This is a genomic window from Streptomyces sp. NPDC002076 (assembly GCF_053593835.1).
The window spans coordinates 30,533-142,390 of record NZ_JBSFDI010000002.1 but is presented as its reverse complement, the minus strand read 5'-3'; the positions used below and the strand labels follow the sequence as shown (position 1 = coordinate 142,390).

Annotated in this window: 96 protein-coding genes and 4 pseudogenes (1 of these 100 running past the window's edge); 43 read left to right on the top strand and 57 right to left on the bottom strand. The window is 72.9% G+C overall.

Annotated elements, in window-relative coordinates; all coding sequences use genetic code 11:
- The 3 genes from ACWCQS_RS04855 to ACWCQS_RS04845 all read right to left on the bottom strand — a co-directional run.
- Nucleotides 1-2,930: the 5' portion of a pyruvate carboxylase gene (locus tag ACWCQS_RS04855; protein WP_451003130.1), read on the bottom strand. Its footprint begins 445 nt before the window's first position; only the first 2,930 of its 3,375 coding nucleotides appear in the window; its start codon is at nucleotides 2,928-2,930; its stop codon lies beyond the left edge, outside the window.
- 157 nt (nucleotides 2,931-3,087) lie between these two features.
- Nucleotides 3,088-3,969, bottom strand: coding sequence for a hypothetical protein (locus ACWCQS_RS04850; protein WP_451003129.1), 882 nt, complete (start codon nucleotides 3,967-3,969; stop codon nucleotides 3,088-3,090).
- A gap of 133 nt (nucleotides 3,970-4,102) precedes the next feature.
- Nucleotides 4,103-4,252: a hypothetical protein gene (locus ACWCQS_RS04845; protein WP_451003128.1), complete on the bottom strand. Its 150-nt coding sequence runs from the start codon at nucleotides 4,250-4,252 to the stop codon at nucleotides 4,103-4,105.
- A gap of 940 nt (nucleotides 4,253-5,192) precedes the next feature.
- On the opposite strand from ACWCQS_RS04845, the gene ACWCQS_RS04840 reads away from it, so the two are divergent.
- On the top strand, nucleotides 5,193-6,182 hold the full coding sequence (locus tag ACWCQS_RS04840) for an aldo/keto reductase (RefSeq protein WP_451003127.1): 990 nt from the start codon (nucleotides 5,193-5,195) through the stop codon (nucleotides 6,180-6,182).
- Nucleotides 6,183-6,566: 384 nt separating this feature from the next.
- On the opposite strand, the pseudogene ACWCQS_RS04835 reads toward ACWCQS_RS04840, so the two are convergent.
- The 5 genes and pseudogenes from ACWCQS_RS04835 to ACWCQS_RS04815 form a co-directional block, all read right to left on the bottom strand.
- Nucleotides 6,567-7,571: pseudogene (locus ACWCQS_RS04835) on the bottom strand (MFS transporter); the annotation flags it as partial.
- Entirely contained in the window at nucleotides 7,565-7,873 is a 309-nt protein-coding gene (locus tag ACWCQS_RS04830; protein WP_451003126.1) for a hypothetical protein, read from the bottom strand. The pseudogene ACWCQS_RS04835 and the gene ACWCQS_RS04830, both read right to left, overlap by 7 nt.
- Nucleotides 7,874-8,427: 554 nt before the next feature.
- The gene (locus ACWCQS_RS04825) at nucleotides 8,428-9,171 is read right to left on the bottom strand and encodes a metallophosphoesterase family protein (protein WP_450983717.1); all 744 of its coding nucleotides are present in this window, start codon (nucleotides 9,169-9,171) and stop codon (nucleotides 8,428-8,430) included.
- Complete coding sequence (locus tag ACWCQS_RS04820; RefSeq protein ID WP_451003125.1) at nucleotides 9,168-9,446, bottom strand: hypothetical protein; 279 nt, start codon at nucleotides 9,444-9,446, stop codon at nucleotides 9,168-9,170. Before ACWCQS_RS04820 ends, ACWCQS_RS04825 begins: the two co-directional genes overlap by 4 nt.
- Nucleotides 9,443-10,120 (bottom strand): hypothetical protein, encoded by a 678-nt coding sequence (locus tag ACWCQS_RS04815; protein ID WP_451003124.1) that lies wholly within the window; start codon nucleotides 10,118-10,120, stop codon nucleotides 9,443-9,445. The genes ACWCQS_RS04820 and ACWCQS_RS04815 overlap by 4 nt, the downstream gene beginning before the upstream one ends.
- Before the next feature lie 287 nt (nucleotides 10,121-10,407).
- Here ACWCQS_RS04815 and ACWCQS_RS04810 point away from each other — a divergent pair, with 287 nt between their 5' ends.
- On the top strand, nucleotides 10,408-11,562 hold the full coding sequence (locus ACWCQS_RS04810) for a PP2C family protein-serine/threonine phosphatase (RefSeq protein ID WP_451003123.1): 1,155 nt from the start codon (nucleotides 10,408-10,410) through the stop codon (nucleotides 11,560-11,562).
- Between the two features lie 85 nt (nucleotides 11,563-11,647).
- Here the strand turns inward: ACWCQS_RS04810 and ACWCQS_RS04805 are convergent, their stop codons facing one another.
- The 5 genes from ACWCQS_RS04805 to ACWCQS_RS04785 all read right to left on the bottom strand — a co-directional run bounded on the left by ACWCQS_RS04805 (nucleotide 11,648) and on the right by ACWCQS_RS04785 (nucleotide 16,517).
- Nucleotides 11,648-13,363 (bottom strand): RICIN domain-containing protein, encoded by a 1,716-nt coding sequence (locus ACWCQS_RS04805; protein ID WP_451003122.1) that lies wholly within the window; start codon nucleotides 13,361-13,363, stop codon nucleotides 11,648-11,650.
- Between the two features lie 115 nt (nucleotides 13,364-13,478).
- Nucleotides 13,479-13,979: a hypothetical protein gene (locus ACWCQS_RS04800; RefSeq protein WP_451003121.1), complete on the bottom strand. Its 501-nt coding sequence runs from the start codon at nucleotides 13,977-13,979 to the stop codon at nucleotides 13,479-13,481.
- Nucleotides 13,980-14,157: 178 nt separating this feature from the next.
- Complete coding sequence (locus ACWCQS_RS04795; RefSeq protein ID WP_451003120.1) at nucleotides 14,158-14,643, bottom strand: SRPBCC domain-containing protein; 486 nt, start codon at nucleotides 14,641-14,643, stop codon at nucleotides 14,158-14,160.
- A gap of 120 nt (nucleotides 14,644-14,763) precedes the next feature.
- Nucleotides 14,764-15,579 (bottom strand): SAM-dependent methyltransferase, encoded by an 816-nt coding sequence (locus ACWCQS_RS04790; protein ID WP_450983713.1) that lies wholly within the window; start codon nucleotides 15,577-15,579, stop codon nucleotides 14,764-14,766.
- A gap of 62 nt (nucleotides 15,580-15,641) precedes the next feature.
- The gene (locus ACWCQS_RS04785) at nucleotides 15,642-16,517 is read right to left on the bottom strand and encodes a helix-turn-helix domain-containing protein (RefSeq protein WP_451003119.1); all 876 of its coding nucleotides are present in this window, start codon (nucleotides 16,515-16,517) and stop codon (nucleotides 15,642-15,644) included.
- 606 nt (nucleotides 16,518-17,123) lie between these two features.
- Between ACWCQS_RS04785 and ACWCQS_RS04780 the strand changes: the two genes are divergently transcribed.
- The 3 genes from ACWCQS_RS04780 (at nucleotide 17,124) to ACWCQS_RS04770 (ending at nucleotide 19,589) form a co-directional block, all read left to right on the top strand.
- A complete protein-coding gene (locus tag ACWCQS_RS04780; protein ID WP_451003118.1) occupies nucleotides 17,124-17,744 on the top strand; it encodes an ATP-binding protein in 621 nt (206 codons plus the stop codon).
- Between the two features lie 352 nt (nucleotides 17,745-18,096).
- Nucleotides 18,097-18,750: a GNAT family N-acetyltransferase gene (locus ACWCQS_RS04775; protein WP_451003117.1), complete on the top strand. Its 654-nt coding sequence runs from the start codon at nucleotides 18,097-18,099 to the stop codon at nucleotides 18,748-18,750.
- A gap of 41 nt (nucleotides 18,751-18,791) precedes the next feature.
- Entirely contained in the window at nucleotides 18,792-19,589 is a 798-nt protein-coding gene (locus tag ACWCQS_RS04770) for an SAM-dependent methyltransferase (protein ID WP_451003116.1), read from the top strand.
- 237 nt (nucleotides 19,590-19,826) lie between these two features.
- On the opposite strand, the gene ACWCQS_RS04765 is transcribed toward ACWCQS_RS04770, so the two are convergent.
- The 3 genes from ACWCQS_RS04765 to ACWCQS_RS04755 all read right to left on the bottom strand — a co-directional run bounded on the left by ACWCQS_RS04765 (nucleotide 19,827) and on the right by ACWCQS_RS04755 (nucleotide 23,014).
- On the bottom strand, nucleotides 19,827-20,090 hold the full coding sequence (locus ACWCQS_RS04765) for a hypothetical protein (protein WP_451003115.1): 264 nt from the start codon (nucleotides 20,088-20,090) through the stop codon (nucleotides 19,827-19,829).
- Nucleotides 20,091-20,127: 37 nt separating this feature from the next.
- The gene (locus ACWCQS_RS04760) at nucleotides 20,128-22,302 is read right to left on the bottom strand and encodes a hypothetical protein (protein ID WP_451003114.1); all 2,175 of its coding nucleotides are present in this window, start codon (nucleotides 22,300-22,302) and stop codon (nucleotides 20,128-20,130) included.
- Nucleotides 22,303-22,555: 253 nt separating this feature from the next.
- Nucleotides 22,556-23,014 (bottom strand): flavodoxin family protein, encoded by a 459-nt coding sequence (locus tag ACWCQS_RS04755; RefSeq protein WP_451003113.1) that lies wholly within the window; start codon nucleotides 23,012-23,014, stop codon nucleotides 22,556-22,558.
- A gap of 104 nt (nucleotides 23,015-23,118) precedes the next feature.
- Here ACWCQS_RS04755 and ACWCQS_RS04750 point away from each other — a divergent pair, with 104 nt between their 5' ends.
- Nucleotides 23,119-24,063, top strand: a complete 945-nt coding sequence (locus ACWCQS_RS04750; protein WP_451003112.1) for a GNAT family N-acetyltransferase — start codon at nucleotides 23,119-23,121, stop codon at nucleotides 24,061-24,063.
- Between the two features lie 122 nt (nucleotides 24,064-24,185).
- Nucleotides 24,186-24,884, top strand: coding sequence for a lipoprotein (locus tag ACWCQS_RS04745; RefSeq protein WP_451003111.1), 699 nt, complete (start codon nucleotides 24,186-24,188; stop codon nucleotides 24,882-24,884).
- Nucleotides 24,885-24,931: 47 nt separating this feature from the next.
- On the opposite strand, the gene ACWCQS_RS04740 is transcribed toward ACWCQS_RS04745, so the two are convergent.
- Nucleotides 24,932-26,920 (bottom strand): DUF1996 domain-containing protein, encoded by a 1,989-nt coding sequence (locus tag ACWCQS_RS04740; protein WP_451003110.1) that lies wholly within the window; start codon nucleotides 26,918-26,920, stop codon nucleotides 24,932-24,934.
- A 1,595-nt stretch (nucleotides 26,921-28,515) separates the two neighbouring features.
- On the opposite strand from ACWCQS_RS04740, the pseudogene ACWCQS_RS04735 reads away from it, so the two are divergent.
- A pseudogene (locus tag ACWCQS_RS04735) lies at nucleotides 28,516-28,878 on the top strand (C40 family peptidase); the annotation flags it as partial.
- Nucleotides 28,879-28,911: 33 nt separating this feature from the next.
- Here ACWCQS_RS04735 and ACWCQS_RS04730 read toward each other — a convergent pair.
- Nucleotides 28,912-29,067: pseudogene (locus ACWCQS_RS04730) on the bottom strand (NAD-dependent epimerase/dehydratase family protein); the annotation flags it as partial.
- Between the two features lie 269 nt (nucleotides 29,068-29,336).
- On the opposite strand from ACWCQS_RS04730, the gene ACWCQS_RS04725 reads away from it, so the two are divergent.
- Entirely contained in the window at nucleotides 29,337-30,701 is a 1,365-nt protein-coding gene (locus tag ACWCQS_RS04725) for an FAD-dependent oxidoreductase (RefSeq protein ID WP_451003109.1), read from the top strand.
- Nucleotides 30,702-30,927: 226 nt separating this feature from the next.
- On the opposite strand, the gene ACWCQS_RS04720 is transcribed toward ACWCQS_RS04725, so the two are convergent.
- Nucleotides 30,928-31,929, bottom strand: a complete 1,002-nt coding sequence (locus ACWCQS_RS04720; protein WP_451003108.1) for a hypothetical protein — start codon at nucleotides 31,927-31,929, stop codon at nucleotides 30,928-30,930.
- Nucleotides 31,926-32,318 (bottom strand): PadR family transcriptional regulator, encoded by a 393-nt coding sequence (locus ACWCQS_RS04715; protein ID WP_451003507.1) that lies wholly within the window; start codon nucleotides 32,316-32,318, stop codon nucleotides 31,926-31,928. Before ACWCQS_RS04715 ends, ACWCQS_RS04720 begins: the two co-directional genes overlap by 4 nt.
- 325 nt (nucleotides 32,319-32,643) lie before the next feature.
- On the opposite strand from ACWCQS_RS04715, the gene ACWCQS_RS04710 reads away from it, so the two are divergent.
- The 6 genes from ACWCQS_RS04710 (at nucleotide 32,644) to ACWCQS_RS04685 (ending at nucleotide 41,781) form a co-directional block, all read left to right on the top strand.
- Nucleotides 32,644-33,813 carry a hypothetical protein gene (locus ACWCQS_RS04710; protein ID WP_451003107.1) on the top strand — a complete coding sequence of 390 codons (1,170 nt, stop codon included), beginning with the start codon at nucleotides 32,644-32,646 and terminating at the stop codon, nucleotides 33,811-33,813.
- A gap of 31 nt (nucleotides 33,814-33,844) precedes the next feature.
- The gene (locus ACWCQS_RS04705) at nucleotides 33,845-34,132 is read left to right on the top strand and encodes a DUF1232 domain-containing protein (RefSeq protein WP_451003106.1); all 288 of its coding nucleotides are present in this window, start codon (nucleotides 33,845-33,847) and stop codon (nucleotides 34,130-34,132) included.
- Between the two features lie 29 nt (nucleotides 34,133-34,161).
- Nucleotides 34,162-34,890, top strand: a complete 729-nt coding sequence (locus ACWCQS_RS04700) for a 2-phosphosulfolactate phosphatase (RefSeq protein ID WP_451003105.1) — start codon at nucleotides 34,162-34,164, stop codon at nucleotides 34,888-34,890.
- Between the two features lie 171 nt (nucleotides 34,891-35,061).
- Complete coding sequence (locus ACWCQS_RS04695; protein ID WP_451003104.1) at nucleotides 35,062-37,572, top strand: SpoIIE family protein phosphatase; 2,511 nt, start codon at nucleotides 35,062-35,064, stop codon at nucleotides 37,570-37,572.
- Between the two features lie 83 nt (nucleotides 37,573-37,655).
- Nucleotides 37,656-40,394: a SpoIIE family protein phosphatase gene (locus tag ACWCQS_RS04690; protein WP_451003103.1), complete on the top strand. Its 2,739-nt coding sequence runs from the start codon at nucleotides 37,656-37,658 to the stop codon at nucleotides 40,392-40,394.
- A gap of 67 nt (nucleotides 40,395-40,461) precedes the next feature.
- Entirely contained in the window at nucleotides 40,462-41,781 is a 1,320-nt protein-coding gene (locus ACWCQS_RS04685) for a hypothetical protein (RefSeq protein ID WP_451003102.1), read from the top strand.
- Nucleotides 41,782-41,794: 13 nt separating this feature from the next.
- Here the strand turns inward: ACWCQS_RS04685 and ACWCQS_RS04680 are convergent, their stop codons facing one another.
- Nucleotides 41,795-42,028, bottom strand: coding sequence for a hypothetical protein (locus ACWCQS_RS04680; protein WP_450983692.1), 234 nt, complete (start codon nucleotides 42,026-42,028; stop codon nucleotides 41,795-41,797).
- 91 nt (nucleotides 42,029-42,119) lie between these two features.
- A complete protein-coding gene (locus ACWCQS_RS04675) occupies nucleotides 42,120-43,961 on the bottom strand; it encodes a glycoside hydrolase family 15 protein (protein WP_451003101.1) in 1,842 nt (613 codons plus the stop codon).
- 153 nt (nucleotides 43,962-44,114) lie between these two features.
- Between ACWCQS_RS04675 and ACWCQS_RS04670 the strand changes: the two genes are divergently transcribed.
- The gene (locus ACWCQS_RS04670) at nucleotides 44,115-44,321 is read left to right on the top strand and encodes a hypothetical protein (protein ID WP_388625588.1); all 207 of its coding nucleotides are present in this window, start codon (nucleotides 44,115-44,117) and stop codon (nucleotides 44,319-44,321) included.
- 143 nt (nucleotides 44,322-44,464) lie between these two features.
- On the opposite strand, the gene ACWCQS_RS04665 is transcribed toward ACWCQS_RS04670, so the two are convergent.
- Nucleotides 44,465-45,598, bottom strand: coding sequence for a molybdopterin-dependent oxidoreductase (locus ACWCQS_RS04665; RefSeq protein WP_451003506.1), 1,134 nt, complete (start codon nucleotides 45,596-45,598; stop codon nucleotides 44,465-44,467).
- Between the two features lie 154 nt (nucleotides 45,599-45,752).
- Between ACWCQS_RS04665 and sthA the strand changes: the two genes are divergently transcribed.
- Entirely contained in the window at nucleotides 45,753-47,138 is a 1,386-nt protein-coding gene (gene sthA, locus ACWCQS_RS04660; protein WP_451003505.1) for a Si-specific NAD(P)(+) transhydrogenase, read from the top strand.
- Between the two features lie 127 nt (nucleotides 47,139-47,265).
- On the opposite strand, the gene ACWCQS_RS04655 is transcribed toward sthA, so the two are convergent.
- The 4 genes from ACWCQS_RS04655 to efeU form a co-directional block, all read right to left on the bottom strand.
- The gene (locus ACWCQS_RS04655) at nucleotides 47,266-47,742 is read right to left on the bottom strand and encodes a DUF5709 domain-containing protein (protein WP_451003100.1); all 477 of its coding nucleotides are present in this window, start codon (nucleotides 47,740-47,742) and stop codon (nucleotides 47,266-47,268) included.
- A gap of 69 nt (nucleotides 47,743-47,811) precedes the next feature.
- Nucleotides 47,812-48,969: a HoxN/HupN/NixA family nickel/cobalt transporter gene (locus ACWCQS_RS04650; protein ID WP_451003099.1), complete on the bottom strand. Its 1,158-nt coding sequence runs from the start codon at nucleotides 48,967-48,969 to the stop codon at nucleotides 47,812-47,814.
- 102 nt (nucleotides 48,970-49,071) lie between these two features.
- The gene (gene efeB, locus ACWCQS_RS04645; protein WP_451003098.1) at nucleotides 49,072-50,343 is read right to left on the bottom strand and encodes an iron uptake transporter deferrochelatase/peroxidase subunit; all 1,272 of its coding nucleotides are present in this window, start codon (nucleotides 50,341-50,343) and stop codon (nucleotides 49,072-49,074) included.
- Nucleotides 50,344-50,399: 56 nt separating this feature from the next.
- The gene (gene efeU / locus ACWCQS_RS04640) at nucleotides 50,400-52,430 is read right to left on the bottom strand and encodes an iron uptake transporter permease EfeU (protein WP_451003097.1); all 2,031 of its coding nucleotides are present in this window, start codon (nucleotides 52,428-52,430) and stop codon (nucleotides 50,400-50,402) included.
- Between the two features lie 222 nt (nucleotides 52,431-52,652).
- On the opposite strand from efeU, the gene ACWCQS_RS04635 reads away from it, so the two are divergent.
- The 4 genes from ACWCQS_RS04635 to ACWCQS_RS04620 are packed head-to-tail and all read left to right on the top strand — an operon-like array spanning nucleotide 52,653 to nucleotide 54,976.
- Nucleotides 52,653-53,312, top strand: a complete 660-nt coding sequence (locus tag ACWCQS_RS04635) for a DedA family protein (RefSeq protein WP_451003096.1) — start codon at nucleotides 52,653-52,655, stop codon at nucleotides 53,310-53,312.
- Entirely contained in the window at nucleotides 53,312-53,605 is a 294-nt protein-coding gene (locus tag ACWCQS_RS04630) for a hypothetical protein (RefSeq protein WP_451003095.1), read from the top strand. The genes ACWCQS_RS04635 and ACWCQS_RS04630 overlap by 1 nt, the downstream gene beginning before the upstream one ends.
- The gene (locus ACWCQS_RS04625; protein WP_451003094.1) at nucleotides 53,602-54,357 is read left to right on the top strand and encodes a phosphatase PAP2 family protein; all 756 of its coding nucleotides are present in this window, start codon (nucleotides 53,602-53,604) and stop codon (nucleotides 54,355-54,357) included. The genes ACWCQS_RS04630 and ACWCQS_RS04625 overlap by 4 nt, the downstream gene beginning before the upstream one ends.
- The gene (locus ACWCQS_RS04620) at nucleotides 54,311-54,976 is read left to right on the top strand and encodes a response regulator transcription factor (RefSeq protein ID WP_451003093.1); all 666 of its coding nucleotides are present in this window, start codon (nucleotides 54,311-54,313) and stop codon (nucleotides 54,974-54,976) included. Before ACWCQS_RS04625 ends, ACWCQS_RS04620 begins: the two co-directional genes overlap by 47 nt.
- Nucleotides 54,977-55,025: 49 nt before the next feature.
- On the opposite strand, the gene prcB is transcribed toward ACWCQS_RS04620, so the two are convergent.
- The 3 genes from prcB to ACWCQS_RS04605 all read right to left on the bottom strand — a co-directional run bounded on the left by prcB (nucleotide 55,026) and on the right by ACWCQS_RS04605 (nucleotide 58,418).
- Nucleotides 55,026-55,880, bottom strand: a complete 855-nt coding sequence (prcB, locus tag ACWCQS_RS04615) for a proteasome subunit beta (protein WP_451003092.1) — start codon at nucleotides 55,878-55,880, stop codon at nucleotides 55,026-55,028.
- 73 nt (nucleotides 55,881-55,953) lie between these two features.
- On the bottom strand, nucleotides 55,954-56,934 hold the full coding sequence (locus ACWCQS_RS04610; RefSeq protein WP_451003091.1) for a lysylphosphatidylglycerol synthase domain-containing protein: 981 nt from the start codon (nucleotides 56,932-56,934) through the stop codon (nucleotides 55,954-55,956).
- Nucleotides 56,931-58,418: a hypothetical protein gene (locus ACWCQS_RS04605; protein ID WP_451003504.1), complete on the bottom strand. Its 1,488-nt coding sequence runs from the start codon at nucleotides 58,416-58,418 to the stop codon at nucleotides 56,931-56,933. The genes ACWCQS_RS04610 and ACWCQS_RS04605 overlap by 4 nt, the downstream gene beginning before the upstream one ends.
- 167 nt (nucleotides 58,419-58,585) lie before the next feature.
- Here ACWCQS_RS04605 and ACWCQS_RS04600 point away from each other — a divergent pair, with 167 nt between their 5' ends.
- Both ACWCQS_RS04600 and ACWCQS_RS04595 read left to right on the top strand, forming a co-directional pair.
- The gene (locus ACWCQS_RS04600) at nucleotides 58,586-58,969 is read left to right on the top strand and encodes a BlaI/MecI/CopY family transcriptional regulator (RefSeq protein WP_451003090.1); all 384 of its coding nucleotides are present in this window, start codon (nucleotides 58,586-58,588) and stop codon (nucleotides 58,967-58,969) included.
- The gene (locus tag ACWCQS_RS04595) at nucleotides 58,966-59,859 is read left to right on the top strand and encodes a M48 family metalloprotease (protein WP_451003089.1); all 894 of its coding nucleotides are present in this window, start codon (nucleotides 58,966-58,968) and stop codon (nucleotides 59,857-59,859) included. Before ACWCQS_RS04600 ends, ACWCQS_RS04595 begins: the two co-directional genes overlap by 4 nt.
- Before the next feature lie 29 nt (nucleotides 59,860-59,888).
- Here ACWCQS_RS04595 and ACWCQS_RS04590 read toward each other — a convergent pair whose 3' ends face one another.
- Nucleotides 59,889-62,252 carry a glycoside hydrolase family 65 protein gene (locus ACWCQS_RS04590; protein WP_451003088.1) on the bottom strand — a complete coding sequence of 788 codons (2,364 nt, stop codon included), beginning with the start codon at nucleotides 62,250-62,252 and terminating at the stop codon, nucleotides 59,889-59,891.
- Complete coding sequence (locus tag ACWCQS_RS04585; protein WP_451003087.1) at nucleotides 62,249-62,989, bottom strand: beta-phosphoglucomutase family hydrolase; 741 nt, start codon at nucleotides 62,987-62,989, stop codon at nucleotides 62,249-62,251. The genes ACWCQS_RS04590 and ACWCQS_RS04585 overlap by 4 nt, the downstream gene beginning before the upstream one ends.
- A gap of 85 nt (nucleotides 62,990-63,074) precedes the next feature.
- Between ACWCQS_RS04585 and ACWCQS_RS04580 the strand changes: the two genes are divergently transcribed.
- Nucleotides 63,075-63,737, top strand: coding sequence for a nucleoside/nucleotide kinase family protein (locus tag ACWCQS_RS04580; protein ID WP_451003086.1), 663 nt, complete (start codon nucleotides 63,075-63,077; stop codon nucleotides 63,735-63,737).
- A 6-nt stretch (nucleotides 63,738-63,743) separates the two neighbouring features.
- Here ACWCQS_RS04580 and ACWCQS_RS04575 read toward each other — a convergent pair whose 3' ends face one another.
- The 5 genes from ACWCQS_RS04575 to ACWCQS_RS04555 all read right to left on the bottom strand — a co-directional run bounded on the left by ACWCQS_RS04575 (nucleotide 63,744) and on the right by ACWCQS_RS04555 (nucleotide 70,676).
- Complete coding sequence (locus tag ACWCQS_RS04575) at nucleotides 63,744-65,573, bottom strand: hypothetical protein (RefSeq protein ID WP_451003085.1); 1,830 nt, start codon at nucleotides 65,571-65,573, stop codon at nucleotides 63,744-63,746.
- Nucleotides 65,574-65,578: 5 nt separating this feature from the next.
- A complete protein-coding gene (locus ACWCQS_RS04570) occupies nucleotides 65,579-66,457 on the bottom strand; it encodes a carbohydrate ABC transporter permease (protein ID WP_451003084.1) in 879 nt (292 codons plus the stop codon).
- An 18-nt stretch (nucleotides 66,458-66,475) separates the two neighbouring features.
- Nucleotides 66,476-67,453, bottom strand: a complete 978-nt coding sequence (locus ACWCQS_RS04565; protein ID WP_451003083.1) for a carbohydrate ABC transporter permease — start codon at nucleotides 67,451-67,453, stop codon at nucleotides 66,476-66,478.
- 440 nt (nucleotides 67,454-67,893) lie between these two features.
- Complete coding sequence (locus ACWCQS_RS04560; RefSeq protein WP_451003082.1) at nucleotides 67,894-69,225, bottom strand: ABC transporter substrate-binding protein; 1,332 nt, start codon at nucleotides 69,223-69,225, stop codon at nucleotides 67,894-67,896.
- A gap of 305 nt (nucleotides 69,226-69,530) precedes the next feature.
- Nucleotides 69,531-70,676: an ROK family transcriptional regulator gene (locus tag ACWCQS_RS04555; protein ID WP_451003081.1), complete on the bottom strand. Its 1,146-nt coding sequence runs from the start codon at nucleotides 70,674-70,676 to the stop codon at nucleotides 69,531-69,533.
- A 282-nt stretch (nucleotides 70,677-70,958) separates the two neighbouring features.
- Here ACWCQS_RS04555 and ACWCQS_RS04550 point away from each other — a divergent pair, with 282 nt between their 5' ends.
- From ACWCQS_RS04550 to ACWCQS_RS04525, 6 genes are all read left to right on the top strand, one after another.
- Nucleotides 70,959-71,858 (top strand): BadF/BadG/BcrA/BcrD ATPase family protein, encoded by a 900-nt coding sequence (locus tag ACWCQS_RS04550; protein WP_451003080.1) that lies wholly within the window; start codon nucleotides 70,959-70,961, stop codon nucleotides 71,856-71,858.
- Between the two features lie 208 nt (nucleotides 71,859-72,066).
- Nucleotides 72,067-73,974, top strand: coding sequence for a phosphatase PAP2 family protein (locus tag ACWCQS_RS04545; protein WP_451003079.1), 1,908 nt, complete (start codon nucleotides 72,067-72,069; stop codon nucleotides 73,972-73,974).
- A 92-nt stretch (nucleotides 73,975-74,066) separates the two neighbouring features.
- Nucleotides 74,067-76,229, top strand: coding sequence for a phospholipid carrier-dependent glycosyltransferase (locus tag ACWCQS_RS04540; protein ID WP_451003078.1), 2,163 nt, complete (start codon nucleotides 74,067-74,069; stop codon nucleotides 76,227-76,229).
- 78 nt (nucleotides 76,230-76,307) lie between these two features.
- Nucleotides 76,308-77,225 carry a MurR/RpiR family transcriptional regulator gene (locus ACWCQS_RS04535; protein ID WP_451003077.1) on the top strand — a complete coding sequence of 306 codons (918 nt, stop codon included), beginning with the start codon at nucleotides 76,308-76,310 and terminating at the stop codon, nucleotides 77,223-77,225.
- A 447-nt stretch (nucleotides 77,226-77,672) separates the two neighbouring features.
- Nucleotides 77,673-78,047, top strand: a complete 375-nt coding sequence (locus tag ACWCQS_RS04530; RefSeq protein ID WP_451003076.1) for a hypothetical protein — start codon at nucleotides 77,673-77,675, stop codon at nucleotides 78,045-78,047.
- A gap of 164 nt (nucleotides 78,048-78,211) precedes the next feature.
- Nucleotides 78,212-80,638: a SpoIIE family protein phosphatase gene (locus tag ACWCQS_RS04525; RefSeq protein WP_451003075.1), complete on the top strand. Its 2,427-nt coding sequence runs from the start codon at nucleotides 78,212-78,214 to the stop codon at nucleotides 80,636-80,638.
- 263 nt (nucleotides 80,639-80,901) lie between these two features.
- On the opposite strand, the gene ACWCQS_RS04520 is transcribed toward ACWCQS_RS04525, so the two are convergent.
- Together ACWCQS_RS04520 and ACWCQS_RS04515 are read right to left on the bottom strand one after the other, a co-directional pair.
- Nucleotides 80,902-81,375, bottom strand: coding sequence for a flavin reductase family protein (locus tag ACWCQS_RS04520; RefSeq protein ID WP_451003503.1), 474 nt, complete (start codon nucleotides 81,373-81,375; stop codon nucleotides 80,902-80,904).
- Between the two features lie 195 nt (nucleotides 81,376-81,570).
- Nucleotides 81,571-82,221: a peptidoglycan-binding protein gene (locus ACWCQS_RS04515; RefSeq protein ID WP_451003074.1), complete on the bottom strand. Its 651-nt coding sequence runs from the start codon at nucleotides 82,219-82,221 to the stop codon at nucleotides 81,571-81,573.
- Between the two features lie 148 nt (nucleotides 82,222-82,369).
- On the opposite strand from ACWCQS_RS04515, the gene ACWCQS_RS04510 reads away from it, so the two are divergent.
- Nucleotides 82,370-84,787, top strand: coding sequence for a polysaccharide lyase 8 family protein (locus tag ACWCQS_RS04510; protein ID WP_451003073.1), 2,418 nt, complete (start codon nucleotides 82,370-82,372; stop codon nucleotides 84,785-84,787).
- On the opposite strand, the gene ACWCQS_RS04505 is transcribed toward ACWCQS_RS04510, so the two are convergent.
- Entirely contained in the window at nucleotides 84,774-85,625 is an 852-nt protein-coding gene (locus ACWCQS_RS04505) for a hypothetical protein (RefSeq protein WP_451003072.1), read from the bottom strand. The two genes, ACWCQS_RS04510 and ACWCQS_RS04505, sit on opposite strands and share 14 nt — an antisense overlap.
- Before the next feature lie 263 nt (nucleotides 85,626-85,888).
- Between ACWCQS_RS04505 and ACWCQS_RS04500 the strand changes: the two genes are divergently transcribed.
- Both ACWCQS_RS04500 and ACWCQS_RS04495 read left to right on the top strand, forming a co-directional pair.
- Nucleotides 85,889-86,635: a TetR family transcriptional regulator gene (locus tag ACWCQS_RS04500; RefSeq protein WP_451003071.1), complete on the top strand. Its 747-nt coding sequence runs from the start codon at nucleotides 85,889-85,891 to the stop codon at nucleotides 86,633-86,635.
- A 157-nt stretch (nucleotides 86,636-86,792) separates the two neighbouring features.
- On the top strand, nucleotides 86,793-87,212 hold the full coding sequence (locus tag ACWCQS_RS04495) for a Zn-ribbon domain-containing OB-fold protein (RefSeq protein WP_451003070.1): 420 nt from the start codon (nucleotides 86,793-86,795) through the stop codon (nucleotides 87,210-87,212).
- 98 nt (nucleotides 87,213-87,310) lie between these two features.
- Here the strand turns inward: ACWCQS_RS04495 and ACWCQS_RS04490 are convergent, their stop codons facing one another.
- On the bottom strand, nucleotides 87,311-87,697 hold the full coding sequence (locus ACWCQS_RS04490) for a PPOX class F420-dependent oxidoreductase (RefSeq protein WP_451003069.1): 387 nt from the start codon (nucleotides 87,695-87,697) through the stop codon (nucleotides 87,311-87,313).
- A 46-nt stretch (nucleotides 87,698-87,743) separates the two neighbouring features.
- Nucleotides 87,744-88,922 (bottom strand): MalY/PatB family protein, encoded by a 1,179-nt coding sequence (locus ACWCQS_RS04485; protein ID WP_451003068.1) that lies wholly within the window; start codon nucleotides 88,920-88,922, stop codon nucleotides 87,744-87,746.
- Between the two features lie 145 nt (nucleotides 88,923-89,067).
- On the opposite strand from ACWCQS_RS04485, the gene ACWCQS_RS04480 reads away from it, so the two are divergent.
- Nucleotides 89,068-89,898 (top strand): SAM-dependent methyltransferase, encoded by an 831-nt coding sequence (locus tag ACWCQS_RS04480; RefSeq protein WP_451003067.1) that lies wholly within the window; start codon nucleotides 89,068-89,070, stop codon nucleotides 89,896-89,898.
- Nucleotides 89,899-90,032: 134 nt separating this feature from the next.
- Nucleotides 90,033-91,418: a S1 family peptidase gene (locus ACWCQS_RS04475; RefSeq protein WP_451003066.1), complete on the top strand. Its 1,386-nt coding sequence runs from the start codon at nucleotides 90,033-90,035 to the stop codon at nucleotides 91,416-91,418.
- A gap of 97 nt (nucleotides 91,419-91,515) precedes the next feature.
- On the opposite strand, the gene ACWCQS_RS04470 is transcribed toward ACWCQS_RS04475, so the two are convergent.
- Nucleotides 91,516-91,701, bottom strand: coding sequence for a hypothetical protein (locus ACWCQS_RS04470; RefSeq protein WP_388625495.1), 186 nt, complete (start codon nucleotides 91,699-91,701; stop codon nucleotides 91,516-91,518).
- Between the two features lie 99 nt (nucleotides 91,702-91,800).
- Complete coding sequence (locus ACWCQS_RS04465) at nucleotides 91,801-92,949, bottom strand: ROK family protein (protein WP_451003065.1); 1,149 nt, start codon at nucleotides 92,947-92,949, stop codon at nucleotides 91,801-91,803.
- A 137-nt stretch (nucleotides 92,950-93,086) separates the two neighbouring features.
- Between ACWCQS_RS04465 and ACWCQS_RS04460 the strand changes: the two genes are divergently transcribed.
- The gene (locus tag ACWCQS_RS04460; RefSeq protein ID WP_451003064.1) at nucleotides 93,087-94,289 is read left to right on the top strand and encodes a Gfo/Idh/MocA family protein; all 1,203 of its coding nucleotides are present in this window, start codon (nucleotides 93,087-93,089) and stop codon (nucleotides 94,287-94,289) included.
- A 42-nt stretch (nucleotides 94,290-94,331) separates the two neighbouring features.
- On the opposite strand, the gene ACWCQS_RS04455 is transcribed toward ACWCQS_RS04460, so the two are convergent.
- Nucleotides 94,332-95,027 (bottom strand): L,D-transpeptidase family protein, encoded by a 696-nt coding sequence (locus ACWCQS_RS04455; RefSeq protein ID WP_451003063.1) that lies wholly within the window; start codon nucleotides 95,025-95,027, stop codon nucleotides 94,332-94,334.
- 113 nt (nucleotides 95,028-95,140) lie between these two features.
- Nucleotides 95,141-95,791, bottom strand: coding sequence for a maleylpyruvate isomerase family mycothiol-dependent enzyme (locus ACWCQS_RS04450; protein ID WP_451003062.1), 651 nt, complete (start codon nucleotides 95,789-95,791; stop codon nucleotides 95,141-95,143).
- A 71-nt stretch (nucleotides 95,792-95,862) separates the two neighbouring features.
- Here ACWCQS_RS04450 and ACWCQS_RS04445 point away from each other — a divergent pair, with 71 nt between their 5' ends.
- Nucleotides 95,863-96,762, top strand: coding sequence for a LysR family transcriptional regulator (locus ACWCQS_RS04445; RefSeq protein WP_451003061.1), 900 nt, complete (start codon nucleotides 95,863-95,865; stop codon nucleotides 96,760-96,762).
- A 166-nt stretch (nucleotides 96,763-96,928) separates the two neighbouring features.
- Nucleotides 96,929-98,317 (top strand): pyridoxal phosphate-dependent decarboxylase family protein, encoded by a 1,389-nt coding sequence (locus tag ACWCQS_RS04440; protein WP_451003060.1) that lies wholly within the window; start codon nucleotides 96,929-96,931, stop codon nucleotides 98,315-98,317.
- 12 nt (nucleotides 98,318-98,329) lie between these two features.
- Here ACWCQS_RS04440 and ACWCQS_RS04435 read toward each other — a convergent pair whose 3' ends face one another.
- The 3 genes from ACWCQS_RS04435 to ACWCQS_RS04425 all read right to left on the bottom strand — a co-directional run bounded on the left by ACWCQS_RS04435 (nucleotide 98,330) and on the right by ACWCQS_RS04425 (nucleotide 101,291).
- Nucleotides 98,330-99,118, bottom strand: a complete 789-nt coding sequence (locus ACWCQS_RS04435; RefSeq protein ID WP_451003502.1) for an SDR family NAD(P)-dependent oxidoreductase — start codon at nucleotides 99,116-99,118, stop codon at nucleotides 98,330-98,332.
- Nucleotides 99,119-99,576: 458 nt separating this feature from the next.
- On the bottom strand, nucleotides 99,577-100,206 hold the full coding sequence (locus tag ACWCQS_RS04430; RefSeq protein WP_451003059.1) for an MBL fold metallo-hydrolase: 630 nt from the start codon (nucleotides 100,204-100,206) through the stop codon (nucleotides 99,577-99,579).
- Nucleotides 100,206-101,291 carry an S-(hydroxymethyl)mycothiol dehydrogenase gene (locus ACWCQS_RS04425; RefSeq protein WP_451003058.1) on the bottom strand — a complete coding sequence of 362 codons (1,086 nt, stop codon included), beginning with the start codon at nucleotides 101,289-101,291 and terminating at the stop codon, nucleotides 100,206-100,208. Before ACWCQS_RS04425 ends, ACWCQS_RS04430 begins: the two co-directional genes overlap by 1 nt.
- A gap of 235 nt (nucleotides 101,292-101,526) precedes the next feature.
- On the opposite strand from ACWCQS_RS04425, the gene ACWCQS_RS04420 reads away from it, so the two are divergent.
- Nucleotides 101,527-102,318, top strand: a complete 792-nt coding sequence (locus tag ACWCQS_RS04420) for an acyltransferase domain-containing protein (RefSeq protein WP_451003057.1) — start codon at nucleotides 101,527-101,529, stop codon at nucleotides 102,316-102,318.
- A 122-nt stretch (nucleotides 102,319-102,440) separates the two neighbouring features.
- Here the strand turns inward: ACWCQS_RS04420 and ACWCQS_RS04415 are convergent, their stop codons facing one another.
- Entirely contained in the window at nucleotides 102,441-102,746 is a 306-nt protein-coding gene (locus ACWCQS_RS04415) for a hypothetical protein (RefSeq protein WP_451003056.1), read from the bottom strand.
- Nucleotides 102,747-102,921: 175 nt separating this feature from the next.
- Here ACWCQS_RS04415 and ACWCQS_RS04410 point away from each other — a divergent pair, with 175 nt between their 5' ends.
- A complete protein-coding gene (locus ACWCQS_RS04410; protein WP_228618327.1) occupies nucleotides 102,922-103,287 on the top strand; it encodes a nuclear transport factor 2 family protein in 366 nt (121 codons plus the stop codon).
- Nucleotides 103,288-103,336: 49 nt separating this feature from the next.
- Here ACWCQS_RS04410 and ACWCQS_RS04405 read toward each other — a convergent pair whose 3' ends face one another.
- On the bottom strand, nucleotides 103,337-103,861 hold the full coding sequence (locus ACWCQS_RS04405; protein ID WP_451003055.1) for a MarR family winged helix-turn-helix transcriptional regulator: 525 nt from the start codon (nucleotides 103,859-103,861) through the stop codon (nucleotides 103,337-103,339).
- A gap of 17 nt (nucleotides 103,862-103,878) precedes the next feature.
- A complete protein-coding gene (locus tag ACWCQS_RS04400) occupies nucleotides 103,879-104,622 on the bottom strand; it encodes a CU044_5270 family protein (protein ID WP_451003054.1) in 744 nt (247 codons plus the stop codon).
- Between ACWCQS_RS04400 and ACWCQS_RS04395 the strand changes: the two genes are divergently transcribed.
- Nucleotides 104,587-104,781: a hypothetical protein gene (locus ACWCQS_RS04395; RefSeq protein ID WP_451003053.1), complete on the top strand. Its 195-nt coding sequence runs from the start codon at nucleotides 104,587-104,589 to the stop codon at nucleotides 104,779-104,781. The two genes, ACWCQS_RS04400 and ACWCQS_RS04395, sit on opposite strands and share 36 nt — an antisense overlap.
- 12 nt (nucleotides 104,782-104,793) lie before the next feature.
- Here ACWCQS_RS04395 and ACWCQS_RS04390 read toward each other — a convergent pair.
- A pseudogene (locus ACWCQS_RS04390) lies at nucleotides 104,794-104,973 on the bottom strand (ricin-type beta-trefoil lectin domain protein); the annotation flags it as partial.
- Nucleotides 104,970-105,170 (bottom strand): hypothetical protein, encoded by a 201-nt coding sequence (locus ACWCQS_RS04385; RefSeq protein WP_451003531.1) that lies wholly within the window; start codon nucleotides 105,168-105,170, stop codon nucleotides 104,970-104,972. The gene ACWCQS_RS04385 and the pseudogene ACWCQS_RS04390, both read right to left, overlap by 4 nt.
- 205 nt (nucleotides 105,171-105,375) lie before the next feature.
- On the opposite strand from ACWCQS_RS04385, the gene ACWCQS_RS04380 reads away from it, so the two are divergent.
- Complete coding sequence (locus tag ACWCQS_RS04380; protein WP_451003501.1) at nucleotides 105,376-106,605, top strand: glycosyltransferase; 1,230 nt, start codon at nucleotides 105,376-105,378, stop codon at nucleotides 106,603-106,605.
- A gap of 28 nt (nucleotides 106,606-106,633) precedes the next feature.
- Here ACWCQS_RS04380 and ACWCQS_RS04375 read toward each other — a convergent pair whose 3' ends face one another.
- Together ACWCQS_RS04375 and ACWCQS_RS04370 are read right to left on the bottom strand one after the other, a co-directional pair.
- A complete protein-coding gene (locus tag ACWCQS_RS04375; protein WP_451003052.1) occupies nucleotides 106,634-107,659 on the bottom strand; it encodes an alcohol dehydrogenase in 1,026 nt (341 codons plus the stop codon).
- Nucleotides 107,660-107,803: 144 nt separating this feature from the next.
- Nucleotides 107,804-108,466: a TetR/AcrR family transcriptional regulator gene (locus ACWCQS_RS04370; RefSeq protein ID WP_451003051.1), complete on the bottom strand. Its 663-nt coding sequence runs from the start codon at nucleotides 108,464-108,466 to the stop codon at nucleotides 107,804-107,806.
- A 151-nt stretch (nucleotides 108,467-108,617) separates the two neighbouring features.
- On the opposite strand from ACWCQS_RS04370, the gene ACWCQS_RS04365 reads away from it, so the two are divergent.
- Complete coding sequence (locus ACWCQS_RS04365; RefSeq protein ID WP_451003050.1) at nucleotides 108,618-109,871, top strand: YncE family protein; 1,254 nt, start codon at nucleotides 108,618-108,620, stop codon at nucleotides 109,869-109,871.
- A gap of 66 nt (nucleotides 109,872-109,937) precedes the next feature.
- Here the strand turns inward: ACWCQS_RS04365 and ACWCQS_RS04360 are convergent, their stop codons facing one another.
- Nucleotides 109,938-111,665, bottom strand: a complete 1,728-nt coding sequence (locus ACWCQS_RS04360; RefSeq protein WP_451003049.1) for a cellulase family glycosylhydrolase — start codon at nucleotides 111,663-111,665, stop codon at nucleotides 109,938-109,940.
- Between the last annotated feature and the right edge of the window lie 193 nt (nucleotides 111,666-111,858).

Genomic DNA, 111,858 nt, shown 5'->3' with positions numbered 1-111,858 from the left:
GTGTCGCCGAAGGACTGCCGGTGGGTGTCGAACTCCCGCGTCGGGCCCGGGAACAGCAGCCGGTTGAGAGTCGCCCGGCGGTCCTTTGCGAGGCCCTCGCGATCGTCGGCGGACAGCTCGGGCGCCGGCTTGGGCGTGGCCCGGCCCTGCAGCGCCTTGGTGCGGAACGGCTCGGGCCAGCCGCCGGGCGGGGTGCCCAGCTCGCCGCGCAGGAAGCCGATCACCGAGTCCGGGATGTCGAACCTGTCGGGCGTCTCCTCGAAGTCCTTCGGGGAGACACCGGCACCGACCAGGTGCAGGGCGAGGTCGCCGACCACCTTGGAGGACGGAGTGACCTTGACCAGGCGGCCCAGGATGCGGTCGGCGGCGGCGTACATGGCCTCGATGTCCTCGAAGCGGTCGCCGAGGCCGAGGGCGACGGCCTGGGTGCGCAGGTTGGACAGCTGGCCGCCGGGGATCTCGTGGTGGTAGACGCGGCCGGTCGGGGAGGCGAGGCCCGCCTCGAACGGGGCGTAGATCTTGCGGACACCCTCCCAGTACGGCTCCAGGTCGCCGACGGCCTGCAGGTCGAGGCCGGTGGGACGGTCGGAGTGGTCGGTGGCGGCCACCAGTGCCGACAGCGACGGCTGGGACGTCGTACCGGCCATGGAGGCGACCGCGCCGTCCACGGCGTCGGCGCCCGCCTGGATCGCGGCGAGATAGGTGGCGAGCTGACCGCCGGCCGTGTCGTGCGTGTGCAGATGCACGGGCAGATCGAACTCGCGGCGCAGCGCGGAGACCAGCTTGGCGGCGGCCGGGGCGCGCAGCAGTCCGGCCATGTCCTTGACCGCGAGGACATGGGCGCCGGCCTCGACGATCTGCTCGGCCAGCCGCAGGTAGTAGTCGAGCGTGTACAGCCGCTCGGCGGGGTCGCCCAGGTCGGCGGTGTAGCAGAGGGCGACCTCGGCGATCGCGGTGCCGGTCTCGCGTACGGCGTCGATGGCGGGGCGCATCTGTCCGACGTCATTGAGGGCGTCGAAGATGCGGAAGACGTCGATGCCGGTGGCGGCTGCCTCCTGCACGAAGGCGTCGGTCACCTCGGTGGGGTACGGCGTGTAGCCGACGGTGTTGCGGCCGCGCAGCAGCATCTGGAGGCAGATGTTGGGGACGGCCTCGCGCAGGGCGGCCAGCCGCTCCCAGGGGTCCTCGGCGAGGAAGCGCAGGGCGACGTCGTAGGTGGCCCCGCCCCAGCACTCCAGGGACAGCAGCTGCGGCAGGGTGCGGGCGACGACCGGCGCGACGGCCAGGAGGTCCTTGGTGCGGACGCGGGTGGCGAGCAGGGACTGATGGGCGTCGCGGAAGGTGGTGTCGGTGACGCCGATGGTCGGCGACTCGCGCAGCCGGCGGGCGAAGCCCTCGGGGCCGAGGTCGACCAGCAGCTGTCGGGAGCCGGCGGGCGGCTCGCCGGCCGGCAGCGGCGGCAGCTTGGTGACCGGGTCGAGCAGGTCGGGGCGCTCGCCGTGCGGCTTGTTGACGGTCACGTCGGCGAGGTAGGTGAGCAGCTTGGTGCCGCGGTCGGCGGAGGAGCGGGCGGTGAGCAGGTGCGGGCGCTGCTCGATGAAGGAGGTGGTGACCCGGCCCGCCTGGAAGTCGGGGTCGTCCAGTACGGCCTGCAGGAACGGGATGTTGGTGGCCACACCGCGGATGCGGAACTCGGCCACGGCACGCCGCGCCCGGCCCACGGCGGCCCGGAAGTCCCGGCCCCGGCAGGTGAGTTTGACCAGCATGGAGTCGAAGTGCGCGCTGATCTCCGTACCGGCGTGGGTGGTGCCGCCGTCCAGGCGGATGCCGGAGCCGCCCGGGGAGCGGTAGGCGCTGATCCGGCCGGTGTCCGGGCGGAAGCCGTTGGCGGGGTCCTCGGTGGTGATACGGCACTGCAGGGCGGCGCCGCGCAGGGTGATGGTGTCCTGGGCGAGACCGAGGTCGGCGAGGGTCTCGCCGGAGGCGATCCGCAACTGGGCCTGGACCAGGTCGACGTCCGTGACCTCCTCGGTCACGGTGTGCTCGACCTGGATGCGCGGGTTCATCTCGATGAAGACGTGGTTGCCGGCGGGGTCGAGGAGGAACTCGACGGTGCCCGCGTTGCGGTAGCCGATCTCGCGGGCGAAACGGACGGCGTCGTCGCAGATCCGCTGCCGTACCTCGGGGTCGAGGTTGGGGGCGGGGGCCAGCTCGATGACCTTCTGGTGCCGACGCTGGAGCGAGCAGTCGCGCTCGTAGAGGTGGATGACATTACCCTCGCCGTCGGCGAGGATCTGCACCTCGATGTGGCGCGGGTCGACGACGGCCTTCTCCAGGAAGACGGTCGGGTCGCCGAACGCGGCGTCGGCCTCGCGGGACGCGGCCTCGATGGACTCGCGCAGCAGGGCGGGGTCCGCCACGCGGCGCATGCCGCGCCCGCCGCCGCCCGCGACCGCCTTGACGAAGACGGGGAAGCCGATCTCCTCGGCGGCGCGCACCAGTTCGTCCACGTCGGTGGAGGGCTGGGACGAGCCGAGCACGGGCACGCCGGCCGCGCGGGCGGCGGCGACCGCCCGGGCCTTGTTGCCGGTCAGCTCCAGGGTGGCCGCGCTCGGGCCGACGAAGGTGATGCCCGCCTCCTCGCAGGCGCGGGCCAGTTCCGGGTTCTCGGACAGGAAGCCGTAGCCCGGGTAGACGGCGTCGGCACCGGCCCGGCGGGCGGCGCCCACGATCTCCTCGACGGAGAGATACGCCCGCACCGGATGCCCCGGCTCGCCGATCTCGTACGCCTCGTCGGCCTTCAGCCGGTGCAGTGAGTTGCGGTCTTCGTGCGGGAACACGGCGACGGTGCGCGCGCCGAGTTCGTAGCCCGCCCGGAACGCGCGGATCGCGATCTCTCCACGGTTGGCGACCAGCACCTTGCGGAACATCCTGGATTCCCTTCAGCTGCCTGCCGGCGACGAACACCAAGGTGTCAGCCACGCCCTGCCGTACCTCGCGGCAACCTTAGGGGGTGGCCGCGCATGTGGACGTGCGAAAACCATCACATCGGCGGGGTGGGCAGCGCCACAGGCACACGCGATGGAATCAGCACTCCAGGGAGGTCATCGCGGTGTCCTCCGACCGCTCCTGCGACCCAGCCCGCGACCGTTCGGCGCTCGCCGGTACCGGCACGGTCCGGGGCGGTGCGGACACGGGGGTCACGGATGGGGCCGTGGGCGCGGGCCCGCGGTCCCGGACAGGCAGCAGGGACCGCAGACGGGCCCGCAGTCGTGCGCGGCGGCCGTGCAGCAGGCCGAGGACGATCGCCGAAGCCACCGCGATCAGATGCTCGCGGCCGGCCAGGTTGGGGACGGCGATGGACTCCCACACCATCGAGCCGCCGGTCAGGGTGAACACCACGGGCGCGCGCTTGACCACCGAGAGATAGGTGAACAGGCCGACGACGGCCGCCGACGGTCCGGTGTCGAGCACCCCGGCGTACGTGTGCGGCAGCCCGAAGCCCCACCAGCCGGGACCCAGCGCGATCATCACGCGGGCGGTGAGCGTGCCGGCCACGGTGGTGGCGTAGGAGATCGCCAGCGTCCGGCCCCGGCCCAGGGCCAGTTCGGCCCAGGCGAAGGCGAGGAACAGCTGGGTGATGCCCGCCCACACGGGCAGGTCGAGCGCCGGGACGTACAGAGACACGGGCGTGCGCAGCAGCGACAGCCACAGCGGCAGGTCGGCCCTGACGCCGCCGAGCCGCGTCACCCACACCGCGCCGAGCGGACGCTGGGCGATGGCGTGGAAGAAGATGACGCCGAACGCGGCGACGAAGGCCAGCAGCAGCCCGGACAGTCCGCGCCGCATGAGCCGCCGCACGGGTTCGACAACGATGGCGTGCCACTCGCCCCGCAGCGTGCGCCCGGTGAAGCGGGCGAGCCGTGCGAGCAGCGCGCGGCACCACTCGATGCGCGCTTCAGTCGTCATGAGACACGGCAGCCCATCGCCTTCGGCTCCCCCGTCATGTCCATCGCCCCCTTCACCCCGGTCCCGGCATTCCGGCCTCGGGGCGTTTTTTAGTGATCCACCCGTTTCAGCCGCCATCGTAGAGATGTGCGGATCAAGTGCCGGTGCCGACTTCGACGAGGGCGGCGGGGCGGGCGCGGGGATTGTGGTGCAAGGCCGGGTGGTGCGGGCGGCCGCCGCCGACGCCGGCCGCCGTCCGGAACTCGTCGATCACCTGCTGGTCGCGCCGCTGCCGTTCCGACATGCGCCCGGTCCCTCCCCCGGTGTGGGCCTCTGTGGTGGTGAGACCCGATCGGTGACAGTTCAGCGAGCCGGGAGGCAAGCGTCAAGATCCTTTACGGAGGGACAGGGGTGTGGGAAGACCCACAGGCCCACAGCGGCGGAATCCGGGCCCGGGAGGCAACCTTCACCCCCTCGGATCCGTCCTCCCATGCAGGCCCCTTGAACGGCTCGGCGCGGCGCGGGCCCGAAGCGCGCGAGTCGTTCTCCTCGCGGTCAACGCGCGGGTACAGCCGCTCAGTTCACGGAACGAGCGCGCAACCTTGCCGACGGTGTCGTTCCGGCCGTCCGCGCGCGGCGGCACGGGTGTGCTGATGCTCATCCCGCAGAGGACATCCTCACCGACCCCGCGCCGCCGCTGCCGCGCACCGCCGCGCCGGCCGAGGCTCCGGCCGCCGTGGAGGCCACCGCGGTCCACGAGCCCCACCGCCCCGCCGGAGGAGGGCCCGGCCGGCCTCCCCGAGCGCCGCCGCGGCCGCACCCTCGCCGAGGCCGAACGTTCCCGCTCGGCGCCCCGCTCCGGCGGGCCACGGCCCACGCCCGGCACCGACGCCGGCAAGGCCCGCGCCACCCGCTTCAACAGCTTCCGCCAGGCGGTCCGCCCACCCCGACCTCACACGTCCCGCTCCGCTTCGCCACCGAGGACGTGCCGGTCGGCGACAAGACCATTCGGGAGACGGGGAACCGAACCGGCACATCTCCTTCGGGCACGGCAAGCCGGTGGTCACCCAGAACGACTTGTTCGAGTTGCCGGTGCGGCTGGATTCCCAGCCGCGCTCGGAGCGTTGCTTGACTTGGAGAGCGCTCCAACTCGTAGCGTCGCAGACGTACGGCACGCGGGTGCGCGCATCCGTGTGCCGTACGGAGCGACCATCGAGTGTGTGCAGGAGAGGCTGGGACATCACATGCAGAAGCGCAGTCTGCGGGATCTCGAAGTATCGGCTCTCGGCCTTGGCTGTATGGGCATGTCGGCCTTCTACGGCTCCGCCGACCACGAGGAGGGCATCGCGACCATCCGGCGGGCCCTCGAACTGGGGATCAACTTCCTCGACACCGCGCAGGTGTACGGGCCGCTGACCAACGAGTCGCTGGTCGGCGAGGCGATCCGGGGGCACCGCGACGAGTATGTGCTCGCAACCAAGTTCAACTACCGGATGGACGACGCCGTACCCGGCGACATGTCGACCGTCGGCCGGCAGGACGGCTCCGCCGAGCACGTCCGTGAGTCGGTCCACGGCTCGCTGCAGCGGCTGGGCACCGACCACATCGACCTGTACTACCAGCACCGGGTCGACCCGAACGTGCCCATCGAGGAGACGGTCGGCGCGCTGGGCGAACTGGTCGCCGAGGGCAAGGTGCGGCACATCGGGCTGAGCGAGGCGAGCGCGGAGACCATCCGGCGGGCGCACGCGGTGCACCCGATCACCGCCGTCCAGAGCGAGTACTCGCTGTGGACGCGCGATGTGGAGGCCGAGGTTCTGCCGGCCTGCCGGGAGCTCGGGATCGGCTTCGTGCCGTACTCCCCGCTCGGCCGCGGTTTCCTCGCCGGCCGCTTCACCTCGCCGGACGAGCTGGACGAGAACGACTTCCGGCGCAACAACCCGCGCTTCACCGACGCCAATCTGGAGGCGAACCTGCGGCTGGCGGCGAAGGTGAAGGAGATCGCCGCCGAGAAGGACGTGACGCCTGCCCAGCTGGCCATCGCCTGGGTGCTGGCCCAGGGTGAGGACCTGGTGCCGATCCCGGGTACCAAGCGGCGGACCTACCTGGAGCAGAACGCTGCCGCGGTCGGCATCGAGCTGACCAAGGAGGACCTGACCCGCATCGACGCGGAGCTGCCCGAGGTGGCGGGCGAGCGCTACGACGAGGCGGGGATGCGCGCGGTCAATCGCTGAGCGCCTCAGGAGGTGCCAGCGTCTGCCGTCCGGTGACTGCAGGTCCGTCGTGGTTGTTCGCGCCCGCGCGGCGGTAGCCGCAAATCCGATACAGCCCTGTGCTCCTGCGGGGTGCTGCATTGCGGCGGCCCGCAGGAGCAAGGACGTGCGGCGGATGATCCGGGACAGGGCCCACCCGCCACCCGCCACCCGCCACCCGCCACCCGCCACCCGCAGCGGTATGGCGCAGGCGATCAGGTGGGCCCTGCGGGGCGGCAGCGGGCCCCTGCGCGGCCCTCGGTCCGGATGGGTCCGGCGGGCCCGTACGGTACCGAGGATCGAAGGGCCGTCAGGCCTTGGGTTCCCGGGCGGTGCGGGCTGCCGTCGCGAGGTCCAGGTCAGTGGTCTCGGGGTCAGGAACTGGGAGACCAGAGCGCCTGCGGCGAGGACGGCGGCGCCCACGAGCAGCACGAACCGGGCGCCGAAGTGGTTCAGGCCCATCGGGAGCAGGAAGGTGCCGACGGCCGCGCCGACCCGGCTCATCGCGGTGGCGAAGCCGACGCCGGTGGCACGCAGCGAGGTCGGGAACACCTCCAGCGGGTAGACGGCGGTCAGTGCACTGGAGGCGGCGTTGAGGAAGATGAAGAACAGGAAGCCGCCGACGATGACCGGTGTCGACTTCGGCCACACCGCGACCATGGCGAGCGCGGCGGCGGTGATCCAGAACGGCGGGATGAGCAGCTTGCGCCGACCGGTGCGGTCCACGACCAGACAGCCGGCGGTGACACCGGCGACGGCGGTGAAGGAGTAGACGAGCAACGCGGCGACCGCGTTGTCACCCATGTTCAGGGCGTCGAAGACCTGGGTCCAGAAGGTGCCGATGGAGAAGTACGGCAGCACCAGCACGGCCCAGAACACGCTCGCGAAGACCGCGCTGCGGATGTGATCGCGGCTGAACAGGGCCCGGAATCCCTGGCGTTGGGTCTGCCCTGCCGCACCGAGCTCGGCGGCGACGTCGATCTCGACGCCGTACTTGCGGATGAGGGCGTCGGCCTCCTCGCGGCGGCCCTTGCTGAGCAGCCAGCGCGCCGACTCGGGGATGCCGCCGCGCAGCGCCACGCACACCAGGGCGACGACCGCGCTGCTGGCGAGGGTCCAGCGCCAGCCGCCGCGCACGCCTGCGAAGACGGCACCGACGACGGTGGCGAGGGCGTAGCCGACGTACCAGCTGATCTCCAGGCTGGCCAGCAGTCGGCCGCGGCCCTTGCCGGGGGCGTACTCGGAGAGCAGCGGGGCCCCGATGGCGTACTCGCCGCCGATGGCGATGCCCATCACCAGGCGGATGAGGAAGAGCTGGAGTCCGTCGGTGACGAAGAACTGCAGGACCGAGCCGATCAGGAAGATCAGCATGTCGACGAGGAACACGGGCCGTAGCGGTCGGCGAGGCGGCCGAAGAGCGGGCCGCCGAAGAAGATGCCGATCAGCGGGGAGGCGCCGACCAGGCCCTCCATCACCGTGGACAGATGCAGATCGGTGGTGAGCACGCCCATCGCCATGCCGATGCCGCCGATGATGTAGCCGTCGATGCCCTCGCCGATCTGGGTGGCGAGCTTCAGCTTGGTGTGCAGGCGCCGGCGTTCGCGCAGGAGTTCCGGGGACGGGGAGACCTCAGGTGTGTCGAACTGGTGTTCAGTCGCAGGCGTCGTTGCCATGAACGGTCCTTTGCCGGGAAAGGGGACGGGGGACGGCGGGAGGGATCAGTCGGTGGGCCAGTGAAGGGCGATGTACTGGGTCTCCAGGAACGCCTCGATGCCCTCGCGGCCGCCCTCCCGGCCCAGGCCGCCCCTGACCAGCCGCAAGCGCCAGATCCGCCTGCCAAACCGGCCGAGAAGCACCGGCCACAGCCACCCGACCAGCCCAGAGACACCGGATACATACGGCCCCTGACCAGCCGCAAGCGCCGGACCCGACTGCCAGACCGGCCGAGAAGCACCGGCCACAGCCACCCGACCAGCCCAGAGACACCGCCGCAGCCACCCGACCAGCCCAGAGACACCGGCGTCAGCCACCCGACCGGCAGGGCAGACGCTCGGTATCGCCCCCCTGGTCAGCCACGACACGCTGGATATCGCCCGACGACCAACCGTGCGGCGGGCGCTGGTATGTGCCTTGGACAGCCATGAGGCGCGCGCTCGGTTTCGCCCCACCGGCCAGGAAACGCGCTGCATGCACCCCGACCCACCAGGAAGCGGGCGGTCCGCCCGGCTCAGCCCAGCGCATGCTCCTCGTGGCCCGGCAGGTTGTACACGTGGAAGGCCTGGCCGATGACCGGCTGGGCCACGTTCCGTACGCGGACGCCGCCGCTGGTCATGCCGTGCTCGGTGCCCGCGTGGGCGTGGCCGTGGACGGCGAGGTCGGCGCCGGCGGTGTCGATCGCCTCCGCGAGCAGATAGCTGCCGAGGAACGGATAGATCTCCTGCGGCTCCCCGGCCAGGGTGTCCGGAACGGGCGAGAAGTGGGTCAGGGCGATCCGGACGTCGCAGTTCCGGTCGGCCAGGTCGCTCAGGGCCGCGTGCAGACTGTCGGCGCACCGACGGCTGTAGCGGACGAACTCCTTCATGAGGGGTTCGCCGAACTCCCCGGCACAGCGTCCGACGAATCCGCCGCCGAAGCCCTTGGTCCCGGCGACCCCGATCCGGGTCCCGCCGTTGCCCACCACAGCGGCCTCTCCCTCCAGGACGTGGGCCCCGGCGTCCCGCAGGATCATGCTGACCTCCTCGGGCCGTTCGTCGTGGTGGTCGTGGTTGCCCAGGACGGCGACGACCGGCACCCCGAGGTCCTTGATCTCCCGTGCGACGACTGCGGCCTCCTCGGTCGTACCGTGCCGGGTGAGGTCCCCGGCGAGCAGCAGGACGTCGGCGCACTCGCGCAGCGTCTCGAAGGAGGAGCGCAGCGTGCCCTGGCTCTCGGGGCTCATGTGGATGTCCCCGACGGCCGCGACGCGGATCATGTCAGGTCCTCTCCGTGTTCGGGTGAGGAGGTCCCGGCGACGAGGATGTCGCAGTGGACGGGATGCCCCGCCAGTTCTTCGCGGGCCATGTGGCAGATGTCGTCCCTGCACTGGCTGGACGGCACGGTGCCGGTCAGCAGAATGGCGTCGCCGCGCAGCTCCAGCCGTACGCCGAGCTCTCCGAGGTCCCCGGTGGCCAGGCGCTCGGCGAGATGGGCGACGCGGTAGTCCAGGTTGCCGGCCGCCGACGGGGGCGGCGGGCTCGTGTCGGTCATGGCTGCCCCTCCTGGGGGTCGATCACGTTCAGCCGTTCGAGGAGGAAGAGGAAGGCGGCCGGCATGGGCTGATCGCCGCAGGCCACCCGGAGCGCGTGCCAGTCGACCTTCTCGCGGACGGCGCGGGCCACCGGCAGGACGGCCCCGAAATCGCAGTAGTGCTCGGAGAAGGCGCTGATCAGGCTGTGGATGAGATCGGTCGGGGAAAGGACGGGCATCAGCACCGAGTCGACCGGCAGGACATGGGCGCGATCCAGCATCTCCTCCGTGACGGGCTGGTGCGCGAGCGCGAAGATGATGTCGATGTTCTGCCCACGGCAGGTGGTCTTCAGCAGCCAGTCCTCGGGCGGGGTCCGGATGGGCAGGCCGGCCTCGCCCAAGGTGGCGGCCACCGCCTCGGCGTCGTCGGGCAGCACGCAGAAGTCGGCGTCGTGCTGGAGGTAGCGGCTGCCGCCGTGGGCGTAGACGGCCACGCTGCCCGCGAGCGCGAAACGGTGGCCGGCGCGTTTGAGCAGAGCGCCGATCTCCTTGGCGGCCTCCAGGATCGCCTGGCTGCGGTCCTGCGGCAGGTCCGGTCCTGGCGTGGCGGGCTGGTCCGGTCCGCCCGAGGCGAGGCGCAGCTCGGTGACCTCCGGGCGCCGGAGGGGAGCGGCGTCCTCCCCGTTGTGCGTCATGGCATCTCCGTTCGCGGCCCCGAGGCCCCGGGTCGGCCGGTTCGGGCCCAGGGGCGTACGGGTACCCGGCGCGATCGCACCGACACGGCGCACGGTCGGGCGGGTTCAATGCGGCTCGTCCGCCCCGACCGGCGCCAAGGTGCCGGGTCGCAGATCGCCCTGCACCGCGGCGACCGCCGGCGTGCTCAGCACGCCGAGGCCGGTGACCGTGCCCCGCCGGACGGCGTCTCGTCGGCCTGCGGCCGCACGGGCGTGCATCGTGTGCGGCCCTGGAGCACGCTGGAAGGATGACGTCCTGGCTCAGAGCGGGTCCGCGGCAGCCGTGGCAGTCGGTACACGCTCTGCTGTTGCTCCCGGTCGCGCTCATCGTGGTGATCACGGTGGTGGACATGCAGGCCCCCACCAGCATCCACCTGGGCCCGGCCCTGGTGATCGCGCCCGCGATCACTCCTTCCTTCGCCGGGCCCCGGACCACGGCGGCCGTCGGGGGGCTGGCACTTGCCGCGCAGATCCTCATCGGCTTCACCCACGGCGGGATCGGCACCATGAACCACATCGTGCAGGTCATCACCCTCGGGGTGCTGACGGTGACGCTGGTGGTCTACAGCGCGCTGCGGGAGCGCCGGCAGGCCCAGCTGGCCCAGGTCCGCACGGTCGCCGAGGCCGCACAGCACGTGCTGATGTGGCCGCTGCCCGAGCAGATCGGCCCGCTGCGGATCGCCTCGCTGTATCTGGCGGCGGAGGACGAGGCGCAGATCGGCGGCGACCTGTACGCGGCGACCCGGTGCGACGGCGCGGTACGGGTGCTGATCGGTGACGTGCGCGGCAAGGGGCTGCCCGCGATCGGCGAGGCCGCGCTGCTGCTCGGCGCCTTCCGGGAGAGCGCCCACCGGCACATCCCGCTCGAGGAACTGGCCGATCTGCTGGAGCAGAGCGTCACCCGTTACGCGGCAGATCTGGACCCGCCGGAGGAGGCGGGCGAGCGGTTCGCCACCGCGCTGCTGGTGGAGATCCCGGACCGGGATCCGGTGACCCGGATGACCAGCTGCGGCCATCCGCCGCCGCTGCTGCTGAGCCCCGGCCACGCCGTCACGGTCCCGAGCCTGCACCCCTCCCCGCCGCTCGGGGTGCACGGCAGCAACACCGAACACACGCTGGACGTCTTCTCCTTCGAGCCCGGTGACACCCTGCTGCTGTACACCGACGGCGTGGTGGAGGCCCGGGACGCCCGCGGCCGGTTCTATCCGCTCACCGAGCGGGCCGCGCTCTGGACCGACGACGCCCCCGAGGCGCTGATGCACCATGTGCGACGCGACCTGCTCGCCCATGCCGGTGGCCGGCTGGACGACGACGCCGCGCTCATCGCGCTGCACCGCACGACGGTCGAGCGACGCCGCCACCACGGCCGGGTCGCCGGCGTGAACGGCTTCCGGCACGGGTGAGGGCGGCCGGCACCTGCCGGAAGGCCGGGGGACGCTCGAAGGCCGTGCGCGCTCAGACCGGGGGACGCTCGAAGGCCGTGCGCGCTCAGAAGCCGCCCACGCTCCACTGCTGTACATCGGCCCCGCTCTTCGTCCACAGCGTCAGCCAGGTGCCGTCGGCGAGCGAGTTGCCCTTCGGGGTGACCGCCTTGCCGAGCCGGTTGGTGATCGTGTTGCCGTCCGGGCCGAAGAGCTGCGAGGTCGCTGAGCTGTTGCAGGTCCACAGGGTCAGGACGGCTCCGTCGGTGCCTTCTGCGTCACCCTGCGGGGTCAGGCACTTGCCGCTCGCCCTGTTCACCAGGCGCCCGTCGATATAGGCCCAGCGCTGGCTCTCGGCCCCGGTGCAGTGCCAGACGGTGACGATGGTGCCGTTCGCGGTGCCGTCGCCCTGGGGTGTGGCGCAGACGAAGCCGGGCTTGTTGAAGTCGGACATCCAGCCCCAGCCGTCGACCGCCTTGCCGGCGCCCGGGTCGACCGAGAACACCACCCGGTGCGGGCCGGCGGAGTCCTCCAGCGCCTCGTTCAGCCCCCACAGCCGCCCCGCCTGCGGGTCCCAGGACAGGCTCTCGGTCAGCCACGGCGCCTGGGTGAGGACGTGCGGGGCCTCGCCGGGCCGGGCGACGTGGATGCAGGAGAAGCCCGAGGGCCAGTAGTCGGGGCAGTCGCCGCTCATGTAGTAGTTCTCGCCGTCGGTGGCCGTGCCCTGCACGTTGTACACGGGCGTGGTGTAGCCCGTGGTGTCCGACGAGACGCGGGTCGGCAGGCTCGTGCCAAGCTGGGACAGCGGCCAGCGGACGATCCGGGCGCCGCCGGTCGTGCGGTTCTCCACCGACACCAGGGTGGGTGTGCCGGTGGACCGGTCGATGCTGAGGCTGCTCAGGCACAGCACGCCGTTGCCGGGGCCGCAGGCCCTCGGGTTGCCGCCCGGGAACGGCTGGCTGTCGGTGTCCGGGGTGACGTCCGGTTTCGTGGTGTAGCGCGCCACCAGCGGCAGGGCCCAGCGGTGGTAGCGGGCCGAGGTCCGGCCGTCGCCGCTCAGTCCGGTGGCCGAACCGGAGGTGTCGTTCATGCTCCACAGGTGCGAGAGGTCGTACACCTGCAGTTCGACACCGTTGGCGACGAAGAGCCGGTCGCCGTACCAGGCGATGCCGTCGGCATGCGACTTGTAGGCCAGTTCCTTGAAGTTGCCCTGCACCGGCTCCACGAGTGCCACATGGCCGTACGTCACCTGGTCGCCGGTCGACTGGGCGATGGAGATGCGGGTGTACGACTCGTACGGGCTGTCGGGGTCGTCCTTGACGTACTTCCCGAAGTACCAGGAGGCGATGTACAGATGCCGGCCCGCGTACAGTCCGTCGGCGGTGGCGTCGTGCGAGCCGGTGAAACCCTGCGGCATCCAGCCGCCGACCAGGGTGCCGGAGGAGTCCCGGTCGGTGTAGCCCGTGCGGTCGTCGGCGTCGTCCCAGCAGAAGCCGTCGTACTTGAGCGCGCCGTTCAGTCCGGTGCCGTGGCACAGGGCCGGCCGGCCCGTACGGGAGTTCAGTACGTCGGTGACGGAGGCCCGGGCCACGCCGGCGGACTCGGCCGAGGTGATCAGCCCGGACTTGTCACCGTCCACGCGGGTCAGGGTGAAGTCCGCGGTGAACGGGTCGAGGCCGTCGGCCGCGTGGGCCGACTGGGCGGGCAGCAGCACGGAGGCGGCCAGGGCCGTTCCGAGCGGGGCGAGGAGAAGGCGCCGCAGGCGCTCGAACGTCTGTTTCACGGCGCACAGGTTAGCCACAGCGGACGCACGGCCGCCGGGTTCAACTGCCTTTGCCGTCACGGCAGGCGTGGGCCCCGCCCCGAGTGGGGGCGGGGCGGGACCGCACGCCCCCCGGTCAGCGCACCGACTTGAGGTCGGTGATCTTGAGGGTCTTCGGGTCGGACTGCACGTCGATCCGGCTGACCTCGGCGTTCGGCCCGTCGCTCCAGGTGAGCGTGACCCGACTGGTCGCGTGGCCGGCGCCGGAACCGGTGTAGGTCACCTTCCACTGCACCGGCACGTTCTGCGCGAAGAGGATGCCGTCGGCGTGCTCCTTCTTCTCGAAGGCGGCGACCTTCTTCTGTGCGGCGGCGGAGAGGTAGAAGGCCCGCAGCGCCTTGGCCGCGTCACCGGCGGACTTGTCGTCGGTGGACCAGACGGCGTCGATGTAGGCGCCGTAGAAGTCGGCCACGTGCTGGGTGACATTGCGCGGGTCGCCCTGGGCGGAGGACACGGCGGCGGCACGGGTGGTGTGGCTCGCGCCGGCGCCCGCGAGGGCGGGCGTCACGGCGGCCAGCGTGAGGCCGCCTGTGAGGGCGACGGCGGTGACGAGGGTCTTGCGGCTGCGGACGGACATAGGTCTTATTCCCCCGGTTTCGGTACGACCGGTCCGATCCCGGCCGTCGACGGACCTTAAGACCTCATTTCCCTCGCACCGGTTCCGCTTTCTCTCGGCTTTTTCCCACTCCGTTCCCGGAACATGAGGCAGTCGGATGGTTGTGCCGAATTCCGGTCGTCTTTCCGTGTCCTTTCGGTCATTCCGCCTCGGACGGCCGGCGGGCGTGCGGTCCCTCGACGAGCCGGGCGAGGTTGTCGAGGGCCATGCGGGTGCCCAGTTCGTTGTCCTCGCGGGGGATGTCGTCGGGGACGCCCTCGTGCAGGATCTCCACGTCCGTTCCGCCGTCGGCCGCGGTGAGCGTGGTCGTCATGGTCATGGTGCCGCGCACGGCATCGTCGTCGGTCTCGAACTCGAACACCTCCACCACCAGCGCGTCGGGTACGAGCCTCGCGAAATGGCCGTGGTAGGTGTCCGTGTGCCCGCTCGACTTGCCCGTGGCGGACGGGTCGTCGTAGCTCAGGGAGACCCGGAAGGTACCGCCCTCCCGGGCGTCGAAGGTATGGACGCGGGCGGTCATACCGGCCGGGACGCGCCAGGCCGCGATCGCGCCGGCGTCGGTCAGGACCCGGTACACGGCGTGCGGGGGCGCCTGCACGCGCCGGGAGACTCGGGTGGTGTACATGGGCCCAAGCTACCGGCCGGGGTGCCGCCGACCCGCCGTACGAAAGGGGTGGCGGGGCCGGGGTCCGGGAGGTGGGTGCGGACCCCGGCCCCTGGTCTGTCGGGGCCTGCGGTCGGCGTGTCAGGGCTTGCGGGCGACCGCGCCGTACATCGCGATGTCCTCGTCGCGGATGTTCCGCTCTCCGGTGCCGTCGGGGTGCCACTTGTGGACCTGGACGATGCCCGGCTCGACCAGTTGAAGGCCCTCGAAGAACTCATGGGCCTCATCGATCGTGCGCAGCCGCATCGGCATGTTGCGGGCCGCGTACTCACGGGCGACCCGGCCCACCTCCGCGGGGGCGAACTCGGCGGTGCCGATGGACATCGCCAGATGGCTGCCCGAGGGCAGCGGCTCCAGCAGCCGGCGTACGACACCGACCGCGTCGTCCGCGTCGAGCATGAAGTGGACGATGGCGATGACGGTGAGCGCGACGGGCTTGTCCAGGTCCAGGGTCTCGCGCAGCTCAGGGGCGTCCAGGATGGCCGCCGGGTCGCGGAAGTCCGCCTCGATGTACGAGGTACGGCCCTCGGGCGCGCTGGCCAGCAGGCCCTGCGAGAGGGTGAGGACGATCGGGTCGTTGTCGACGTAGACGACCCGGGACTCGGGCGCCACGGCCTGGGCGATCTCGTGCAGGTTGGGCGAGGTGGGGATGCCGGTGCCGATGTCCAGGAACTGGCGCATGCCCGCCTCCTCGGCGAGCCAGCGCACGGCGCGGTTCATCCAGTCGCGGTTGGCGCGCATGTGGACCGGGAGCGCGGGCCACTCCCGGGACATGGCGTCACCGGCCTCCTGGTCGGCGGGGTAGTAGTCCTTGCCGCCGAGGATGTAGTCGTAGATGCGGGCGGAGTGGGCGTTCTCGGTGTCGATGCGGTCGGCCGGCCATCCGTTGTCGGGCAACGCCGTGTCTCCATTCGGTCGAGGGGTCAGGTTCTCGCGTACGGGGGCGGTGCGGGCGTGCGTCACAACTCCCTGCGGATCGCGGCGAGCAGGGCCTCGGTCTTCCTCGCGGGCGCGGCCTGGGCGCCGAGCCGGTCCAGCGCCTCCCGGTACACCACGACGTCGTCGGCCTTGTCGAGGTAGACGGCCCCGACCAGGCCGTTGAGGTACACGATGTCGGGCAGTTCGCGGGCCCTGAACCGGAAGAGATGGTAGGCGCCCGCCCGCATCGCCGGGTGCGGTCCGTTGGCGAACGGCATGAGCTGCAGGGTCACATGGGGCAGCCGGTTGATCTCGACGAGGTGATCGATCTGCGCCCGCATCACCGCCGGTCCGCCGACCGGCCAGCGCAGCGCCGTCTCGTCCATCACCACCCACACCCGTGGCGGCGCCTCGCGGGCCAGCAACTCCTGGCGGCGCATGCGCAGCGCGACCCGGCGCTCGGTGGCCTCGGCGGAGGCGTGCGGACTGTCCGCGCCGATCAGGGCGCGGGCATAGTCCTCGGTCTGCAACAGGCCGTGGACGAACTGGTTCTCGTACGCGCGGATCTGCAACGCGGCCTGTTCCAGGCTGAGATAGGCGGCGAACCAGTCGGGCATCACATCGCGGTAGGTGTGCCACCAGCCGCGCTTGTTGGCCTCGCGCACGGACTTCAGGAAGGTGTCGATCTCGTCCCGGTCGGCGACGCCGTAGACCTGGAGCAGCTTCTCGGCGTCCGCGAGGCGCAGCCGGGCCACCTTGGCGGCCTCCATGCGGCGGATGGTGGAGTGGCTGACGCCGATGGCGGCGCCCGCCTCCGCGTAGCTGAGGCCGGCCCGGGTCCGCAGCTCTTCCAGTTGCCGGCCGAGGATCATGCGCAGGACGGAGGGGGCGCCGCCCCAGTCGGTCTCCGCGGTCATGCCCCACCCCCCTCACCAGGTCAAGGGACACCGTCGCACACGGTCGCTCTCCCGGGCCCATTCGATCACGTTCCGGCCGGAGCAGCATGCACTTCGCCACTTGCAAATTTCAACTTGCCGGTTGCGGACCGTTGTTGGGCGGTGCGAGAGTGGATTCACTGCTCCGGCCGACCGAAGGAGCAGGCGGCGCGGCCTGGTTGGGGGAGACCGGGGCCGCATCACGGCCTCGTGGGAGGCATGTCGTCCGCTGCGCACGGTCGGCCCGACAGCGCAACCCCCCACGCGAGGCCGGACGAAAGGCGCACGGCGATGGCTCCGCCCTCCCTCCCCCGACCGCTCCACCACCGACCCGAGAACCGGAGCCCCGCCCAGACACCCCTGCCTCCCGGCCCGTCCCGCCTGTCGGCGTTACCCCGCCAGAACGGTTCCGGGGACCGCCCGGACCTCACCGCTGACCGCCCACACCCGATGCCGAACGACGCGGGCGGGTCGGATGCGGACCAGCCACACCCATCGCTTGACAGCGCAAACCAGCCAACCCGAATACTGGACAGCACGGACCAGTCAGGCCCGGCGCCGGAGAGCGGGGAACGGCGGGGCGGGCGGGTGGACGCCGTCGAGGAACCGCTCCTGTGCGCGGACACGGCGGACGTCCCGGACCGGGCCACGGACGACGCCGGGGCGGGCCCACATCACGCCCCGGGACCCCTGAAGCACCCGGACCGGCCGCCGATCGCGGCCGGCGTCCTGAGACCACCCGGAGGCGGGCGCCTCGGTCGACTCCCTGGGCCCCTCGGCCCCGACCGGCTCGCCTCCGGGGACCCGCTCCCCCGCCGCGCCGCCGCCTTCGACCTGCCCGCGCAGCCGGCGGCCGTCGGCACGGCCCGGTGTGTCGTGCAGGACCTGCTGGCCGCCTGGGGCGTGCCCGACGGCCCCCGGGACGACGCGGTCCTGGTGACCTCGGAGCTGGTCACGAACGCCCTCGTGCACACGGCCGGCGAGCGGATCACCTGCCGGCTGCACGGTACGGCGGACCGGATACGGATCGAGGTCGAGGACCAGGACGGCGGCCCCACGCTGCCGACCGCGCTCCACCCCGGACCCGACGACCAGCACGGGCGCGGGCTCTTGCTGGTCGACACGCTGAGCCGGGACTGGGGCGTGACGCCGGTGTCCGGCCGGCCCGCCCGAGTCGTCTGGGCCGAGCTGCCGTCCGACCACGGCTGACGCCAGGCCCACCGCACCCCCACTCGACCACCCACGGACCATCCCCCACCAGTCCGAAGGATGCTCATGCACATCGCCACCCCCGCCCCGGCCCCGTCCGCCGACCCGTCCTGGACCCGCACCCGCCCCAAGCCCGGCTCCCCGGAACAGTCCGACTGACCCCGGTTCACCCCACCGCTCCCCCACCTCACCCTCCCGTCCCAAAACCACCCCCACCCACACGCCACCCACCCCCGGACCCCGGTACATTCGCCGCCGGTGCGGGTCGTCCGCATCCCTCGGGGCTCGGCGTCCGTACGCGTCCCGTGACGGTCGCTCGGACGCTGGGTCGGGGGTGTGCATGGTCTGGTCGGTGATCCGCCGGAGGCGGGCGGCCACGGCCGGGCTGCCCGTGCCCGGGCGGTGCGGGCCGGAGGCCGGCCGGCATGTCCTGGCCACCGAGCGGCTGTTGCTGTTCACGCCCCGGACCCGGCTGGACGTGGCCGCGGCACTCGCCGCCTGCGCCGATGCCGAGGCGCAGCGCTGGCTCGGCACCCAGGCGGACCTGGTCCTGCCCGATCCCGGCACCCGCAGGGCCCTGCTCGCCTGGCGGCCGGCCGGCGACGACGGCCGCCGGATGCCCCGGATGCTGGCCCAGCCGTACGCGCCCGGCCCGGACGATCCCCTGCTGCTCGTCTGTGTGCGCAGGTCGGACCTCGGCTATGCCGGCGCCCTCGAACTGGAGCACCGCACGGGCGAGATGGGCGGCTGGCTGGCGCCGGCCTGCCGTGGCCAGGGTCTGGGCGCGGAGCTGTTCCGCGCCGGCGCGGATCTCGCCCACAGACATGCCGGAATGAGCACGGTCCGGGCAGGTGCGGAGCCCGGGAACACGGCGAGCCGGCGGGCCCTGGCCCGGGCCGGCTTCGTACCGGACGAGGGGCCGCCCCGGCGCACCCTGCCCGACGGCCGTGTGGTCGAGGCCGTCTGGCACCGGCACGACAGCGCGGCGGCCTCCCGCTGCCGCTGACGACCACCTGTTCACCCCCCACCCCTTCACGGAGAGCCGACGTGACAGACACCGGATTCAGCCCGGATCGGATCGACACCGGCAAGCCGCATTCAGCGCGGATGTACGACTGGTTCCTGGACGGCAAGGACCACTACGTCGTGGACGCCGAGGCCGCGAGCAAGGTGCTGGAGCTCTTCCCGGGCGTCAAGGACACGGCCTGGGCCAACCGTGAGTTCATGCACCGGGCCGCCCGCTTCGTCGCCCGGCGGGGCGTGGACCAGTTCCTGGACGTGGGCACCGGGATACCCACCGAGCCGAATCTGCACCAGGTCGTCCAGGCGGTCACCCCGAGCGCCCGGGTGGTGTACGTCGACAACGACCCGATCGTGCTGCGGCACGCCGAAGCCCTGCTCCGGGGCAGGCCCGAGGGCCGTACCGCCTATCTGCACGCCGATGTCCGCGAGCCGGAGCGGATCGTGGAGTACGCCCGGGAGCATCTGGACCTCGGCCGGCCAGTGGGCCTCTCGCTGATCGCGCTGCTGCCGTTCGTCACCGACGAGCAGGATCCCCATGGTGTCGTCCGGACCCTGCTGGAGCCGCTGCCGTCCGGCAGCTTTCTGACGCTCTCCCACGTCAGCGCCGAGTTCGACCCGGCGGTCTGGGAGCGGATCACGGCCGTCTACCGCTCCGGTGGCACCCAGGTCCAGGCGCGCTCGCACGCCGAGGTGAGCCGGTTCTTCGAGGGCCTGGACCTGTGCGAGCCGGGTGTCGTGCCGGCCACACGCTGGCACCCCGAGCCGGGGATGCGGGTCCTTGGGGAGCAGCCGGTGTACGCCGGGGTGGCCCGCAAGCCCTGAGGCGGCGCAACACCGCCACGGCCGAGTCGATCCGCCGCGACGGCTCCGCGGAGGAGGCCGCCGTGCGCCTGTTCGTACGGCCGCTCGCCGAGCGTCCGAGCGGCGACACGTGGCGGGCCCGTGCCGCCTCGGCGCCGCGCCGAGCACTTCGTGTCGCTCGGCAGGAACGCGGCGGACTCCCGGGCGGCGGCATGCCGAGTCGGGGCCCGGACCATCCCCCGGCCCGTGCGGGACGGCTCAGTACCCGACTCCGGCATGGGTGGCCAACGCCTGGGCGGCGGTGCGCAGTTGCTCGGCCGCCGTGGTGCAGGCGGCGGCCTGCTGCTCCAGCGTGGGACGGCTCCAGTCGGGTGCCGCCGGGCAGCCGCTCAGGGTGGCCGCGGTGGCGAGCAGCCGACGGGCGTAGCCGTCCATGAGGTCGGCGTCGGCCCGCAGGGTGTCTGCGTGCGCGAGGAGTTCGTCGGCCGAGGCCGTGATCGCTCGGGGGGACTCGGTCACCATGGCGGCTCCCACGGGGCTTGGGTGAGGGCAGGGGGCTTCAGCGCGGCATGACGGCGCCGGCGCTGCGATGGAGCATGAACTGGGGGCAGCTCAGGACGAACCGGGGCCGGGCCCGGTCGATGCCGAGCCGGCGCAGCTGTCCGGCGAGGGGTTCGGCCGCCGCGGTGTCCAGCCGCAGCCGCACGCCGGTGCCGCGGTGCAGCCGCAGCCTGCCGTGTGCCCGGACCAGGGTGCGTACGGTGCTGTCCTTCCGTCGGCCGTAGAGGATCCAGTCGGCCTCCGGGCAGCGCATGCCCGGTCCGAGCCGGCCCTCGACGGTGAGCCCGAGGTCCCGGGACCGGACGTCGATCTGCCGGGCCGTCAGGTCGGCCTCGGCCGTCGTCCGCATCGCGGGCTGGCCCCAGATCTCCCGGGCGACCACGCGGGCCTCGTCGCTGGTGACGGCGAGGGAGAGGACGTGACGCCCGCTGCGGCGCAGGTCGGCGCGGCGCAGCAGATCCGCGGCGACGTCGAACGGGCGCGGCCGCCACAGATCGTCGACCAGGACGGACAGCGCGATCTCGGTGTACGGGCCGATCGTGGAGCAGCGGTGCTCGTAGAGCGACAGCATGGCGAGGGCCCGTCGGCCCAGCCGGCTCGGGGTCAGCCAGGTGGCGCCGGGCAGCAGTCCGCGCACCGCGTCGGCAAAGACGGGGAAGCAGAGATGGGCGGCGGCGGAGTCGTAGTAGCGCACCGGTACGTCGACGGGGCCGGCCGTCGTCGGGATCGAGGTGGTCGGCAGGGTGAGGAAGGGGTACCCCTCGGGCGGGTGGGCGCGGTCCTTGAGCAGGTAGGCCTGGGTGCGCACGATCGGGCCGCGGTACGGCGTGAGTGCCGCGTCGATGTCCTCGCGGGCCTCGGGGACCACCGTGCGCAGATGCTCGATGTACTCGCGGAGCATGTGGCACAGCGGGAACTCGTGGGTGGGCCCGGCGTAGTCGGCCTGGTACCAGTGCGGGTGCGGGTCGAACAGGGAGGCCGCGCTCCGGCCGTCCTGGACGGCCACGATGTCGTGCTGGTTGGTGACGACGCCGACCCAGGTGCGCGGGTCGGCGGGCTTCTCGTCGCCGACCGGGGAGCCGACGGCGACGACGTGCGTGACCCGGTAGATGCGGCAGAACTCCTCGTCCTGGGCGAGGTTCAGCAGCGCGCTCCCGCCCTCGCCGTGCCCGATCAGCGCGAGGTCGGCGCCGCGCGGGATGCCGTAGTCCGCCAGGGCGCGCAGGACCGAGCGGGTGTAGGGCGAGTCGGTCGTGAACAGGTTCCGCCGGGCACCGACGACGTCCTGCGGGGAGTGGTTGCGCGGGCGGCCCGGCGTCATGCCGGGCGCCTGGACGACATAGCGGACGACACCGTCGGGACCACGCACGTTCTGCACGAGGATCCGCCCGTCGCTGGACAGCACCTCGATGTTGCGGAGAAACCCGAGGAACGAGCCCTCGGTGGCGATGAACTGCTTCTCCTGGTCGGTGAGGTCGACGGCCTCGGCCGCCCCACGGTCCATGGAGGCGAGGTGCGAGGCGCTGATTCCGTGCAGCGGACGGCGCGGCGGATCGGCGGACGGCTGGCGCCCGGCCGCGAGCGCCCGGCCGGTCTCGTCGTGCTTCGGGTCCTCGTCGAGCAGAGCGCGGACGGCGAGCAGTTCTGCCATCAGTGGCGTTAGCCCGGACAGGGCACGCTGGGCGCCCCGGTCCCGGAACAGTGCGCGCAGGGCCCGTACGGCCTCCAGGTCGCGGTCGGCGGTGACGGCCTGCGTCAGCCGGCGCAGGCCCGGGTCGCGCTCCAGCTCGGGGTGGTCGACGAGCACGGCGGCGAGCCGCAGGCGCAGCGAGGTGACGGCGACCAGCGCGGCCAGGCTCTCCCGGCCCAGCACCGCACCGGCAGCGCCGAGCACCTGGCCCATGCCCTTCGGCGCGGTGATCGCCGAGCCGCCGAGGCCCTCCTTGTTCGTCAGGGCCCGCAGCAGCGCCCACTGGGCGGCGAGGCCGGTACGGGGACGGCGGCGCGCGGAGGTGGTCAGGGGCGGCGCGAACAGCGCGGTGCTGGTGCGCGCGGACACCGCGCGGATGCCCTCGGCGACGTCCACCAGGTCCCGTGCGCACCGGCGCAGCAGCTCGCTGGCGTCCCGGCCGTCCGGCACGGGCCGTCCGGGCGCGTGGCCGTCCGCTCGCATCCGACGCTCCCTCGTTCGACGACGTACGACGACACATGACAGGGTTCAGCCACGCCGGAGGCGCGACCCCGGTCCCATCGTCGGCCAGGGACACCGGGCCCGCACCTTCATCCGTCCAGGTAGCGGACGCCCGCCAGGCCCGGAGGAGGGCGGAGGGGCCATGTCCGGGCGCCGGCCCACGCCGGTCACCGCACCCGACCGTACGAAGATCACGCCGGAGACGCCCGCGGGACACCGGTTCCTCACCCGTTGCTCACGCCGTGGGCATCAACCCCGCCGCGACCGTGGCCCCCAGCTCCCAGCACGCCTCCGTGTCGGCCTTGCCGGGCTCGCCGGTGACCGTCACCGCGTCGGCCGCGCGGCGCCAGCCGAGGCCGGTGGTGATGGCCTCGATGGCACGGACGGCGCCGGTGACGTCGTTGCCGCCGTGCACGTAGTAGCCGAACGGCCGGCCCCGGGTCTCGTCCAGGCAGGGGTAGTAGATCTGGTCGAAGAAATGTTTCAGGGCGCCGGACATGTATCCGAGGTTCGCCGGTGTGCCGAGCAGACAGCCGTCGGCCTCCAGGACGTCGGAGGCGGTCGCGGACAGGGCGGCCCGGCGGACGACGCGGACGCCCTCGATCTCCGGTGTCGTGGCACCGGAGACGACGGCCTCGAACAGCGCCTGGCAGTTGGGCGACGGGGTGTGATGGACGATCAGCAAGGTAGGCACACCCCGCACCCTGCCGTGCCCCCGCGGCGCCTCGCAAACAGACGGGCGTGGCGGGCGGCGCGGCGGGGTAGAGCCTGTGCACGGGGAGGACGGGAGGGGCTGCCGTGACCGGAGCGGGTGCGCTGGAGGCCGATCTCCGCCCGGACCGGCTGCCGGCCGGCTATCGGTGGCGGCCGGCGACCACCGCCGATATCGGCGCGATCCACCGCCTGGTCGCCGCGTACGAACACGAGGTGTACGGCCGTGCCGTGACCGGCGCCGACCGCATCACCGCCGAGCTCACCCTGCCCGGTCTGCGGCCGGAGGGCGACACGGTGCTCGTGCACGACGGCACGGGCACGCCGGCCGGCTACGGCTGGGTGACGGGACGGCGGGCCAGGGTGCATGTGCATCCCGGTCACCGGGGCCGGGGTCTCGGCGGCGCGCTGCTGGCCTGGACCGAGGCCAGGGCCCGGTGCGCGGGTGGCGACCGGCTCGCGCAGACGGTCCCCGACGGCGATGGTGCCGCGACCGCTCTCCTGCGGGCCGCCGGGTACTCCCGGCTGGTCACCGAGTGGCTGCTGCAGATCGCGCTGCCGCATGAACCGGAGGTGCCCGATCCACCGGCGGGCATCACCGTACGGCCGTTCCGGCCCGGCGACGAACAGGCGGCGTACCAGCTCACCGAGGACGCGTTCGACGAGTGGCAGCCGCGCCGGAAGAGCTACCCGGAATGGGCGCGGCACACCGTCGAGCGCGCCACGTTCCTGCCCGCGGCGTCACCGCTCGCCTTCGCCGGCGGCCGGCTGGTCGGGGCCGTGCTGTCGCTGGACGTTCCGGGCCACGACGAGGGATACGTCGAGCGGGTCGCGGTACGGCGCGACCACCGCGACCGGGGCATCGCCCGCACGCTGCTGCGCGAGGCGTTCCGCACCTTCCACCGCCTCGGCAGGCCGGCCTGCACCCTGTGGACGCACTCCGGCACCGGTGCGCTCTCGCTGTACGAGCGCCTGGGTATGACGGTCCGGCACAGCACCACGGTCTACGGCAAGCCGCTCGTCACCGGCTGACCCCGGGACCGGCGGCCGGGGCCGGGGGGCCGGACCGAACTGCGGGGAAAACGTGTTCGATGCCGTCGGTGCCCTCGGTTACGGTTGCGCCCCTGAACAGGAGAACAGGAGGGGAGCGGGAAATGCAGGTCGGGGTGGGGTCCGTGCGGGGCGCGGTGGTCGTGGCGGTGGCGCTCGCGGCGGTGCTCGGCGGGTGCGCGAAGTCGGCGGACGGTGACGCGAAGGACACCTCGGGCGCGTCCCCGAACGCCAGAAGCGAAGGGACCGGGGGGACGGCGACGGCGAGCGGCGGTTCGATCGGCGCGGCCGGTTCGGACTGCGAACTGCCCGTGCGCTTCGACATCGCCAGGCACTGGAAGGCCAAGGCGGTCGACGCCGAGGCGGAGCTGTCGAAGGCGTCGAAGGGTTCCGGCGGCGAGGTGAGCGGGGCCCTCGCCGAGGCCTTCCTGCGCCAGGGGCCGGTCACCGCGGCCTGCGAGATCGACGCCAAGCCGGCGGGCCACATCGGCTTCCTGCGCGTGTGGACGGGCAAGGCGGGCAAGGCCGACGCGGGCGGCGTGCTGCGGGAGTTCGTCGCCGCGGAGGACAACGTCAGCAAGGAGAAGTACCACTCCTTCCGGACCGGCCGCGGCCTGAGGGGCGTGGAGGTGGAGTACCTCTACACCAGCAAGCTCCTGGACGAGACGAAGAACGAGACCGCGCTCGCGGTCAGCACGCCCGACGGCCCGGTCGTCCTGCACCTCGGCGGGATGGACACCGAGGAGCACGAAGCGATGCGGCCCGCCTACGAACTCGCCAAGCAGACACTTGAGTTGACCTGAGCGCCCTGCGCGGACAGGGCGCTCAGGCCCTCCATCCCGGCATCCCCTCAGTAACGGAGACGCCGGGCCCTGAGCAGCATGATCAGGCCGGACAGCGCGAGCAGGGTGCCGAGTGCGGCGGGCCACAGGTGGGCGCCGGTCTCCGCGAGTGCCCCCTGCGTGCCCTGGGGTTGGGGCTGTGCGGGGGTGGGCGGAACGTATCCGGCGGCCGTGGCCTGGGCGGCGGGCGCGGACTGAGCGGGAACGGACCGAGTGGGCGCGGGCCGGCTGAGCGAGGGCGCGGGCGTGGGCCGTGCCGGCTCGGTGGAGCTGTCCGCCTTGGCCGTACGGTGCTGCCCGGCACCGCGGGCCGGCGCGGTCGTGCGGGCCGGCGCGGTCGTGCGGGCCGATGCGGTCGTGCGGGCCGGTGCGGTGGTGCGGGCCGGTGCGGTGGTGCGGCCGGGTGTGGTCGTCGCGTCGGTCCTCGGTTCCTCGCTGGGCTGTGCGGCCGAGGGCGCCGGCGCGGCGGAGGCGGTGGAGGTGGCGGTGGCGCCGGGCTGTTGCGTCGTACCGCCGCCCGGGGCGGCCGTGGTACCGGAGCCGGAACTCGCCGTGGGCGACGCCGTCGTACCAGAGCCGTCGCCGCCGGGGCCGCAGGTGCGACCGGAGTTGATGCAGTCGACCATCTGGCGCATCAGGTCCTCGTCGAAGACGTTGATGAAGTCGCCGTGGTCGGTGACGGGCTTGTGCAGCTGCTCGGGGAAGGAGTCGACCGCGAAGAGGGGGACCGTACGGCCGCCGTCCTGGAGGCTGGGTGCCTTGACGTCGTAGACGATCCGCTCCACCAGCTGCGGGATGGCGCGGAAGCCGGCCGGGCAGGAGCCGTCGGGGGCGGTGAAGGCCACGTGGGTGCGGTGGTTGGCGCTGTCGATGTTGCGGCCGTCCCAGCAGCTCTGGAACCGGAAGCTGCGCACCACGTCGCTGCCCGGCGGGCACAGCGGGTACTTGTCCTTCAGCTGCCGGTCCTCGTAACCGGTGCAGCTCCAGGACGCGTTGGCGTTGCCGGGGCCGTTGACGAAGGCCTTGGCGTCGCCGGTGATGATGCGCAGCAGGCGGGGCATGGCGGTGACCTTGCCGAGCGGGTTGCCGGTGAAGGTCAGCGTGACCTGCTTGGGCGTGACGATCTGGCCCGCGTTGCCCTCCGTTCCGCCGCCCGGGGATCCGGCGTCCCGCTCCTGTGTGCCGTTCTGCAGGCGCAGCACCGGCCAGTAGTACGAGGACTTGTCGCCCTGGTCGACACAGCTCGTCCCGGCCTTCGCGAGGTCGTCGTCGCTCGCGAAGGCGTTGTTGCCCTGGTTGCCGACGTAGTCGTGGAAGTGGTGGGCGCCGTTGGAGACGCCGGGGGCGACGATGACGTTGTCGGAGTTGAACAGACCGTTCGCGTTGACCCCGCAGTCGGAGGTGAAGCTGCCGCGCGAGGCGTCGGCCTGCTGCGGCGGGTTCGACGCGGCGGGCGGTACGGAGGTGATGTCCGCGTAGTCGGAGACGACGGGTCCGTTGCCGCCCTGGCCGGCGCCGCTCGGCTGGGCACCCGAGGTCGGGGTGGCGGAGGACTGGGCGCCGCCACCCGCGCCGTCGCCGCCGGGGCGCAAGGTGCAGGCGGCCAGGGTGTCCAGGCCCTGCGGGCGCTCTCCCGCCCGGTCGATGGCGTCGGTGATCCGGCCGATCGCCGCGGCCCGCTTCTCCTTCAACGGGCTCATGATCGTGTCGTCGACCGAGCCGGAGCCCTGTCCGCCGGCCTGTCCCGACTGCTGGAGCTGCCGGTAGGCATCGGCCGTCTGCCGGTCCAGCAGGGCGAGTTCGCGGTCCACATCGGACCGGGCGGCGTCCGGTACGGCGGTCAGCCGGCTGCCGACGTCGGGGCAGTCGATCGTGGTCATGCCCGCGGACAGGACGCGTCCGGTTCCGTTCGTGCCGGAACCGTCGCCCCAGCCCTCGGTCGCCGAGGCGTAGACGTTGGCCGCCACGAGGCCGCCTCCGCCCAGCATGAGAGCCATCGCTGCGAAGGTCGCGCGTCGTGCGCCGGTCGGGCGTCTGCGCCTGTTGCGTGCCAAGGTCGTCCCCTGTGTGGTGTGTGCGCCGGTCGGGCATGGAGCTCCCCGGCTTCATACGGAGGGCGGCCCAGATGTGTTCAAGAGAATCGCGGATTCACCGGCACCTCACAGGAAAACGCGGAACTCGCCCCTTCCCTTTCGAACACCATCACGAACATCACAAATACGTATCGGACATTTCACGCGTCAACCTTCACACGAGGTACACACGTTGGCTAGGTTGACGCGAGGCCGCCCGGTCCTCGACGGACCGGACGCATCGGCCCAACTGCCCTACGGGGCAAGGAAGGAGCGTGTCTTCCATGGCGCCGGAGAGCCGCGACGAGGTTGCGCAGGACGAGGTCCGGCAGCGGATCGACTCCCTCTACGACCGGGCCGAGAACGAGACCGGGAACTACAACGCGACCCGGGCCATGGCCTCGGTGACGCGCTCCCGGGGCGTCCCGCTGGCCAAGCGCTCGGGGCGGCGATCGGATCCCGCTCTCGACGAGATCGCCCGGCAGTGGTTCGACGGGGCACGCGCCAAGCTCGGCCCGTCCGTCCCCGCAGTGCTGCCCGCCGACCGGCAGCCCGACCGCCCGGCAGCGGCTGCGGGCCGCTCCCGGGGCCGGACGGGCGGTGCATCGGACGCCCTGGGCATGGGCGTGTCCACGCGACGACCCGAGGCCCTGGAGCGCGCCACGGACCGCGTGGTGGCCGAGCTGGCGGCCGGCCGGGCGACGGATCCCGAGAGTCTCGCCCTGGCGGCACGCGAGAGCGCACGCGTCGCCCTGAACGGATCTCAGCGGCTTGAACTGCCTGCCGGCCAGCCCGAGTTGCCCTCTCCCGGCGGAACGGGTACGCCCGGCGCGAGCGCCGCGTACCTGGCGCTGCCCGGCGCGGCAGCTCCGGCGGGGCCCGATACGCGCGGTGTACCGGCCGGCCTCGATCGGGTGGACCCGGCCGGCCTCGGACAAGGGGAACCCACCGGTCTCGGTTTGACGTATCCGGCCGGCCTCGGTCCGGCGCCGACGGCCGACGCCGGACCCGTCGAGACCGCCGTCCTTCCGGTGGCCGGGCCGTCCGCCGCGCAGGGCACCCCCGTCCAGGAACCCGGGACACTGCCCGGTCCTGCCGCGCCGGGCCGCCCCTCCCCCGCCACGTCCAAGGCGAACAACCAGCGCAAGCTGGCCGCGGCGAGCGACGTGATCACCCGGTACACCGCGCGGCTCACCACAGCCGCCGCGACCGCCCAGGCGGCGCCGATGACGGCCACACCACCCATGCCTGTTGCGGCCACATCCCCTATGCCGACGACGGCCGCACCGTCGGCCCCCGTCACCGCGGCAGCCACCACGCCCGTCACACCCCAACCACCCACACCACCCGCGCAGACCACCTCCCCCACCCCCGCCACCAACCCATGGCAGCAACCGGAATGGGCGGCGCCCATCGCGCCCGGTGCGGCGGTGACCGCGATGCCGGGCGTGGAGGCCTCGCCCGCCGCCCCGGCCTACGGGACCGGCGCCGATTCCCTCGCCGTGCTCCCCGAGTCGCCCCGGGCCGTGCGGGCCGCCAAGGCCATCGCGTTCGCCCGGGCGCAGATCGGCAAGCCTTGCGTGTGGGGTGCGACCGGGCCGGACTCGTACGACTGCTCCAGCCTCACCCAGGCCGCCTGGAAGGCCGCCGGGGTTCAGTTGCCGCGGGCCGCGTACGAGCAGGCGCTCGCCGGTGCGCCGGTCACGCTCGCCGCGATCGAGCCCGGCGATCTGGTCCTCTTCTTCCACGACGACCGGCACGTGGGACTCCATGTCGGCGGCGGCATGATGGTGCACGCGCCGGGCCCGGGCTCGTCCATACGCGAGGAGTCGATCTACGGCGCCGGAGAGTCGGCGATCCACCGGATCGTGCGGCCCGCCTGAGCGGTCCGCCGACCGGGGCGACCGGTACCGGAATCAGCCGCGGCGCCGGCGTGCGCGCCGGCTCTCGTAGTGGTCGAGCAGGGTGTCCTCCAACGGGCGGTAGGTCAGGCCCAGTTCCTGGATGCTGCGACTGTTGTCGACGCGGAAGCGGATGCCGAGGTGCCTGCGGATGTAGTCCTGGGTGAGACCGCAGATGGCTGCCGACGAAGCCACTGCCGCCCGTCACCGCTACGCTCATTGCCGCATGTCCGCCCACGCCCGCCCTCCCCTTCCCGCCGTCCGAGGACAGGGTCCGGTACCGGCCGCTCCAGGGGAACACCCCGGGCCATAAGACACCGCTAGGTAAGTCATAAGATCCACTTATGGGGTCATAGGCGGGACCCGCGTACCAACTTAGGCCTGCCTTAGCTTAGGCTTCCTGATCAAGTCGCCCATTCAGACGCGAAGGGAACCTGATCATGCCGCGCCCCCTGCGGGTAGCCATCGTCGGAGCCGGCCCCGCCGGGATCTACGCCGCCGACGCCCTGCTCAAGTCCGAGGTGGCCGCCGACCCCGGTGTGTCCATCGACCTCTTCGAGCGGATGCCCGCCCCGTTCGGCCTGATCCGGTACGGCGTCGCCCCCGACCACCCGCGTATCAAGGGCATCGTCACCGCCCTGCACCAGGTGCTGGACAAGCCGCAGATCCGGCTGTTCGGCAACGTCGACTACCCGACCGACATCAGCCTGGACGACCTGCGCGCCTTCTACGACGCGGTGATCTTCTCCACCGGCGCGATGGCCGACCGCGAGCTGTCCATACCCGGCATCGAGCTGGACGGCTCCTACGGCGCCGCCGACTTCGTCTCCTGGTACGACGGCCACCCGGACGTCCCGCGCACCTGGCCGCTGGAGGCCGAGAAGGTCGCCGTCCTCGGTGTCGGCAACGTCGCCCTCGACGTCGCCCGCATCCTCGCCAAGACCGCCGACGAGCTGCTGCCGACCGAGATCCCGCCGAACGTCTACGACGGTCTGAAGGCCAACAGGGCCGTGGAGATCCATGTCTTCGGCCGGCGCGGCCCCGCCCAGGCGAAGTTCAGCCCGATGGAGCTGCGCGAGCTGGACCACTCGCCGAACATCGAGGTCATCGTCGATCCCGAGGACATCGACTACGACGAGGGCTCGATCGAGACCCGGCGCGGCAACAAGCAGGCCGACATGGTGGCCAAGACCCTGGAGAACTGGGCGATCCGGGACGTCGGCGACCGCCCGCACAAGGTGTTCCTGCACTTCTTCGAGTCCCCCGCGGAGATCCTCGGCGAGGACGGCAGGGTCGTCGGCCTGCGCACCGAGCGCACCGCCCTCGACGGCACCGGAAACGTCAAGGGCACCGGCGAGTTCAAGGACTGGGACGTCACGGCGGTCTACCGCGCGGTCGGCTACCTCTCCGAGAAGCTGCCCAAGCTGCCCTGGGACCTCGACTCTGGCACCGTCCCGGACGAGGGCGGCCGGGTCGTCGAGGAGGGCGGCGCCCACCTCCAGTCCACCTACGTCACCGGCTGGATCCGGCGCGGTCCCATCGGCCTGATCGGCCACACCAAGGGCGACGCCAACGAGACCGTCGCCAACCTGCTGGACGACTACGCGGGCGGCCGGCTGCACACCCCGGCCTCGCCCGACCCGGAGGCGGTCGACGCCTTCCTCGCCGAGCGCGAGGTCCGCTTCACCACCTGGGAGGGCTGGTACAAGCTGGACGCCGCCGAGCGCGCCCTGGGCGAGCCACAGGGCCGCGAGCGGGTGAAGATCGTCGAGCGCGAGGACATGCTCCGTGAGAGCGGGGCGTAGGTCCTAGACTCCGCACGACACGGCGAGGGGCCGGCGCCGATGCGCCGGCCCCTCGCCGTGTCGTGCATGGACCCGGTACGTCCGGCGCGGGCCCGCCCGCCCGTGTCGACGGCGCGCTCGGCCTCGGGTTCCGCCTGTGCCTGCCGGTGGCGAAAACCCCGGTGGCTCGGGCCGGTTGCATGCCACCGCTGGGCGCCCGTGGCGGGCCGCCGACGCCCCGTGCGGCTCAGCGTGCCGCGAGTTCGCGGCGGCCCGCCACCGTCAGGAGCACGGTCAGCAGGGCGAGCGCGGCCGTCTGGGCGAGGCCGCCGCCGGTGTACGCGGCGGCCCCGGGCAGCCGGAGCCAGGGATAGACGGCGGCGACACGCGCGGCCAGCAGGAGCAGACCGAGCGCGGCGAGCGCGAGGGCACCGCCGGGCGCGACGCTCGCCGCGCGGCGCGCGCTCCACAGCAGCCGGCCGAGGGCGGCGACGACGAAGCAGTTGGCGGGCCCCCACACCAGGTCGTCGGCGACGGGCATGAGCACCAGGGACGCGCCCGTCACCACGCACGCCGCCATGAAGACCAGACCGGGGGTGCCGACGGGCAGCCGGGCCGGGGGTGCGTCGCGGTGGTGGGCGGCGCACAGCGCCAGGGCGGGCAGCCAGGCGAGCAGCGCCAGCGTCACGACGAACGCCGGCTCCGTGATGACCGTCGCCCCCGTCAGCGAGCGGAACAGCGGCCACAGGCTGGGCACCGCGGCCACCAGTGCGCCGATCCGCGCGAGGCGACGACGGTCGTACAGGAGGGCGAAGTAGGCGACCGTCCAGCCGAGCGGCAGGATCCACTGGGCGACGGCGACCGTCGCGGCGAGAAGTCCGTGATCGGTGAAGTCCGCCAGGAACAGCCGCCGTTCCGCGCCACCCCGGGTGAACGACCAGGTCAGCCGGAGGATCGGTGCGACGGCCGCGGAGGCCGCCAGGAGCAGGACGGCTGCCAGCGCGAAGAGCCGTGCGCCCGATCCGAGCAGGACGTAGCGCCGGGGTGCCCCGGCGGCGCCGAGGCGGCTGCGCACCGCCAGGGCGGCGATGCTCGCCACCTCGCCGAGCGTGGGCCGGCTCTGGTCCTGGGTGTCGCGGTCGAGGTCCTCCAGATACGTCTCGACCATCTCCTCCTCCCGTTCCCGCCGGTAGTAGGCGGGGAGCAGACGCAGGACGGTGCGGTAGCGGGCCTCCAGCAGCGTGGTCATGCGTAGCCTCCCGCCAGTCCGGGTGCGGTGGGGGGTTCGAGCCCGGCCGGGCCCACGGCGGGGCGGGCGGGGGCGCCGGCGCGGCGGCCCTCGGCGATGCGCCGCTTGGCCGCCCCGGCGCCTGCGGCCATCCGCTCGGCCTCCGCGTCCAGGGCGGCCACTCCGTCGTCGGTGAGCCGGTAGTAGCGCCGCAGCCGGCCCTGCCGGACCTCTTCCCGGTCCAGCGCGATCAGGCCGTCCGCGGTCAGCCGGTCCAGCACTCCGTAGAGCGTGCCGACCCGCAACTGCACCTCTCCGGCGGAGAGTTCCTCCACCTCGCGCAGGATTCCGTAGCCGTGGCGGGGCTGGTCCGCGAGCGCCGTGAGGACGAAGAACGCCGCCCGGGTCATGCTCTTCGCTGTCATGCGGCCAGGATATATCGATTGTCGATATATATCGAGCAATGCAGGTGATCGCTGAGAGAACGGGGTCCGCCCCAGGGCGGATGGGCGGGCGGACCCCGTTCGCGACCATTGTGGGAGCCGTACGAGGGCGCGACCACGTGTGAACGACGGCCGCCCGACGCGTGTCCCGCACGCCCCGGGTGCGGGGCGCGCGTCCCGTGCGCGGGGCGCCCGTCCGCCGCGACGCGCCGCCTCGGGGCCCCGGACGACGTGGCGCGCCGCCGAGCGGTGATACTGGAAGGCGCACCCGCCCCCATCAGCAGATTGGCTCATGTCGAACTCCACCGCCGACCGCGCCGCCGTCCCGCAGACCCTCTGGGCGGCCCGCGGCCGCCACACCGGTCCCGTCCCCGAGGAGGTCGTCCGCCGCACCCTGCGCCGGCACAAGGAGAGCGGCGACATCGACGACTTCGCCGAGCCCCTCGTGCCCGGTGACGCGGCCCGGCGCGTGTTCGAGGCGCGCTGGCGGGTCGCCGGCACGGTGACCGTGCGGGCCCGGCTCACCCTGGTGCCGCAGGAGGAGCGGCGGCCGGGGCAGGAGTGGCGGCTCGTCGCGGAGGCGGAGCGCCCGTGGGACGAGACATGGCCCTCGCCGGCGACGCTGTTCTGGCCGGAGGGCGCGGCGGGCGAGGACGGCTCCTGGGACCACCACGCCACGGTGCCCGGAGTGCGCCTGCGGCAGGTCAACGCGCTGCCCGCGGACGACAAGGAGATGCGGCGCAGGCTGCGCGACGCGGCGGGCGAGGCATGGTGCCTCAACGTCGTCGTGCACGAGGCGATGACCCCGGACGAGCAGGGCAGGCTGCCGCTGACCCGGCTGCTGCCGCCGGGGCTCAGGCACCGGGTGGTGGAGCACCGGGCCGCGCCGCACCAGTTCCGTGCCGTCAACTGGGCGCTGAAGGACCTCGGCGTCCAGGTGCCGCGCGGCGGCGCGGTGCTGCTGCCCCCGGATCCGGCACCGGAGGGCTACGACAGCCGCGAGCACACCGTCCGCAGCGTCTTCCTGGATGGTTCCGAGCCCGCCGAACTCCTCGCGGCCCTGCGGCACTTCGCCGCCCTGCCGCGGCCGCTGCCGCGGGCGGTCGAGGAGGCGCTGACCGACCTGCGGGACAACTGGACCCTGATGACCCTGCAGGAGGAGCTGGAGCGTGAACGGCGGCAGGTCGCCCGGTACGCCGAGGCCCTGGAGGCGATGACCAAGTCCCGTGACCTGTACAAGGAGGCCGCCGAGCAGGCCCTGGAGGCCCTCGCCGCCTACCGTGACGTCCCCGCGCCCGCCCTTCCGCAACAGCAGTCCGCGTCCCGGGCGCCCGGTGCGCTGCAGCAGCTGACCCGAACGTTCGAGCGGCTGGGGTTCACGGCCAAGGGCCGGCGACAGTCGCCGCCCGCGGCGGAGAGCGGCAGCACGGAGCCGGCCGACGGCACGGACCGGTCGTCGTAGCCGTCCGGTCGGACCCCCGGAGGGAGGCCGCATGGATTCCACCATGATCCTGCTGGTGATCGGCGCCGTCGTCGCGGCGGTGCTGCTCGCGGTCGCCCTCGGCCTGCTGGTCCGGCTGGTGCGCGCCCGGCGCGCGCTGCGGCGGGCCGGGCTGCCGACGGGCCCGCGCTGGGTGTTCTGGGGTGCGGTCGCCTATCTGCTGCTCCCCACCGACCTGCTGCCCGACCCCGTCTACCTGGACGACATCGCCGTCCTGCTGCTCGCACTGCGCAGCCTGCGCGCCGCCCGGCCGCTGCCGCCGGGTCCGGCCGAGTCCTGAACGGCCGCCGCAGGCCTGATCATGGGGTGATGCAGACCGAGTTCACCGGTATACCCGGTACGACGAAGGCCCCCGACGTGGCCGTGGTCGTCGATGTCATGCGGGCGTTCACCGTGGCCGCCTGGGCGTTCCGCCGCGGTGCCGAGCGGATCGCCTTCGCCGCTACGCAGCAGGAGGCCCTGGAGCTGAAGTCCCGTCACCCTGGCTGGCTCGCGTTCCAAGACGGCGGGCCGGTGCCGGGGTTCGACCTGGCCAACTCGCCCGCGCGGCTGCGTTCGCTGGACGTCCGGGGCCGTACCGTCGTGCAGAAGACCACCGCCGGGACGGCCGGGGCGCTCGCCGTGGCCGACGCCGGGCTGCTGCTGTGCGCGAGCTTCGTGGTGGCCGGCGCGACCGCCGAGGTGCTGCGCCGGGCCCGGCCGAAGAGGGTGACCTTCGTCGTCACCGGGGACGGCAGCCGGGCCGAGGAGGATCTCGCCTGCGCCGAGTACATCGCGGACCGCGTCCGGGCGGCCGACGCGGACCCCGCCCCCTACCTCGAACGGGCCCGGCGCTCCGACGCGGCCGCCCGGCTCGCCGAAGGGGTGCGGCGGGGCTGGACCGGCGTCCATCCCGAGGACGTGGCGATGTGCCTGGAGGCGGACGCCTTCCCTTTCGCCATGGCGGCCGCCCGGCTGGACGGTCATCTGGTACTGCGTCCGGTGGACACCGGGAACACGGAGCTGGACCGTGCGGGACCGGCACGACCGGCCGACTGACAGCCGCGACGGGCCCGGTCGGGTGACCGCACGGCGGCACACCTCGCCTGTCCCCGCCCCTTCCCCCGGCTCTCTCCCTGTTTCCCGCTCCCACCAGGTGCGTCGCACGGTCCTCCAGGCGCATTCTTGCTGTGTCATCCACCCGAAGGCGCACGGGACGAGGCAGGGGCGATGACTGGGAGCGGTGGCGAGCAGGCGGTCCGTACGCGGGCCCGGCTGGCCGCGCTGCTGGCCGACACCTCGACCGGTGCGCTCGGTGCGGCCGGCGGCCGGGTGGCGGCCGTGTATCTGCGCTCCGGCACCCCGGGCCTGCTGCGCCTCGCGGCCCTCGCGGGGCTGCCCGGTCCGCTGTTCCGGCCCTGGTGGCGACTGCACGTGCACCGCCCCTTCCCCGTCGCCGACGCCTACCGCCTCGGCGTGCCCGTGGTGCTGGCGAACGCCGCCGAGACGGTGCGCCGGTATCCGCAGTTCGCGGCAGGCCTGCCCTTCCCGTTCGGATCGGTGCATGTGCCGGTGCCGGGCGGGAGCGAGCCGCTCGGGGTACTCATGGTGCTGGGCCCGGCGGTGACGGACACCGCGGACGAGTTGCTGGACCGGGAGCTGCTCGACAGGCTCGCCGAAGGCCTGGGCGCCGAGCTGCTCGGGCTCGCCGACGGCGACCCGGGCGCGGTGGTCTGGGACCGTGAGCCGCTGTGCGTCCGGCCGCCCGCGAGCCGGCCGGCTCAGGCCGTCGTGGCGCGGTTCGGCTGGGATCCCGTGACCTCGGCGGTGCGCGCGGACGACCGGCTGCACGCCCTTCTCGGGCTGTCCCCCGGCGACTTCGAGGGGACGGACACCGCGCTCGCGCACGCACTGGCCCCGCACGACGCGCACCTGGTCCTGGCCGCGCTGCGCGACACCGCGGCCGGGAAGCCGCCCGCCGTGCCGCTGTACCTGCGGGCGCTGGACGGCACGCCCCGGCTGCTGGACCTGTGGCCGGCCACCGAGGGCGGGGCCGGGGAGCAGGTCGACGGGGTGGTGGTCGCCCCGGGACGCGCCGAGTCCGCGGACGGCGCGGCCGACCTGCTGCCGCAGGGCGTGTTCTGCCTGGACCGGCTGGGGCTGATCGTGTACGTCAACGAGGCCGCGGCCCGGCTCGCCGGCCGGGACCGGGAGTGGCTGCTCGGGCGCTCGCTGTGGGAGGCGATGCCGTGGCTGGCCGGTGCGCCGTACGACGACCATCTGCGCGGCGCGCTGCTGTCCCCGGGCCCGGTGCACTTCCATGTGCGCCGGCCGAGCGGGGAACGCGGCGAGCCCGGTGCGGACGACTGGCTCGCCGTGTCGGTGCACTGCAGCGAGGACCTGCTGAGCTGCACGCTCGTCCCGGCCAGCCGGATGGACCCACCGGCCGGGCCGGCCGTCGAGGAGCACGTCCTGGAGGACACCGTGACGGTCGGCGGCTCGCTGGCGCCGCTGTACCGGCCGATCGCCCTGGCCATCGCGCTGACGGACGCGGTGACCGCCCGGCAGGTGTCGGCGGTGGTGGTGCGGGAGCTGCTGCCCGCGTTCGGCGGCGGGTGCCTCGCCATCTATCTGCTGCAGGAACGGCATTTCTATCTCGCCTGGGAGACGGGCTTCCCGCAGGGGTTCCTCGATCCGTTCGAGGGGATCGGCCTCGACGCGCGGCTGCCGGGCGTGGAGTGCCTGACCACGGGCCGGCCGCTGTTCTTCGAGTCGATGCAGCAGATGGCGGCCGCCTACCCGGGCATCCCGCTGGACGCGGACGAGGGTGCCCGGGCCTTCCTGCCGCTGATCGCCTCCGGCCGGCCGGTCGGCTCGTGCATCCTCGGCTTCGACCGCTCGCGCGGCTTCAGCGCCGAGGAGCGCACCGTCCTCACCGCGCTCGCCGGACTGATCGCGCACGCCATGGAGCGGGCCCAGCGCTACGACAGCGAGGCGGCCCTCGCCCGCGGCCTGCAACAGGCGCTGCTGCCCCGCCGGCTTTCGGCGCATCCGCAGGTGGAGACCGCGGGCCGGTATCTGCCGGGCACGCAGGGCATGGACGTGGGCGGTGACTGGTACGACGTGGTCGAGGCGGGTGACGGGCTCGCGCTGGTGATCGGTGATGTGCAGGGGCACGGGGTACAGGCGGCGGCCACCATGGGCCAGCTGCGCAGTGCCGTACGGGCGTTCGCGCTGGGCGACCGGCCGCCCGACGAAGTGCTCAGCGGTACCAACCATCTGCTGATCGACCTCGATCCCGGCCAGTTCGCGAGCTGCTGCTATCTGCGGCTGGACCCCGCCACCGGCCGTGCCCGGATCGCCCGGGCGGGACATCCGCCGCCGCTGCTGCGCTCCCCCGACGGGCGGACCCGCCTGCTGGACGTCCCCGGCGATGTCGTCCTCGGGGTGGACCCGCAGGCCCGGTACCCGGTGGCCGAACTGCTGCTGGAGCCGGACGCGATCCTCGCGCTGTACACGGACGGGCTGGTGGAGCGGCCGGGCGCGGACATCGACGACGGCATCGAGGCGCTGCGGCTGGCGCTCGCCAGGACCGGGGCCGCCGCCGGGCGCCGGGGCGGGCGGTCCCTTGCCGGGGTCGCCGACCGGCTCACGGCCGCCGCCCGGCACGCCACCGACCGGCCCGACGACGTCGCGCTGCTGCTCGCCGCCCGCCGTTCGGGCCCCGTACGCCTCCGGTGAGCGGACCGCGCGGCTCCGAACGGCCGTAGCCACCTCGGGTGATGGTCTCGCCGGAGCGGGCCGGGCAGTGTAGACATGGGCACATGGTGCGACTGCCCGGCCGAAGTGCGACCCGGCCGCCCCGTCCTTCCGGGCCCCCGCGCGCATCGGAGAGCCCGGGGCCGCGGGGCTCGGGCGGGAACGGCGGCGGCCCCGGGGCGCTGCGGTCGGTGGTGACGGGGCGCAGCGTCGCCGGGCAGGTGTTCGTGCTCCAGGTGGTGATCGTGCTGCTGCTGATCGTCGCGGCCGTGGTGGCACAGGTGCTCCAGGTGCGGCGCGACAGCGACATGGACGCCCAGAACCGCTCGCTCGCCGTCGCCCAGTCGTTCGCGAACGCTCCGGGCACGGCGGCCGCGCTGCGCTCCCCGGACCCGACGGCCATCCTCCAGCCCAAGGCCGAGGCCACGCGCAAGGCGACCGGCGTGGACTTCGTCGTCGTGATGACCACCGACGGTATCCGCTACACGCACCCCAACCCGGACCGCATCGGGAAGAAGTTCGTCGGCACCATCGGCCCCGCGCGGGCCGGCGGCACGGTCGTGGAACACGTCACCGGCACCATAGGCCCGCTGGTGCAGGTCGTGGTGCCCGTGAAGGACGCGGCCGGCAAGGTGGTGGGCCTGGTGTCGGCGGGCATCACCACCGCGCATGTGGGCGGGGCCGCCAAACAGCAGCTGCCCCTGCTGCTCGCGGCGGCAGCGGCGGCGCTCGCGCTGGCCACCGCGGGCACGGCCCTGGTCAGCAGACGCCTGCTGCGCCAGACGCACGGCCTCGGGCCGTACGAGATGACCCGGATGTACGAGCACCACGACGCGGTGCTGCACGCGGTCCGGGAGGGTGTACTGATCGTCGGCGACGAAGGCCGGCTGCTGCTCGCCAACGACGAGGCGCACCGGCTGCTGGACCTGCCCGAGGACGCCGAGCGGCGCAGCGTGCTGGAGCTGGGCCTGGACGACGAGACGGCGACGCTGCTGGCCTCGGGCCGCGTCGCCACGGACGAGGTGCACCTGGTCAAGGACCGGCTGCTGGCCATCAACCAGCGCCCCACCGATGTCCGCGGCGGCCCGGCCGGCAGTGTCACCACGGTGCGCGACTCCACCGAGCTGCGCGCCCTGTCCGGCCGGGCGGAGGTGGCGCGCGAGCGGCTGAACATGCTGTACGACGCCGGGGTGGGCATCGGCACCAGCCTGGACGTGTCCCGTACCGCCGAGGAGCTGGCCGAGCTGGCGGTGCCGCGGTTCGCGGACTTCGCGACCGTGGACCTGTTCGACGCGGTGCTGCACGGCGAGGAGCCCAAGCCGGGCACCGCACTGCGCCGCGCCGCCTGTGCCGGCATCCGCAAGGACTCCCCGCTGTATCCGGTCGGCGAGCGGATCCGGTTCGTGGCCACCTCGCCGCAGGCGCGCAGCCTGACCACCGGGCAGTCGGTCCTGGAGCCCGTGCTGCGCGAGGCGCCCGGCTGGCGCGCGCAGAACCCGGAGCGCACCGGCCGGGTCCTGGCGTACGGCATCCACTCGCTGATCACGGTCCCGCTCCGGGCGGGCAACCTGGTGCTCGGCGTGGCGAACTTCTGGCGTGCGGAGAAGCCGCAGCCGTTCGACGCCGAGGAACTGGCGCTCGCCGAGGAACTGGTCGCGCGGGCGGCGGTGTCCATCGACAACGCCCGCCGGTACACCCGCGAGCACAGCATGGCGGTCACGCTGCAGCGCAGTCTGCTGCCGCGCTCGCTGCCGGAGCAGGACACGCTGGAGATCGCCTACCGCTATCTGCCGGCGCAGTCCGGGGTGGGCGGCGACTGGTTCGACGTGCTGCCGCTGTCCGGTGCCCGGGTGGCGCTGGTGGTGGGGGACGTGGTGGGGCACGGGCTGCACGCGGCGGCCACCATGGGCCGGCTGCGCACGGCGGTGCACAACTTCTCCGCGCTGGATCTGCCGCCCGACGAACTCCTCGGTCTGCTGGACGAGCTGGTGGGCCGGATCGACCAGGACGAGACCGCCGCGGACGGTTCCGCGGCGATCGCCGGAGCGACCTGTCTGTACGCGGTGTACGACCCGGTCGCACGCCATTGCAGTGTGGCCCGGGCCGGCCATCCGCCGCCCGCGCTGGTGCACCCCGACGGCCGGGTGGAGTTCCCGGAGGTGCCGGCCGGGCCGCCGCTGGGTCTGGGCGGGCTGCCGTTCGAGACGGCCGAGCTGGAGCTGGCGGAGGGCAGCCGGCTGGTGCTGTACACCGACGGGCTGGTGGAGGACCGCGAGCGGGACATCGACGTCGGTCTCGAACTGCTGAGCGGCGCCCTGCGCGACACGCCGGGCGGCTCGCCGGAGGAGACCTGCCGCGCCGTGCTGGACCGGCTGCCGGCCCGGCCGAGCGACGACGTCGCGCTGATCGTCGCCCGGACCCGGGTGCTGGGCGCCGACCGGGTCGCCGAGTGGCAGGTGCCGTCCGATCCGGCGGCGGTGTCCGAGGTGCGCTCCGCGGTGACCCGGAAGCTCGCCGACTGGGACCTGGTGGAGCTGGACTTCACCACGGAGCTGATCCTGAGCGAGCTGGTCACCAACGCCATCCGCTACGGGCGCGGCCCGATCGGGGTACGGCTGCTGCGCGACCGCACGCTGATCTGCGAGGTGTCCGACCGCAGCACGACCTCCCCGCATCTGCGGTACGCGGCGACCACCGACGAGGGCGGCCGGGGCCTGTTCCTGGTCGCGCAGCTCGCCGAGCGCTGGGGCACCCGCTACACCTCCGACGGCAAGATCATCTGGGCCGAGCAGCCGCTGCCGTAGATCTCGGCGGAACGGTGTTCGGGAATTGTGTTGAGGACACGTCAGCGAACGGGTGATGATCTCCGGCATGTTCTCACGCAGGAATCGCCGCCCGAAGTCCCCCGATCTCCTCAAGGCCTGGGAGTCCCTGGACTCGGGGGATGTGCCCGGTGCGCTGCGGCAGTTGCGGGCGGCCGGCGAGGAGCAGCCGCTCGCGGAGGTGGCCCTGGTGGTGCGGCGGGCCGCGGCAGCGGCGGGCTTCGACGACCTGGCGGAGGCCGCCGCGGCTCTCGCCGCCGACCCCGAACGCCCCAGGGCGCTCTTCGACTTCGGGTACGCGTGCGTCGAACGCGGCGTGTCCTACCTGGCGATCCCGCCGCTCCGCGAGGCGCTGCGCCGCAGCGACGGTTCGCTCGTCGTGCTGCGGGAGCTGGTGTCGGCGTACGAGGACGAGGGCCGGCACCGCGAGGCGGTCGCCGAACTCGCCCGGCACGAAGGGACGTTCAAGGACTGGCCGGACCGCTATCTGCTGGTGTTCAACGCCGTGCTGGCGGGCGACCTGGAGCTGGCCCGGCGCCAGCACGCACTGCTGGCCGACCCCGAGGACACGCAGTGGCAGCCGGCGCGGGACCGGCAGACCCGGGTGCTGGAGCGCGCGGCCGACGCCGAGCGGGTGTCCTCGCTCGATCTGACCGATCTGCGCGGCTGGCAGTACGTGATCGCCGGCACGGTCCTCGGCACCCTGTCGCCGTACGGCTTCGACGCGGGCATGCGCGGCCGCTACGCCTGGCTGCAGGACACCCCCGACGGCTGTCTGCGCGGTCTGCTGCGGCTGCGCACGCTGCTGGAGGCCACCGAGACGCGGCCGCGGTCGGTGTCGCTGCTGCCCGACCGGGACTCGCGGATCCTCGGTCTCGCCGCGGCCGAGGTGCTGGACCTGCCGGCCGAGCCGTTCGCGCCCGGCCGGACGGACACGGTGGTCGTCGCCTACGACCTCGACGGTCTGGCGGCGCACGACGGCGGCCCAAATTTCGTCGGGCAGCTCTTCGAGCGCGTGCCCGGTCAGGTGCTGCACGCGCACGCGAGCTGCTGGACGGACCCGCCCGCGATCACGCCGGACAGCGTGGGGCTGCTGCACCAGTCGGTCGTGCCGCCCTGGGGTGAGCACCTGCGCGCAGGCGCGGACGGCGGCGTCGAGCGGGGCCCCGTGGACGACCGCCCGGAGGCGGAGATCGCCGCCGAGGTGACGGCCGCCGATGCCCCCGCCGATCCGGGGGACGGCGAGGGCCCGGCGGACGACGACGCGCCGTTCGCCGCGTTCGCCGGCGCCGTCAGGGGCACCTGGCTGCGCGGCGACCGGGCGCGCGTCGACTCAGCCGGGCCCGTCCCGAGTTCCCGCTTCGCCTGAGCGGAGGAGGCGGTCAGCCGCTCAGCCGCTCGCGCAGCAGTTCCTTGCCCATCTCGGCGCCCTTGCGGCTGTCGGCCTGAGCCTTGTGGAACAGGTCCATGAGCTCGCGGTCGTTGTCGCGTTCGGCGTCCTGGATGTACGTCTCCAGGCGCAGGGCGTTGTCCAGACACGCCTCGACGTACCAGATGAGGTCGTAGTTCTTGTCGCGGGTACCGGTGATGCCACCTGTCTCACTGGAGCTGGTCATACGGGGTCTCCTCCTTCTGTCGACCCTGCGTCGGTCTCCTTTCGGAGACTGACGGGTACCCGTACGACCTGCGCACACACCGCCCCGATGGTCAGCCGAGGGCGCGGTCGAGGTTGAAGGCGGCGCTGATCAGGGACAGGTGGGTGAACGCCTGCGGGAAGTTCCCCTGTTGCTCGCCGGTACGGCCGATCTCCTCCGCGTACAGCCCGAGGTGGTTGGCGTAGGTGAGCATCTTCTCGAAGGCCAGCCGGGCCTCGTCGAGCCGGCCGGCCCGCACCAGCGCCTCCACGTACCAGAAGGAGCAGATGGAGAAGGTGCCCTCGTCGCCGCGCAGCCCGTCGGGGCTGGCCTGCGGGTCGTAGCGGTAGACCAGGGAGTCGGAGACCAGGTCCTCGGTGAGGGCGTCCAGGGTGGACAGCCACTTGGGGTCGGTGGGCGCGATGAACTTGGCGAGCGGCATCATCAGCAGCGAGGCGTCCAGCACGTCGCCGCCCTCGTGCTGCACGAAGGCGCACCGGCGCTCGGACCAGCCGCGGTCCATGATCCGCCGGTAGATCGTGTCGCGGGCCTGCCGCCAGCGGAGCAGCTCGGCGGGCAGGCCGCGGTGGTTGGCGAGGCGGATGGCCCGCTCGATGGCCACCCAGCACATCAGCCGTGAGTACGTGAAGTTCTTGCGGCCGCCGCGGGTCTCCCACACGCCCTCGTCGGGCTGGTCCCAGTGCGCGCACACCCAGTCGACCAGCTTGCACACGTCGTCCCACTGGCAGCTGGAGATCGGCTGGGCCCATTTGTCGTAGAGGTAGATGGAGTCGATCAGGGCCCCGTATATGTCCAGCTGGAGCTGGTCGGCGGCGGCGTTGCCGACCCGGACCGGGGCGGAGCCCAGATGGCCCTCCAGGTGCGGCAGCTCGCGCTCGGGCAGGTCGGGGCGGCCGTCGATGCCGTACATGATCTGGAGCGGCGGTGCGGAGCTGTCAAGGTCGCAAGGGCTGACGTGCGTGGTCAGGAAGCGCATGAACGCCTCGGCCTCCCCGGCGAAACCGAGCCGCAGCAGCGCGTACACGGCGAAGGCGGCGTCCCGCACCCACACATACCGGTAGTCCCAGTTCCGCTCGCCGCCGAGCTGCTCCGGCAGGCTGGTGGTGGGGGCGGCGACGATGGCGCCGGTGGGCGCGTAGGTGAGCAGCTTCAGGGTCAGGGCGGAGCGGTGCACCATCTCGCGCCAGCGGCCCCGGTAGCGGGACTGGCGCAGCCAGCGCCGCCAGTAGGCGACCGTGGCGTTGAACTGGTGCTCGGCCTCGGCGTGGGCGCAGCCTCGGGGGGCCACCGTGTCGCCCACCTGGTCGAGGGCGAACACCGCCGACTCGCCTTCGCCCAGCTTGAAGTCGCCGCGCGCGTCCCGGTCGTCGTGCTCCAGATCGACGGTGGAGATCAGCGCCAGGGACCGCTCGGCGGACTCGAAGACGATGGTGCCGCCCATGGTGCGCAGGGTGTGCGGGGCCGCGCCGTAGTCGAACCGCGGGGCGACCAGCACCCGGAAGGGTACGGTGCCGCGGACGCAGACCACGCGCCGGATCAGCCGGTGCCGGCCCGCCTCGCCCATGCCGTCGGAGGTGACCGGCATGAAGTCCTGCACCTCGCCGACGCCGTCCTCGGTGAAGAACCGGGTGATCAGTACGTTGGTGTCGGGGAAGTAGAACTGCTTGGTACGCGCGGGTACGGCGGCGGCCAGCTCGAAGCAGCCGCCGCGCTCGGCGTCGAGGACGGCCGCGAAGACGCTCGGGGAGTCGAAGGACGGACAGCAGTACCAGTCGATCGTGCCGTTCGTGCCGACCAGGGCCACACTGCGCAGGTCGCCGATGAGTCCGTGCTCGGCGATCGGCAGATAGCGGGGGTGGGAGCGGACGTCCTCGGGAAACGGGGTCTCGGCCATCTGCGGCCTCCCGGTGAGCGGTGCGAGATGTTTTCCAGCTTAGGTGCGTGTGCTCTCGGGTGGCGTGGGAAGGCGCTGCGGGGAATGGTGAGAGTGTGCCCCGTTCGGCGGCACCGGCACGGATGCGGTCATCCGGACCGAGGAGGAGGCATCATGTCGACGATCACACCCGACGAGTCCCGGTCGTCCGACGACCACTGCACCCCGGACGCCCTGCTCCACTCCGCACCCTCCAGGGATGTCACCCCGGAGGATCTGGTGATGGCGGCGGGCAGGGACGTCACACCGAAGAACCTCGACTGGGCACGCCGCAAGATGGAGAAGGAGGGCCCGACAGCCATCGAGAGGCTGATGCCGTAGGGCGGTCCGGGGAAGCAAGGGCTGGTTTCAACGGGGGCACAACAGCCGACTGGAATGGGCGCGGGGCCGTATGCGATGTGCGGCTCCGCCGCGGGGTGCGATCAACCACACACAGCCCGCACCCCGTCGCGCCACGCAAGCTCCTACGGCGAGTGGGCGTCGGCCACACACACCACCCGCACCCAGCACACCGCGTTGTTGCCGAAGCCACCCCGGTTCCAGCACTGGTCTTGGGGCTGGCTGCGACCACCGGCGTCGGTCGCCCGTGCGCCCACCGCGTATTCGCCGGGCACCGCGGCCCAGTCGTGGTGCCAGCGGCGCCACGCCCACCTGTGCCCGTCCGCCACCGGCTCGAGGTGGGCCGGCGCCCAGTGGGCGCCACGGTCCGTGCTGACCTCCACCGAGGAGACGGGGGCCTGCCCGGACCAGGCGCGGCCGGCAAGCCGCACCACCCCCGGCCGCACCACCCGCGTGCGGGACATGAAGTCGGGAAAGCCGGGCGGCACCAGCAGGGCGCGTGGCGCGATCCGCGTGACCGGCTCGCCCGGCTCGTCGGCGGTGCGCCTGATCCGATACGCGACCGACTGCTGGAAGCCTGTGAACGGTACGTCGCTCACCGTGAGCGAGCGCAGCCACTTCACCTGCGCCATGCCGTACCAGCCGGGCACGATCAGCCGCAGCGGCCGGCCGTGCTGCGGGGGCAGGGGCGCGCCGTTCATGGCGGTGGCGACCAGCACCGCCGGATCGTCGCCGAGGGCGACGGCCAGGGGCAGGGCACGCTGGTAGTCCTGCTCGACGCCCCGCTCGACTCCGTGATCGGCGCCGGTGAAGACGACGTCGGCGGCCGCCGGGTCCGCGCCCGCCTCGGCGAGCAGCAGCCTGAGCGGCACGCCCGTCCAGTCGGCGGTGCCGACCGCCTCCACCAGCCAGGGCTGGCTGACCGGCCGGGGAGTCAGCAGGGCCCGGCCGTTGCCCGCGCACTCCAGGGTCACCCTGGTGGTGACCTGCGGGAAGGACAGCAGGTCGGCGAGGGACAGGTCGAGCGGGGTGCGCACCCGGCCGTCGACGGTCAGCCGCCAGGCACCGGCGTCCGGCACGTACGGGATGTCGTAGTGCGTGAGGACGTAGTGAAGTCCCGGCGGGGTGACGTCGTGCTGCAGCGCCTCCAGGGGCAGACCGTGGTTGCGGGTGGCGAGCGCGAGTTCGTCGGCGCCGATCCCCTCGCCGGGACCGGCCAGCCGGGCGGGGGAGCTCACGTCGCCGGATCGCTCGCCCATGGCGTCATTGTCCTCCCGGGGCACCGGCGCGGCGACCAAGGCCGGCACCGGCGGCAACCGCCGCGCGGCTCCGGGGATTTCGACGGCGGCGATCCCTTCCGGAGTGACCCGCAGGGCTGTCAGACTCCCGAAGGTGCCCGACTTCGACTTCGACATGCTCGTCATCGGATCCGGACCCGGGGGTCAGAAGGCCGCCATCGCCGCGGCCAAGCTGGGCGGCCGGGTCGCCGTCGTCGACCGCCCCGACATGCTCGGCGGGGTGTCCCTGCACACCGGAACCATTCCTTCCAAGACGCTGCGCGAGGCGGTGCTGTACCTGACCGGTCTCACCCAGCGCGATCTGTACGGGCAGAGCTACCGGCTGAAGGACGACATCACCGTCGCCGATCTGACCGCGCGCACCCGGCACGTGGTCGGCCGCGAGGTGGACGTCGTGCGCAGCCAGCTCGCCCGCAACCAGGTGACCGTGTACGCCGGCACGGCCCGGTTCGCCGACCCGCACACCGTCGCGCTGTCCGAGATCTCCGGCCGGGAACGGCGCCTGAGCGCCGCGCACATCGTCATCGCCACCGGCACGCGGCCGGCCCGCCCGGACACGGTCGAGTTCGACGGGCGGACGATCATGGATTCCGACAACGTGCTCTCGCTGGAGCGGGTGCCGCGGTCCATGGTGATCGTGGGTGCCGGCGTGATCGGCATGGAGTACGCCTCCATGTTCGCGGCACTGGGCAGCAAGGTGACGGTGGTGGAGAAGCGGCCCGGGATGCTGGATCTGTGCGACGTCGAGATCGTGGAGTCGCTCAAGTACCACCTGCGGGACCTGGCCGTCACCTTCCGGTTCGGCGAGACCGTCGCCGCCGTCGAACGCCATCCGCGGGGCACGCTGACCGTGCTGGAGAGCGGCAAGAAGATCCCCGCGGACACGGTGATGTACTCGGCGGGCCGACAGGGCCTCACCGACGAACTCGACCTGGACAGGGCCGGGTTGGCGGCGGACGCACGCGGCCGGATCGAGGTGGACGAGCACTACCGCACCGAGGTGCCGCACATCTACGCGGTCGGTGACGTCATCGGCTTCCCGGCGCTCGCGGCGACCTCGATGGAGCAGGGCCGCGCGGCCGCGTATCACGCGTTCGGGGAGCCGGTGGGGCGGATGCACCGTCTGCAGCCGATCGGGATCTACACGATCCCGGAGATCAGCTTCGTCGGCCGGACCGAGGACCAGCTCACCGAGGACCGGGTGCCGTTCGAGGTGGGCGTTGCCCGGTACCGGGAGCTGGCCCGAGGCCAGATCATCGGGGACTCGCACGGCATGCTGAAGCTGCTGGTCTCCCCGGTCGACCGCACGCTGCTCGGGGTGCACTGCTTCGGCTCCGGTGCGACGGAGCTGATTCACATCGGGCAGTCGGTGATGGGCTGCGGGGGGACCGTGGACTACCTGGTCAACGCGGTGTTCAACTATCCGACGCTGGCCGAGTCGTACAAGGTCGCTGCGCTGGACGCGACGAATCGGCTCCGCCAGGTGGACCGGTTGGGGTAGCGCCGTTGGGGGTGCGGATTCGTCGCCGGGTGCGGGTGGTCTGTGGTTGCTCGCGCCCACGCGGCGCAGCCGCATATCGATACAGCCCCGCGCCCCTTGGTGGGACCAGCCCCGTCGGCCGACCAGCTCAGGTCTCGTCCTCGACCACATGCACGGCTGCCTCTTCCGCCCCCGCCGCACCCCCGTCCACGCCCACGTCCCGCGCGATCTCCTCCTTGGTGGTGTTCGTGTGCGCGCCCTCGTCCGGGGCGACCAGGCGGCCTGCGCGGGAGGCGCCCGCCTCGGGGTCGACCGGCTCGCCCTCGCCGCCGGGGAGGTCGCCGATCTCGTCGCCCGCCGGTGCCTGCGCGTCCGGGGCCTCCTGGGCGAGGCGTTCGTCCAGGGTTTCCCCGGCGTGCTGCTCGGCGGCGGTGGTGCCCTTCTTGGTGACGGCCAGGGGGCGTTCCGGCGGGGAGTAGCCCTCGTCGAGGACGTCGTCGTAGGTGCGCTCGTCGACCGCGTCCTGGAGGTCAAGGGGACCGGCGTCCGCCTGTTCCTCGTTGGTTCCGGTGGGCTGGTAGGCGTCGTCCGCCATCGGGGTCTGCTCGGACTGCTGGTCGCTCATGGTCGCCTCCCTCTGGGCTCACGGACGGTCCCGGACCGCGTTTCCCGGAAGCGGGCGGCCAACCCCCGGTCAGGACCCCGACTGCTCGGCCGTGGCCAGGCCCTGCGTCCACTTCTCCTCGATACGGCCCGCCTTCCACACCAGCAGGGCGACGGCCCAGGTGGCGAAGAACAGGCCGACGATGACGAAGCCGACGGTGTTGAGGTCGAGGCCGGAGATCCAGTCCCAGAAGGCGCCGTGCAGGTCGAGCTTGTCGGCGAGGAGGCCGAGGAGCTCGACGGTGCCGATGATGAGGGCGACGGCGACGGACAGGCCGGTGATGGTGAGGTTGTAGTAGACCTTGCGGACGGGCTTGGAGAACGCCCACTCATAGGCGAAGTTCATGAACGAGCCGTCGATGGTGTCCAGCAGGGACATGCCGGCCGCGAAGAGGACGGGCAGGCAGAGGATGGCGTACCAGGGCAGGCCGGAGGCGGCGCCCGAGCCGGCGAGGACCAGCAGGGCGATCTCGGTCGCGGTGTCGAAGCCGAGGCCGAACAGCAGGCCCAGCGGGTACATCTGCCACGGCTTGCTGATCGAGCCGGTGACCCGGCCGAGGAGGCGGTTCATGAAGCCGCGGTTGTTCAGCTGTGTCTCCAGCGCGGCCTCGTCGTAGGCGCCGGAGCGCATCTGCCGGAAGACCTTCCAGATGCCGGCCAGGATGACGAGGTTGATGCCGGCGATGAGGTAGAGGAAGGTGCCGGAGACCGTCGTACCGATCACGCCGGTCACCTGGTGCAGCTGCGAGTTGTCGTCGCGGACCCCTCCGGCCAGGGACTTCATGCCGAACGAGAGCAGCAGGGAGAGCCCGAAGACGATACTGGAGTGACCGAGGGAGAACCAGAAGCCGACCGACAGCGGGCGCTGTCCCTGGCCCATGAGCTTGCGGGTGGTGTTGTCGATCGCCGCGATGTGGTCGGCGTCGAAGGCGTGCCGCATGCCGAGGGTGTAGGCGGTGACGCCGATGCCGATGCCGAAGGACTGGGTTCCCACACTGAAGTGCTGAGGGGCGATGACACCGATCAGGGTGCCCCAGCCGATGATGTGCAAGGCGAGCACGAACGCGGCCATTCCGCCGATCCTGGTCCATTCCTGGCGCGTCATGGAGCCGCGGACGCGTTGCCAGGCCGAGTACTTGGCGTCGGCCTGGGCGGGGAGGGACGGAGCGGAACCGGGGGCGGCCGTCATCGGGAGGGGCATCCTTCTGTGGTGCGGGTACGGCTGCACAGCGCAGCCACGCGCTATACAACCGCACTTGCAACCAATGTGCAATAAGGCCGCCGGGTGCCGTCAGACGGAGAGCATGCCCCGCCCCAGCCAGTCCTTGGCGTCCCGGACGCCGGGCAGGGCGAAGAAGTAGCCGCCGCCCGTCGGGGAGATGTAGTCCACGAGGGGCTCGTCGATCAGCCGGGTCTGCACCGCCTCGAACTGGCGCTTGACGTCCTGGTTGTAGCAGCAGAAGACCAGGCCCATGTCGAGGTTGCCGACGTTGTCCACGCCCCGGTCGTAGTTGTAGCCGCGGCGCAGGATCCGGGAGCTGTCGGTCGAGGCCTTGCGCGGGTTGGCGAGGCGGATGTGGGCGTCGAGGGGGATCGCGGTGCCGTGCGGGTCCTTGGCGTAGTTGGGGATGTCGGTCTCCTTGGCCCCGTCGAGGGGCGCGCCGGTGTCCTTGCGGCGGCCGAACATCTTCTCCTGCTCGGTGAGCGAGACCCGGTCCCAGAACTCGACCAGCATCCGGATGATCCGGATGACCTGGTAGCTGCCGCCCTTGGTCCAGGCGGGCTCGCCCTGGCCGTCGCCGACCCAGATCAGCTTGTTCGTCTCGCGGGCGGAGGTGACGTCCGGGTTGGCGATGCCGTCCTTGAAGCCGAGCAGGTTGCGCTGGGCGCCGGTGGGGCGCGGTGCGTTCTGGAAGCCGTCGATGCGCCACTTGATCTGCATGGCGCCGCGGGTGTGCCGGGCGATGTCGCGCAGGGCGTGCAGCACGGTGTCCTGGCTCTGGGCGCAGATCTGCAGGGACAGGTCGCCATGGCACTCGGCCGCGTTCAGGTTGTCGTTGGGGAAGGTCCGCATCGGGGTGAGCCGGGCGGGCCTGGCCTTGCCGAGGCCGTAGCGGTCGTCGAACAGGGAGGCGCCGACACCGACGGTGACGGTGAGGCCGTCCGAGGGGACCTCGGGGCCGAGGATGCCGTTGTCGGAGGGCGGCGCGCCGACGCCCAGGTCGGTGGGGGCGCCCCCGGAGGTGAGGAAGCGGGCCCGCTCGGTGATGGTCTTCAGCAGGTCGGTCAGGCCCTTGCGGTCGTCGGCTATGACGTCCAGCGAGACGAAGGTGGCGGCGGCCGGTGCCGGGGTGACGATGCCGGCCTGGTGGGCCCCGTGGAAGGGGACCTTGGCCGTGCCGTCGGCGTTCGCCGACTGCGCCTGCGCGGTGCCGCCGCTCTCGCCGAGGGCGAAGCCGCCGCCCGCCAGCACCGCTCCGGCGGCACCGGCGCCCAGCGCGGTCCGCACGAACGAGCGGCGGGCGGGGCCGACAGGGCAGGCCGACGGTTCGGCAGTGGACATCGCAGGGTTCCCTTCGGGGTGCGGGTGCGCGGACATGATCGGGCGGGCTTCGGACATCAGGCGGACTTCCGGATCTCGAGCAGGTCCGGGATCGGGGCGAGGTCTTCCAGCAGCTGGCCGGTGGCACCGTTCAGGTGCTGCCGGTCGGCCTGGGCGAGCCGGTCGACGGGGGTCCAGTGGCCGCCGTCGTGGGCGCCGTCCAGGAGTTTCTGCACACGGGCGATGTCCGCGTCGACCATGGGGAGCAGCTTGGGCGCGCGGCTGGTGAGCAGCGGCTTGAGGACGGTGAGCAGCTCGCGGGTGCCGCTGAGGTTGGCGTCGGCGGTGGCGAGGTTGGTGCCGCTGCCCTCGTCGGTGTCGCCGGTCAGCTCGAACTGGAGGGTGTTCTCCAGGATCTCGTGTGCGCGCAGCGGCAGGTCGCCGGGGTCGAAGTCCTGGCTCGGGAACGCCTTCTGCAGTCCGGCGGAGTCGGTGGCGAGCTGCTGGGCGGGGCCGGTCAGGTCCTTGGCCGACTGGCCGTGCCACAGGCCGTACTCGATGCGGTGGAAGCCGCTGAAGTCCTTGTCGTCCACGCCGTCGGCCAGTCCGTCGGCCCGGCCGTTGATCTTCTTGTCGAAGTCCTCGAAGGTGCCGTAGGCGGCGCCGAGCGAGGAGTAGGTCAGGTGGGCGGTGAGCCAGTCGGTACGGGCCTTGTCCAGGTGGTTGCCCCGGATGTCGTCGGCGAGCGTCCGGGTCTGGCCGACGAGGGTGGCCAGGCCCTGGCCGACGTACGCCTTGTACGCCGTCAGGGGGCCCGCGAGGTCCTGTTCGGAGACGGGGACGACCGGCTTGGCCGCGCCGCCGCCGCTGACGGTGACCGACTTGGAGGTGACGGCCTTGCCGCCGGTGGGGACACAGCGCCAGGCGTAGGTGCCGCCGGCGACGGTGGCGACGAGGTCGCGGGTGGTGCCGGGGGCGAGGCCCTCGATCTCGCCGTAGACCGCGCTGGTCGACGGGTCGATCAGGTACACCTCGGCGGTCTTGCTGCCGGTGTTCTGCATCTGGAAGGTCTGCCGGCCCGGCCGCGGCGCGGTGAAGCCCTTGCCGCACTCGGTCTCGGAGACGGCGACGGTCTGGTCCCCGGCGGGCTTGGGCCGGGAGAGGGCGACGACGAATCCGGCGATCACGGCGGGTACGGCGACCACGGCGGCGGGCACCACCCAGACCGGTCGGCGCCGCTGCGGCTGGCCGGCCTTCGGCTCGCGCTCGGGGCGCTCCTTCTCCTGCTTCGGAGCCGTGGTCCGCACGCCGCGCACGAACAGGGTCATCACGACGGCCAGGTAGGCGACATAGGCCAGCACCTGCAGCCAGGTCATGGCCGGGGTGAGGTTGAGGACGCCCTGGATCAGGGTGCTGTACCAGGAGCCGGCGTCGACGCCGCTCGCGAGATCGACCGCATAGGCCGTCTTCCCGGGCAGCACGCCGCCCTCCTGGAGGTCGCGCAGGCCGTAGCCGAGGACACCGGCCGCGATGACGATCAGCACGGCGCCGGTGGCGGTGAAGAACTTCGTCAGGTTGATCTTCAGCACGCGCCGGTACAGGCCCCAGCACAGGCCTGTCGCGAGGACCAGGCCGACGGCGGCGCCGGTCAGCGGTCCGGCCGACTCGCCGGCCGCCTGGGCGGTGGTCCACAGGAAGAGGGCGGTCTCCAGGCCCTCACGGCCGACCGCGAGGAACGAGGTGAGGATCAGCACTCCGGAGCCCATGGCGAGGGCGCCGGTCACCTTCTCCTTCAGTTCTCCGGAGAGGCCGCGGGCCGAGCGGCGCATCCAGAAGACCATGGCCGTGACGAACGCGACCGCGATCACGCTGAGGGTGCCGCCGAACGCCTCCTGGGCGGTCTGCGGCATGGAGGCGGCGGTGAAGGTGAGCACCGCGCCGAAGCTCATGGCCACGGCGACGGCGGCCAGGACGCCGGTCCACACCTGGGGCAGCCGCGAGCGCGCCTCGGCCCGCACCAGGGTGGCGACCAGGATGGAGACGATGAGTCCGGCTTCCAGTCCCTCCCTGAGTCCGATCAGGAAACTCGGAAACGCGTCGTCCCACATGCCCTGCTGCCCTCCCTGTTAGTTAGTGAAGGCATACCTTACCTTCGCGGACCATCATGACCACGATCATGTAGTCGGCCGGTCATAAAGCGGTAATGGACAGGTAAAGTCCGGGAACGTTCGCCGCTCTCCGTTCGTCTACGGGTCGATAGACCGTCTACAAATGTGTAGTCGGATCCAGTCACAGTCCACGTCACAGTCGAAGGAAAGGGCGTACGGCGCATGGCCACTCCCCCACACCTGGCGTCGCAGCTCGCGGTCAACGTGCTCGACGCCCATTCGCTGCTCGCCGCCTTCGGCGTGCTCGGCGTCGGCGTGGTTCTCTTCGCGGAGACGGGCCTGCTGATCGGGTTCTTCCTGCCCGGAGACTCCCTGCTGTTCACGGCGGGGCTGCTGTGCACGGGCAAGTCCGACAGCACGGTGCACCTCTCGCTCGGGCCGCTGCTCGTCGCGGCTGCCGTCGGCGCGCTGGCCGGCGCGCAGTGCGGGTTCCTGATCGGCCGGAAGGCGGGCGGCGCGCTGCTGGCCCGCAGCCGGTCGGCGAAGCTGCGCGAGGGCGCGCAGCGCGCCGAGGAACTCCTGGAGCGGTACGGACACGCGAAGGCGATCGTGCTGGCCCGCTTCATCCCGGTGGTGCGGACGGTGCTCAACCCGCTGGCGGGCGCCCTCGAGGTCCCGGCCCGGACCTTCACCCTCTGGCAGGTGGCGGGCGGCCTCGTGTGGAGTCTCGGTGTCACGCTCGCGGGATACGCGCTGGGCTCCTCGATCCCGAGCATCGACAAGTACCTGCTTCCGCTGATCGCGCTGATCGTCGTCGTGTCCCTCCTCCCGCTCGCGGCCGAGGTGCTGCGCTCCCGCAGGGCGGCCAGGGAGACCCGCTGATGACGTCCGCTCTGTCCGGCTCCCCGGCCGACGGGCCGCTCCACCTCGACGTGGTGGGCCGGTGGCGGGGCCGCCGGCACGGGGCGGACGCTGCGGGGACGGCGGTGACCGTGGCGGCTGTGGCCTGCGCCGCGGCGGTCGCCCTGTTCTTCGTCTCCCGGCGGCCGGGCGCCGTCGCCCCGGTGTGCGCGCTCTTCCTGGCCATGATCGTCCTTCGCCGCCCGCGGACCCGCCTCACCGGACCTCTGGCGGGGGCCTGGCTGCGCCCGCGGCTGGTGGCGGCACCCGTATGAGGTCCGGACGGCTCGCGGAGTCGGCGGGCACGGTGGCCCTGGGCGCCTGGATGGCGTTCGCGGCGCTGGCCGCCGTGGTGGTGAGCGACCAGGGCGGCCCGCTCGCCCCGGACCGGGGCCTGCTGTCCTGGTCCGTCGAACACCGCCCGCCGGTCGCGGTGGCGGTGGCCCGCGGCCTGACCGCCACGGGCACGGGTGTCGTGCCGTACGTCCTGGTGGTCCTCGCCGGGCTGATCGCCGGACGCACCGGGCAGCAGCGGCTGGTGGCCGTGCCGCTCGCCGCGGTCTGCCTGGGCGCGGGCCAGGCGGTGCGATACGGCGTGATGGAGCTGGTCGCCAGGGCCCGGCCGCCGCAGTACGACTGGCAGACCCAGGCCTCCGGCTGGTCGTTCCCCTCGGGTCACACGACCACGGCCGCGCTGACGGCGGGCCTGTTGATCACGGCCCTGTGCCTGCGTGCCCTGCACGGCCGGACCGTGCTGTGTCCGCTGGTCGCGTGCTGGGGGGCGGGGGTCGGGCTGACCCGTGTCTTCCTGGGCGTCCACTGGTTCACCGACGTGGTCGGCGGCTGGCTGCTCGCCGTCGGCTGGCTCGGTGTCTTCGTCTGCGTGGTGGCCCGGTGGCTGCCCGGGCGATACGTCCCCCGTGCCCCGCAGCGGGGCCTACCCCACCCGAACGACACGGCCGACGGGCCGGTGGAGAGACATGCGCCCCAGGATCCTCATCGTCGAGGACGATCACGCCCTGCGTGACGTGCTGCGCCGTGGTCTGCAGGACGAGGATTTCGACACGGTCTGCGCCGGCGACGGCGCCACCGCGCTGCGGCTGGCGACACCGGACGTGTCCGGCGTCGTACTGGACGTCGGTCTGCCCGACGCCGACGGCCGCGACGTCTGCCAGGCGATGCGGGCCAACGGCTTCCTGGCCCCGGTCCTCTTCCTGACCGCGCGGCATGGGCTCACGGACCGCCTGTCCGGCTTCTCGGCCGGCGGGGACGACTATCTGCCCAAGCCGTTCCACCTCGCCGAGCTGACCGCCCGGCTGCGCGCCGCCCTGCGCCGGACCGCGCCCCCGGCCCCGGCGGCCGCCGCGGGCGAGCTGGTGCTGGACGCCGTCCGGCACAGCGCCACCGTGTCCGGCAGCCGCGTCGATCTCACACCGACGGAGTTCCGGCTGCTGGCGGCGCTCACCGCGGCCGGCGGGGAGCTGGTGCGCCGCCGTGACCTGCTCCGCGCGGGCTGGCCGGAGGGGGCACAGGTCAGCGACAACACGCTGGACCAGTATCTGACCCGGCTGCGCCGCAAACTGCGCACGACGGGCAGCGATCGGACCATCGCCACGTCCCGCGGGATCGGCCACCGCCTGACCTGAGGCGCTGGCACGACGGCCCGGGGCGGTCGAGCGCCCGGCGCCGCACGGCTCAGGGGGTGGCGTGGGGGCCGTCCGGGTGGGCGCTGCGCTGCTGGATCATCTCCCCGCTGAGTTCCTCGGTCTCCTCCCCCGGCAGCCGCTCGAAGCCGTCCTCGGTGATGACGGCGACGACCGGGAAGATACGGCGGTGCAGGTCCGGGCCGCCGGTGGCCGAGTCGTCGTCCGCCGCGTCGTACAGCGCCTGGAGCGCGGCGAGGACGGCCTCGCGCCGGGTGAGGCCCGGCCGGTACAGCTTCTTCAGCGCGCCGCGGGCGTACGGGGAGCCGGAGCCCTCGGCGTAGAAGTCGTACTTCTCGTAGAGCCCGCCGGCCGCGTCCAGGCCGAAGATGCGGCCGCGGCCGCCGTCGGGCTCGGTGAGGTCGTACCCCGCGAGCAGCGGGACGACGGCGAGGCCCTGCATGGCCTGGGCGAGGTTCTGGCGGATCATGGCCGCGAGCCGGGTCGCCTTGCCGGCCAGGGTCATCGGCGTGCCCTCGATCTTCTCGAAGTGGGTGAGCTCGACCTGGAAGAGCCGCACCATGTCGACGGCGAGGCCCACGGTGCCGGCGAAGGCGACGGCCGTGTAGTCGTCGGCCGGATGCACCTTCTCCAGGTCGCGCTGGGCTATCAGGTTGCCCATGGTGGCCCGGCGGTCGCCGGCGATCAGCACGCCGTCGCGGTAGGTGAGGGCGAGCACGGTGGTGCCGTGCGGGCACCGGTCGGGGGCCATCCGCACTCCGGCCGGCAGCGCGGGTGCGGTGGGCAGCAGCCCGGGGCGGTGCGCGGCAAGGAACTCGGTGAAGGACGACGTCCCCGGCCTGAAGAACGCCTCCCCCGGCAGCCCCGCTGTGTCGTTCCCCGACATGGCTCTCCCCCTCCCGCACGGCATCGACACCCGACTCCTACCTGTGGCGGGCGCGCGGGAAACTCCCGCTGGCTCACAGGGCCTTGCGCCGCACCAGCACGCCGAGCACCAGCAGCCCCGGAAGCAGGGGCAGCCACACGGTCAGCAGCCGGTACCCGAGCACGGCGGAGGCGGCGGCCGCGCCGGGCGCGCCGGAGACGGTGAGGGCGAGGGCGAGCGCCGCGTCCAGGGAGCCGAGGCCGCCCGGGGTGGGCAGCAGGGCCGCGGCGCTGCTGGCGGCGAGGTACAGCAGGGCCACCTGGAGCGGGGGCAACGGCAGTTCGACCGCCTGGGTGACGGCGATGAGGACCAGCGAGTGCAGCGCGGCGAAGGCGAGGGAGCCGCCCCACAGGGCCGCCGCTCGCGCGGGGCAGGTGTGCAGGGCGCGGATGTCGGCCAGGACGGCCGTGAGGGCCCGTCGGCAGCGCGCCCACCACGGGGTGGCCGGCAGGGCCATGAGCAGCACGAGTCCCCCGAGGGCGACGGCGAGGGTCGTCGGGGTGAGATGCGGTGGACGCAGCAGTCCCGGGCAGGCCGGGACGAGCAGCGCGATCAGTGCCAGGCGGACCGCGGCACCCGCGGTGGCCTTGACGGCGAGGGCGCTGGCCGAGCGGCCCGCGGGCAGTCCGCAGCGCATCAGGAACCTGAGGTTCACCGCGCCGGCGCCGAGCCCCGCGGGCAGCAGATGGTTGGCGGCGGAGGCGGCGAACTGGGCGGCGACCAGCCGGTGTCCGGGCAGCCGTCGGAGCACCGCGCCCTGCTGGGCAAGGGCCGAGGCCGCCCAGGTGCCGACGGCCGCCGTGGCGCCGACCAGCAGCCAGCCCTGGTCGGCTCCGGCCAGCCGCCCGGCCCCGCTCTCCAGGGCGGGCCAGTGCCGGCGGGCCAGGTACAGCCCGCCGAGCAGGACGGCGAGCAGGACGCCCGCGTGCCAGTAGGCGTGCCGCCGGCCCAGGGACGTGGTGAGTTCCGGCGGGGACTCCAGCGGCCGTTCCCGGGTACCCGGCGGGGACGTCATCGGCCGCCCCTGGGCACCGAGTAGTACAGCCGCTGTCCGTCGAGCGGTTCGGACGGCCAGTGGCGGGCGTATCCGGGCGGCCTGGTGCCGTCGGGCACCAGCGCGGCGACCGGGATCCGGCGGGCGGTCCCGATGATGGCCTCCTGGGTGCTGTTGGCGTTGTGCCCGGCCGTCGCGGCCGAGGAACAGCCGGTGTAGAACGCGACGGGGATCGCCCCGTCCCCGGCGAGCAGGCAGGGCGGGCGGACGCCGAGCCGGTGCAGAAAGGCGGCGGTGCGGGACCAGCCGCGGTGGTCCGCGGTGGTGTTGCGGACCGTCTTCTCCAGGACCGCCAGCTGCACCGCGAGATGGGCGGCGAGTCCGAGGCAGAGCAGTGTGGCGACGACCGGGCGCCAGGGCCGGCGCGGCGCGGTGAACAGGTACACCAGGGCGCCGGCGACCGGCAGTGCCAGCAGGGCGTAGGCCGGGAGCAGGAAGCGCGGGGCGGCGTAGCCGATCATGAACAGATACGGGAAGGCGGTGGTGGCCGCGCAGGCGAGCGGCAGCAGCGTGGCCGTCGTACGCCGGGCGCGGACAGCGACGACGAGCCCGAGCACGGCGAGCAGGGGCAGGACGAACCACCAGAGGGTGACCACCGGGTTGGGGAGGTGACCGGTGCACGGCCGGCACAGCGCCCTGCCGCCGAGGCTGCGCAGCTGGTCGACGACGGCGGAATGCCAGCCGAGTCCGCCCTGGATCTGCGAGCCCTCGGACAGCCGGCGCACCGGGCCGCCGTAATCGGTGTACGCCTCGATCACCCACTCGGCGCTGCCCGCCGCGAGCCCGGCGAGCAGCACCGCGAGCGCCCGCCAGTGGCGGCGGGCCAGGCCGAGGGCGAGGAGCGGCAGCACCGCCCAGACGGCGTCCATGGGCCGCATCAGGGCCATGAGCGCGGCACTCGCGGCCAGGCCCCACGGGGCGGCCCGGTCGGCCCGGTCGGCGCGGGCGCGCAGGAAGCAGCCGACGGCGGCCAGGGCGCCGACGGCGACCCAGTAGTTGGGCATGGCCTGCGGGCCGTAGAACAGGGTGACCCACAGCGAGGCGAACAGGGCGCCGGCGAGGGCGAGCACGCGCACCGGGAACAGGCCGCGCCAGGCGCGCAGGGCCAGATACAGGGCGAGGCCGGACAGGACGGCGAGGTAGATGCGCAGCAGTGCCGTGGAGGTGGACCAGGAGGCGACGGGCGCGACGAGCAGCGGGACGCCCCGCGCACGGGGTGCGCTGAAGAAGGCGGCGGGGGCCTGGGGACTGACCTGGCTGACGTACACCGTCTCGTCCCAGCCGAGGCCCATGCCGGGCCGGACGAGGAGGAGTTGGGCCAGGGTGAAGGCCACGGCGACGGCCGCGAGCGGTGCGGTGGCACGGAACGGCCGGGTGCCGCCGGACGTGCGGAACGAGCGCGAGCGCCGGATTCCGGCGAGTGTGGCGTGCGCGCTGCCGGCCATCATCACCCCTCTGCCCCCGCGGCATGTGGGGACCCTTGTCACCCTACAGCCTGTAGGGTCGCGAACGGGAGTCGGGGAAAACACCGCCAAACTACCCCGAACCCGGGCCTCACGCCGGGAGGATGGGGCCATCCGGCCGACGGCACTACGCGCTGTAAGGTTGGGGCATGGCTGGCACAGGGGCCCGCGGCAGGGCGGAGCGGCGCAGCGCCGGTGAGCTGGAGAGCGAGGTACTGGCCGCGCTCTGGGCCACCGAGCGGCCACTGACCCCGGCCGAGATACAGGCCGAGATCGACGGGGCGCTCGCCTACAACACGGTACACACCATCCTCAAACGCCTGTACGACAAAGGGCTGGTGCTGCGGGACGCCGACGGGCGGCGCGGGGCGTACCGGCCGGCGAAGAACGCGGCCGAGCTGACCGCCGAGGCGATGCACGAGGTCCTGGACCGGGGCCCGGACCCGATCGCCGCGCTCCAGCAGTTCGTGACCGGACTGAGCCCCGAGGAGGAGCGGGCGCTGCGCGAACTGCTCGCCGGAGGCGGCGCATGAGGTTTGACGTGTACACCCCGCTGGTGCTGTCCCTGCTGCTGTCGGTGGCCGGCCCGCTGGTCGCCCGCCGGGTCGCTCCGGCGCTGGCCGCGCGGGTGCTCACCTCGGCGGCCGTACTGACGGCCGCGGCCACCACCTGGTCGCTGGTCCTGCTGGCCGCCGCGCTCCTCGGGGACGCGCCGCCGGTCATTCGCGAGGCCCGCCAGGACGGGCATCCGGTGACGGACCCGGTGCCCGAGGCGATCGGCCTCGCCGCCTGTCTGGCGCTGGTGGCGATCGCGGTACGGGTGTACCGGGCCCTCGGCGCAGAGCGCCGCACCCGCCGCGCCCTGCGCCGGCTGTGCGCGGGGCACCCGGCGGGCACCGAGCTGATCGTCGCCGCCTCCGAGGTGCCGCAGGCGTTCGCGATCCCGGGCCGGCCGGGCCGGATCCTGGTCACCTCGGCGATGCTGCGCGCGCTCCAGCCCGCCGAGCGGCGGGTGCTCCTCGCGCACGAGCGCGCCCATCTGGCCCACCGGCACGGGCCGTTGGTGGCCGCGGCGACGCTCGCGGCGGCGGCCGACCCGTTGCTCGGCCCGGTGCGCAAGGCCGTCGGCTTCCTCGTGGAGCGGTGGGCCGACGAGCAGGCGGCGGCCACGGTCGGCGACCGGCGGACCACCGCCCGGGCGCTGGCGCGGGCCGCGCTCACCACCGGCCGGGCCCGCACCGCCTGTGCCCTGCACTTCACCGACCGCGCCGTCACCCGCCGGATCGCGGCCCTGCAGACCAGCCCGCCCCCACGGCTGTGGCCGGCCGCGACGGCCGTCCTCCTTCTGGGCACCCTGTCCGCACTGCTCGCGGCCGACGCGACGGGCGACTTGCTGCGGCAGCTGTCCGGCGTCCTGAACTGAGAGAGCCCGCGAGAAGCGCCCCGAAGGGGTCAACTCCCGTTCGGGGCCCGGTGCAGCGGCTGCTCGGGAGCGGCACGGCGAACGACCGGCGGCACCGCCCGCACCGCCGGCTCGTCGGCGCTCACGGTGAGCGGCTCACCATGGTGCCGCAGGCTCAGCGGCGGCCCGTCCAGCAGCGCGTACGTCGCCTTGTCCGCGCCGATGTCCACGCGCAACCGCCGGCCGCGGAACTCGACGTTGAAGGCCAGCCGGCTCAGCCGCTCGGGCAGGCGGGGCGCGAACCGCAGGCGCTCGCCGTCGCGGCGCATCCCGCCGAAGCCCGCCACCAGCGCCATCCAGGTGCCGGCCAGCGAGGCGATGTGCAGCCCGTCGCGCGTGTTGTGCTCCAGGTCCTGCAGATCCATCAGTGCTGCCTCGGCGGTGTAGGCCCAGGCGAGGTCCAGATGGCCCGTCTGGGCGGCGACGACGGCCTGGCAGCACGCCGACAGTGAGGAGTCCCGCACGGTCAGCGGCTCGTAGTAGGCGAAGTTCCGGGCGACCTGCTCGGCGTCCTCCTCGTCGTGTCCGGTGTCGAAGAAGTCCCCGCAGGTGTACATGGCCAGCACGAGGTCGGCCTGCTTGACGACCTGCTTGCGGTAGAGGTCGAAGTAGGGGAAGTGCAGCAGCAGCGGGTACTGCTCGGGACGGGTGCCCGCGAAGTCCCAGCGCTGGTAGCGGGTGAACCCGGCATGCTGCTCGTGGACACGGAGTTCGTGGTTGTAGGGGACGTACATGGCCTCGGCGGCGTCCCGCCAGGCCGCGCTCTCCTCCTCGTCCACGCCGAGCCGGGCCGCCTCACGCGGATGGCGTTCGGCGGCGTCGGCCGCGGCGAGCAGGTTCTGCCGGGCCATGAGGTTGGTGTAGGTGTTGTCGTCGGCGACCGCGCTGTACTCGTCGGGTCCGGTGACGCCGTCGATGTGGAAGACGCCGTGCGCGTCGTGGTGTCCCAGCGAGCGCCACAGCCGGGCCGTCTCCACCAGCAGTTCCACGCCGGCCTCGCGCTCGAACAGGGTGTCGCCGGTGGCCTCGACGTACCGGACCACCGCGTCGGCTATGCCGGCGTTGACGTGGAAGGCGGCGGTGCCGGCCGGCCAGTACGCCGAGCCCTCCGGTCCCGCGATGGTCCGCCACGGGAACGCGGCTCCGCCGAGCCCGAGTTGGGCGGCGCGTTCGCGGGCCTCGTCCAGGGTGTTGTACCGCCAGCGCAGCGCCTCGGCGACCGCCGCGGGGGCGGTGTGGACGAGCACGGGCAGCACGAACATCTCGGTGTCCCAGAAGGCGTGCCCGTCGTAGCCGGAGCCGGTCAGGCCCTTCGCCGGGATGGCGCGCTGCTCGGCGCGGGCCCCGGCCTGCAGGACGTGGAACAGGGCGAAGCGTACGGCCTGTTGGACCTGCTCGTCGCCCTCCGCCTCGACGTCGGCGCGGGCCCAGAAGTCGGCCAGGCAGGCCCGCTGGTCCGCCAGCAGGCCCTGCCAGCCGTCGTGCGCGGCGGCGGCGAGCGCGGCGTCGACCTGGTCGGCCATCGCGGGCAGCGAACGGGTGCCGGACCAGCCGTGGGCGACCAGCTTCTCCACCCGCAGGGTCTGACCGGGCTCCAGCACGGAGGTGACCGTCAGCCGGGCCACGTCGGCGCCGCTCTCGCTGCGCGTGGTGGTGCGCTCGGGGCCGCTGACGACATGATCGGCGGCCACCGCCACGCGCAGGCCGCTGCGCCGGGTGCGGTGCACCAGCCGCAGCCGGCTGCCGGAGGCGAAGTGGTCCTCCTGCTCCAGTGGCGACTGCAGCGCCATGGCCGCCCGCGGATCGCCATTCGACTCGGGCAGGCTCTCGTTGGCGACCAGCTCGGACTGGATCACCACCCGGCTGCGGCTGCCGACGGCCGTCACCTCGTACGCCACCGCGGCCACCGCGCGCTGGGTCAGCGACACCAGCCGGGTGGAGCGCACCCGGACCGTGGAGCCGGCCGGGGAGGTCCACTCGCAGGTCCGCTCCAGCACGCCGCGGCGCAGGTCCAGGACCCGCTCATGGGCGACGAGCCGGCCGTAGCGCAGGTCGAACGGCTCGTCGTCCACCAGCAGCCTGAGGATCTTGCCGTTGGTGACGTTGATGACCGTCTGGCCGGACTCCGGGTAGCCGTAGCCGGCCTCCGCGTACGGCAGCGGGTGCACCTCGTGCACGCCGTTGAGGTAGCTGCCGGGCAGGCCGTGCGGTTCGCCCTCGTCGAGGTTGCCGCGCCAGCCGACGTGCCCGTTGGACAGCGCGAACACCGACTCGCTCTGGGCGAGCACGTCGAGATCGAGGGACGTCTCCCGTACCGCCCACGGCTCCACGCTGTACGACCGGTCGGTGATCACTGCTTGCCTCCCAGTTCGGCTAGATCCTGCACCACGATGCTCGCGCCGTGCGCGTACAGCGCGTCGGCCTGGCCCACGCGGTCCACGCCGACGACATATCCGAAGCCGCCCGCGCGGCCCGCGTCCATGCCGGCCAGCGCGTCCTCGAAGACGGCCGCCCGGGACGGCTCGATGCCCAGGTCGTGGGCGGCGGCGAGGAAGGTGTCCGGGTGCGGCTTGCCCGGCAGATGGCGCTCGGCGGCGACGACACCGTCGATCCGTACGTCGAAGAAGTGTTCGGCGCCCACGGAGTGCAGCACGTCCTTGCAGTTGGCGCTGGAGGAGACGATCGCCGTGCGCAGCCCCGCGGCGCGGACCGCCTCCAGATAGCGCAGGGTGCCCTCGTAGGCCTCCACGCCGCCGGTGCGGATCCGCTCCAGCAGCAGGACGTTCTTGCGGTTGCCGAGGCCGTGCACGGTAGGGGCGTCCGGCGGGTCCTCGGGGGTGCCCTCGGGCAGGTGGATGCCGCGCGAGTCGAGGAAGGCACGGACGCCGTCGGCGCGGGGGCGGCCGTCGACGTACTCGTCGTAGTCGGCGACCGCGTCGAACGGCCGCCCCTGCTCCCCCGCGTAGTCCCGCAGGAACGCGTCGAACGTCTCCTTCCAGGCGGCGGCGTGGACGACGGCCGTCTTGGTGACGACCCCGTCGAGATCGAACAGACAGGCCTGGATGGCGTCGGGAAGACCGAGCTGAGTCATACCCAGCACTGTTCCCCATGGGACGCGGTCCAGCGAGTGGCACACGCCACACACCGCGCGAACTCCTGATGACACACTCTGCAGTGTGCCGCTGACCTTCGACGACCTCCTCGCCCGCGCCCGTGACCTCGGCCGGGCCGACCGACGTGCCGTGCTGGGCATCACGGGCAGCCCCGGGGCGGGCAAGACCACCCTCGCCGAGCATCTGGTGCGCGCCCTGAACGCCGACGGGCCGCCCTGGGTCGCACACGTGCCCATGGACGGCTTCCACCTCGCCGACGTCGAGCTGGACCGGCTGGGCCGCCGGGACCGCAAGGGCGCGCCTGACACCTTCGACGCGGCCGGGTACGCGGCGCTGCTGCGGCGGCTGCGCGAGGACACCGGCGAGGTGGTGTACGCGCCCGGGTTCGAGCGGGTGCTGGAGCAGCCGATCGCCGGCGCGATCCCGGTCCCGCCCGCCGCCCGGCTGGTGGTGACCGAGGGCAACTACCTTCTGCTGACGGAGGGGGCGTGGGCGCGGGTGCGGCCGTGCCTGGACGAGGTGTGGTTCTGCGAGACGGACGAGGACCAGCGGATCCGGCGGCTGATCGCGCGGCACGAGGAGTTCGGCAAGGACCACGAGACGGCCGCGGCCTGGGTGCTGGGCACGGACCAGCGCAACGCCGAGCTGGTGGCGACGACGCGGGGGCGGGCGGACGTGGTGGTGCCGGCGGGCGCGCTGCCGGCACCGGTGCTGCCCGAGCGCTGACGAGGCTCAGCGGCGGAGCGTGAGGGACGGCTCCCCACGGCTGTCGCCCGCCACCGCACCGACGACCGCCGTGAACGCCTCCGTGCGGACGATGAGCCCGTCCGGACCCTCCTCGAACACCGGCGCGTAGGGGCCGCCCGGCCCGTACCGCACGGCGAACACATGCAGCCCCTCCGGCGCGCCCGGTGCCGGTTCGGCCTCCAGGGCGCTGGAGGAGACCAGGTGGCGCCAGCCCTCGTCGGGGTTGCCGTAGCCGCGCGGGTCGGCGGCAAGCGCGAACGCGGCCTGTTCCTGGGTGAGTCCGGCGCGGGTGTCGAAGTGGTCGGGCCCGGGGTCCGCTGGGTGCGTGAGGCGCAGGCCCCCCGCCGAGACGACCTCGCCCTCGGCGGTGCGGCGCACCCGGTCGCCGTCGTCGGCGGCGTACGGCAGCCCGGCCAGCAGGTACGGCGCCCCGTCGAGCCACTCCACGGCGACCGCCACCCACAGGCTCGTGCCGTCGGTGACGTACAGCGAGCGGACTTGGCGCAGGACGTGGTCGCGGCCGACGACGGGCTTGGTCACCAGTTTCGCCGCGAGCCCCTCGGCGCGGACGTCCGCGACCCGGACCTCGCCCATGGGGCGGCACAGCAGGAAGCCGTCCGTGACCGGCCCGAACCCGTGCTGACGGCGCACGGCCGCGGGCAGGTAGTAGGTGCCGCCCGCCTCGATGAGCGAGGGGGTCATCCGGCCGTCGAAGGCCACGGACACGCTGCCGGAGCGCAGTTGGTGGCGGGCGGGTGCGCAGGACGGGGTGCGGTGCCAGCGGGTGGGGTCCTGGATCTGCCAGACCAGCATGAAGGCGAAGTGCCCGTCGATCCAGCCGTCCCGCTGGGCGGCGTGCCGGCCCCACCGGGTGTCACCCCGGTAGCGGCCGAGGTCGGAGCCGATGCGTGCGCCGAAGTACCGCAGTCCCAGGACGGATTCGAAGCCGGAGTGCTGTTCGCTGTACCGGGGGCCGCCGTTGTCGTAGCCGCCGGACGTCAGCCGGGCGTCGATGTACCGGGCGAGGGCGTCGCCGTCCTCGGCGAAGATCTCCTCTCCGCTGACCCGGTGGGCCTGGGCCAGGAAGGACAGGGAGATAGGGCCGTAATTGTTGTCGTAGGCGCCGCCGTGCTCGGGGGGCAGGAGCGCACCGCGGTCGCGTACGCGATGGGCGCGGATCTCGTCGGCGTACAGGCCGAGCGCTCGCGCCCGGACCGACTCGCCCTGTCCGTCCGGGAGATGGCGGGCGAGCATCAGGCCGCCGACGACGCAGCCGATGGCCTGATTCCCGGCCTCCTGCGGGTTGAAGAAGGTGGCCTCGGTGAGCCAACGCCAGTAGCCGTGCGCCAACTCACGTAGTTCCGTGCGCTGTTCGTCGTCCAGGAGGCCGTCGGCGGCGTCGAGGACGTTGACCGCCTGGAGCAGCGCCCAGACGGTGCTGGGCCAGTCGCCGATGGGGTGGGCGCCCGCTTCGAGCACGTAACGGGCATACGGCAGGCCCGAGTTGGTGACCTCGAGGTTCGGGTAGCCGGGGTTGTCCTCGGTGTACACGCGCTCGCGCAGATGGAAGGCGAGGCTGCGGCGGACGGTCTCCGGCAGCCGGGGGTCCTTGCCGCGTTGCCAGGCGAGGGCGAGCAGTGAGGTGATGCCGAGGGAGGTGTCGCCGATGTCGTCGTGGGCGTCGGGGTGTTCGAGGTTGCCCTCGGGGGTCATCCGGGCGAGGGCCTGCTCGGTGACGTCGGCGAGGACGGCGTCGTACGCCTCGGGGGTGTCCGGCAGGTCGTGCAGCGGGCCGCGCTGGTAGGGCAGATGCACGCTGTTCAGCCCTTCATTCCGGTGGTGGCCAGGCCTTCCACCAGTCTCTTCTGGAAGACGAGGAAGCAGATGAGCGTCGGGGCGAGCGCGAGTGTCGACATGGCGAACATCGCGCCGTAGGAGGAGCCGCTGGTCTTGTCCAGGAAGAGGGTGAGGCCGAGGGGGACGGTGAAGCGGGCGTTCTGCTGGAGGTAGACGAGCTGGCTGAGGAAGTCGTCGTAGGTCCAGATGAAGGTGAAGATCGTGGTGGTGACCAGGGCCGGCCGCATCAGCGGCAGGATGATCCGCCAGTAGATCTGGAGCGGGTTGGCGCCGTCCATCATCGCGGCCTGGTCCAGCTCGCGCGGGATGGAGCGGATGAACTGCACCATCAGGAAGATGAAGAAGGCGTCCGTGGCGAGGAACTTCGGCACGATCAGCGGCAGGAAGGTGTTGATCCAGGTCAGGTTGTAGAAGATCGTGTACTGCGGGATCAGCGTGGCCTGGATGGGCAGCATGAGCGTGCCGAGCATCAGGCCGAACCAGATCTTCTTTCCCCGGAACTCGAAGCGTGCGAAGGCGTAGGCGGCCAGCGAGCAGGAGATGACGTTTCCGGTCACCGCGCCGATCGTGACGATCAGCGAGTTGGTGATGTAGAGCGAGAAGGAGTTTCCGGAGCCGCTCCAGCCCTCGGAGTAGTTCTGCGGGCGCAGCCGGCCCGGGATCAGTCCGGGGTGCGTGAAGATCTGGGTGTCGGGCTTGAGGGAACTGCTGAGCATCCACAGCAGCGGGTAGAGCATGACGAGCGCGACCCCGATGAGCAGGGTGTGCAGGAGGACGCGGCGGGGGCCGGTGAGCGAGCGGAGCTTCTGCAGCGGCGACGCGTTCGGGGCGATGGCGGACATGTTCGGCTGGCTCCTCGCTCAGTCGTCGTAGTGGACCCAGTAGCGGCCGGCGACGAAGTTGACCGCCGTGAAGCCCGCGATGACCAGGAACAGCACCCAGGCCAGCGCCGATGCGTAGCCCATCTGCAGGTCCGCGAAGCCCTTCTTGTACAGGTAGAGGGAGTACAGCATGGTCGAGTCGAGCGGTCCGCCGGTGCCGTTGCTGATGACGAAGGCGGGCGTGAAGGTCTTGAACGCGTCGATGATCTGCAGGACGACGTTGAAGAAGACGATCGGGGTGAGCAACGGCAGGGTGATCCTGAAGAAGCGGGTGACGGGTCCGGCTCCGTCGATGGCGGCCGCCTCGTACACGTCCTTCGGCAGTTGCTTCAGACCGGCCAGGAAGATGACCATCGGGGTGCCGAACTGCCAGACGGCCAGCAGCACCAGCGTGTAGAGCGCGGTGTCGGGGCTGGAGATCCAGTCCTGGCCCTTGATGCCGAACCAGCCCAGGAAGTGGTTGAACAGGCCGTCGCCGCCGAAGACCTGCCGCCACACGATGGCCACGGCGACCGCGCCGCCGAGCAGGGAGGGCAGGTAGAAGGCGGCCCGGTACAGGCCTATGCCCCTCAGCGGGCGGTTGAGCAGCATGGCCACGCCGAGCGCGAACGCCAGCTTCAGCGGGACGGAGACGACGACGTACAGGAGCGTGGCGTGCACCGAGTCCCAGAAGACCGGGTCGTCGGTGAACATCTTCCGGTAGTTGTCGACGCCGATCCACTTCGGGGCCGACAGCAGGTCGAACCTGGTGAAGGACAGGTACAGCGAGTCCAGCATCGGGTAGATCGTCAGGCCGAACAGGCCCACGAACCAAGGGGCCAGGAAGAGGTACGGCCACCAGCCTCCGCCCCGACGATGGGCGAGGCGGCGCCGCATCCGGTCGCTTTCCCGCTGGTCGGACGGAGCCGCCGGAGCCGACGGCTCCTCGGCGACCGCGCCGGTCTGCGCGGTGGTCATACTCATCTCCCTGGCCCTCTCCCGGTGTTCGGTGGTGCGGTGCGGCTAGGTCCTGTCGTCCGCCCGGAGGGCGGGCCTCGCGCCCGCCGCGGAGCGGCTGATGTATGCAGTAGGTGCGTGCTCTGGGGGTCCCCCCGGCCGAAGGCTGGGGGAGTGCCGGGCTCTGGCCCTCGTACTGGATGTACTTGGGCCCGGGCCCGGCGCGGCGAGTGGGGGTGCCCCCTTTGAGGGAGCGTGCATGGCGTCGTGGGGCTGGGGGCACCGCCCGGCCGAAGGCTGGGGGAGGGAGTTTGACGACAGGGCCTGGGCGGCCTTGGTGAAGTGCCGGTGCGTGCCGCGCCCCGAAGGGGCGCGGAGCTGTGTCCGATTGCGGCTCCGCCGCGGGGCGCGACCAGCCCCCACCGGCCCGCGGGTTCATCACCGTGCTTCCAGCGGAGCGCTCAGGCGCTCAGGATTCCTGACGCCTGGTCGAAGAACTTGCCCAGCTGCGCCTTGATCGTCGCCTTGCCGAAGGCGATGGCGAGATTCGACTGGAACAGCAGGTCCCAGATCTGAGTGGCGGCCGCGGGCGGGGGCGGCGGGGCGGGCAGCGCGCTGGTGGCCTTGGCGACGCGCTTGGAGATGTAGTCGGCGTTCGCCATGTCCCGCTTGTCGGTGTCGTCCAGACCCGCGCTGATGAGGCCGCGTGCCTTGTCCGTCGGTGGGATGCCGCGCAGCAGCTGCATGTCCTTGATGGCCGTGGCGTCCTGGGCGAAGAACGACATGATCTGCACGGAGTCGGCGACGCGCTTGCTGGACTTGGTGGCGCTCAGCAGCACACCGCCGTTGAGGAAGTTGCCCTCCCGGGCGCCGGACCAGTCGCCCTGCGGAGTGGGCAGGAAGTCCAGGGTGGCGCTGGTGATCGAGCCGCCCGCGCCGTAGACACCGATGTCGAACGTGAAGAGGGTCTTGCCGATGACCACGCCGTTCTTGGTGAGGTCGTTGTGCGCCGCGGAGGTGACCGCGGCCGCCGGGGAGGCGTTGATCCTGCGCATCTCGGCCCAGTACTCCCACCACGCCTGGAGGGTGTCCGAGGTGAAGCCGAGCTTCTTTCCGTCGTCCGAGAACAGGTTCTGTCCGTGCTCGCGGGCGAAGATCTCGAAGGCGTTGAGGGTGCCGCCGCCACCGTCGTCGACGCCGAAGAGCTTGCCGCCGCTCTTCTTGTTGACGTCGACGGCGATCTTCTTCAGGTCGGCCCAGGTCCACTCGGCGTCCGGGAACTTCAGGCCCAGCTTCTCCAGCCCGCTGCGGTTGACGGTGAGCTGGTTGGTGCCGATACCGGACGGGACGCCGTACAGCTTGCCGTCCACCGTGCCGGCGGCGAGCAGCGTCTTGGAGAAGCCGGTGAGATCCAGGGTCTTGCCGACGTAGTCGTCGAGCGGGGCGAGGACTCCCTTGCGGGCGTACTGGGCGACCAGCGCGGTGTCCATCTGCAGCAGGTCGGGGGTGCTGCCGCCGGCGATCTGGGTGTTGAACTTGTTGAAGTACCCGTCGTATCCGGAGTAGGTCTCCTGGATCTTGATCTTCGGGTTCTTCTGCTGGAAGTAGGCCAGCGCCTTCTTGTAGGCCGCGTGCCGCTCGTCGCTGCCCCACCAGGTCATGGTCAGCCTGCTGCTGGTGGTGCCGGCTCCGGTGCCGCCCGCGCAGGCGGTGAGCGCGGGCCCGAGGGCGCCTGCGGCGGCGAGCCCGCTCGCGGTGCGGAAGAGGGTTCTGCGCGAGATCTGGTGACCCACCGGGTCCTCCCTGAAGATGCGTGTCGGATTTCCGGCCGGTCGCCGCGGCACGGGGGTGCGGGTGCGCGGTCGCTGCGGCACGGGTGCGGTGCTGGGGGAACGTGCGCCTCCCGGGGGCGGCCTCGCCCGGCCGCGCCGCCTGAGTTGCGGGTGGGATCCCCGGCCGCGTGCGGGCCGGTGGCGCACGAGCACGCCCTCGTGCGCCGCGCCGTACGTCGCGTACGGCCCGGATGCCACCCCAAGCCGGTGTCCCGACCGGCTTAGAAAGCGCTTGTCCGGACATTGACAGAACGAGCCGGAGGCCGTCAATCCTTCCTTCGCACGGCCTCGGTCACGGTTCGGACACCGCGGGCGACCGCGAGCCGGGCCGCGCCCACGACGGTGCCCAGGTCACCGACGGTGCTGCTGACCACCTCGGTGGGCCAGCTCAGCCGCGCCAGCTCGGTCCGCACCCCGGGCAGCAACTGCGGGTCGGCGCCGGTGCTGCCGCCGAGCACGATCAGGCCGGGGTCGAGCACGGCGGCCACGGCGGCGGCGAGCCGGCCCACGTCGGCGGCATGGCGGGCGACGACGGTGCGGGCCGGGGCGCGCCCCTGGCCCGCGAGGGCGAACAGCCGCTCGGTGGTGGCCGGGCAGGGGCCGTCCGTGGCCCGCCAGGCCTCGGCGGCACGCCGCAGCAGCGAACGGGCGCCGATGTACTCCTCCAGCGCCTCCAGGCGCGGCTCGCGGCCGTCATCCCAGGGGTAGGGCAGCCGGGCCAGCTCACCGGCGGCGCCGTTCGCCCCGCGCAGCACCCGGCCGTCGACGACGATGCCCAGGCCGACGCCCACCCCGACGCGGAGATAGCCGAAGGTGCCGCGGCCCCGGGCGGCGCCCTGGTGCAGTTCGGCGAGGGCGGCGCAGTTGACGTTGTTCTCCAGGTGGACGGGGACTCCCGGGGGCAGTGCGACGGCCATGGAGTCGAAGACCGGGCCCGCCTTGTCGGTCGCCGGACGCATCCCGCCGCCCTCCGCCGCCCGTGCGGTGACATCGCCGACGGCGACGACGACGGTGCGCAGCGGGACACCGGCGGGCAGCGCACCGAGGGCCTCGCGTACGGCGTCGGCGGCGTCGGCCCGGGAGCCGGTGGCCTCGGCCAGCAGGCTCCCGTCCAGGGCGCAGCCCCGTACCCGGGTGAGGTCGGGGCCCAGGTCGACGGCGAGCACGGCGCCGGCGTCCGGGCCGAGCCGGTAGACGGCGGCGGTGCGGCCGGTGCCGCTGGAGGCGGTGCCGGAGAGGGCGGCGAGCCGGGCGCTTTCCAGTTCGGCGACGGCGGAGGACACCGTCGGCTTGGACAGCCCGGCGAGGCTCGCCAGTTGCGGCCGGGTGGCGCTGCCCGCCCGGGCGAGCACGGCGAAGACCGCGCTCGCGCTCTCGGACAGCCGGGGCGCCGTCACCACGTCGTGTTCCACGGTTCTCCCACAGGTCAAGGACCGCTTTCGGCAGGGCACCCCGGACAACGGCACTGGGAATGCCCGGCGTCACGCGGAGCGGCCCGGGGGTCCCAACGGCCCTGAGCGCGACGCCTCTTGACGCACTGTACTTCGTTAGTTAACTTCCTAACGAACTTCACGGTACTCGCCTGCCGTACTCCGCCCGAGGCCCGTCCCGGGGCTTCCCGACCGCTCCAACCACCCTTCACCCAGGCACGGTTCGCCCACCGTCGTAAGCAGCGCACCGACGAAAGAGGTTCCGTGCAGGACTCCACGCCCGTCCTGGTCGGCATCGACGTGGGCGGCACCAAGACGCATCTGCGGGCCGTGGCCGGAGACACTCAAGTCGCCGACCTCGTCCGCGCGAGCGGCGGCTGGCGGCCGCACGACGCCGCGGCCGCCGCGTCCTGGCTGGCCGAGCTCGTCACCGACGGGCTGCCGTCCGGGGTCCGCCCGTCGGCGCTGGCCGTGGGCGGCCACGCCTGTGAGACCCCGCGCCAGTGCGCGCTGCTGCGCACCGCCCTGCGCGCGTACGTCGACGTGCCCGCGCTGGTCGTGGGTGACGCCGAACTCCTCGTCCCCGCCGCCGGGTTGGACAGGGGCGTCGGCGTGGTCGCCGGCACCGGCTCGGTGGCGGTGGGCCGGCGCGCCGACGGCACCCCCGTGCAGGTCGGCGGCTGGGGCGCGGCCCTCGGCGACGAGGGCGGCGCAGCCGGGCTGGTCCGGGAGGCGGCCCGCGCCTGCTGGGCCGCGCACGACCGCGGCGAGGCACCCGACGCGCTGGCGGCGGCGCTCCTCGAGGCGTTGGGCGTGCCCGAAGTGCCCGCCCTGGGCGCGGCGTTGGAGCGCGCCACAGACCCCTCCGCCGAGTGGGGACGGCACGCCCCGGCCGTCTTCGCCGCCGCCGAGGCCGGCTCGGCGCTCGCCCACGCGGTGATAGCCGCCGGGGGCCGCTCACTGGCCGCCCTCGTGGCGCTGCTGGCCCGGCGGGGCGTGCCGGCGGACGACGTGGTGGTCGCGGGCGGCATGGTGCTCGCCCAGCCGCTGCTCTACGACGCGTTCACCGCCGCCCTCGCCGAGTCCCTGCCGTCCGCCCGGCCGCGGCCGCTGCGGGTGCCGCCGGTCGACGGGGCGGTGGCGCTGGCACGTTCGCTCCTGTGAGGCCAGGACGGGATCTGGGCGTTTCTGTGCGGCGTGTGCCCCGCGTTCACCCGCCGACCATGCGGAGATCACCGGGCCCTCCCCGACGGGTCACACCACAGCCCTAGATATTCAGCAGTTCAACTTCTTCCCCCTTCTTCTCCACGGGATCGCACAACTCGGCACATCCCGACGGGCGCCCCGTGGACGACTCCTGAGAGGCACAGGCATGCCGTCACCTGCCGGGCACCCCTCCTCCGTGCCGAACCGGCGCGGGTTCCTCAAGACGTCGCTGGCCGCGTCGGCGGGCGTGCTCGCCGCCCCGGCCGTCGCCGCCTGGCTGCCGGCGGCCGACGCGAAGGCCGCCACCGCCCCGGCCGCGTTCGTGGACGACTACAAGACGAACGTCGTCGCCAATCTCACGCCCGAGGCCAACGCGGTGGTCCGGATCCTCGGCGGCTTCGCCCAGGTGTGGAAGACCGGCTCCGCCTGGAACAGCGGCGCCCCGCTGCGGCCCGAGGTGCTGCGCGCCGACCTGGACTACTGCGCCCGCGTCACGCAGACGCGCACCGACGCCCAGGCGAAGGAGGCGTTCGTCTACGACCGCCAGCACCAGAGTTACGCACTGATCGCCGGCCTCGGCCCGCTCGCCGGCCTCTACACGGCGGGCGCGAAGGCGGTCACATCGATCACGAGTGCGCCCGACGGCACACCCGCGACCACCGTCAGCGACGCCGTGCCGGCCGACGCCCCGGCCGGCTCGGCCCTCGGCGCCGGCGCCCACGACTCGGCCCTCGGCAAGGTCGCCGAACTGGTCGACACCCTGCGCGGACCCTACGCCTCCGGCAACCCCGCCAAGTACGCCTACGAGTACCCGCGTCCGTGGCGCCTGACCGAGGACAGCGAGGTCGTCGACACGGGGAGGACGGACGCGTTCGGCTTCCCCGTGTACGACTCACCGGTGGTCGTCGCCCCGCAGCTGCTGCGCCAGCGCGGCACCTCCCCGGCCGACGACGGCGGCTTCCCGAGCGGCCACACCAACGCCTTCCACCTGGCCGCGCTGGCCTACGCCTACGCCGTACCCGAGCGCTTCCAGGAGCTGGTGACCCGCGCGTTCGAGCTGAGCCACACCCGGATCGTGGCGGGCATGCACCACCCCGTCGACGTCATCGGCGGCCGGATCATGGCCACCGCGCTCGCCGCGGCCACCCTGGCCGACCCGGCCAACGCGGGTCTGAAGGCCGCCGCCCGTGCCCAGGCCCTCGCCTGGTTCACCGCGCAGACCGGCACCACCGCCGACACGCTGTTCGCCTACGCCCACACCGGCACCGACCCGTACGCCGACCGGGAGGTCAACGCCCGCACGGTCCGGCCCCGGCTGACGTACGTCCTCACCCGGCAGGGCCGCGATCTGCCGCTGACCGTGCCGAAGGGCGCGGAGGTGCTGGTGGAGACCCGGCTGCCGTATCTGACGGCCGATCAGCGCCGTGAGGTGCTGCGCACCACCGGGCTGCCCTCCGGGTACGTTCTCCTCGACGGCTTCGAGCAGTGGGGCCGGCTCAACCTGTTCGCCGCGGCGGACGGTTACGGCGCCTTCGACGCGGATGTCTCGGTCACGCTGGACGCGGCGGCGGGCGGTTTCTCGGCCGCCGACGCCTGGCGCAACGACATCGACGGGTGCGGCGGCCTGACCAAGCGCGGCACCGGCTCGCTGGCGCTGACCGGCCGCAACCGCTACACGGGCGGGACGGTGCTGGCCGAGGGCACGCTGGTCGCCGGTTCCGAGGACGCCCTCGGCCACGGGGACGTGCGGGTCGCGGGCGGCACCCTGCGGGTGGCCGGACGGCTCCGCGTGCGCGGCGCCTACGCGCAGGACGCGGGCACGCTGGAGGTCACCCTGCGCGCCGGCCGCAAGGCACCCCTGACGGTCAAGCACCTGGCCGTGCTGGGCGACTCGGCGGTGCTGTCGCTGCGACTGGACACCCAGCGGCCGCCGGCCGAGGGCAGCACCCTGCCGGTCGTCGACGTGCCCCGGCTGCGCGGCCGGTTCATCCGGATCGAGGTGAACTCCGACCGGCTGCGGGCCGTACCCGTGTACACGGCAGAAGGTCTGTCGGTACGACTCGTGAAGCGGTGACGCCTGCGGCGGCGGGAGCGGTGCGACAGTAGGGCCATGATCCGGCCCACGACCGTTCCCGCCGAGCCCCGGCCGGTGCCACCTCGGGGCGGATGATGGCGCGCGAACAGCACTTGCTCCTCAGCCGTGCGACTGCCGTCGAGGGCACGCGCCGGCCGGCCGCCGCCCGCCTCCGCGCCCGGCTGCGCCGCCACCGGCGGTGGCTGGTGCCGCTGCTGGCCGCGCTGTTGCTCGCCCAGATGGCCGCGGCGATGGTCACCACGGCCGTCCAGCAGACCCCGACCATCGACGAGCCGGTGTACGTCGCGACCGCCACCGACTATCTGCACGAGCACCGGATCCGCTACAACCCCGAGCACCCGCCGCTCGGCAAGCTGCTGATCGCGACGGGTGTGGCGGTGGCGGACCCGCACTACGACCCGTCGTACACCGGCACCCAGGGGGATGTGGGCCGGCATCTGCTCTACGAGTCGGGCAACGACCCCTGGCGCGTGATGCTGTGGGCGCGGCTTCCGGTGATCGTGCTGACGCTGCTGTTCGGCCTGGTCGCCTTCGCGTTCGGCCGCGATCTGACGGGCGCGGCGGGCGGCCTGGTGGCACTCGCCCTGTACACCTTCTCGCCCGATCTGATCGCCCACGGCTCGCTGGCCACGCTGGACGTGCCGATGGCCGGGTTCGTGCTGACGTCGGCCTGGCTGGTGTGGCGGGCACGACGCCGGCCCCGGCTGTATCTTCCGCTCGCCGGGGCGGCTCTCGGCGCGGCCGCGGCGACCAAGATGAGCGCACTGCCGGCGGTTCCGGTGCTGATGGCGCTGGCCGCGGCGGCCGTCCTGACGGCGCACCGGGGACCGGGGCTGCCGCCGGGGGATCGGCCGGACGCGAGCCCGGGCCTGGCGCGGTGGGCACACCCAAGGGGCGGACGGCACACGGACATCGGCCCGGATCGGGACATGCACCCGACCGGCGCGCGCCGTGACACGAGCCTCCGCCGGGAGCGGGAGGCGCCGGGAACCGGCGGACCGGACACGGGCGACGGCCGAAAGCGGCGGACACCGCACGCCGACGGCCCGGGCACAAGCGACGACGGTCGGGAACGGGACACCCTTCCGACCGGCGGGCCGCCCACGCGCACGGGCCGGGCCCAGCGGGTCCTGTCCGTCCTCACGACCCGGGCCGATCCTCGCCGGCGTACGGCCCGCTCCGCCCTCGCGGGCCCCGCGGGCGCCCGCCCGCAGGAGGCCCTGTCCCTGTTCGCGCTTTCCGGCGCGGCCGACACGCGCCCGCGCACCGCCCTGTCCGTCCTCGCGGGTGCCCCCGGCGGCCGGCGCCGGAAAGCGCTGTCGGCGCTGGGCGGTGCGGTCGTCGTGGCGGTGGTGGCGCTCGCCGTCGTCTGGGCCGCGTATCTGGCCGTGGATCCCGGCCTGCGGTTCTCCCCCGCCGAACCGGTGCCGGCCCTGCACGGGCTGCGCGGCCGGCTGGTGGACCTGCTGCCGGTGCCCGGTGCCTACCGGGCGGGCACGCGGGTGCAGTTCGGGCTGGAGGACCAGCCGTGGCAGGGCTATCTGTTCGGGCACCTGTACACCGGCTCGCTCTGGTACTACCTGCCGGCCGCCCTGCTGGTGAAGACGCCGCTCGGGCTGCTGGCGCTGGGCGCGGCGGGTGCGGTGGCGGTCGTGGCGGTGCGGCGGCTGCGGCCCGCGGCGCCGTACGTGCTGCTGCCGCCCGGGGTGCTGCTCGCGGCGGCCATGACGGGGTCGCGGGACTTCGGCACGCGGTACGCGCTGTTCGTGCCGATGTTCCTCGCGGTGGCGGCGGCCTGTGTGCCCCGTCCCGGCCGGCGGTGGACGGCCGCCGTGACGGCGGCGCTGGTGCTGTGCACGGCCGTGAGCTCGCTGCGGACGTTCCCGTACTACCTGCCGTACTCCAACGAGGCCTGCGGCGGCCCCGCCCACACCCACCGGCTGCTGCACGACTCCAACGTGGACTGGGGACAGGACCTGGGCCGGCTCGCCGACCGGCTCCGTGAGCGGTATCCGGGCGAGCGGGTGTGGCTGGTGTACAAGGGCAGCGGCGTGCCGTCGTACTACGGCATCCACGCCGCCGATCCGCGCACGGTGCCGCCGCAGCGGGTGCACGGGCTGCTGGTGGTCTCGGACTCCGCGCTCGCCAAGGCGCGTGGACGGCTCGCCGAGCTGGTCGGCAGCAGCCGGCCCGCCGGTGACGTGGGCCATTCCATCAGCCTCTTCCGGCGCTGAAACCTCCTGCTCAACCCCCTGTTCCTGACGGTGGGTGAGCTATGTTGAGTGCTTGTGGCAGACAAAGGAGGCGGACCGGTGTCCTCGCCGCAGCAGGCACGCGCACAGGCATCAGCGATCACGTCCGGCAAGGCCGGGCCCGCGGCCGAGGCCGCCCCGACCTCGCAGCTCAGGGAACTCTTCGACGGCCCCCGTCTGTCGCCGGGGCAGCGGCGCATCGCCCAGTACCTGATCGAGCACATCACCGAGGCCGCGTTCCTGTCCATCACCGAGCTGGCCGACCGGGTCGGGGTCAGCCAGCCCTCGGTCACCCGCTTCGCCGGCGCCGTCGGCTTCAGCGGCTACCCCGCCCTGCGCGAGAGGCTGCAGGCGATCGCGCTGAGCACGCTGGCCGGCGGGCCGGCGGAGGAGAACCGGGCCAACGAGCTGCAGGCGGCCGTCGACGCCGAGATCGAGAACCTGGAGAACCTGCGGCGCGACTTCGCCGACCCCGACCAGATCATCCGGGTCGGCCGCGAGCTGTCCCGCTCCACCCCGCTGACGGTGCTGGGCCTGCGCATCTCGGAGTCGCTCGCCGAGTACTTCGGCTACGCCGCCCGCCGCATCCACCCCGACGTGCGGCTGGTCACCCGGGGCGGCAGCGTGGCCTACGACGCGCTGCTGCAGTGCCGTGAGGCGGGCGGCACCTGGGTGCTGGCCTTCGCCATGCCGAGGCACTCCCAGGAGACGCTGCAGGCCGTCCGGGTGGCCCGCGGCGCGGGTCTGAAGGTCGCCCTGGTGACCGACCTGGCGCTCGGGCCGGTGGCCGACGAGGCCGACGTCACCTTCGCCACCGGCACCGGCTCCCGGCTGGTCTTCGACTCCTACGCCGCGCCGGGCATGATGGCCGCCGCACTGCTGCAGGCCATGACCGACGCCGATCCGGAGCGCACCCAGGCCCGGCTGGAGAAGTACGAGCAGCTCTCCGACCAGCACCAGTTCTTCATGAAGGACTGAATCCCGCGCATTCGTGCGGCCGCGACGCCGGATGCGGTGAAGATCCTGCGGTCTCCCCTGCCATGGACGGGGATCATCCACGACAAATCACGCATGAATGTTTTCATACGTCTTGCAAACCAGACGGCATATATAAATACTGCTCATCGCGCCCGGCCCACTCCGGGCACATTCCGCACCTGCGGACTCACCGCTCGCACACCGCCCCGAGAAAGCCGACGGACCGCCCATGCGTATGCCCAGTCACCGCGCAGCGCCGGTTTCCGACGCCCGGGGCCCCGCACGGACACCCCCAGCCGCCGTCCCCTACCCACGTCGGCGCCCGGGGTGTACCGGGGCGCGCCGTCTGCGCGACGCGCCCGTGGCGGCCCCGGCCATCCCCTAGGCCGGGGCCGCCCCGCACCCGTCGGACCACCCTCACGACGCCGCACACCGGAAGCGAAGACCATGCCCCTGACCAGCACCCGCATCAGCCCCGACTGGCCCTGCCAGGTCAAGACGCCGGGCTCGTACGACTGGGAGCGCTCGGCGGCCAAGTGGCTGCGTGAGCTGATTCCCGCGCGTTACGCCAGCTATCCGGCCCTCATCCGCCACCCCGTCCTGCTGGCCCGGCACGCCCAGCTGCAGGTCCAGCAGGAGATCCGGGTGGCCCGGACGGCACTGCAGACCGCACGGGCCGAACTGCCGATGCTCGGCCTGCCCGAGTCGGTCATCGAGCACACGATCAAGCTGTACGCCGCCGAGGTCCTGCAGCTACAGCACATAGCGCGCAGCGTCCGCGCGGTCAGCGAGGCCCTGGCCGGACGCGGCACGGGCCGCTGATCCACAGACCTCCACCGGCTCCGTCGGCCGACGGCGCACCACCGTTTCCCCCGTCGTGCGGGGATCACGCGGACGACTCGTGCGTGTCCTCGGGCAATCGTACGAAGCTCGTGTGAAGCTCATATGAATCCCGACCCGCCAGAAGAGTGATCCAGCGGGCCCCGATGTGCCATGCTCGTCGCGTGACGAGCGAGCCCGTTCACCCGGCGAATCCCATCGGCGGCGATCCGGCCGCGCTGGCCAGGGTCGTGGCCCGGCAGCGCGCGGAGATGGAACGGCTGCGGGACCTGGCCGCCACCTCGGCGGTCCAGGAGAGGGCCAAAGGCGTGCTGATGGCCGTCACCGGATGTTCCCCGGAGGCCGCGCACGACGAGCTGCTGCGGCGCGCCGCGGACGGCAACCGCACGCTCCTGGAACAGTGCTGGCTCACCCTGGGCGCCCTGCCGCCGCCGAAGGAGCAGCCGGACGGCACGTCACCCGCCGGACCGCCGGCCGCCGACTCCTGGGGCGCGCCGACCGGCGCGGTGGACCTCGCCAAGACACTCGGGCGCATCGGCCGGGACCTGGTCCGGGTCGGCACGCCGCACGAGCTGGCCTGGTGCCTGCTGGGCCACATCGCGCCCGAGACGGACGCCGACGCCGTGATGCTGTACGCGCGGCTGCCCGAGGGCGGTCTCGAACTGATCGGGCACGCCGGCCTCGACACGACCTTCGCCGCGCAGTGGCGGTACGTCCCACCGGCGACCGGAATGGCCCCGCTCGACGCCCTGCGGACCGGCGAGCCGCGATGGCTGGAGGACCTCTCCGCGGACCACGACCGGTATCTGATCATCGGGGGGTCGCCGGAGCGCTGGCCCAGCCGCGCCTGGCTGCCCATGCCGGCCGGGGACTCCGCGCAGGTCGCCCTCGGCGTGTGCCGCAGCCGCGGCGGGACGTTCGAACCGCGCGAGCGGCGGCTGCTGCAGGCCGTGGCCCGGCTGTGCGCGGGTCGGCTGCGCGCCTTCGACACCCCGCGGGAACGCGCCAGCGGCGCCGTCGTCCAGACCGTGCAGGCGGTGTTCGACGCGCTGCCGGGGGCGGCGATCCTGCTGACGCCGCTGCGCGCCGCCTCCGGCGAGGTGGCGGACTACCGCATCGAGGCCGCCACCTCCGAGGCGGTCGACGTGCTGGGCCGGTCCGGCCGGGAGATGGCCGGCAGACAGGTCCTGGAGAGCTATCCGGCCGTCGCGGGCGAGCCGCTGTGGCAGGGCTGTCTCCAGGCGCTGGAGGCCGGGGTGCCGTTCGAGAGCGAGCCGTTCGTCCATCAGGAGGTGGTCGGCGACGTCCCCGTGGTCGCCACCTACTCGGTGCGGGCCGCCCCGCTGGGCGAGGGGCTGCTGGTCACCTGGGTGCGGCACGACCCCGCCGAGCGGCAGGAGCAGCGGCTGGCCGATGTGCAGCGGCTCGGCAACCTCGGCTGGGCCAACTGGAACCTGATCACCCGGGAGATCTCCTGGTCCGAGCAGACGTACGCCGTCCTCGGCCGCCCCCAGAGCGAGCGGCCGCTCGCTCTGGAACGGCTCCCGGACCTCGCCCTGCCGGACGACGCGGGGCCGCTCACTCACGCGATCGCCGAACTCGTCCGCCACGCCCGGCGGTTCGACGTGCCGTTCCGCATCGACACGCCCGAGGGGATCCGGCATCTGCGGCTGGTCGCGGAGGCCGTCACGGCGCCGGACGGCACCACCGTCGAGGTGCACGGCTTCGTCCAGGACCTCACCCGGCAGCGCAGCGCGGAACTGGCGCTCGTGGAGAGCGAGCGGGCGATGCTGCTGCAGCGCGGGATCCTGCAGGCCGAGCGGGCCCTGGCCGCCCGGCTGCAGCACGCCCTGCTGCCGTTGCCGATCAAGCCGGTGCGGCTGGCCGGGCTGCGCATCGAGGTCGCGTATCTGCCTGCCCAGTCCGGCATCCAGGTGGGCGGCGACTGGTTCAGCGCCATCGAACTGCCCGACGAGCACGCGCTGTTCGTGGTCGGTGACGTCGCCGGCCACGGCGTCGACGCGGTGGCCACGATGGCCCAGCTCAGATTCAGCGCGAAGGGCATGGTCACCACCGGCTCGTCGCTGACCGGGGTGCTGGCCCGGCTCAACTACCTGCTGCTGCACTCGCGCGACACCCAGACCACCGCCACCGTGGTGCTCGCCCGCTACGACCCCGCCCGGCACGTCCTCGCCTGGGCGCAGGCCGGGCATCTGCCGCCGCTGCTCGTGCGTCGCGGGGAGGTGCGCTATCTCGACCGGCCCGGCGGCATGCTGCTCGGCGCGAGCGCGGCCCCCGTCTTCGAGGCGGCGGAACTCGGCCTGGAGCCCGGGGACCGGCTGCTGCTGTACACCGACGGCCTGGTCGAGCGCACCGGCGAGAGCCTCGATGTGGGCCTGGACCGGCTGGCCGAAACGGTGCGCGACCAGGGCTGCGGCGCGTCCGGATCCCTGGACGCGTTGCTCGCCACGATGCTCGCGGAGGAGGGGCGGGACGATGTGTGCGTGCTGGACATCAGGGTGCCGCTGGAGGACCTGACGGACGTGGCGGACGCGCCGGGCACGGTCGACTAGGACCGGTCGGCGCCGGGACCCGTGACGCCGCCGGCATCAGTCGTCGTTCCGGTGCCGCCAGTACCAGAGCACCCCGACGACGAGGGCCAGCAGGAAGACGGCGGGCACGAGCAGGCCCGGGATGCGGGAGCCGGTCATCGGGGCTGGCTTTCGTTCGTGGTGCGGCGGTACGCGCGGCCGTCGGCCGCGGGCTGCCCATGATGGCGCCGGCGCACCGTCCGGGCAATGCCTTCTTCGGTGTGTCTCCCGGTGTTCGAATACGTTCAGTCCACGGGGTGACCGGCCTTGATGCCGACCGCGTCGGACAGGCGCAGCAGCGGCCCGCCGGGGCCCTGGCCCCACTGCACCGGATCCAGGACGAAGCCCACGTGGTCGCCTCCGTCGGTGCGGTGGAGGATGGTGCCGACGAACCAGGCCGCCGTGTTCCGCAGCACCATCGCGCCGCCGTACCCTTCCGTCCACTCCAGGTGCGCGAACTTGTCGATCTTGTCGCCGGTCTCGCCGCCGAGGAGCTCCGCGAGGTCCCGCTGGTCGCGGGTGAGCAGGTGGACGCCGAGGTGCTGGGCGGCCCGGGCGACACGGTAGGTGTGGTTGGCCTTGGACAGCCAGACGGCGAACCGGGGCGGCCGGATGGAGCACTGCGAGGCGAAGCCGACCAGACACCCGGCCCGCTCACCGTCGGCCACGGCCGTGACCACGCACAGGTCGGGGTCCAGCCGTGCGAAGAAGCCGGCCATGGAGCGCTTCACGGGGCCGTCCGTGGCGCCGTTCCTGCTCTCCGGGCCCGCCGCACCCGCGTCCCCCGTGCTCCGCGTCCCGTCCACGTCCGTCATGGCACCGCGCTCCCGTCCGCCGCTACGGCTCGGCCTCGGCGTACGCAGGAAGGCCCGGACGCGGCCCGCGCCGCTCCCCCGGGGTTCCCTGCGCCCCTCTCATGAATCGTCGCCCAGGCTGGTCCGCGACTCCAGCGCGCGGCGCGTGTCGTCGCCGTAGACACCGGTCTCGTCGCCGCTGATGCCGTACCAGAGCTGGAACCGGGCCACGGCCGCGGTCAGGTCGGCGTCGTAGGTGCCGCTGGTGGAGCCCTCGCGGTAGACGTCCGGGATGCGGAGCAGCCGTTCCTGCAGTTCGGTGACCTGGGGGCCGGTGTCGCCCGGGCGGAGGGTGCCGGGGCCGTCCGGGTCGGTGGTCGCGGTGGCGGCGGTGGGCGCGGGGGATGCGGTGGGGGTCGGTGCCGGTGAGGTGGCGGGCGGTGCGGTCGTCGCCGGCCGGTGCGGGGGCGCGGTCGCCGCGGCCTGCTGGCGGCCGGTGAGGAGCAGGGCGCCGCCGAAACCGAGGAGAGCCGCGGCGGCCACCGCCCCGGCGACGGCGGTCCGGCGCAGGGCGGACCTGGTGCGGGGCTGTGGCGGTACGGGCGGGAGCTCCTGTGTCTCCGCCTCGTCGGTGTCCGCTGTTCGCCCCGGAACGCTGTCCATCTCGCGCATCAGCTCCGCGAGGCCGTCGAGACGGCGGGGCCGCAGGACCCGGACAGGTTCCAGGACCGGTCGGGGATGCGGCCGTTCGGGATCGGGAGGTGTCGGCACCTGGCTCTCCTTCCGTCGTCCCCGTGCTGAGATACGACGACGGAGCTGCCGCCGTTCAGGCGCGGCCGACATCCTCCAAACGCTCGAGACGCTCAACTGGGTAAGAAGTGTTGAGGGTTTGGGAAAGCGCGTGCTAGACAGCGCCGTCATGACGCCTTCTTGGTCACGCCGCGGTTTTCTGGCCGTCTGCTCCGCAACCGCTGTCGCCCTGGGTCTCGGGCCCCGGGCGTACGCGGCGCCGGACGAGTTCGCCACGCTCCGGGCGAGATGGCGCGCCCTGATCCTCGGCGAGGGGTTCGACCCCACGGCCGAACCGTTCCGGAGCCGGCTCGCCGACCTGGGCACGACGGCGGGCCGGTACCGGGCCACGTTGGCCCCCGCCGCCGGCTCCCTGTGGCCCGACCTGGTCTACGCCGACCCGGATCCGGACACCGACCAGGAGTCGTACGGCTACTCGGGCAATATGAACACCAGTTACACCCGGCTGAGCACGCTCGCGCAGGCCTACTGCCGGCCCGGCACCGGCCTGACCGGCGACGCGGATCTGCGGGACGCGATCCTCACCGGCCTGGACCACCTCCACGACGACGTCTACAACGCGAACCAGACCCGCTACGGCAACTGGTACAGCTGGCAGATCGGCGCCCCGCAGGCGCTGCTGGACGCGTGCGTGCTGATGTACGACGCCCTGCCGGCCGAGAGGCTGGCCGGCTACCTCGCCGCCGTGGACCACTTCGTGCCCGACTCGGCGGTCGCGAGCTACAGCGGGACGAGCACGGGTGCCAACCGGGTCGATCTGTGCCGGGTGCTGGCGCTGCGCGGTGTCGTCGGAGCGAACGCGGACAAGGTGGCGCTGGCCCGCGACGCCCTCTCCCCCGTGTTCCCATACGTCACCTCGGGCGACGGCCTGTACGCCGACGGCTCGTTCATCCAGCACACGACGGTGCCGTACACCGGCTCCTACGGCTCCGTCCTGCTCGGCGGTCTCGGGCTGCTGTTCGCACTGCTGGCGGATTCGAGCTGGGCGGTGACGGATCCGAACCGGCAGATGGTGTTCGACGCGGTGGAGCACGCCTGGGCGCCGTTCCTCCACAACGGCCTGGTGATGGACGCCGTCGCCGGCCGGGCGATCAGCCGCGGGCTCTCGGCGGCGGACCCCGAGCAGATCCAGCAGGACGACCATCTGCGCGGCCATCCGATCCTGGCCTCGATCGTGTTGCTCGGGCAGGGGGCGAGCACGGCCGAGAACGCCCGCTGGCGCGCTCTGGTGAAGGGCTGGATGCAGCGCGACCACTACAGCCCGCCGCTCGCCGACCCGGTGCTGAGCCTGCCGCAGCTGGCCCGGCTCAAAGGGGTCCAGGACGACGAGTCGGTGACGGCGTTCGCCGAGCCGGCCGGGCACCGGCTCTTCCCGTCCATGGCGCGGGCCACGCACCGCGCACCCGGCTGGGCGGCCGCGCTGAGCATGGCGAACAAGAGGATCACGTACTACGAGACCGGCAACGGCGAGAACCTGCGCGGCTGGCACACCGGGTCCGGGATGCTCTACTGGTGGGGCGACGCCTTCGCAGGCGGCCAGTACAGCGACGCCTTCTGGCCCACCGTCGACCCCTACCGGCTGCCCGGTACGACCGTCTCGCGCAAGGCGCTGGCGGACGGGGCCGGCGGGGACTGGGGCGCCTCGATGCCGGACGTGCACTGGGTGGGCGGCGCGACGGACGGACGGCGTGCCGCCGTCGGGCAGTACCTCAAGGGGCTGCAGTCGACGCTCGTGGCGAAGAAGTCGTGGTTCTTCCTGGACGACACGGTCGTCTGTCTCGGTGCGGGCATCACCTGCACCGACGGCACGGCCGTGGAGACGACCGTGGAGAACCGCAACCTCGGCCCCACCGGCGCCGCCCCCTTCACCGTCGACGGCACGGTCCAGCCGGCCTCCTACCCCTGGTCCGCGACGCTCACCGGGGCGAAGTGGGCGCACATCGGCGGGCACGGCGGCTATGTCTTCCCCGGCCGGGCGACGGTGCACGCCCTGCGCGACGCCCGGGACGGCAGCTGGAGCACGATCAACAAGGGCGGCTCGACCACCGTCGTGAACCGCAGGTACCTGACGATGTACGTCGATCACGGCACCGACCCGGCGAACGCCTCGTACGCCTACCAGCTGCTGCCGGGTGCCACCGCGGCCCGGACGCAGGCCCGGGCAGCGGACCCGAACTGGCTGACGGTGCTCGCCAACACCGACAGCCGGCAGGGCGTGTCGGTGCCCTCGCTCGGCTTCACCGCCATGAACTTCTGGCTCGGCGGAACGGTCGGAACGCTCACCGCGAGCGATCCGTGCTGCGTGATGATCAGTGAGAGCGAGGACGGCACCGCCGTGATCGCGGTGAGCGATCCGATGCGTATGCGCACGAGCCTCACCCTGACCTGGCGGCGGGCGGTCGCCGCGGTGACGTCCGCGCCGGGCACGCTCGCCTCGGCGGCCACCGGTTCCGCACTGACCCTGACCTTCGGCGACCTCACGGGCACGGCCGGGGCCACCCAGCGGGTCACCGTCAGGCTGGGCTGAGCATCTCCCGCGCTCCCTGCACGAACCGGCCCAGGGACGCCGTGAACGCGGTGACGAAGGCGTCCCTGGCCTCCTCCGGCAGGGCCTGCAGGGACAGGTAGGGGTTCAGGTCCTCCAGTTCGACCAGCAGGAGGTCGCCGTCGCGGGTGCGGCAGGCGTCGACCCGCTGGATGCCGTGGCCGAGGTCGTTCCAGTCGATGAACCGCCGGGCGAACTCCAGGTCGGCGGCGGTGGCCGCATAGGGCTTCAGCTCCCAGCGGCGCTCCGGGTCGGGGGCGTACAGGGCGTACTGGTAGTCGTCGTCGACGAAGTAGAAGGACACCTCGTGGACGAAGTCGACGCAGGGCTGGATCAGGACCTGGCCGGTGGCGAGCGCGGGCACCTGGCCTGCGGGCACGATCCTGAGGCCGAGGGAGTCGGCGCCCCGCATGGGCTTGACGACGTACCGCCCGGCGGCCGGCAGCAGGTGCAGTTCCTCGGCGCGGCCGACCGTCGGTATGACGGGGAAGCCCGCGGCGCTCAGGTCGAGCAGGTACTGCTTGCCGGCCATGTCCGCCTTGCCGGTGAGCGGGTTGTACACCCGGGTGCCGGTGGCGAGGGCACGCGCGCGGAAGGCGTCGTACGCGCGCTGGTAGCCGAGGACGGGCCCGCTGTTGCGGACGATCACGGCGTCGAAGCCGTCCATCAGCGCCTCGGCGTCCAGCGGATGGCACAGGGCGAGGTCGAAGCGGGTGCGCAGCCGGGAGGTCAGGAAGATGTCCTCGTCGCAGTAGCGGCGCCCGCGGGCCTCGTACGCCAGATCGGTGACGTAGAGCAGGCGGGGGCGGGCGGCGGGCATACGGGGTCTCCTCGGGCGGATGCGGCCGTGTCGGCGGCGGGCACGGAAAGGTGCCGTGTCGGCGGTGAATGCAGAAAGGTTACGTCGGGGTACGGGCGCGCCTGTTCCCAGCCCCGGCCTGCCCGCAACCTGCACTCCGTGCTGCGAGGCACGGACCCCGACCCCAGCACCGGGTGCCGAATCCCCAGCACTCAGTTCCCCCATGCACCCACTCGCACTGCACTGAGTGCCATAGGGCTCATCCGGGTGCTACGTTCCCCTCCATGAGCTCCAGCAGCGCGGCGCCGGCCGTGAAGCCGCCGATGCGCGATGCCCTCGTCGCGGCGGCCTTCCAGCTCTTCCTGGAACGCGGGTACGAGCAGACCACCGTGGACGACATCGTGGCCCTGGCGGGCGTCGGCCGGCGTTCGTTCTTCCGCTACTTCCCCTCCAAGGAGGACGTGGTCTTCCCCGACCACGAGCGCTGCCTGGCCGACATGACCGCCTTTCTCGCCGCGAGCAAGGAGGAGCATGAGCCGGTGCGCCGGGTGTGTGACGCGGCCCGGCTGGTGCTGGGGATGTACGCGGAGAACCCGGCGTTCTCCGTGCAGCGCTACCGCCTCACCAAGCAGGTGCCGGGCCTGCGGGCCTACGAGCTGTCGGTGGTGTGGCGTTACGAACGCGCCCTCGCCGAGTACCTGCGCGGACGGTTCGCGGGCCGGCCCGACGGAACGCTGCGGGCGGATGTCATCGCGGCCGCCGTGGTCGCCGCGCACAACAACGCCCTGCGCTCGTGGCTGCGTTCGGACGGCCTGGGCGACGCGGGAGCGGCCGTGGACCACGCGCTGGGGTATGTGCAACGGGCGTTCGGGCACACGGCCGAGCCGGTCGCGGCGCCTGCCCGGATCGAATGGCCGCCGGCCGGCGGGGCGGAGGGCGGTCCCGAGGACGTGGTGGTGCTGGTGTCCCGCCGGGACGCCCCGCTGTGGCGGGTGGTGCAGGAGCTGGAGACGGCACTCGGTCGCACCTGACACCCCGGCCCACAGATTGGGGGTACGCAGTGCCTTTACGAGTGACACTGAGTGCCATACTCTGTCGGCGTGCACGGTGGCACGGCTGCCGCGCACGCGTGTGCCCGGTGCGCGCCGGACACGCGGGATTCCGGCCGAGCGCAGGGAGTTGACCAGCGTGTACCACCACTCAGCAAGCGCCTCGCATTCGGCGGCCGGTTCCGCGGCGGGTGTTCTCGACCCCGTCTCCGCGGACTCCAGGGACGCCCTCGTCTTCCAGCGCTGCACCTGGTGCGGCACCGCGATGTACCACCGGCTGCTGTGTCCGGTGTGCCAGGGCAGCGAGCTGCGCACGGAGCGCAGCGAGGGCGTCGGCACGGTCCGGCACTCCACCGTGGTGCACCGCAACACGCCCGCGGCACGCAATGTCTCACTGATAGAGATGGCCGAGGGGTTCGTCGTACGGGGCCGGGTCATGGGCCCACCGATCGGCATCCACAGCGGCGACCGGGTCCGGCTGTCCACCGCCCAGGATCCGGTGCGGGGCGAGCCGGTCTTCCAGCTGCTGGACGAGCCGTACCGGGGCGCCTGGACCTGACGGCGCCGCGCCGCCGTCCCCGGCGCCTCGGCTCCAGGAGCAACTCCCTTGCGGGTGCAGGCTCGGTTCCGGGCGGCTCGCACTCCGCGAGGGTCGTCTCACTCCGCGAGGGTCACCCGGATCCCGACCGTTCCGTCCAGTCCGCGCCGCAGCCGGCTGCCCAGCAGGGTGAGGCGGCCGACGATGCCGTACTTGCGGGCGATGAGGTCCCGGTAGCGGGCGGTGGTGGCGGCGTCGGTGATCTCCGCGGCGGCCGGCACCTGGTCGCCGGTGGGGTTGCCGCGCAGGTCGCAGGGGCCGACGAGGACGTCGGGGCGGCGGCGGATCCGCTTGACCTTGAAGCTGTCGGCGGTCGTCCAGACGCCGAGGGTGTCACCGTCCCGGACCACCCACACCGGGGTGGCGACGGGGGTGCCGTCCCTGCGATGGCTGGTCACCAGCAGGTACTTGCCGGAGCCGAGCCGGTCCAGCCGCGTGTCGTCCATGCACGGGAGTCTAGGAGGCCGCCCGGCTCGTGCGCGTCCCGCTCGGTCACGCCAGGGCGGCGGCCATGCGCCGTACCCCCTCGGTGAGGATGTCCGGCGAGGTCGCCAGGTTCAGTCGTACGTGCCCCGCGCCGCCGGTGCCGAAGGGCAGGCCCGAGCTGAGGGCGACCCGGCCGAGGCCGAGGAAGACCTGTGCGGGGTCGTCGCCGAGGCCGAGGGCGCGGCAGTCGAGCCAGGCGAGACAGGTGGCCTCGGCGGGGTGCAGGCGGATCGCGGGCAGGTGCTCGGCGAGCAGGCCGGCGAGCAGTCGCCGGTTCGCCTGAAGTCCGGTGAGCAGGGCGTCGAGCCAGCCGGTGGCCTCGCGCAGGGCGGCGGTGTGGGCGATGACGCCGAGGTGGCTGGGGCCGTGGCCGACCTCCTCGGGCAGCCGGTCGAGGTCGGTGGCGGCCTTGGGTCCGGCGAGGGCGAGGGCGGCTTTGAGGCCGGCCAGGTTCCAGCCCTTGGAGGCCGACATCAGGGACAGGCCGCGTTCGGCGCCGGGCACGCTCAGGTACGGCACGAAGGTGACGCCGGGGTGGACGAGCGGGGCGTGGATCTCGTCGGCGACGACCCGGACGCCGTAGCGCTCGGCGAGGGCGGCGACGGCGGCCAGTTCGTCGGCGGTGTGCACGGTGCCGGTGGGGTTGTGCGGGCTGCACAGCAGGAAGGCGGCGCGGCCGGTCCCGGCGGTAGCCTCCCGGAACGCCTCCTCCAGCGCGGCCGGGTCGATCCGCAGACCGGCGCCGAGCGGGGCTTCGACCACCCGGCGGTCCATGTGCGTGACGAACTGGAAGAACGGCGGATACACCGGCGGGTTGACGATCACCGGATCGCCGGGCCCGGTGACCAGTTTGAGCATCTCGACCACACCGAGCATCACGTCCGGAACGATCGCGGTGCGCTCGACGGTGATCCCGTCCCAGTTCCAGCGTGCGGCGGCGAACGCGGCCAGTGCCTCGGCGTAGGCGGTGCCGGCGGGGTATCCGGTGTCGCCGAGGGCGAGGGCGTCGGTCGCGGCGCGGACGACGGGTCCGGCGAGGGGTACGTCCATCTCGGCCACCCACAGCGGCAGCACGTCCTCGGGGTAGGTGCGCCATTTCATGCTGGTACGGCGGCGCAGCTGCTCCAGGCCGAGGGTGTGCAGCGGGTCGGGTTCGCCGGGAACGGCGGGCGGGATGCGGGTCATGGGGCTCACGATAGGAGCCCGTGCGGGGCGCGGGAACGACCGGAACGCCCGGGAGCCGGGCGGAGATCAACTCGGGCGCGCGGATCGCGTCTTGAACGGTGTGTCCCTCGTCCGGCAACTCATCCGTACCCAGGAGCTGACCCACATGACCGACAACCCGGCAGCCGCCGACGACATGGCCGTCTCGCTGCGTGGCCGTATCGACACCAGCCGGCCGCACACCGCTCGGATCTGGAACTACTGGCTCGGCGGCAAGGACAACTACGAGGTCGACCGCGCGGCCGGCGACCGGATACGTCAACTGCACCCCGGCATCGGGGAGTACGCGCGTGCCGACCGGCTGTTCCTGGGCCGTGCGGTGCGCCACCTGGTCGGCGAGGTGGGCATCCGGCAGTTCCTGGACATCGGGACCGGGCTGCCCACCGCCGGCAACACGCACGAGGTCGCCCAGCGGATCGCGCCCCAGGCGCGGATCGTGTACGTCGACAACGACCCGCTGGTCCTCGCGCACGCGCGCGCCCTGCTGACGAGCACGCCCGAGGGCCGTACCGACTATCTGGACGAGGACCTGCGCAATGTCGACGCGATCCTCGAACACGCGGCGAAGACGCTGGACTTCGGCGAGCCGGTGGCGCTGATGCTGCTCGGCGTGGTCATCTTCATCGGCGACGACGAGGACCCCTACGGCCTGGTGCGGCGGTTGACGGACCGGTTGCCGGCGGGCAGCCACCTGGTGCTGTCGCACACCGTCACCCACCCGGCGATGCCGGACGTGGACGAGGCGGTGAAGTTCTGGAACGAGCACGGCACCCCGAAGCTGACCCAGCGCACCCCCGAGGACGTGGCCCGGTTCTTCGACGGTCTGCAGCTGCTGGAGCCCGGTGTCGTGTCCTGCTCGCGCTGGCGCCCGCAGGACGACCACGGGGCGGAGCCGGAGGAGGTCGCGATGTTCGGCGGGGTGGCCCGCAAGGGCTGAACTCTGCCCTCCGAAGTCAGGCGCTGAACGCCCGGGCCTTCGGGCGCGTATGGAGGTACGGGCCCTCGACGACCCGAGGGTCCCGCGCCGCCGGCACGGGCGGCGCGCGTTCGGTTCGGCTTCGGGAGCCCTGCATGCGGCACGCACGACGACGGATCGTCAGGCGGGTGACACGCCTGGCGGCGGTCGGCGGACTCCTCCTGGGCGGCGCGATGGTCGCCCAGGCGGCCATGGCGAGCGAGACACCCCCGGCCGCCGCCAGGCCGCTCGCCGCCGCATCCGGCGCCGGGGGCACCGGGACCGCGCTGGTGGCGCGGCTCGGCACGGCACGGACGGCGGGCAGCTGGATCGGCGCCGACGGGCGGCCGGTCGTGGCGGTGACCGACGAGGCGGCGGCGCGGGAGGTGCGGCGCGCGGGCGCCGAGGCGAAGGTCGTGGCGCACAGCATGAACGAGCTCAAGTCGGCGACGGCGGCGCTGCGTTCGGCGCCGCGTGTGGCGGGTACCGCGTGGGCGGTGGACTACCGGACCAACCGGGTCCTGGTCAGCGCGGACAGCACGGTGTCCGCGAGCGACTGGTCCAGGATGAGCCAAGTGGCCGCGAAGGCGGGGAGCTTCGTGCGGATGGAGCGCACGAAGGGCACGTTCACCACGCGGCTGAACGGCGCCCAGCCGATCCTGTCGACGGGGGGCCGCTGCTCGGCGGGGTTCAATGTGACGAACGGGCAGAGCGACTTCATTCTCACGGCCGGCCACTGCGGTCCCGCGGGATCCACCTGGTTCGCCGACAACCAGGGGAATCAGCAGCTCGGCCGGACGGTGGCCAGCACCTTCCCCGGCAATGACTTCTCGCTGGTGCAGTACGCCTCCGGCAGGGCCGGTGACGGCGCCGACATCGTCGCGATCGGCGGCGGCAACGGGGTGCGGATCACGGGGCTCGCCGATGCGGCGGTGGGGCAGCGGGTGTTCCGCAGCGGCAGCACCAGCGGACTGCACGACGGGACGGTCACCGCGCTGAACGCGACCGTCAACTACCCGGAGGGTACGGTCACCGGGCTGATCCAGACCAATGTGTGCGCCGAACCCGGGGACAGCGGCGGGCCGCTGTTCTCCGACGGGATCGCGCTCGGTGTGACCTCGGGCGGCAGCGGTGACTGCACGACGGGCGGGACGACGTTCTTCCAGCCGGTGACGCGGGCGCTGGCGGCGCTGAACGTGAAGCTGATCGTGTCGGCGCAGAACGCCGGTGGTGCCGCCGGGAAGGCGTCCCCCTCCCCCGCGCCGTCCGCCTCGGCCGCGCAGGGCGCGGTGGCGCCGAACGCGGCCTCGCCGGGTTCCGCGGCGCCGGTGACGGGCGCGCAGGGCGAGACGCTGCTGGCTCGGCTGACGGACACCCGGAACATCGGTCCCGGGCTGCTGGTCATCGCGGGCAGCCTGATCGCGCTGGTCGCGACCCGCTACATCCGGGCCGAACAGGACCGCAAGGCCTATCAGCGCTACTACTCGGCGACCTGGGGCTGACGCGGGCGGCGGGGTGACGCGGGCGACATGAGAAGGGCACCCGTGCGCTCACGGGTGCCCTGAAGGTAAGGGGAAGGCGCGGTCCGCGCGAGGTCGGTCAGGCCGCCCGCTGCGACCGCGGGGCCGCGGCGGCCCACTCCATCACGAGGCGCTGGTACTCCGCGCGCTGCTCGGTGGTCAGTGTCCCGCCCGACCGGCGCCACAGGGCCCTGATCTCCTCGTTGACCTCCGCGGCCGAGCGCTCGGGGGCGGCTTCAACAGTGGTGGACATGCTGTGAAGCATATGCCGATCGAGGTGAAGGCGCTGTGAGTAAGTACACCCGAGGCGGACATTCCGGACGTGGTGCTCATCACGTCGATGTGTCAAGCCTGGGACGGGAGTTCACACCGGGCCCTCACCCAGCACCAGCACCTGGATCGCCAGCACCGCGGCGCCGCGTGCCCAGTCGTGGAAGTCGGACACCTTCGTCTCCAGGTCGACCGGGTCGGCCAGCGGATGCCGGTGGGCGCCGATCGTCTCGCGGACCGTGTTCCCGGCCACATCCATCAGGCCGACCCCCTCTCCGGCGAGCAGGATCTTCTGCGGCATCGCCAAGTTGGCGATCTGCGCGACGAGGGTGCCGAGGGCCCGGGCGGCCTCGTCGATCACCCGGGAGGCCATGGGCTCGCCCGCGGCGGCGCCGGCGAGGATCTCCTCGTAGCTGGTGTCACGGCCGGTGGCGGCGCGGATCTGGTACTCGATGCCGGGGATGGTGAGCAGCGACACGGCGCTGCCGCGTGCGCCGCTCGGGGTGAGCGGGCCGTTCGGGTCGATGATCCAGTGATGGCCGAAGCCGTGGCCGTCCTCCGCGAACGGTACGCGCCTGCCGCCGAGCACCAGCCCGTACCCGATCCCGGCGCCGATGGTCAGGACGGCGAAGCGGTCGAGTCCGCGGCCGGCGCCGAACCAGGTCTCGGCCTCGACCAGCGCGGCCACGTCGTTCTCCACGACGACCGGCAGCCCGGTGCGCTCCCCGACCAGCGCGGCGAGCGGAACGTCCCGCCAGCCGAGGAACGGTGACTCGGCGACCACCGCGCGTTCGCGCACGAGGCCGCCCACGCCGATGCCGATGCCCGCGGGGGCGGGGTGCCCCTCGGACAGGGTGGCCGCCAGTTCCGCGAGCAGTGCGGCGACGGCGGCCGGGTCGTGTGTGACGAGCGGCCGGTCGAGCCGTGCGCTCACCTCGCTGCGCAGGGTGGTGACGACGCCGTAGACCATGTCCCCGGTGATCTTGAAGCCGAGGAAGGAGCGGGCGTCGGCCACGACGTCGAGCGGCTGTGACGGACGGCCCTGGCGCGCCTGGGCCGGTCCGGCCGTCCCGGAGGTCTCGGCCAGCAGCCCGGACTCCAGCAGCGGCTTGGTCAGCCGGGTGAGACTGCCCTGGGAGAGCCCGAGGCGCCGGGCCAGCTCGGTGCGGGACAGCGGTCCGTGCACGAGCACCTCGATCGCCACGGAGCGCTCCGCGGGGCTCAGCGGCAGCCAACTGGTCATGGACCCGCCCCCTCCTCATCTTTCCTTTTCTTCGGCCTCAGAAGTAATCACCCCAACCCTACGGGGTCAAAGGTGCGCCGCAGAACCTCCCACCCACCCCTTGACGGTATGATTCTTCCGCATCAAAAGTAATCGGCATGACTTTCTCTCTCGGTATCGTCGGCGCCGGACAGTTCTCCGGTCAGTTCGCCACGCTGTTCCAGGCCCATCCCGGCGTCCGTGACGTCTACGTCACCGACCTGCTGCCCGAGCGGGCAGAGCGGCTCGCCGCCGCGCAGGGTCTCGCCGGCACCTTCCCGTCGTACGAGGCCATGCTGGAGTCGAAGGCGGTCGACGCCGTCGCGGTCTTCACCCAGCGCTGGACGCACGGCCCGCTGGTCCTGGCGGGCCTCGGCGCGGGCAAGCACGTCTACTCCGCCGTCCCCATGGCGATCACCGCGGAGGAGGTATCCGCGATCATCGACGCGGTACGGGCGACCGGGCTGACGTACATGATGGGCGAGACCAGCCAGTACAACCCGGCGACCGTGCACGCCCGCAACCAGATCGCCCAGGGTGCCTTCGGCCGGCTCTTCTACGCCGAGGGCGACTACGTGCACGACATGGACCTGGGCTTCTACGAGGCCTACCAGTACAGCGGCGGCGACAACTGGAAGACGACGGCCAGCTATCCGCCGCTGCTGTACCCGACGCACTCGGTGGGCGGGGTGCTCGGGGCCTGGCGTACTCACGCGGTGAGCGTGTCGGCGATCGGAGTGCGGGACGAGCGCGGTGACGGCGTTTTCGATCGTTCGGTCAGCCAGTTCGACAACGACGTGTCCAACGCGACCGCGTTGTTCGAGGTTGCGGACGGCGGATCGTTCCGTACGAACGAGTTCCGGCGGGTCGGCTATCCCTCGCACATCCGCGAGTCCCGGTTCCGGTTCTTCGGTACGGAGGCCAGCATGGAGCAGCTGGCGACGGTGGCGCTGTGGCAGGACAAGAACGGGGTGAAGGACATCAGCGAGCTGCTGGAGCCCAAGCCGACCCTGGCCCCCGACGATCCGTCCCTGGCGCACATCGCGCCGGACCTGCGGGCCGCCTTCACCTCGGGTTCGGCGCCGGTGCACGACCGGGCGCGGCTGCCGCAGGAGTTCGACCACCTGCACAACGGCCACGAGGGCAGCCACCACTTCCTGGTGGACGACTTCGTCACCGCGGTCAACACCCGCTCGCTGCCCTCGGTGAACGCATGGGTGGCCGCCCGTTACACCCTGCCGGGCATCATCGCGCACGAGTCCGCGCGGCAGGGCGGGGTCCGGCTGCCGATCCCCGACTTCGGGGACGCGCCGGAGGCGTGACGGTCCGGGCGGCGACGGACTCGGGTGCCGCTCGGGTGGTGATCAGGTGCCCGGCTTGCGGCCGTACACGAAGACGTCGTCGCCCGTCCTCAGCAGCGACCAGTACGCCTTGGCGTCCTTCGTCGTCATGTTGACGCAGCCGTGCGAGCCCGGCGGGTTCCACATGCTCAGGTTGACCGAGTGGAAGGCCTGGCCGCCGTCGAAGAACTGGCTGTAGGGCATCGGCACGTTGTAGACGGTCGAGACGTGGTGGAGGTCCCGCCAGTAGATCTTCTTCAGGCCGGTGCGGGTGGTGTAGCCCTTGCGGCCGGTGCGCACGGGGACCGGTCCGTAGACGAGTTTCCTGCCGTCCTGGATCCAGCTCAGCTGGAGCGTGAGGTTCACACAGGCGATCCGGCCCTTGTTCACCGGGCACGCGCCGTCCTTGTTCGGATTGTTCCCGACGGCCTTCTGCTTGTTCATCAGGTCCATCACGCCCCAGGTGACCGGGCCGGCGTAGCCGATGTCGGGCATGATGCCGTGCTTGTCCTGGAAGGCCTTGATGGCCTGGCAGTCGGCGGCGGACTGCCTGCCGTCGACCGGCAGGCCGAGGAACTTCTCCACCTGCTTCTGGTACGGCCCCGTCTGCGTGGTGCAGCTCGCGGCCTGGGCCGGTGCCGCGGTGAAGGCGAGCGTGAGCGGCGCCACCAGTCCCGTGACGCCCAGCACGACGGCACCCCGTCTGCGTATGTCCCCCATGTGCGACCTCTTCTCCCCATCTCGCCCAGGGCCTGCCCCGGGTGCTCCCCTGCGCGATGCCCACGATCTCGGACTACTAGACCTGCGCGGGGGTCCGGGGGTTGTGGTTCCGGTCAGGCTGTGACGAAACGGTGAACTTCCTCGCCGCGCAGCCGGCCGGCGGGCAGCTTGCGGCCGTACGCGACCAGCAGGAGGTCCTGGCCGCGGCCGTAAAGGGGCGCGCCGGAGCCGAAGGACCAGTCCACGTCGTCCGCGCACAGCCGGACGCCGGTGAGGTCGGTGCCGAAGATCCGGAAGGCGCGCGGGTCGACGGCGTCCAGCAGGATCCGCAGCCGGTCCTCGGGTACCTCGCGGTCCAGCCCGAGGGCGACAGTGACGTCCAGGCCGTGCACGACGTCGTGGCCGAGGGCCGCGGCGAGGCCGCCGACCGGGGGTGTCCAGGGGTGGTGGGCGTGCGCGTGCAGGAACGCGGCGAGTACGGCGTCCGGGTGGGTGGCCGCGTCTCGGCGGGCGAGGCGGTCGGTCATGCGGTGCAGGCTGCCGCGCGCCTTGACCAGCTCCACCAGCACCCGCGCCGTCGGATGGCGGAACCCCATCGACATGTGCGCCACGACCTCCCGCACCCGCCACCCCGCGCACAGACTGGGCGCATTCCACTGCTCGGGTGTCAACGCCTCGAAGAGATCGGCCAGTTCTCGACGCTCGGCGGCGATGGCGGCGGCCGTTGCGGGCCTGTCTGCTGCGGTGTGTGCTGCTTTCCCCATGCATCCAGGGTGGTGGACGCCGTCGCCGGAAGTCCAAGACATGATCCGTCTCGCATCTAGCATGATCGGTTATGGAGTTGAGGCAGCTGCGGTACTTCGTGACAGTGGTCGAGGAGGCCGGGTTCACCCGGGCCGCGGAGCGGCTGCATCTGGCCCAGCCCGGGCTGTGCGCACAAGTGCGGCAGCTGGAGCGGGAGTTGGGGCAGCCGCTGCTGGACCGCTCGGGCCGCTCGGTGCGGCCGACGGAGGTGGGTGAGGCCGTACTGCCGTATGCGCGGGCCGCGCTCGCGGCGGTCGACGGGGTGCGGCAGACGGTGGAGGAGTACACCGGCCTGCTGCGTGGCCGGGTCGCCGTCGGTCTGGTCCCCGGCACCCTCGCGCACCCCTTCGACCTGGCCGGACAGCTGGCGGACTTCCACGAGGCGCACCCCCAAGTGGAGGTCACTCTCACCGAGGACACCTCCGACCGGATGCTGGCCGCGCTGCGCCGGGGCGAGCTGGACCTCGCGGTGGTCGGTGTCGCGGAGGAGGCGCCGCCGGGCATCGCCCACCACGTGGTGATCGACGAGCCGCTGGTCGCGGCGGCCGTCCCCGGACACCCCCTGCTCGCCGAGTACGACGGCTGCGCCGCCGTTCCGCCAGCGGCCCTGCGCGGGCACCGGCTGATCGGCCTGCCGCGCGGGACCGGGGTGCGCGGTGTCCTGGAACGGCTGTGCGCCGAGGCGGGTTTCCGGCCGCACATCGCGTTCGAGGCGGCGACGCCGGACGCGTTGGGCCGGCTGGCGGCTCGCGGGCTCGGGGTTGCCCTCCTGCCTGGTCTCGGCCCCCGGCCGGGCCTCACCGTCCTCCCTCTGCAGGACCCACGGGCACGCGGCCGGGTGGCCCTGGCGTGGCGGGCGGAGGGGCCGATGCCGCCGGCGGCGCGAGAGCTTCTGGGGCGACTGCGGGAGGGAATGGGCGGGGGCGGGTGAGCGCCGTTCGGAAGTCTGGCCGTTGCCGGGTACGGGTGCAGGGGTGGCTGGTCGCACAGTTCCCCGCCCCCTCTTCCGGGCGCTCGTAGCTGCGCGCTCCCGTCCAGTCCAGTTCCCCGGAATTGGACCGGGTCCGCGGCTGCCCCGCCCCTCTACGCTGCGGCACATGCACCCCACCCTCGCCGACGATCTCTCCCGGCTCCCCGAACTCCTGCAGTCCGCCCGCGATGTCGCCGTCCGCGAGGCGGCGGGGCTGGCCGAGCGGCCGGTCGCCGCGCCCGGCCCGGCGCCCGCGCGGGCTCCGCTCCCGGACGACGGCGCCGGTGGGGAAGCGGCGCTCGCACGGTTCGCCGAGCGGTGGGCGCCTGGGTTCTCCGGCTCCGCCGGCCCCCGCTACCTGGGCTTCGTCACCGGTGGCGCGACCCCCGCGTCGGTGGCCGGGGACTGGCTGACCTCGGCGTTCGACCAGAACCTGTCCGGGGCGGGCGGTTCCTGGGCGCAGGAGCTGGAGCGGGAGACGGTGGCCTGGTTGCGGGAGCTGTTCGGGCTGGGCGAGGCGCACAGCGGGGCGTTCGTGACCGGGGCGACCGCCTCCAACACGGTCGGGCTGGCGATCGGCCGGGAGTGGCTCGGCGAGCGGCTCGGTGTGGACGTCTCGCGGGAGGGCGCGGCGGCGCTCGGCCCGGTCGAGGTGCTCTCCGGCAGCCCGCACTCCAGCGTGACCAAGGCGATGTCGGTGCTGGGGCTGGGCCGCGACCGGCTGCGCAAGGTGCCGCTGCTGCCCGGCAACCGGGAGGCCCTGGACGTGGCCGCGCTGGAGTCGGCCCTCACGGACCTGGACGGCCGGCCGGCGATCGTCGTGGCGAACGCGGGCACCGTGAACACCGTCGACTTCGACGATCTGCAGGCGATCGCCGCCCTGAAGGAGCGGTACGGCTTCTGGCTGCACGTGGACGCGGCGTTCGGCGGCTTCGCCGCGCTCTCCCCCGAGTACGCCGCGCTGGTCGACGGTCTCGACGCGGCCGACTCGGTCTGCGTGGACCTGCACAAGTGGCTCAACGTCCCCTACGACGCGGCCGTGCAGTTCACCCGCCGCCGCGACCTTCAGGTGAGGGTGTTCCACAACGCCTCCCCCTATCTCGGCCTGCCCGCCGGCGAGCCCGACTTCCTGCATCTGACCCCGGAGAACTCCCGGCGGCTGCGCGCCCTGCCCGCGTGGTTCTCGCTGGTGGCCTACGGACGCGCCGGGCATCGCGAGATCGTCGAACGGAACGTGACCCTGGCGCGCCGGCTCGGCGCGGGCATCGACGCGCTGCCGGGCCTGAGGCTGCTGGCACCGGTCCGGCTGAACGTCGTGTGTTTCACCCTCGCCGAGGACCCCACGCAGGAGCGGGTCGACGCGCTGGCCCGGGCGGTCGCCGATTCGGGTCAGGCGTATGTGACGCCGACGGTGTACGGCGGGGTGCCCGGGCTGCGGGCCGCGTTCAGCAACTGGCGCACCACCGAGGCCGACACCGAGCGGGTGCTTCAGGTGCTGGCGGCGGCCTCGGGCTGACGGTCAGGGTGCTCAGGGGTGCCGCAGTGCCGCGCGGAAGCCGGTGTTCACCGCGGTGAGTCCGCCGTCGACCACCAGGGTGGTGCCGGTGATCCAGGCGGCGTCGCGGGAAGCCAGGAAGGCGACCGCGGCGGCGATGTCCTCGGGTTCGCCGACCCGGCCGAGCGGGTAGAGCGAGCGGACCGCGGCGAGTTCGTCGTCTCGGCCCTCCCACGCCGAGGTGCGGACGGTGCCCGGCACCACGAGGTTCACCCGCACGCCCCGGCCCGCCGCGTGCCCGGCGAGGGTGCGGGTGAGCGAGCCGAGGCCGGCCTTGGCGGCGCTGTAGGCGTGGTTGCCGAAGTCCTGCTGCCCGTTGACGGAGCCGATGCCGACGATCGCGCCGCGTCCGGAGGCGGCGAGGTGGGGCAGGGCGGCGCGGCAGCAGCGGTAGGCGCCGGTGAGGGTGACGTCGAGGTCCTGGGCCCATGCCTCGTCGGACTCGTCCTCGAAGAGCGGGGCGTCCGGGGTGCAGTGGGCGGCGCAGTTGACCAGCACGTCGAGTGAGCCGAACGCGGCGACGGCGTGGGCGACGGCCGTCTCCACCGAGCCGCGGTCGGCGATGTCGACCGCCAACGCCTCGGCGGCCAGGCCCTGTTGGCGCAAGCCGACGGCGGTCCGTTCGGCCTCGGGCAGGTCCCGGTCGGTGACCAGGACCTGCCCGCCCTCCTCGGCGAGCCTCCGCGCGACGGCGGCGCCGATGCCGCGGGCCGCGCCGGTGACGAGAACTCCGTGTCCTGAGAAGCGGGTGTGATCGGTCATGGGCTGACCGTACGGCCCGGCGCGTGCCCTTTCACGGTATCCGGTGACGTCGGCCGGCTTGCCCGCGTCCTGCACCTCGACCAGGTACCGCCGGCCGTCGGGCCGGCTGCCGTCGAGGTCGAGGGCGTCGCGCCAGTTGTCCTCTCGGACGCCGAACAGGTGGCGCATGTGCTCCGCGCGCAGCCGGCCCGGGGTCGGGGCGACGGCGGCGGCGCCGCGCGGACCGAGCGGGTCCAGATGGTCGGCGACGACGGCGGTGTCCGCCGGCCGCGGTGAGCAGGTCGGCGGTTCCTCGATGGTCTCGGGGCGGTCGTGCTCCGAGCGGTGCTCGCGGGTGCCGCGGCCGGTGACGTGGACGGTGGCGCGCGTGTCCGGCCTCCCGTGGCTGCTTTCGACTGCCGGCGCCGTCCACTGTCACGGGAAACCGGACACCTTCTGTCGGTATTGCCGGCGTGGGCTCAGTGTCCGCGCCGGATCCATTCGTCCAGGTGCGGTGCCTCGGCGCCGATCGTGGTGGCGTCGCCGTGGCCCGTGAGGACCTTGGTCTCGGGTGGGAGGGTGAGGAGTTTGTCGCGGATGGAGTCGATGATCGTCGGAAAGTGCGAGTAGGTGCGTCCGGTGGCGCCCGGGCCGCCGTGGAAGAGGGTGTCCCCGGTGAAGACGGTGCCGAGGCCGGGGTCGTACAGGCAGACGGCGCCGAGGGCGTGCCCCGGGGTGTGCAGCACGGTCAGGTCGGCGCCGGCCGCCTCGATGACCTGGCCGTCCAGGAGGTGCCGGTCGGGGTCGCGGTGCGGGTGGGTCGTCTTCCACAGCGGCAGGTCGTCGGGGTGCAGCCAGATGGTGGCGCCCGTCAGGTCGGCGAGGGCCGGGGCGGCGTTGATGTGGTCGTTGTGGGCATGGGTGCACACGATGGCGATCAGGCGCCGGTCGTCGACGGCGCGGGCGATGGCCTCGGCGTCATGGGCGGCGTCGATGACGATCACCTCCCGCTCGTCGCCGACGATCCACACGTTGTTCTCGACGTCCCAGGTGCCGCCGTCCAGGGTGAACTGCCCGGAGGTGACGAGGCGTTCGATGCGTACGGTCATCAGAGGACCACCACCGATCGCAGCACGTCGCCGTGGTGCATCCGCTCGAAGGCCTTCTCGACCTCGTCCAGTTGGATCGTCTCGGTGACGAACGCGTCGAGCGGCAGCCGGCCCTGCAGGTGCAGGTCGATGAGCATGGGGAAGTCACGGGAGGGCAGGCAGTCGCCGTACCAGCTGGACTTCAGGGCGCCACCGCGGCCGAACACGTCCAGCAGGGGCAGTTCGAGCCTCATCTCGGGGGTGGGGACGCCCACGAGGACGACGGTGCCGGCAAGGTCCCGGGCGTAGAAGGCCTGCTGGTAGGTCTCGGGGCGGCCGACGGCCTCGATGACGACGTCGGCGCCGAAGCCGCCGGTCAGCTCGCGGATCGCCGCGACCGGGTCGGTCTCGCCGGAGTTGACGGTGTGGGTGGCGCCCAAGGTTCGGGCCTTGTCGAGCTTGCGGCCGTCGATGTCCACGGCGATGATCTTCGCCGCGCCGGCGAGGCGGGATCCGGCGATGGCGGCGTCGCCGACCCCGCCGCACCCGATGACGGCGACGGAGTCGCCCCGGCCGACGCCGCCGGTGTTGAGGGCGGCGCCGATGCCGGCCATGATCCCGCAGCCCAGCAGGCCGGCGACCGCCGGGGAGACGGCCGGGTCGACCTTGGTGCACTGTCCGGCGGCGACGAGCGTCTTCTCGGCGAACGCGCCGATGCCCAGTGCGGGCGAGAGCTCCGTACCGTCGGTCAGGGTCATCTTCTGCTTGGCGTTGTGCGTGTCGAAGCAGTACCAGGGCCGGCCGCGCAGACAGGCCCGGCACTGTCCGCACACGGCCCGCCAGTTCAGGATCACGAAGTCACCGGGTGCCACATCGCTCACGCCCTCGCCGACCGACTCCACGACACCGGCGGCCTCATGGCCGAGGAGGAAGGGGAAGTCGTCCGAGATGCCGCCCTGCTTGTAGTGCAGGTCGGTATGGCAGACGCCGCAGGCCTGGACGCGCACCACGGCTTCGCCGGGCCCCGGGTCCGGCACCACGATCGTCTCGACCCGTACGGGCTCGTCCTTTCCTGGTGCGATCACGCCGCGCACTTCCTGCGCCATGGTCCGGCCCCTTCCTCGAATGCCTTCGCAGCCGACCCTACGCGCGACCGATCGGTAGCGGGGCGGACGCCTCGCCGGGGGCGCCCGGCGAGAACGGTGTGCCGCTTTGTAAGAAATGACCCCGCTCTCCGGTAAGAATTTGACCGAATAACGTCATTCCATGATGGCAATCATTTTGCAGGGTGCATGAGTTCGCCTGGTGTGTGTACCGGACCGGGCGTGCCTCAATAGGGGCATGCCCATCGAAGGCGGCAATGGACGTGTCGCATTCCTTTTCTCGTCCGGGGCCGCGCCGCGGCCCGGAACAGGACGTGAACTCCTGGACGCCTTCCCGGTGTTCGCCGACGCGCTGGACGACCTCTGCGGGCGCCTCGATCCGTATCTCGAACTCCCGCTGAAATCCGTGATGTTCGCGGACGACGGCACGCGTACGGCCGCGCTGCTGGAGCGGGAGTCGTTCGCCGGGCCCGCGGTCTTCGCGCTCCAGGTGGCGCAGTACCGGTTGCTGCGCAGCTGGGGCGTCCTGCCGGACGTGGTGTTCGGGCAGGCGGCCGGGCGGATGGCCGCCGCGTATGCCGCGGGCGTCTTCTCACTGGCGGACGCCTGCCACGCGGTCGGCACCCTGGCCCGGCTGCTGGGCGGACCGGCGGACCCGGAGCCGCACTCCACGCGCCTGGACGGCGTCCTCGACGCCTACGGCCGTACCCTCGCCACGCTCCACCCGGGTGCGCCACGCCTCCCCCTGGTGTCCGACGTCACCGCCCGTCCGGTGGGCGCGGAGACCGCCGAGCCGGAGTTCTGGGTGCGGCGCGCGCCGCTGCGCTTCGCGGAGGCGGTCGGCCGGCTGCACCGCGACGGAGTCCGCACCTGGCTGGAACTGGGCGCGGGTGACGGGCTCACCCGCCTGCTCCCGGAATGTCTCCCGGACCGCCTCCCGGGCGGTACGGCCTCGGCTTTCGCGCTGTCCCGGGACTGGGCGGCGCTGCGGTCGGGGCCGAGCGCCGGCTCCGGGGCCGTACAGGGGTGAGGGCCGCCGCCGGGGCCGTACAGCGGCTTGGGCCGCTTCCGGCGGCCGTGCGGCACCGAGGGCCGTCCCGCCGGGAACGGCCCTAGCGCAGGTGCCCAGCGCCCCCCGCGTCCGCGTGCGGGTCAGGCCTGGACGGCCGGCAGCAGGCCCGTCACGGGTGCCACGAGGTCGGTGACCTGGTGCAGTTCGTTCAGCCGGTTCAGCTGGCTGACCTGGTTCAGCGAGCGCACCTGCTGGGAGACCCGGGGGACCTGCGCCTGGTGCTGGGCGGGGATGTCGCTGACGGTGAGCGAGTCGAGCACGGCCATGGGGTTGATCTGCCCGGGGTGCAGTGCGCTCGCGCCGGCCGCGTTCGCCAGCGGTGCGGCAAGGCCCGTGACCCCGGCGGCGAGGCCGAGGGCGGCGACGATACGTCGTGTTGAGATCATGTTCTCAACAACGGCCGCGGACCCTGTCCGGACACGGGCGGCGGCCCTCGCTCACTCGTGAGGCGGAGCCCGCCGTCTGCGCTTGCCGTGGCCGCCGGGCCGGGGGAATCTCGAAGGGTGGGGGTCCGTGCGGTCCGCGCCCCGCCGGGCCGCGGGCGCCCGAAGGAGGTCACCCATGGGCACCGCGACAGGTTCCGCCTTCGACATCGAGACACTGCGCCGGGGAATAGAAGGGAACACGGGGAACACCCTTCTGTCGCTCTACGCCGACGACGCGGAGATCCGTATCGTCGACCGCAACAACCAGCCCAGCCACCCCACCGTGCTGCGCGGGCGGGGTCAGATCGCCGAGTTGCTGGACGACATCTACAGCCGCGACATGACACACAAGCTGGACCGGTGCGTCGTCCAGGGCGATCACGCCGCGTTCAGTGAGTCCTGCCAGTACGGGGACGGTACCCGCGTCCTCGCCGAGTCGATGGTCACATTGCGCGACGGCAAGATTGCCGACCAGTTGATCATCCAGGCCTGGGACGAGTAGGCGCACCCCGGTATGGCAGGTGCCGGAAGGAGATTCGCGAGGGTCCGGGTCACCTCCCGGCTGACCTGGACCTTCTCGGCGCAGGCGAGCCTGGGGCGGCTGCCCCGGGCTCGCCCTCGACGGCCAGGACCAGCTTCCGCAGCAGGTCCGCCAGTGTGCGCTGATCTGTTTCGGTCAGCGCTGAGAGCAGCGCGCCTTCGCCCGTGTCCTCCGCTGCCGCGTGTGCTTCGAAGGCGGCGTGGCCGGCCTCGGTGAGCCGGACCCGTACGCGCCGGCGGTCACCGGTCTCCTGCGTGCGCGTGATCAGCCCTGCCTCCTCGATCGGCCCGAGCCGGGCCGACAGCGCGCCCCGGGTCAGGCCCAGCCGCTCGGCGAGCCCCGAGGGACTGCACTCGTACGGCGGTCCGGACCTGCGCAGCGTCAACAGCACCTTGTACTGCCAGTACTTCAGGCCGTCGGCGTCCAGCACCTCCCGGCGGGCCTGCGCCGTGTGCCGGGCCAGGATCATCAGCCGGGCGGCGATGGCCTCCCGCACCGGGTCCAGCCACTCCAGCTCGCGCGCCCAGACTGCCACGTGCCGGTCCACCGAGGTCAGCGCATCCAGGCGCTGTACTCCATCACGTCCCCGGCCTTGACCCGATACCGGGGATCATCCCTGGTGAAGGTGGTCTCCAGACCGAGCACGGCGCCGGTGCGTGGATCGAGGATCAGCATGCGCCGCGCGCCCTGGGCGTCGTACGTGTACGCCTGTCCCGGGCGGCCGAGCCGGTCCGTCACCTGCCCGGCCGGGCGCAGGCCCTTGGCGTCCGCGAGGATCCGGACGAGCGCGGCGGACTCCCGGGCACCGAGTGTCCAGTGGTCCAGCAACTCCTGGACCGCGTCGAGGAGTTCGGGCGTGGTCGGGGATCCGGTGCCGGTGCGGGCCGTCTCGGTGAGGTAGGCCCGCAGGGCGGCCGGCTCGTGCGGGGGGCGCGCCTCGGGCGGGGCGTCGCTCCAGCTCGGCGGGTAGGTGGTCCGGCTGAGCACCTGACCGTCCGTCACCAGGCGCGGCGCGGCGCCCTGGTCGGTGAGGACCGGGCGGCCCGGGTGGCGCGGGTCGGTCGCCACGACGACCTCGGTGTGGCTGTCGTCCGCGCTCCACCGCACCACGCGCTCCTCGGGGAGGGGCAACGGCGGCCTGTCGTCGCTCATGCCGAGGCTCCAGGACTGCACATGGGTGCCCTTGCGCAGGCCCGGCGAGCCGTCCGCGGCGGCCGCGGCGGCCAGTTCGGCCATCCGGTCCAGCGGTACGGCCGTGGAGTGGGCACGTACGGCCAGCGGGCGGGGCGCGGCCACGGCGGGCTGGCCGCTCGGGCCGCCGACCGCGCCGAGGAACTGCGGCGGACGTACGAGACGCGGTACCAGGCGCTGCGGCAGCGCCTGCTGGCGTGTCTGCTGCTGGGGTGTGCGGTGCTCGCGGCGGCGGGCCTGCTGGTGGTGTCCGCCGCCGCGTAGGGCCGCCGTGGGTCAGGTCCGGGACCACTTCTGGTTGTCACCGCCGTTGCAGCTCCACAGCACCAGCGATGTGCCGTTGCCGGTGCCGGCGTTGTACGCATCCAGGCACAGGCCGGCGTGGACGTTGGTGATCGTGCCGTCGGCGTTCACCGTCCACTTCTGGTTGTCCTGGCCGTTGCAGTCCCAGATCAGGCGAACCTGTTCCAGGAGGCCCAGCCCATCGGGGCGGTGGGCACCGGGATCTGACGGGCCGTCGCCGCCCGGGCCGGACCCGGCTGGGCGAAGAGCAGGGCGGCGACCGCGGTGAGGACCAGGACGAGCGCGCGTACGGCGGCGGTGCGGCACCGGCGTACGAGGGCTGCGGCGAGCGGACGGGGTGGGGGGTGCATCGGTGCCTCCGCGTGCGGAACGGACTCCACGCTGATCGATATTTCGAATTTGGACCGGTGACCCGAACAAGTCGCGCGCCGACCGTAGAGCCGGCCGAGGATGAAGTCAACGGGTGCCACAGGTGTGCACCTGCCGTCGACGTTGGGGCGTTGAGCCCTCCCGAGGGGCGAAGCGGCCATACTGGCCGTCGTGCGCGTTGCGATCATGACGGCGGGGTCCCGGGGCGATGTGGCCCCCTACACCGGGCTAGGACGCCGGCTCGCCCGGGCCGGACACGAGGTCACCCTGGTCACCCACGCCCGCTTCGAGCCGCTGGTGGCGGGCTCCGGTGTGCGGTTCCACGCGCTGCCCGTCGATCCCCGGGCGGAGCTGGAGTCCCCGCGCGGCCGGGGCCTGCACCGCAGTACCAGCGGTGCCGGGAAGCTGCTGCGGGTGGTGGACCTGGCGCGGCGGCTGGTCGGGCGGATGACCGAGGATCTGCTCACCGCGGCCCGGGACGCCGAGGTCCTGCTGCTGTCCGCCTCGCTGGCCCCGCTCGGGCATGCGATCGCCGAGGGGCTGCGGGTGCCGAGCATGGGCGTCTATCTGCAACCGCTCGCCGCGACGGGGGAGTTCGCGCCTCCGGTGCTCGGCGGCGGCCGCTGGGGCGGGCCGGCCAACCGGCTCGCCGGACAGGGTGTGAGCCTCGCCGTGGAGCATGTGTTCGCGGCCACCGTTCCCGACGTGCGCGCCCGGCTCGGACTGCCCCCGATGCGCACGGGCGCGGCACGGCGGGCCCGCGAGCGGCGGCACTGGCCGGTGCACCACGGCTTCAGCCCCCTGGTGGTGCCCAGGCCCCGCGACTGGCGGGCCGGCCTCACGGTGAGCGGCTACTGGTGGCCGTACGACGCGGAGACACAACTCCCGGACAGGGTGAGGAAGTTCCTCGAAGCGGGCCCGGCGCCGGTCTTCGTCGGGCTGGGCAGCGCCACCGTGCCGGACGCGGCCCGGCTCAGCGCCCAGGTGGTCGCGGCGCTGCGGCGGGCCGGGCTGCGCGGCGTGATCCAGCGCGGCTGGGGTGGGCTCGCCGCCGCCGGGGACGACATGCTGACCATCGACGACGTGCCGCACGCGCTGCTCTTCCCGCGGATGGCCGCGGTGGTCCACCACGCGGGCGCGGGGACGACCGCGGCGGGACTGCGCGCCGGGGTGCCGGCCGTGCCGGTCCCGGTCCAGTTCGACGCGGGGTTCTGGTCCGCCCGGCTGGTCGCGCTGGGGGTCGCCCCGGGCGTCGTACCGCTGCGCCGTCTCACCGTGGACGCGCTGGTCCCGGCCCTGGTGCGGGCCACCCGGGAGCGGGCGTACCGGGAGCGGGCGCGCTCGCTGGGCGCCCGCATCCGCGACGAGGACGGTGCCGCCCCGGTACTCGCGGCACTGGAGCGGCTCAGCGGCTGACGAGCCGGCCGGAGCCGGCCCTCAGGGGTCAGCCGTTGGTGAGGACCATCCGGAAGCGCGCCTTGCCCGCGAGCATCTTCTGGTAGGCCTCCCCGGCGGCGTCCAGCGGCACGGTCTCGGTCGTCGGACGGATGCCGTGCAGGGCGCTGAAGGCCATGGTGTCCTCGACGTCCTGCGAGGTGCCGGACGGGTGGCCCCGCACGACGCGCGCGGCCATGAGCAGCTGGGCCGGATTGACGCCCATCGGCGCGGTGTCGGCTCCGATGACCACCAGCTCACCGCGCGGTGCCAGCCCGTCCACGGTGGCCGTGATGGCGTCGGAGTTCCCGGCGGTGGCCAGGACGGCCCGGGCGCCGCCGAGGGACTGCAGCGCCTCGGCGACCGGCGTGCCGGAGGTGCTGTCGACGTAGTGGTGGGCGCCCAGTCGCTTGGCGAAGTCGGCCTTCTCCGCGCCCCGGGCGATCGCCACGGTCTCGAAGCCCATCGCGACGGCGTACTGCACCCCCAGGTGCCCCAGACCACCGAGCCCGAGCACGGCGACCAGGTCTCCCGGCCGGGCCGAGCTGCGCCGCAGCCCGTTGAACGTGGTCACGCCCGCGCAGGCCATGGGTCCCGCATCGGTCGCCGACAGGCCTTCCGGGATCCGGGCGAGGGCGTCGGCGGGGGCGATCACCTTCTCGGCGAAGCCTCCGTCGTAGGCCCACCCCGGGACCTTCAGGTTCGGACACACGATGAAGTCGCCCTGCCGGCACGGCTTGCAGTGCCCGCAGCTGCCGCCGAACCAGCCGACCGCCACCCGGTCACCGACCTTCCAGCCCCGTTCCAGCACGCCCTGGCCGAGTTCCTCGACATGCCCGGCGATCTCGTGCCCGGGCACCTCGGGGAACGTCACGCCCGGTAGTGCGCCGCTCACGAAGAGGGCGTCACTGTGGCAGACCCCGCACGCCTCCACGGCGATCCTCACCTGGCCCGGCCCGGGCTGGGGCACCTCTCGTTCGACCAGCTCGAACGTGCCGTTCGGAGCGGTCACCTGCGCGACTCGATACGTACTCATGCGCTTCTCCGGAGAATGGGTACGACAGGCCTCCGGTCCAGCACACCAGCTCCGGGCCGATCGCGCGCGTCGAGCCCCGCGGACCCGTGCCGGCCTCGCTCCACGGGCCCGGCACCGGCCCGCGGTCCGGACGTCCGTGCCCGGTCATCCGCCCCGGGGCCGCCAGCCCTCCGGCCGGAGCATGCCGAGCAGCAGCCGCACCAGTTCGTCGACCACCTCGTCGAGTGTGGCGTCCACCCAGCCGGCGCTCCAGTCGTGCAGCAGGCCGTTGACGCTGCCGATGAAGGCCGTCGCGGCGAGACGGTAGTCGCGGGGCGCCGCCTCCCCGCGCACCACGGCCGCGTCCGCCTCGGCGCGGATGAGGTCGATCCAGCGGGCCCGGCGGGCCAGTCGCTGCTCCTCCAGACGGGGGCTGACGCCGACGATCTCCACGAAGGTGATGCGGATGCGGCGCTGGTCGCAGGTGACGTCGCGGGCGTAGGCCCGGAAGAGCACGCCTGCCCGCTCGGCCAGCGGCAGGCCGTCCGCCGTGGCGAGGGCGTCCAGCACCGCCTGTTCGGCCCAGCCGTTGACCTGGAGGTGCAGCGCGGCGAGGACGTCCTCCAGGGTGCGGAACTCCTCGTAGAACTGGCGGGTCGACAGGCCGGCGGCCTGGCTCAGCGCGGCGACCGTCGTGCCCCGGTAGCCGGGGGTGCCGCCGAACAGCTCCAGGGCCGCGTCCAGGAACCGCCTGCGCCGCTCGGCCTGCCGTTCCTCGGCGGATCTGCCGCCGTAGCGGCCCGTCGGCGCCTTGAGCCTGCCCGCCACGTGTTCCCCCTCCGTCCACCACCGGTCACCCAATCTTGTCGTGCACACATCTTGTCGAGCAGCCCATCCCTTCCTTACTTTTCAGTAAGTTCACTGTGAATGCGCCCGTGTTCAGAATCCCCGCACACCCCCCCGAGGAAGGAGAGCAGTCATGCCTGCCTCCAGAACCAGGCACCTGTGCTCCGTGGCCGCCGCCCTCGCCCTGACCGTCGCCGGCCCGGCGACCGCCGCGTCCGCCGCGAGCGGCGCCTCCGGCGGTCTGCGTGAGGTGCTGTTCGTCGGCAACAACTGGGACGGCACCGCCGATGTCATCAAGTCCTCCGGCGACTTCGCGAAGATCGGCCGGATCAACGTCGTCCCCGACAAGGCGGCGCGGCTGGCCGAGATCAACGCCGACCCGATCAAGTGGATCTACTACACGTCCATCCGCAACCAGGTGGGCGAGGGACACGACCAGTACGTGGACGACATGTACTCCACGCCCGACGGCAGGTCCGTGGTCGTCTCCCGGCCCAGCTTCGCCGACGTGGTGTCCATCGACCTGGCCACCGACAGGATCAACTGGCGCTTCCCGGTGGCGGGTTACCGCGCCGACCACATGGCGGTCTCGCCCGACGGCACCCGGGTCGCGGTCTCCGCCTCGACCGCGAACAAGGTGCAGGTGCTCGACATCGACTCCGGTAAGGAGCTGGGCGAGTTCGACACCGGCGACAAGCCGCACGAGAACTTCTTCACCAACGGCGGCAAGTACATCTGGAACATGTCCATCGGCGAGGTGACCACCTCCCTCGACGACCCGGGCTGGGACTGGACGAAGGGCGACCGGCACATCACCGTCGTAGACGCGACGACGTTCAAGCAGGTCAGGACCATCGATATGCGGCAGCGGCTGGACGCGATCGGGCTGAAGGACTTCTCCGACGCCGTCCGGCCCGCCGCCTTCACCCCCGACTGGTCCAAGCTGTACTTCCAGGTGTCGTTCTTCAACGGCTTCCTGGAGTACGACGTCGCCGCCGACAAGATCACCCGGGTGAAGACCCTGCCGGAGAACCCGGCGACGAACCCGGACCGCACCACCTGGCTGCTGGACTCGCGCCACCACGGCATCTCGATGAACCCGGAGGGCACCAAGCTGTGTGTCGCCGGGACGATGGACAACTACGCCGCCGTGGTCGACCGGGCCTCCTTCGACGTCGGCCCGCTGATCACCGCCGCCACGCCGTACTGGGCGACCGTGAGCGGCGACGGCAAGGACTGCGTCATCTCCGAGGCCGGCGCCGACCAGGTCACGGCCATCGACTTCGCCACCGGCCAGAAGCTGCTGTCCGTGCCGGTCGGCGACCATCCGCAGCGCGTCCGGCTGGGGCACGTCCAGGCCGACTGGACGGGTCCGGCGGGGAGTTGAGCGCCGTACGGCTCCCGGGGTGACCCCACTCCTCCCGGGGGCCGTACGGCTCCTGCTCGCCCGGCCTCAGAAGTGCGCCGCCGCCCACGCGTCCAGCTCGGACTTCGCCGCGCTCAGCAGGTCCGCCGAGGGCGCCGTGGCCCCGTCGGTCACGAGCGCGTAGTGCAGGGCGCCGGAGTCCGTGTCGGTGAGCAGCAGGCGGCGGCTGCCGGTGCCGCCCGGCTCGGGGGCGACGGCGACCGGGGTGGCGGCGCCGGTGTAGGCGGGTGGGGCACAGGCCGTGCCCAGGTCGGAGACGACGGTGGTGGACGCGGTGGGGAAGGACGCCGGCAGGTGCAGCTCGGTGGGCGCGCTGCCGTCGCCGGAGCGCCACACCAGCAACCCGTACCGGCCCGAGCCCACCAGCTTCGCCACGTTCGGCAGCGAGGACGGCACCGGGTTCCAGGTGAGGGTCGTGGAGCCGTCGCGGGAGCGGTCCTCGTAGGTGAAGGCGAGGGGCGTGCCGGCCGTGGCGCTCGGGTAGAGACGGTCCAGCAGCCGGGCGTCCTGGCGCAGGGTGACGTTCCCGGAGTCGTCCAGGCGTACGGCGGAGAGGTCCTCGTCGTTCCAGGCGTCGCCGGAGGTGCGCACCTTGTCGGGGTTGCCGTTCATCAGCTCGTGGTGCCGGCCGTTGTAGAGGTCCCACTGCCACTGGGTGCCGGAGAGCACCGGACCGGAGGCGGCGGGGTTCGTCCACCAACTCGCGCCCGGCCGACGGGAGTCGAGGGCCTGGTACATGGCCTTCAGGACGGTCGGCGCCTTGTCGGAGACCGTGCCGGACAAGGGGTGGCCGAACTCGCTGACCACGGCCGCGGTGCCGGCGGTGGCGGCGCGGTCGCGGACGGTCGCGAAGTCGGAGGCGTACTGGCCGTCGGCCGCCTTGCCCCACATGAGGATGCCGGAGATGGCCTTCTGGTCGTAGAAGTGGGTGTTGAAGACATAACCCGGGCCGAGCGTGCCCGCGTCCAGCAGGCCGCCCTCCTGCTTCTGGGTGGAGATGTTGGCGTTCCAGAACAGGTTGGGCTCCACGAAGGCGGGCTTGTCCTGCCAGCCGACGGCGTCCATGCGGGCGCGGAACTTCTCGTAGAACGGCCACAACAGGTCCCTCTCCCAGGTGCGGGAGGTCTGCCCGGAGTCGTAACTGCCGGCATAGGGCTCGTTGTACGGGTCGAATCCGGCGATGCCCGCGAACTCTGCGGAGTCCAGGTGCTGTCGGAGGTAGGTCATGGTCGCCTGCGCGGTGGTGAGGAAGGCGTCCTGAAGGCCGTAGGTGTTGTGCCAGAAGTCGTACTGCGCCTGCTGCACGGCGGCGTTCTGGGTGATGTTCTGGCCCCAGAAGAGGCAGATGCCGCACGACTCGGCCGGATAACTCCCCGTGTCCACCGCCCACTTGGGCGCGCCGTCGCCCGTGTACCAGCTTCCGCTGTTGAACAGGTGGCGGGAGTACAGGTCCTGGTGGAAGTCGGGGAAGACGCGGATGCCCGCGTCCAGGAGAGCGCGCAACTGCTCGGTGACGGCGGCCAGGTAGCCGGTGTCCAGCCGGCCTCGCACGGGTTCGGCGTGCGCCCAGGAGAACAGGAAGCGGACGCTGTTCGCGCCGCCGAGGGCGCGCAGCGCGGCCGCGGACTTCCGGGCGTCGGCTACGGAGGCGAAGGGCAGGCCGCCGTTCTCCTCCAGCTTGGTCTCGCCGGAGACGTTGTAGCCGCGCAGGACGATCTCGCGCCCCTGGCCGTCGGTGAAGCGGCCGCCCTGCACGGTGAGCGGGGCGCCGTCGAACCAGAGGGAGTCGGTGGGGAGGGCGGAGGAGGTGGCGGGGGTCGCGGCGGGGGGGGGGGGGGGGGCGCCCCCCCCCCCCCACCAACACCCCCCCCCCCCCCAACCACACCCCCCCCCCCCCGGAAGTAGGGATTGAAAAAAAACAACCCCGAAAACCGCGTGCCGAAAAAAA

Bases quoted from the DNA above. Each gene is read 5' to 3' on its own strand.
- ACWCQS_RS04460 (WP_451003064.1), top strand. From the start codon at position 93,087: ATGACTTTCTCTCTCGGTATCGTCGGCGCCGGACAGTTCTCCGGTCAG.
- ACWCQS_RS04720 (WP_451003108.1), bottom strand. From the start codon at position 31,929: ATGACCACGCTGCTGGAGGCCCGCTACCGCACCGTCCTGCGTCTGCTC.
- ACWCQS_RS04420 (WP_451003057.1), top strand. From the start codon at position 101,527: ATGCCCATCGAAGGCGGCAATGGACGTGTCGCATTCCTTTTCTCGTCC.
- ACWCQS_RS04690 (WP_451003103.1), top strand. From the start codon at position 37,656: ATGGTGCGACTGCCCGGCCGAAGTGCGACCCGGCCGCCCCGTCCTTCC.
- ACWCQS_RS04665 (WP_451003506.1), bottom strand. From the start codon at position 45,598: ATGGGCGAGCGATCCGGCGACGTGAGCTCCCCCGCCCGGCTGGCCGGT.
- ACWCQS_RS04820 (WP_451003125.1), bottom strand. From the start codon at position 9,446: ATGACCGACACGAGCCCGCCGCCCCCGTCGGCGGCCGGCAACCTGGAC.
- ACWCQS_RS04680 (WP_450983692.1), bottom strand. From the start codon at position 42,028: ATGACCAGCTCCAGTGAGACAGGTGGCATCACCGGTACCCGCGACAAG.
- ACWCQS_RS04385 (WP_451003531.1), bottom strand. From the start codon at position 105,170: ATGCACCCCCCACCCCGTCCGCTCGCCGCAGCCCTCGTACGCCGGTGC.
- ACWCQS_RS04520 (WP_451003503.1), bottom strand. From the start codon at position 81,375: ATGGCCGGCTTCTTCGCACGGCTGGACCCCGACCTGTGCGTGGTCACG.
- ACWCQS_RS04600 (WP_451003090.1), top strand. From the start codon at position 58,586: ATGGCTGGCACAGGGGCCCGCGGCAGGGCGGAGCGGCGCAGCGCCGGT.
- ACWCQS_RS04630 (WP_451003095.1), top strand. From the start codon at position 53,312: ATGACGTCCGCTCTGTCCGGCTCCCCGGCCGACGGGCCGCTCCACCTC.
- ACWCQS_RS04715 (WP_451003507.1), bottom strand. From the start codon at position 32,318: ATGACCCGGGCGGCGTTCTTCGTCCTCACGGCGCTCGCGGACCAGCCC.
- ACWCQS_RS04445 (WP_451003061.1), top strand. From the start codon at position 95,863: ATGGAGTTGAGGCAGCTGCGGTACTTCGTGACAGTGGTCGAGGAGGCC.
- ACWCQS_RS04485 (WP_451003068.1), bottom strand. From the start codon at position 88,922: ATGACCCGCATCCCGCCCGCCGTTCCCGGCGAACCCGACCCGCTGCAC.
- ACWCQS_RS04510 (WP_451003073.1), top strand. From the start codon at position 82,370: ATGACGCCTTCTTGGTCACGCCGCGGTTTTCTGGCCGTCTGCTCCGCA.
- ACWCQS_RS04815 (WP_451003124.1), bottom strand. From the start codon at position 10,120: ATGACGCACAACGGGGAGGACGCCGCTCCCCTCCGGCGCCCGGAGGTC.
- ACWCQS_RS04530 (WP_451003076.1), top strand. From the start codon at position 77,673: ATGCCCCTGACCAGCACCCGCATCAGCCCCGACTGGCCCTGCCAGGTC.
- ACWCQS_RS04620 (WP_451003093.1), top strand. From the start codon at position 54,311: ATGCGCCCCAGGATCCTCATCGTCGAGGACGATCACGCCCTGCGTGAC.
- efeB (WP_451003098.1), bottom strand. From the start codon at position 50,343: ATGTCCACTGCCGAACCGTCGGCCTGCCCTGTCGGCCCCGCCCGCCGC.
- ACWCQS_RS04435 (WP_451003502.1), bottom strand. From the start codon at position 99,118: ATGACCGATCACACCCGCTTCTCAGGACACGGAGTTCTCGTCACCGGC.
- ACWCQS_RS04830 (WP_451003126.1), bottom strand. From the start codon at position 7,873: ATGGCAACGACGCCTGCGACTGAACACCAGTTCGACACACCTGAGGTC.
- ACWCQS_RS04430 (WP_451003059.1), bottom strand. From the start codon at position 100,206: ATGACCGTACGCATCGAACGCCTCGTCACCTCCGGGCAGTTCACCCTG.
- ACWCQS_RS04725 (WP_451003109.1), top strand. From the start codon at position 29,337: ATGCCGCGCCCCCTGCGGGTAGCCATCGTCGGAGCCGGCCCCGCCGGG.
- ACWCQS_RS04470 (WP_388625495.1), bottom strand. From the start codon at position 91,701: ATGCTTCACAGCATGTCCACCACTGTTGAAGCCGCCCCCGAGCGCTCG.
- ACWCQS_RS04695 (WP_451003104.1), top strand. From the start codon at position 35,062: ATGACTGGGAGCGGTGGCGAGCAGGCGGTCCGTACGCGGGCCCGGCTG.
- ACWCQS_RS04765 (WP_451003115.1), bottom strand. From the start codon at position 20,090: ATGGTGACCGAGTCCCCCCGAGCGATCACGGCCTCGGCCGACGAACTC.
- ACWCQS_RS04655 (WP_451003100.1), bottom strand. From the start codon at position 47,742: ATGAGCGACCAGCAGTCCGAGCAGACCCCGATGGCGGACGACGCCTAC.
- ACWCQS_RS04440 (WP_451003060.1), top strand. From the start codon at position 96,929: ATGCACCCCACCCTCGCCGACGATCTCTCCCGGCTCCCCGAACTCCTG.
- ACWCQS_RS04540 (WP_451003078.1), top strand. From the start codon at position 74,067: ATGATGGCGCGCGAACAGCACTTGCTCCTCAGCCGTGCGACTGCCGTC.
- prcB (WP_451003092.1), bottom strand. From the start codon at position 55,880: ATGTCGGGGAACGACACAGCGGGGCTGCCGGGGGAGGCGTTCTTCAGG.
- efeU (WP_451003097.1), bottom strand. From the start codon at position 52,430: ATGTGGGACGACGCGTTTCCGAGTTTCCTGATCGGACTCAGGGAGGGA.
- ACWCQS_RS04595 (WP_451003089.1), top strand. From the start codon at position 58,966: ATGAGGTTTGACGTGTACACCCCGCTGGTGCTGTCCCTGCTGCTGTCG.
- ACWCQS_RS04450 (WP_451003062.1), bottom strand. From the start codon at position 95,791: ATGGGGAAAGCAGCACACACCGCAGCAGACAGGCCCGCAACGGCCGCC.
- ACWCQS_RS04500 (WP_451003071.1), top strand. From the start codon at position 85,889: ATGAGCTCCAGCAGCGCGGCGCCGGCCGTGAAGCCGCCGATGCGCGAT.
- ACWCQS_RS04490 (WP_451003069.1), bottom strand. From the start codon at position 87,697: ATGGACGACACGCGGCTGGACCGGCTCGGCTCCGGCAAGTACCTGCTG.
- ACWCQS_RS04425 (WP_451003058.1), bottom strand. From the start codon at position 101,291: ATGGCGCAGGAAGTGCGCGGCGTGATCGCACCAGGAAAGGACGAGCCC.
- ACWCQS_RS04800 (WP_451003121.1), bottom strand. From the start codon at position 13,979: ATGTCCGTCCGCAGCCGCAAGACCCTCGTCACCGCCGTCGCCCTCACA.
- ACWCQS_RS04745 (WP_451003111.1), top strand. From the start codon at position 24,186: ATGCAGGTCGGGGTGGGGTCCGTGCGGGGCGCGGTGGTCGTGGCGGTG.
- ACWCQS_RS04675 (WP_451003101.1), bottom strand. From the start codon at position 43,961: ATGGCCGAGACCCCGTTTCCCGAGGACGTCCGCTCCCACCCCCGCTAT.
- ACWCQS_RS04710 (WP_451003107.1), top strand. From the start codon at position 32,644: ATGTCGAACTCCACCGCCGACCGCGCCGCCGTCCCGCAGACCCTCTGG.
- ACWCQS_RS04625 (WP_451003094.1), top strand. From the start codon at position 53,602: ATGAGGTCCGGACGGCTCGCGGAGTCGGCGGGCACGGTGGCCCTGGGC.
- ACWCQS_RS04380 (WP_451003501.1), top strand. From the start codon at position 105,376: ATGACGGCGGGGTCCCGGGGCGATGTGGCCCCCTACACCGGGCTAGGA.
- ACWCQS_RS04365 (WP_451003050.1), top strand. From the start codon at position 108,618: ATGCCTGCCTCCAGAACCAGGCACCTGTGCTCCGTGGCCGCCGCCCTC.
- ACWCQS_RS04740 (WP_451003110.1), bottom strand. From the start codon at position 26,920: ATGGCTCTCATGCTGGGCGGAGGCGGCCTCGTGGCGGCCAACGTCTAC.
- ACWCQS_RS04785 (WP_451003119.1), bottom strand. From the start codon at position 16,517: ATGACCGCGGAGACCGACTGGGGCGGCGCCCCCTCCGTCCTGCGCATG.
- ACWCQS_RS04475 (WP_451003066.1), top strand. From the start codon at position 90,033: ATGCGGCACGCACGACGACGGATCGTCAGGCGGGTGACACGCCTGGCG.
- ACWCQS_RS04415 (WP_451003056.1), bottom strand. From the start codon at position 102,746: ATGATCTCAACACGACGTATCGTCGCCGCCCTCGGCCTCGCCGCCGGG.
- ACWCQS_RS04375 (WP_451003052.1), bottom strand. From the start codon at position 107,659: ATGAGTACGTATCGAGTCGCGCAGGTGACCGCTCCGAACGGCACGTTC.
- ACWCQS_RS04480 (WP_451003067.1), top strand. From the start codon at position 89,068: ATGACCGACAACCCGGCAGCCGCCGACGACATGGCCGTCTCGCTGCGT.
- ACWCQS_RS04840 (WP_451003127.1), top strand. From the start codon at position 5,193: ATGCAGAAGCGCAGTCTGCGGGATCTCGAAGTATCGGCTCTCGGCCTT.
- ACWCQS_RS04810 (WP_451003123.1), top strand. From the start codon at position 10,408: ATGACGTCCTGGCTCAGAGCGGGTCCGCGGCAGCCGTGGCAGTCGGTA.
- ACWCQS_RS04610 (WP_451003091.1), bottom strand. From the start codon at position 56,934: ATGACGTCCCCGCCGGGTACCCGGGAACGGCCGCTGGAGTCCCCGCCG.
- ACWCQS_RS04585 (WP_451003087.1), bottom strand. From the start codon at position 62,989: ATGACTCAGCTCGGTCTTCCCGACGCCATCCAGGCCTGTCTGTTCGAT.
- ACWCQS_RS04850 (WP_451003129.1), bottom strand. From the start codon at position 3,969: ATGACGACTGAAGCGCGCATCGAGTGGTGCCGCGCGCTGCTCGCACGG.
- ACWCQS_RS04760 (WP_451003114.1), bottom strand. From the start codon at position 22,302: ATGCGAGCGGACGGCCACGCGCCCGGACGGCCCGTGCCGGACGGCCGG.
- ACWCQS_RS04570 (WP_451003084.1), bottom strand. From the start codon at position 66,457: ATGTCCGCCATCGCCCCGAACGCGTCGCCGCTGCAGAAGCTCCGCTCG.
- ACWCQS_RS04455 (WP_451003063.1), bottom strand. From the start codon at position 95,027: ATGGGGGACATACGCAGACGGGGTGCCGTCGTGCTGGGCGTCACGGGA.
- ACWCQS_RS04565 (WP_451003083.1), bottom strand. From the start codon at position 67,453: ATGACCACCGCGCAGACCGGCGCGGTCGCCGAGGAGCCGTCGGCTCCG.
- ACWCQS_RS04605 (WP_451003504.1), bottom strand. From the start codon at position 58,418: ATGGCCGGCAGCGCGCACGCCACACTCGCCGGAATCCGGCGCTCGCGC.
- ACWCQS_RS04410 (WP_228618327.1), top strand. From the start codon at position 102,922: ATGGGCACCGCGACAGGTTCCGCCTTCGACATCGAGACACTGCGCCGG.
- sthA (WP_451003505.1), top strand. From the start codon at position 45,753: ATGCTCGTCATCGGATCCGGACCCGGGGGTCAGAAGGCCGCCATCGCC.
- ACWCQS_RS04670 (WP_388625588.1), top strand. From the start codon at position 44,115: ATGTCGACGATCACACCCGACGAGTCCCGGTCGTCCGACGACCACTGC.
- ACWCQS_RS04685 (WP_451003102.1), top strand. From the start codon at position 40,462: ATGTTCTCACGCAGGAATCGCCGCCCGAAGTCCCCCGATCTCCTCAAG.
- ACWCQS_RS04525 (WP_451003075.1), top strand. From the start codon at position 78,212: ATGTGCCATGCTCGTCGCGTGACGAGCGAGCCCGTTCACCCGGCGAAT.
- ACWCQS_RS04545 (WP_451003079.1), top strand. From the start codon at position 72,067: ATGCCGTCACCTGCCGGGCACCCCTCCTCCGTGCCGAACCGGCGCGGG.
- ACWCQS_RS04635 (WP_451003096.1), top strand. From the start codon at position 52,653: ATGGCCACTCCCCCACACCTGGCGTCGCAGCTCGCGGTCAACGTGCTC.
- ACWCQS_RS04465 (WP_451003065.1), bottom strand. From the start codon at position 92,949: ATGACCAGTTGGCTGCCGCTGAGCCCCGCGGAGCGCTCCGTGGCGATC.
- ACWCQS_RS04705 (WP_451003106.1), top strand. From the start codon at position 33,845: ATGGATTCCACCATGATCCTGCTGGTGATCGGCGCCGTCGTCGCGGCG.
- ACWCQS_RS04825 (WP_450983717.1), bottom strand. From the start codon at position 9,171: ATGATCCGCGTCGCGGCCGTCGGGGACATCCACATGAGCCCCGAGAGC.
- ACWCQS_RS04845 (WP_451003128.1), bottom strand. From the start codon at position 4,252: ATGTCGGAACGGCAGCGGCGCGACCAGCAGGTGATCGACGAGTTCCGG.
- ACWCQS_RS04795 (WP_451003120.1), bottom strand. From the start codon at position 14,643: ATGTACACCACCCGAGTCTCCCGGCGCGTGCAGGCGCCCCCGCACGCC.
- ACWCQS_RS04505 (WP_451003072.1), bottom strand. From the start codon at position 85,625: ATGCCCGCCGCCCGCCCCCGCCTGCTCTACGTCACCGATCTGGCGTAC.
- ACWCQS_RS04700 (WP_451003105.1), top strand. From the start codon at position 34,162: ATGCAGACCGAGTTCACCGGTATACCCGGTACGACGAAGGCCCCCGAC.
- ACWCQS_RS04650 (WP_451003099.1), bottom strand. From the start codon at position 48,969: ATGACGGCCGCCCCCGGTTCCGCTCCGTCCCTCCCCGCCCAGGCCGAC.